The organism is Campylobacter sp. RM16704 (assembly GCF_000816245.1).
Taxonomy (GTDB): Bacteria; Campylobacterota; Campylobacteria; order Campylobacterales; family Campylobacteraceae; genus Campylobacter_D.
The window spans coordinates 1,033,225-1,148,567 of sequence record NZ_CP007769.1; the positions used below are offsets into that span (position 1 = coordinate 1,033,225).

The 115,343-nt window shown below is 28.3% G+C and carries 118 protein-coding genes and 2 pseudogenes (2 of these 120 only partly in view); 48 read left to right on the forward strand and 72 right to left on the reverse strand.

Annotation, left to right across the window (positions count from 1 at the left end; all coding sequences use genetic code 11):
* On the forward strand, positions 1 to 1,043 hold the 3' portion of the coding sequence (locus CAQ16704_RS05325; RefSeq protein WP_039667216.1) for an NAD(P)/FAD-dependent oxidoreductase. 853 nt of this gene lie to the left of the window's left edge; only the last 1,043 of its 1,896 coding nucleotides appear in the window; the start codon falls outside the window, past its left edge; its stop codon occupies positions 1,041 to 1,043.
* A gap of 31 nt (positions 1,044 to 1,074) precedes the next feature.
* Here the strand turns inward: CAQ16704_RS05325 and CAQ16704_RS05330 are convergent, their stop codons facing one another.
* The 6 genes from CAQ16704_RS05330 to CAQ16704_RS05355 are packed head-to-tail and all read right to left on the reverse strand — an operon-like array spanning position 1,075 to position 5,574.
* Entirely contained in the window at positions 1,075 to 1,602 is a 528-nt protein-coding gene (locus CAQ16704_RS05330) for a DUF2165 family protein (protein ID WP_052245011.1), read from the reverse strand.
* A 58-nt stretch (positions 1,603 to 1,660) separates the two neighbouring features.
* Positions 1,661 to 3,790: a heavy metal translocating P-type ATPase gene (locus tag CAQ16704_RS05335; protein WP_039667217.1), complete on the reverse strand. Its 2,130-nt coding sequence runs from the start codon at positions 3,788 to 3,790 to the stop codon at positions 1,661 to 1,663.
* Positions 3,780 to 3,971, reverse strand: a complete 192-nt coding sequence (locus CAQ16704_RS05340) for a heavy-metal-associated domain-containing protein (RefSeq protein WP_039667218.1) — start codon at positions 3,969 to 3,971, stop codon at positions 3,780 to 3,782. The genes CAQ16704_RS05335 and CAQ16704_RS05340 overlap by 11 nt, the downstream gene beginning before the upstream one ends.
* Positions 3,971 to 4,903, reverse strand: a complete 933-nt coding sequence (locus tag CAQ16704_RS05345; protein ID WP_039667219.1) for a cation diffusion facilitator family transporter — start codon at positions 4,901 to 4,903, stop codon at positions 3,971 to 3,973. The genes CAQ16704_RS05340 and CAQ16704_RS05345 overlap by 1 nt, the downstream gene beginning before the upstream one ends.
* An 18-nt stretch (positions 4,904 to 4,921) precedes the next feature.
* Positions 4,922 to 5,236 carry a DMT family transporter gene (locus CAQ16704_RS05350; protein ID WP_039667220.1) on the reverse strand — a complete coding sequence of 105 codons (315 nt, stop codon included), beginning with the start codon at positions 5,234 to 5,236 and terminating at the stop codon, positions 4,922 to 4,924.
* The gene (locus CAQ16704_RS05355) at positions 5,233 to 5,574 is read right to left on the reverse strand and encodes a DMT family transporter (RefSeq protein ID WP_039667221.1); all 342 of its coding nucleotides are present in this window, start codon (positions 5,572 to 5,574) and stop codon (positions 5,233 to 5,235) included. The genes CAQ16704_RS05350 and CAQ16704_RS05355 overlap by 4 nt, the downstream gene beginning before the upstream one ends.
* Before the next feature lie 144 nt (positions 5,575 to 5,718).
* Here CAQ16704_RS05355 and CAQ16704_RS05360 point away from each other — a divergent pair, with 144 nt between their 5' ends.
* From CAQ16704_RS05360 to CAQ16704_RS05390, 8 genes are read left to right on the forward strand one after another with little or no spacing between them, the layout of a single operon-like run.
* Positions 5,719 to 6,426, forward strand: a complete 708-nt coding sequence (locus CAQ16704_RS05360) for a YebC/PmpR family DNA-binding transcriptional regulator (RefSeq protein ID WP_039667222.1) — start codon at positions 5,719 to 5,721, stop codon at positions 6,424 to 6,426.
* 8 nt (positions 6,427 to 6,434) lie between these two features.
* Positions 6,435 to 6,917 carry a peptidyl-prolyl cis-trans isomerase B gene (locus tag CAQ16704_RS05365; protein WP_039667223.1) on the forward strand — a complete coding sequence of 161 codons (483 nt, stop codon included), beginning with the start codon at positions 6,435 to 6,437 and terminating at the stop codon, positions 6,915 to 6,917.
* Between the two features lie 47 nt (positions 6,918 to 6,964).
* Entirely contained in the window at positions 6,965 to 7,393 is a 429-nt protein-coding gene (locus tag CAQ16704_RS05370; protein ID WP_039667224.1) for a hypothetical protein, read from the forward strand.
* Positions 7,394 to 7,441: 48 nt separating this feature from the next.
* Positions 7,442 to 8,053: a DedA family protein gene (locus tag CAQ16704_RS05375; RefSeq protein ID WP_039667225.1), complete on the forward strand. Its 612-nt coding sequence runs from the start codon at positions 7,442 to 7,444 to the stop codon at positions 8,051 to 8,053.
* The gene (locus CAQ16704_RS08505; RefSeq protein ID WP_052245012.1) at positions 8,040 to 8,699 is read left to right on the forward strand and encodes a DUF2920 family protein; all 660 of its coding nucleotides are present in this window, start codon (positions 8,040 to 8,042) and stop codon (positions 8,697 to 8,699) included. The genes CAQ16704_RS05375 and CAQ16704_RS08505 overlap by 14 nt, the downstream gene beginning before the upstream one ends.
* Complete coding sequence (locus CAQ16704_RS08510; protein WP_335328901.1) at positions 8,635 to 9,297, forward strand: DUF2920 family protein; 663 nt, start codon at positions 8,635 to 8,637, stop codon at positions 9,295 to 9,297. The genes CAQ16704_RS08505 and CAQ16704_RS08510 overlap by 65 nt, the downstream gene beginning before the upstream one ends.
* A gap of 60 nt (positions 9,298 to 9,357) precedes the next feature.
* Positions 9,358 to 10,134: a threonine/serine ThrE exporter family protein gene (locus CAQ16704_RS05385; RefSeq protein WP_039667226.1), complete on the forward strand. Its 777-nt coding sequence runs from the start codon at positions 9,358 to 9,360 to the stop codon at positions 10,132 to 10,134.
* Positions 10,131 to 10,652, forward strand: coding sequence for a threonine/serine exporter family protein (locus tag CAQ16704_RS05390; protein WP_039667227.1), 522 nt, complete (start codon positions 10,131 to 10,133; stop codon positions 10,650 to 10,652). The genes CAQ16704_RS05385 and CAQ16704_RS05390 overlap by 4 nt, the downstream gene beginning before the upstream one ends.
* On the opposite strand, the gene argS is transcribed toward CAQ16704_RS05390, so the two are convergent.
* The 13 genes from argS to mnmG form a co-directional block, all read right to left on the reverse strand.
* Positions 10,649 to 12,244 (reverse strand): arginine--tRNA ligase, encoded by a 1,596-nt coding sequence (gene argS, locus CAQ16704_RS05395; protein ID WP_039667228.1) that lies wholly within the window; start codon positions 12,242 to 12,244, stop codon positions 10,649 to 10,651. The genes CAQ16704_RS05390 and argS overlap by 4 nt on opposite strands.
* 10 nt (positions 12,245 to 12,254) lie before the next feature.
* Positions 12,255 to 12,494, reverse strand: a complete 240-nt coding sequence (locus tag CAQ16704_RS05400; RefSeq protein ID WP_039667229.1) for a twin-arginine translocase TatA/TatE family subunit — start codon at positions 12,492 to 12,494, stop codon at positions 12,255 to 12,257.
* A gap of 1 nt (position 12,495) precedes the next feature.
* On the reverse strand, positions 12,496 to 13,110 hold the full coding sequence (locus CAQ16704_RS05405; RefSeq protein ID WP_039667230.1) for a deoxyguanylate kinase / guanylate kinase: 615 nt from the start codon (positions 13,108 to 13,110) through the stop codon (positions 12,496 to 12,498).
* Positions 13,107 to 14,645: a hypothetical protein gene (locus CAQ16704_RS08265; protein ID WP_052245014.1), complete on the reverse strand. Its 1,539-nt coding sequence runs from the start codon at positions 14,643 to 14,645 to the stop codon at positions 13,107 to 13,109. Before CAQ16704_RS08265 ends, CAQ16704_RS05405 begins: the two co-directional genes overlap by 4 nt.
* A 55-nt stretch (positions 14,646 to 14,700) precedes the next feature.
* Positions 14,701 to 15,471, reverse strand: coding sequence for a flagellar biosynthetic protein FliR (fliR, locus tag CAQ16704_RS05415; RefSeq protein WP_039667231.1), 771 nt, complete (start codon positions 15,469 to 15,471; stop codon positions 14,701 to 14,703).
* The gene (locus CAQ16704_RS05420; protein WP_039667232.1) at positions 15,458 to 16,093 is read right to left on the reverse strand and encodes an ABC transporter ATP-binding protein; all 636 of its coding nucleotides are present in this window, start codon (positions 16,091 to 16,093) and stop codon (positions 15,458 to 15,460) included. The genes fliR and CAQ16704_RS05420 overlap by 14 nt, the downstream gene beginning before the upstream one ends.
* A gap of 3 nt (positions 16,094 to 16,096) precedes the next feature.
* On the reverse strand, positions 16,097 to 17,173 hold the full coding sequence (tsf, locus tag CAQ16704_RS05425) for a translation elongation factor Ts (protein ID WP_039667233.1): 1,077 nt from the start codon (positions 17,171 to 17,173) through the stop codon (positions 16,097 to 16,099).
* Complete coding sequence (gene rpsB, locus CAQ16704_RS05430; protein WP_039667234.1) at positions 17,173 to 17,958, reverse strand: 30S ribosomal protein S2; 786 nt, start codon at positions 17,956 to 17,958, stop codon at positions 17,173 to 17,175. Before rpsB ends, tsf begins: the two co-directional genes overlap by 1 nt.
* A gap of 176 nt (positions 17,959 to 18,134) precedes the next feature.
* A complete protein-coding gene (locus CAQ16704_RS05435; RefSeq protein ID WP_039667235.1) occupies positions 18,135 to 19,262 on the reverse strand; it encodes a ubiquinol cytochrome c oxidoreductase, cytochrome c subunit in 1,128 nt (375 codons plus the stop codon).
* 2 nt (positions 19,263 to 19,264) lie between these two features.
* Complete coding sequence (locus CAQ16704_RS05440; RefSeq protein WP_039667236.1) at positions 19,265 to 20,509, reverse strand: ubiquinol cytochrome c oxidoreductase, cytochrome b subunit; 1,245 nt, start codon at positions 20,507 to 20,509, stop codon at positions 19,265 to 19,267.
* Between the two features lies 1 nt (position 20,510).
* Positions 20,511 to 21,014, reverse strand: coding sequence for a ubiquinol cytochrome c oxidoreductase, 2Fe-2S subunit (locus CAQ16704_RS05445; RefSeq protein WP_039667237.1), 504 nt, complete (start codon positions 21,012 to 21,014; stop codon positions 20,511 to 20,513).
* A gap of 99 nt (positions 21,015 to 21,113) precedes the next feature.
* The gene (locus CAQ16704_RS05450) at positions 21,114 to 22,394 is read right to left on the reverse strand and encodes an ArsB/NhaD family transporter (RefSeq protein ID WP_158336270.1); all 1,281 of its coding nucleotides are present in this window, start codon (positions 22,392 to 22,394) and stop codon (positions 21,114 to 21,116) included.
* Positions 22,395 to 22,411: 17 nt separating this feature from the next.
* Positions 22,412 to 24,262, reverse strand: coding sequence for a tRNA uridine-5-carboxymethylaminomethyl(34) synthesis enzyme MnmG (gene mnmG, locus CAQ16704_RS05455; RefSeq protein WP_039667238.1), 1,851 nt, complete (start codon positions 24,260 to 24,262; stop codon positions 22,412 to 22,414).
* 123 nt (positions 24,263 to 24,385) lie between these two features.
* Between mnmG and ribE the strand changes: the two genes are divergently transcribed.
* The 3 genes from ribE to CAQ16704_RS05470 are packed head-to-tail and all read left to right on the forward strand — an operon-like array spanning position 24,386 to position 25,834.
* On the forward strand, positions 24,386 to 24,994 hold the full coding sequence (gene ribE, locus CAQ16704_RS05460) for a riboflavin synthase (protein WP_039667239.1): 609 nt from the start codon (positions 24,386 to 24,388) through the stop codon (positions 24,992 to 24,994).
* Complete coding sequence (gene pgeF, locus CAQ16704_RS05465) at positions 24,958 to 25,626, forward strand: peptidoglycan editing factor PgeF (protein WP_039667240.1); 669 nt, start codon at positions 24,958 to 24,960, stop codon at positions 25,624 to 25,626. Before ribE ends, pgeF begins: the two co-directional genes overlap by 37 nt.
* A 1-nt stretch (position 25,627) precedes the next feature.
* Complete coding sequence (locus CAQ16704_RS05470) at positions 25,628 to 25,834, forward strand: hypothetical protein (protein ID WP_039667241.1); 207 nt, start codon at positions 25,628 to 25,630, stop codon at positions 25,832 to 25,834.
* 2 nt (positions 25,835 to 25,836) lie between these two features.
* Here CAQ16704_RS05470 and CAQ16704_RS05475 read toward each other — a convergent pair whose 3' ends face one another.
* Positions 25,837 to 27,060: a sensor histidine kinase gene (locus CAQ16704_RS05475; RefSeq protein ID WP_039667242.1), complete on the reverse strand. Its 1,224-nt coding sequence runs from the start codon at positions 27,058 to 27,060 to the stop codon at positions 25,837 to 25,839.
* Positions 27,053 to 27,718, reverse strand: coding sequence for a two-component system response regulator DccR (dccR, locus tag CAQ16704_RS05480; RefSeq protein ID WP_039667243.1), 666 nt, complete (start codon positions 27,716 to 27,718; stop codon positions 27,053 to 27,055). Before dccR ends, CAQ16704_RS05475 begins: the two co-directional genes overlap by 8 nt.
* Before the next feature lie 114 nt (positions 27,719 to 27,832).
* Between dccR and CAQ16704_RS05485 the strand changes: the two genes are divergently transcribed.
* From CAQ16704_RS05485 to lepA, 14 genes are all read left to right on the forward strand, one after another.
* A complete protein-coding gene (locus CAQ16704_RS05485; protein ID WP_039667244.1) occupies positions 27,833 to 28,423 on the forward strand; it encodes a bacteriohemerythrin in 591 nt (196 codons plus the stop codon).
* A gap of 80 nt (positions 28,424 to 28,503) precedes the next feature.
* Positions 28,504 to 29,067: a bacteriohemerythrin gene (locus CAQ16704_RS05490; protein WP_039667245.1), complete on the forward strand. Its 564-nt coding sequence runs from the start codon at positions 28,504 to 28,506 to the stop codon at positions 29,065 to 29,067.
* A gap of 10 nt (positions 29,068 to 29,077) precedes the next feature.
* Positions 29,078 to 29,299 (forward strand): ribbon-helix-helix domain protein, encoded by a 222-nt coding sequence (locus CAQ16704_RS05495; RefSeq protein ID WP_039667246.1) that lies wholly within the window; start codon positions 29,078 to 29,080, stop codon positions 29,297 to 29,299.
* Between the two features lie 280 nt (positions 29,300 to 29,579).
* A complete protein-coding gene (locus tag CAQ16704_RS05500; RefSeq protein WP_039667247.1) occupies positions 29,580 to 30,812 on the forward strand; it encodes a major outer membrane protein in 1,233 nt (410 codons plus the stop codon).
* 163 nt (positions 30,813 to 30,975) lie between these two features.
* Positions 30,976 to 31,413 carry a c-type cytochrome gene (locus tag CAQ16704_RS05505; protein WP_039667248.1) on the forward strand — a complete coding sequence of 146 codons (438 nt, stop codon included), beginning with the start codon at positions 30,976 to 30,978 and terminating at the stop codon, positions 31,411 to 31,413.
* Between the two features lie 15 nt (positions 31,414 to 31,428).
* Positions 31,429 to 32,541, forward strand: coding sequence for an ABC transporter substrate-binding protein (locus CAQ16704_RS05510; protein ID WP_039667249.1), 1,113 nt, complete (start codon positions 31,429 to 31,431; stop codon positions 32,539 to 32,541).
* Positions 32,542 to 32,551: 10 nt separating this feature from the next.
* The gene (locus tag CAQ16704_RS05515) at positions 32,552 to 33,667 is read left to right on the forward strand and encodes an ABC transporter substrate-binding protein (RefSeq protein WP_039667250.1); all 1,116 of its coding nucleotides are present in this window, start codon (positions 32,552 to 32,554) and stop codon (positions 33,665 to 33,667) included.
* Between the two features lie 12 nt (positions 33,668 to 33,679).
* A complete protein-coding gene (locus CAQ16704_RS05520) occupies positions 33,680 to 34,576 on the forward strand; it encodes a branched-chain amino acid ABC transporter permease (protein WP_039667251.1) in 897 nt (298 codons plus the stop codon).
* A 1-nt stretch (position 34,577) separates the two neighbouring features.
* The gene (locus CAQ16704_RS05525; RefSeq protein ID WP_039667746.1) at positions 34,578 to 35,609 is read left to right on the forward strand and encodes a branched-chain amino acid ABC transporter permease; all 1,032 of its coding nucleotides are present in this window, start codon (positions 34,578 to 34,580) and stop codon (positions 35,607 to 35,609) included.
* Positions 35,606 to 36,376 (forward strand): high-affinity branched-chain amino acid transporter, ATP-binding protein, encoded by a 771-nt coding sequence (locus tag CAQ16704_RS05530; protein ID WP_039667252.1) that lies wholly within the window; start codon positions 35,606 to 35,608, stop codon positions 36,374 to 36,376. Before CAQ16704_RS05525 ends, CAQ16704_RS05530 begins: the two co-directional genes overlap by 4 nt.
* Complete coding sequence (locus CAQ16704_RS05535) at positions 36,363 to 37,058, forward strand: high-affinity branched-chain amino acid transporter, ATP-binding protein (protein WP_039667253.1); 696 nt, start codon at positions 36,363 to 36,365, stop codon at positions 37,056 to 37,058. The genes CAQ16704_RS05530 and CAQ16704_RS05535 overlap by 14 nt, the downstream gene beginning before the upstream one ends.
* Positions 37,059 to 37,062: 4 nt before the next feature.
* Positions 37,063 to 40,293, forward strand: a complete 3,231-nt coding sequence (ccsB, locus tag CAQ16704_RS05540) for a c-type cytochrome biogenesis protein CcsB (RefSeq protein WP_039667254.1) — start codon at positions 37,063 to 37,065, stop codon at positions 40,291 to 40,293.
* A 12-nt stretch (positions 40,294 to 40,305) separates the two neighbouring features.
* Positions 40,306 to 40,734: a hypothetical protein gene (locus CAQ16704_RS08570; RefSeq protein WP_052245016.1), complete on the forward strand. Its 429-nt coding sequence runs from the start codon at positions 40,306 to 40,308 to the stop codon at positions 40,732 to 40,734.
* 12 nt (positions 40,735 to 40,746) lie between these two features.
* Positions 40,747 to 42,537: a translation elongation factor 4 gene (gene lepA / locus CAQ16704_RS05550; RefSeq protein ID WP_039667255.1), complete on the forward strand. Its 1,791-nt coding sequence runs from the start codon at positions 40,747 to 40,749 to the stop codon at positions 42,535 to 42,537.
* A 23-nt stretch (positions 42,538 to 42,560) separates the two neighbouring features.
* Here the strand turns inward: lepA and CAQ16704_RS05555 are convergent, their stop codons facing one another.
* On the reverse strand, positions 42,561 to 43,181 hold the full coding sequence (locus CAQ16704_RS05555; RefSeq protein WP_039667256.1) for a hypothetical protein: 621 nt from the start codon (positions 43,179 to 43,181) through the stop codon (positions 42,561 to 42,563).
* Between the two features lie 264 nt (positions 43,182 to 43,445).
* Between CAQ16704_RS05555 and CAQ16704_RS05560 the strand changes: the two genes are divergently transcribed.
* Entirely contained in the window at positions 43,446 to 44,780 is a 1,335-nt protein-coding gene (locus CAQ16704_RS05560; RefSeq protein WP_039667257.1) for an MATE family efflux transporter, read from the forward strand.
* Here the strand turns inward: CAQ16704_RS05560 and CAQ16704_RS05565 are convergent.
* The 5 genes from CAQ16704_RS05565 to thiD are packed head-to-tail and all read right to left on the reverse strand — an operon-like array spanning position 44,761 to position 47,890.
* Entirely contained in the window at positions 44,761 to 45,399 is a 639-nt protein-coding gene (locus CAQ16704_RS05565; protein WP_052245017.1) for a uroporphyrinogen-III synthase, read from the reverse strand. The two genes, CAQ16704_RS05560 and CAQ16704_RS05565, sit on opposite strands and share 20 nt — an antisense overlap.
* Complete coding sequence (locus CAQ16704_RS05570) at positions 45,399 to 45,689, reverse strand: DUF77 domain-containing protein (RefSeq protein WP_039667259.1); 291 nt, start codon at positions 45,687 to 45,689, stop codon at positions 45,399 to 45,401. Before CAQ16704_RS05570 ends, CAQ16704_RS05565 begins: the two co-directional genes overlap by 1 nt.
* Positions 45,686 to 46,306 (reverse strand): thiamine phosphate synthase, encoded by a 621-nt coding sequence (gene thiE, locus CAQ16704_RS05575; RefSeq protein ID WP_039667260.1) that lies wholly within the window; start codon positions 46,304 to 46,306, stop codon positions 45,686 to 45,688. The genes CAQ16704_RS05570 and thiE overlap by 4 nt, the downstream gene beginning before the upstream one ends.
* A complete protein-coding gene (gene thiM / locus CAQ16704_RS05580) occupies positions 46,293 to 47,075 on the reverse strand; it encodes a hydroxyethylthiazole kinase (RefSeq protein WP_039667261.1) in 783 nt (260 codons plus the stop codon). The genes thiE and thiM overlap by 14 nt, the downstream gene beginning before the upstream one ends.
* 2 nt (positions 47,076 to 47,077) lie before the next feature.
* Entirely contained in the window at positions 47,078 to 47,890 is an 813-nt protein-coding gene (thiD, locus tag CAQ16704_RS05585; RefSeq protein ID WP_039667262.1) for a bifunctional hydroxymethylpyrimidine kinase/phosphomethylpyrimidine kinase, read from the reverse strand.
* 194 nt (positions 47,891 to 48,084) lie between these two features.
* Here thiD and CAQ16704_RS05590 point away from each other — a divergent pair, with 194 nt between their 5' ends.
* The 3 genes and pseudogenes from CAQ16704_RS05590 to CAQ16704_RS08625 all read left to right on the forward strand — a co-directional run bounded on the left by CAQ16704_RS05590 (position 48,085) and on the right by CAQ16704_RS08625 (position 50,591).
* A complete protein-coding gene (locus CAQ16704_RS05590) occupies positions 48,085 to 48,543 on the forward strand; it encodes a low molecular weight protein-tyrosine-phosphatase (RefSeq protein WP_039667263.1) in 459 nt (152 codons plus the stop codon).
* 347 nt (positions 48,544 to 48,890) lie between these two features.
* A pseudogene (locus tag CAQ16704_RS08620) lies at positions 48,891 to 49,391 on the forward strand (cache domain-containing protein); the annotation flags it as partial.
* 759 nt (positions 49,392 to 50,150) lie between these two features.
* Positions 50,151 to 50,591 (forward strand): methyl-accepting chemotaxis protein, encoded by a 441-nt coding sequence (locus tag CAQ16704_RS08625; protein ID WP_442856711.1) that lies wholly within the window; start codon positions 50,151 to 50,153, stop codon positions 50,589 to 50,591.
* 27 nt (positions 50,592 to 50,618) lie between these two features.
* Here CAQ16704_RS08625 and CAQ16704_RS05600 read toward each other — a convergent pair whose 3' ends face one another.
* The 3 genes from CAQ16704_RS05600 to ribA are packed head-to-tail and all read right to left on the reverse strand — an operon-like array spanning position 50,619 to position 52,122.
* Positions 50,619 to 50,981, reverse strand: a complete 363-nt coding sequence (locus CAQ16704_RS05600; protein ID WP_039667265.1) for a hypothetical protein — start codon at positions 50,979 to 50,981, stop codon at positions 50,619 to 50,621.
* Positions 50,975 to 51,565, reverse strand: coding sequence for a 16S rRNA (guanine(527)-N(7))-methyltransferase RsmG (gene rsmG, locus CAQ16704_RS05605; protein WP_039667266.1), 591 nt, complete (start codon positions 51,563 to 51,565; stop codon positions 50,975 to 50,977). Before rsmG ends, CAQ16704_RS05600 begins: the two co-directional genes overlap by 7 nt.
* A complete protein-coding gene (ribA, locus tag CAQ16704_RS05610; RefSeq protein WP_039667267.1) occupies positions 51,562 to 52,122 on the reverse strand; it encodes a GTP cyclohydrolase II in 561 nt (186 codons plus the stop codon). The genes rsmG and ribA overlap by 4 nt, the downstream gene beginning before the upstream one ends.
* Positions 52,123 to 52,193: 71 nt before the next feature.
* On the opposite strand from ribA, the gene hemB reads away from it, so the two are divergent.
* The 4 genes from hemB to CAQ16704_RS05630 are packed head-to-tail and all read left to right on the forward strand — an operon-like array spanning position 52,194 to position 56,278.
* Entirely contained in the window at positions 52,194 to 53,177 is a 984-nt protein-coding gene (hemB, locus tag CAQ16704_RS05615) for a porphobilinogen synthase (protein WP_039667268.1), read from the forward strand.
* A 3-nt stretch (positions 53,178 to 53,180) separates the two neighbouring features.
* Positions 53,181 to 53,666, forward strand: coding sequence for a DUF2603 domain-containing protein (locus tag CAQ16704_RS05620; RefSeq protein ID WP_052245018.1), 486 nt, complete (start codon positions 53,181 to 53,183; stop codon positions 53,664 to 53,666).
* Positions 53,653 to 55,008 carry an oxygen-independent coproporphyrinogen III oxidase gene (gene hemN, locus CAQ16704_RS05625; RefSeq protein ID WP_039667269.1) on the forward strand — a complete coding sequence of 452 codons (1,356 nt, stop codon included), beginning with the start codon at positions 53,653 to 53,655 and terminating at the stop codon, positions 55,006 to 55,008. Before CAQ16704_RS05620 ends, hemN begins: the two co-directional genes overlap by 14 nt.
* 1 nt (position 55,009) lies before the next feature.
* A complete protein-coding gene (locus tag CAQ16704_RS05630; protein ID WP_039667270.1) occupies positions 55,010 to 56,278 on the forward strand; it encodes an anaerobic glycerol-3-phosphate dehydrogenase in 1,269 nt (422 codons plus the stop codon).
* A gap of 3 nt (positions 56,279 to 56,281) precedes the next feature.
* Here the strand turns inward: CAQ16704_RS05630 and CAQ16704_RS05635 are convergent, their stop codons facing one another.
* Genes CAQ16704_RS05635 through CAQ16704_RS05645 form a run of 3 tightly spaced genes read right to left on the reverse strand, consistent with a single transcriptional unit; the run spans position 56,282 to position 58,494 of the window.
* Positions 56,282 to 56,491, reverse strand: coding sequence for a hypothetical protein (locus CAQ16704_RS05635; RefSeq protein ID WP_039667271.1), 210 nt, complete (start codon positions 56,489 to 56,491; stop codon positions 56,282 to 56,284).
* Between the two features lie 24 nt (positions 56,492 to 56,515).
* On the reverse strand, positions 56,516 to 57,523 hold the full coding sequence (locus CAQ16704_RS05640; protein ID WP_039667272.1) for an alanine racemase: 1,008 nt from the start codon (positions 57,521 to 57,523) through the stop codon (positions 56,516 to 56,518).
* On the reverse strand, positions 57,523 to 58,494 hold the full coding sequence (locus tag CAQ16704_RS05645; RefSeq protein WP_039667273.1) for a L,D-transpeptidase family protein: 972 nt from the start codon (positions 58,492 to 58,494) through the stop codon (positions 57,523 to 57,525). The genes CAQ16704_RS05640 and CAQ16704_RS05645 overlap by 1 nt, the downstream gene beginning before the upstream one ends.
* Positions 58,495 to 58,612: 118 nt before the next feature.
* Here CAQ16704_RS05645 and CAQ16704_RS05650 point away from each other — a divergent pair, with 118 nt between their 5' ends.
* The 3 genes from CAQ16704_RS05650 to CAQ16704_RS05660 are packed head-to-tail and all read left to right on the forward strand — an operon-like array spanning position 58,613 to position 60,043.
* On the forward strand, positions 58,613 to 59,032 hold the full coding sequence (locus CAQ16704_RS05650; protein WP_039667274.1) for a copper chaperone PCu(A)C: 420 nt from the start codon (positions 58,613 to 58,615) through the stop codon (positions 59,030 to 59,032).
* Positions 59,032 to 59,481, forward strand: coding sequence for a hypothetical protein (locus tag CAQ16704_RS05655; RefSeq protein ID WP_039667275.1), 450 nt, complete (start codon positions 59,032 to 59,034; stop codon positions 59,479 to 59,481). Before CAQ16704_RS05650 ends, CAQ16704_RS05655 begins: the two co-directional genes overlap by 1 nt.
* Before the next feature lie 4 nt (positions 59,482 to 59,485).
* On the forward strand, positions 59,486 to 60,043 hold the full coding sequence (locus CAQ16704_RS05660) for a cytochrome oxidase biogenesis protein, Sco1/SenC/PrrC family (protein WP_039667276.1): 558 nt from the start codon (positions 59,486 to 59,488) through the stop codon (positions 60,041 to 60,043).
* A 10-nt stretch (positions 60,044 to 60,053) separates the two neighbouring features.
* On the opposite strand, the gene CAQ16704_RS05665 is transcribed toward CAQ16704_RS05660, so the two are convergent.
* From CAQ16704_RS05665 to mapA, 6 genes are all read right to left on the reverse strand, one after another.
* Positions 60,054 to 61,256, reverse strand: a complete 1,203-nt coding sequence (locus tag CAQ16704_RS05665; RefSeq protein ID WP_039667277.1) for an ABC transporter permease — start codon at positions 61,254 to 61,256, stop codon at positions 60,054 to 60,056.
* A gap of 61 nt (positions 61,257 to 61,317) precedes the next feature.
* Entirely contained in the window at positions 61,318 to 61,764 is a 447-nt protein-coding gene (locus CAQ16704_RS05670) for a hypothetical protein (protein WP_039667278.1), read from the reverse strand.
* The gene (locus CAQ16704_RS05675) at positions 61,740 to 62,258 is read right to left on the reverse strand and encodes an LPP20 family lipoprotein (RefSeq protein WP_039667279.1); all 519 of its coding nucleotides are present in this window, start codon (positions 62,256 to 62,258) and stop codon (positions 61,740 to 61,742) included. The genes CAQ16704_RS05670 and CAQ16704_RS05675 overlap by 25 nt, the downstream gene beginning before the upstream one ends.
* Before the next feature lie 59 nt (positions 62,259 to 62,317).
* A complete protein-coding gene (gyrA, locus tag CAQ16704_RS05680) occupies positions 62,318 to 64,906 on the reverse strand; it encodes a DNA gyrase subunit A (protein ID WP_039667280.1) in 2,589 nt (862 codons plus the stop codon).
* Positions 64,907 to 64,927: 21 nt separating this feature from the next.
* Complete coding sequence (locus CAQ16704_RS05685) at positions 64,928 to 65,509, reverse strand: ComF family protein (RefSeq protein WP_039667281.1); 582 nt, start codon at positions 65,507 to 65,509, stop codon at positions 64,928 to 64,930.
* The gene (gene mapA, locus CAQ16704_RS05690) at positions 65,506 to 66,156 is read right to left on the reverse strand and encodes an outer membrane lipoprotein MapA (RefSeq protein WP_039667282.1); all 651 of its coding nucleotides are present in this window, start codon (positions 66,154 to 66,156) and stop codon (positions 65,506 to 65,508) included. Before mapA ends, CAQ16704_RS05685 begins: the two co-directional genes overlap by 4 nt.
* A gap of 185 nt (positions 66,157 to 66,341) precedes the next feature.
* On the opposite strand from mapA, the gene CAQ16704_RS05695 reads away from it, so the two are divergent.
* A complete protein-coding gene (locus CAQ16704_RS05695; RefSeq protein ID WP_039667283.1) occupies positions 66,342 to 67,703 on the forward strand; it encodes a DASS family sodium-coupled anion symporter in 1,362 nt (453 codons plus the stop codon).
* 8 nt (positions 67,704 to 67,711) lie between these two features.
* Here the strand turns inward: CAQ16704_RS05695 and thiF are convergent, their stop codons facing one another.
* The 6 genes and pseudogenes from thiF to CAQ16704_RS05725 form a co-directional block, all read right to left on the reverse strand.
* Positions 67,712 to 68,518, reverse strand: coding sequence for a thiamine biosynthesis protein ThiF (gene thiF / locus CAQ16704_RS05700; RefSeq protein ID WP_148308481.1), 807 nt, complete (start codon positions 68,516 to 68,518; stop codon positions 67,712 to 67,714).
* Positions 68,515 to 68,702: pseudogene (gene thiS / locus CAQ16704_RS05705) on the reverse strand (sulfur carrier protein ThiS). The gene thiF and the pseudogene thiS overlap by 4 nt, the downstream one beginning before the upstream one ends.
* Complete coding sequence (locus CAQ16704_RS05710; RefSeq protein WP_039667285.1) at positions 68,703 to 70,547, reverse strand: DUF262 domain-containing protein; 1,845 nt, start codon at positions 70,545 to 70,547, stop codon at positions 68,703 to 68,705. It lies immediately after the preceding pseudogene.
* Between the two features lie 9 nt (positions 70,548 to 70,556).
* Positions 70,557 to 71,657: a succinyl-diaminopimelate desuccinylase gene (gene dapE, locus CAQ16704_RS05715; RefSeq protein ID WP_039667286.1), complete on the reverse strand. Its 1,101-nt coding sequence runs from the start codon at positions 71,655 to 71,657 to the stop codon at positions 70,557 to 70,559.
* A gap of 3 nt (positions 71,658 to 71,660) precedes the next feature.
* Entirely contained in the window at positions 71,661 to 72,254 is a 594-nt protein-coding gene (locus CAQ16704_RS05720) for a LysE family transporter (protein ID WP_039628698.1), read from the reverse strand.
* Positions 72,248 to 72,946, reverse strand: coding sequence for an SIR2 family NAD-dependent protein deacylase (locus CAQ16704_RS05725; protein WP_039667287.1), 699 nt, complete (start codon positions 72,944 to 72,946; stop codon positions 72,248 to 72,250). The genes CAQ16704_RS05720 and CAQ16704_RS05725 overlap by 7 nt, the downstream gene beginning before the upstream one ends.
* A 448-nt stretch (positions 72,947 to 73,394) precedes the next feature.
* Here CAQ16704_RS05725 and CAQ16704_RS08015 point away from each other — a divergent pair, with 448 nt between their 5' ends.
* Both CAQ16704_RS08015 and CAQ16704_RS08270 read left to right on the forward strand, forming a co-directional pair.
* Entirely contained in the window at positions 73,395 to 73,748 is a 354-nt protein-coding gene (locus tag CAQ16704_RS08015) for a hypothetical protein (RefSeq protein ID WP_052245019.1), read from the forward strand.
* A 67-nt stretch (positions 73,749 to 73,815) separates the two neighbouring features.
* Positions 73,816 to 74,082 (forward strand): hypothetical protein, encoded by a 267-nt coding sequence (locus CAQ16704_RS08270; protein ID WP_052245020.1) that lies wholly within the window; start codon positions 73,816 to 73,818, stop codon positions 74,080 to 74,082.
* A 125-nt stretch (positions 74,083 to 74,207) separates the two neighbouring features.
* Here CAQ16704_RS08270 and CAQ16704_RS05735 read toward each other — a convergent pair whose 3' ends face one another.
* The 10 genes from CAQ16704_RS05735 to ileS all read right to left on the reverse strand — a co-directional run bounded on the left by CAQ16704_RS05735 (position 74,208) and on the right by ileS (position 86,773).
* Complete coding sequence (locus CAQ16704_RS05735; protein WP_039667288.1) at positions 74,208 to 76,406, reverse strand: endonuclease MutS2; 2,199 nt, start codon at positions 76,404 to 76,406, stop codon at positions 74,208 to 74,210.
* Positions 76,406 to 76,753 (reverse strand): hypothetical protein, encoded by a 348-nt coding sequence (locus tag CAQ16704_RS05740; RefSeq protein ID WP_039667289.1) that lies wholly within the window; start codon positions 76,751 to 76,753, stop codon positions 76,406 to 76,408. Before CAQ16704_RS05740 ends, CAQ16704_RS05735 begins: the two co-directional genes overlap by 1 nt.
* Positions 76,746 to 78,038 carry a UDP-N-acetylmuramate--L-alanine ligase gene (gene murC, locus CAQ16704_RS05745; RefSeq protein WP_039667290.1) on the reverse strand — a complete coding sequence of 431 codons (1,293 nt, stop codon included), beginning with the start codon at positions 78,036 to 78,038 and terminating at the stop codon, positions 76,746 to 76,748. The genes CAQ16704_RS05740 and murC overlap by 8 nt, the downstream gene beginning before the upstream one ends.
* A gap of 84 nt (positions 78,039 to 78,122) precedes the next feature.
* The gene (locus CAQ16704_RS05750) at positions 78,123 to 79,535 is read right to left on the reverse strand and encodes an LTA synthase family protein (protein ID WP_235361589.1); all 1,413 of its coding nucleotides are present in this window, start codon (positions 79,533 to 79,535) and stop codon (positions 78,123 to 78,125) included.
* 292 nt (positions 79,536 to 79,827) lie between these two features.
* Positions 79,828 to 80,085: a hypothetical protein gene (locus CAQ16704_RS05755; RefSeq protein WP_039667291.1), complete on the reverse strand. Its 258-nt coding sequence runs from the start codon at positions 80,083 to 80,085 to the stop codon at positions 79,828 to 79,830.
* A gap of 42 nt (positions 80,086 to 80,127) precedes the next feature.
* On the reverse strand, positions 80,128 to 80,916 hold the full coding sequence (locus CAQ16704_RS05760; RefSeq protein ID WP_039667292.1) for a carbon-nitrogen hydrolase family protein: 789 nt from the start codon (positions 80,914 to 80,916) through the stop codon (positions 80,128 to 80,130).
* Positions 80,909 to 81,082 carry an exodeoxyribonuclease VII small subunit gene (gene xseB / locus CAQ16704_RS05765; RefSeq protein ID WP_039667293.1) on the reverse strand — a complete coding sequence of 58 codons (174 nt, stop codon included), beginning with the start codon at positions 81,080 to 81,082 and terminating at the stop codon, positions 80,909 to 80,911. Before xseB ends, CAQ16704_RS05760 begins: the two co-directional genes overlap by 8 nt.
* Positions 81,082 to 82,533 (reverse strand): IMP dehydrogenase, encoded by a 1,452-nt coding sequence (gene guaB, locus CAQ16704_RS05770; RefSeq protein ID WP_039667294.1) that lies wholly within the window; start codon positions 82,531 to 82,533, stop codon positions 81,082 to 81,084. Before guaB ends, xseB begins: the two co-directional genes overlap by 1 nt.
* 10 nt (positions 82,534 to 82,543) lie before the next feature.
* Positions 82,544 to 83,908 (reverse strand): Asp-tRNA(Asn)/Glu-tRNA(Gln) amidotransferase subunit GatA, encoded by a 1,365-nt coding sequence (gene gatA, locus CAQ16704_RS05775; RefSeq protein WP_039667295.1) that lies wholly within the window; start codon positions 83,906 to 83,908, stop codon positions 82,544 to 82,546.
* Between the two features lie 99 nt (positions 83,909 to 84,007).
* Positions 84,008 to 86,773 carry an isoleucine--tRNA ligase gene (gene ileS, locus CAQ16704_RS05780; protein ID WP_039667296.1) on the reverse strand — a complete coding sequence of 922 codons (2,766 nt, stop codon included), beginning with the start codon at positions 86,771 to 86,773 and terminating at the stop codon, positions 84,008 to 84,010.
* Positions 86,774 to 86,873: 100 nt separating this feature from the next.
* Between ileS and CAQ16704_RS05785 the strand changes: the two genes are divergently transcribed.
* The gene (locus tag CAQ16704_RS05785) at positions 86,874 to 87,965 is read left to right on the forward strand and encodes a CinA family protein (RefSeq protein ID WP_039667297.1); all 1,092 of its coding nucleotides are present in this window, start codon (positions 86,874 to 86,876) and stop codon (positions 87,963 to 87,965) included.
* A gap of 46 nt (positions 87,966 to 88,011) precedes the next feature.
* Here CAQ16704_RS05785 and CAQ16704_RS05790 read toward each other — a convergent pair whose 3' ends face one another.
* The 14 genes from CAQ16704_RS05790 to CAQ16704_RS05855 all read right to left on the reverse strand — a co-directional run bounded on the left by CAQ16704_RS05790 (position 88,012) and on the right by CAQ16704_RS05855 (position 106,820).
* A complete protein-coding gene (locus CAQ16704_RS05790; protein WP_082020057.1) occupies positions 88,012 to 89,973 on the reverse strand; it encodes a ShlB/FhaC/HecB family hemolysin secretion/activation protein in 1,962 nt (653 codons plus the stop codon).
* A gap of 121 nt (positions 89,974 to 90,094) precedes the next feature.
* Positions 90,095 to 93,490: a two-partner secretion domain-containing protein gene (locus CAQ16704_RS08025; protein ID WP_052245021.1), complete on the reverse strand. Its 3,396-nt coding sequence runs from the start codon at positions 93,488 to 93,490 to the stop codon at positions 90,095 to 90,097.
* Between the two features lie 18 nt (positions 93,491 to 93,508).
* The gene (locus tag CAQ16704_RS05800) at positions 93,509 to 96,112 is read right to left on the reverse strand and encodes a hypothetical protein (RefSeq protein WP_052244977.1); all 2,604 of its coding nucleotides are present in this window, start codon (positions 96,110 to 96,112) and stop codon (positions 93,509 to 93,511) included.
* 234 nt (positions 96,113 to 96,346) lie between these two features.
* Entirely contained in the window at positions 96,347 to 96,934 is a 588-nt protein-coding gene (locus CAQ16704_RS05805) for a bacteriohemerythrin (protein WP_039667298.1), read from the reverse strand.
* A complete protein-coding gene (locus CAQ16704_RS05810; RefSeq protein WP_039667299.1) occupies positions 96,935 to 97,528 on the reverse strand; it encodes a bacteriohemerythrin in 594 nt (197 codons plus the stop codon).
* A gap of 412 nt (positions 97,529 to 97,940) precedes the next feature.
* Entirely contained in the window at positions 97,941 to 99,155 is a 1,215-nt protein-coding gene (locus CAQ16704_RS05815) for an MFS transporter (RefSeq protein WP_039667300.1), read from the reverse strand.
* Between the two features lie 2 nt (positions 99,156 to 99,157).
* A complete protein-coding gene (locus tag CAQ16704_RS05820; RefSeq protein ID WP_442856712.1) occupies positions 99,158 to 99,955 on the reverse strand; it encodes a cysteine ABC transporter substrate-binding protein in 798 nt (265 codons plus the stop codon).
* Positions 99,956 to 100,062: 107 nt separating this feature from the next.
* Positions 100,063 to 100,800 (reverse strand): pathogenesis-associated glutamine ABC transporter, ATP-binding protein, encoded by a 738-nt coding sequence (locus tag CAQ16704_RS05825; protein ID WP_039667302.1) that lies wholly within the window; start codon positions 100,798 to 100,800, stop codon positions 100,063 to 100,065.
* 1 nt (position 100,801) lies between these two features.
* Positions 100,802 to 101,461, reverse strand: coding sequence for an amino acid ABC transporter permease (locus tag CAQ16704_RS05830; RefSeq protein WP_039667303.1), 660 nt, complete (start codon positions 101,459 to 101,461; stop codon positions 100,802 to 100,804).
* Entirely contained in the window at positions 101,454 to 102,101 is a 648-nt protein-coding gene (locus CAQ16704_RS05835; RefSeq protein WP_039667751.1) for an amino acid ABC transporter permease, read from the reverse strand. Before CAQ16704_RS05835 ends, CAQ16704_RS05830 begins: the two co-directional genes overlap by 8 nt.
* Before the next feature lie 44 nt (positions 102,102 to 102,145).
* Positions 102,146 to 102,748, reverse strand: coding sequence for a nitrosative stress-response regulator, Crp/Fnr family (locus tag CAQ16704_RS05840; protein WP_039667304.1), 603 nt, complete (start codon positions 102,746 to 102,748; stop codon positions 102,146 to 102,148).
* On the reverse strand, positions 102,741 to 104,564 hold the full coding sequence (recG, locus tag CAQ16704_RS05845) for an ATP-dependent DNA helicase RecG (protein ID WP_039667305.1): 1,824 nt from the start codon (positions 104,562 to 104,564) through the stop codon (positions 102,741 to 102,743). Before recG ends, CAQ16704_RS05840 begins: the two co-directional genes overlap by 8 nt.
* Positions 104,554 to 105,774: a M16 family metallopeptidase gene (locus CAQ16704_RS05850; protein ID WP_039667306.1), complete on the reverse strand. Its 1,221-nt coding sequence runs from the start codon at positions 105,772 to 105,774 to the stop codon at positions 104,554 to 104,556. Before CAQ16704_RS05850 ends, recG begins: the two co-directional genes overlap by 11 nt.
* On the reverse strand, positions 105,774 to 106,820 hold the full coding sequence (locus CAQ16704_RS05855; protein ID WP_039667752.1) for a dehypoxanthine futalosine cyclase: 1,047 nt from the start codon (positions 106,818 to 106,820) through the stop codon (positions 105,774 to 105,776). Before CAQ16704_RS05855 ends, CAQ16704_RS05850 begins: the two co-directional genes overlap by 1 nt.
* Positions 106,821 to 106,920: 100 nt before the next feature.
* Here CAQ16704_RS05855 and CAQ16704_RS05860 point away from each other — a divergent pair, with 100 nt between their 5' ends.
* Positions 106,921 to 108,114: an MFS transporter gene (locus CAQ16704_RS05860; RefSeq protein WP_039667307.1), complete on the forward strand. Its 1,194-nt coding sequence runs from the start codon at positions 106,921 to 106,923 to the stop codon at positions 108,112 to 108,114.
* Here the strand turns inward: CAQ16704_RS05860 and CAQ16704_RS05865 are convergent.
* Complete coding sequence (locus CAQ16704_RS05865; RefSeq protein ID WP_235361663.1) at positions 108,111 to 108,896, reverse strand: CheR family methyltransferase; 786 nt, start codon at positions 108,894 to 108,896, stop codon at positions 108,111 to 108,113. The genes CAQ16704_RS05860 and CAQ16704_RS05865 overlap by 4 nt on opposite strands.
* A complete protein-coding gene (locus CAQ16704_RS05870; RefSeq protein WP_039667309.1) occupies positions 108,893 to 109,453 on the reverse strand; it encodes an MCP protein-glutamate methylesterase in 561 nt (186 codons plus the stop codon). Before CAQ16704_RS05870 ends, CAQ16704_RS05865 begins: the two co-directional genes overlap by 4 nt.
* A 131-nt stretch (positions 109,454 to 109,584) precedes the next feature.
* On the opposite strand from CAQ16704_RS05870, the gene rpiB reads away from it, so the two are divergent.
* The 6 genes from rpiB to ychF are packed head-to-tail and all read left to right on the forward strand — an operon-like array spanning position 109,585 to position 114,030.
* Positions 109,585 to 110,022, forward strand: coding sequence for a ribose 5-phosphate isomerase B (gene rpiB / locus CAQ16704_RS05875; RefSeq protein ID WP_039667310.1), 438 nt, complete (start codon positions 109,585 to 109,587; stop codon positions 110,020 to 110,022).
* A complete protein-coding gene (locus CAQ16704_RS05880) occupies positions 110,019 to 110,351 on the forward strand; it encodes a hypothetical protein (protein ID WP_039667311.1) in 333 nt (110 codons plus the stop codon). The genes rpiB and CAQ16704_RS05880 overlap by 4 nt, the downstream gene beginning before the upstream one ends.
* Positions 110,351 to 110,890 (forward strand): adenine phosphoribosyltransferase, encoded by a 540-nt coding sequence (gene apt / locus CAQ16704_RS05885; protein WP_039667312.1) that lies wholly within the window; start codon positions 110,351 to 110,353, stop codon positions 110,888 to 110,890. The genes CAQ16704_RS05880 and apt overlap by 1 nt, the downstream gene beginning before the upstream one ends.
* 1 nt (position 110,891) lies before the next feature.
* The gene (locus CAQ16704_RS05890) at positions 110,892 to 111,485 is read left to right on the forward strand and encodes a DedA family protein (RefSeq protein WP_039667313.1); all 594 of its coding nucleotides are present in this window, start codon (positions 110,892 to 110,894) and stop codon (positions 111,483 to 111,485) included.
* On the forward strand, positions 111,482 to 112,933 hold the full coding sequence (locus tag CAQ16704_RS05895) for a leucyl aminopeptidase (RefSeq protein ID WP_039667314.1): 1,452 nt from the start codon (positions 111,482 to 111,484) through the stop codon (positions 112,931 to 112,933). Before CAQ16704_RS05890 ends, CAQ16704_RS05895 begins: the two co-directional genes overlap by 4 nt.
* On the forward strand, positions 112,930 to 114,030 hold the full coding sequence (ychF, locus tag CAQ16704_RS05900) for a redox-regulated ATPase YchF (protein ID WP_039667315.1): 1,101 nt from the start codon (positions 112,930 to 112,932) through the stop codon (positions 114,028 to 114,030). Before CAQ16704_RS05895 ends, ychF begins: the two co-directional genes overlap by 4 nt.
* Before the next feature lie 31 nt (positions 114,031 to 114,061).
* On the opposite strand, the gene CAQ16704_RS05905 is transcribed toward ychF, so the two are convergent.
* A protein-coding gene (locus CAQ16704_RS05905; protein WP_082020057.1) for a ShlB/FhaC/HecB family hemolysin secretion/activation protein crosses the window boundary here: on the reverse strand, positions 114,062 to 115,343 show its 3' portion. 680 nt of this gene lie beyond the right edge of the window; 1,282 of the gene's 1,962 nt are visible here — the last part of the coding sequence; its start codon lies beyond the right edge, outside the window — the gene reads right to left on this strand; it ends in the stop codon at positions 114,062 to 114,064.

Consider the following 115,343-nt stretch of genomic DNA (forward strand, 5'->3'; position numbering starts at 1 on the left):
ATGACTTTTTAGCGTTGGGAATTGATGCTGTTTCTTGTGAAGATGCTAGAATTTCTTTTTTACCTGGATTTGATAAACTAGGTCTTGATCCTATTGAAGGTGACGCACTAGCTGAAATGGAAGAACCATATATCCACCACTGCGCTGATGGAAATGCAACTGTTGCTAGATTGATGGTTAAAAGATTGATTCCTGAAGTATCTAAAAAAGGTAAAGACATGGATGATATTACTTTAGCCCATTTTGATTATTCTAAACTCGATCTTGCTAAAAACAAAGTTCGCTTAAGATTAAATAGCACAGTAATAAATGTAGAAAATACAAACGATGGTACTTTAGTTACTTATATAAATAAAGGCAAAAATTATAGAATAAAAGCAAAAAAAGTAGTAATGGCAAATTATAATAGTATGATTCCATATATTATACCAAGCTTACCACAAGAACAAAAGGACGCTTTGAGTAAGAATGTAAAAACATCACTTTTACACACAAAAGTTATTATAAGCAATTGGGAACCATTTATAAAACTTGGAGTTCATGAAATTTACTCACCTAAAATGCCTTATGCTAGAACAAAACTTGATTATCCTATTGACATGGGAGGTTATTATCACCCAAGGGATCCTAAAAAACCTATTTGTGTTCATATGGTTTGTTCACCTTTGGTTTTTGCTTCTATACAAGGAATTGATCTTGAAGGAATGGATGCAAGAGATAGAGCTAGAATAGGTAGAAATTTATTATTTACTATGAGTTTTGAAGAGCATGAAAAAATCATTCGCGATCAGCTTCAAGGTATGTTAGGATCTGCTGGATTCAATCACGAAAAAGATATTAAAGCTATAGTTGTAAATCGCTGGGGACATTGTTATTCATATACTGAGAATAGTTTATACGATGATAATAAAGAGACACAGAAAACTATAGAACTTGCAAGAAAACCTTTTGGAAACATTGTGATAGCTAATTCAGATTCTGATTGGTCTGCTTATATGCATTCAGCAATTGACCAAGCATATCGTGCTGTTAATGAATTATAAAATCAAACTCCTAAAAGGAGTTTGAAAAAAATCAATCATCATTTTTAATGCTTATATAAATTAAAGCCAAAAGCATATAAGTTACTAATCTAGTAGCATCAGGCAAACCATTCCAAGTTTTACTCATCCACATACCAAACCATTCTGCAGCTACAACTTGAAAACCAAAAAACCAAAGTAGGCAGCAACAAGTCAATGCAATAATTCCAAATTTTTTAGCTTCATGGAAACTTTTTGCATCTGAATTTCTAGCTTTAAACATATCCAAAGCACCTTTTATAGCCGTTAACATTATGAAAGTTTCAAACATAATGATAAAAATATAAGCTATATGATGTATAACAGGTGAAGTAATAGCCCTATATACAATAGCATTGCCTAAATAATCAGGTTTGGTATCCATGCTCATGACATGCATCACAAACTGAAAATTTGAATTATAGTCTGTAACGTTTCCAAAAACAACAATAGCCGCCAAAGAGGCAACAGTTAATAAAACTATGATTTTTGAAAATCTGACTATATTAGTCATAGAAAAACAATTACAATCAACTTGCATTGATTCCCCCCCCCCTCCATAAATAATTTTGATATTTGTTATTATATTATACTAATATTTAATAAAACCTTAATAGTCTTAAAGAATTCAAAACAACCATTATAGAGCTAAAACACATTATTAAAGCCGCTAAATGCGGACTTAAAGAGATAAAAGATATAAAACCTGCTGCTATAGGAATACACAATATATTATAAATGAAAGCCCAAAAAAGATTGAGCTTTATGATGTATTTTGTCTTTTTAGAAAGTTCAAAACAATAAGATATTAAAGACAAATCATCTTTTATTAAAATCAAATCTCCACTTTTTTTAGCAAGTTCACTTGCTTTAGAAAAGCTTATGCTTGCATTAGCTAAATTTAAAGCAGGCGCATCATTAATGCCATCTCCTATAAAAAGCACTTTTTCAGTTTTCATTTTTTCTTCTATAAATTTAAGTTTTTGACTAGGTTTTAGATCAAAATAATATTCATCAATGTCCAATTCTTTTGCTATTTTGGTAATACTTTGTTTATTATCACCACTTAAAATAACACTTTTTATACCTTTTTGTTTTAAATTCATTATTAAACTTCTAGCTTCATTTTTTAATTCGTTCTTTAAGCAAACACCACCGACACAAATTCTATTTTTTGCAAAATACAACAAAGTTGGAGCCTGATTTTCAAATTTTTGCAAAAATTCTTTACTTTTTTGTATGTTGATATTATTTTCAAGCATAAGTTTTTCATTGCCTATTAAAAACACCTCTTCATTTTCTTTATATACCAAACCACTACCTATTAAAACACTTAATTTTCCTTTTAAATTTATATTTGTATTTAACTCTTTAACAAAAGCTTTTGCAATAGGATGTGAGCTTAAATTTTCAATTTGTGCGAGTTTTTGAAAGTCTTCTTGACTTAGATTATGCTTATAAATACTTAAACTATCTTGACTCAAAGTGCCTGTTTTATCAAAAATAGCAAGTTTTATATTTGCGAGGCTTTCTAAAACTGCAGGATTTTTAACCAAGATAAAATTTCTTGCACCATTTGCTAACGCACTTACTATAGCTATAGGTGTTGCCAAACCTAAAGCACAAGGACAAGAAATCAAAAGTGTGGCGCAAGCATGCAAAAACGCCGAATTTATTCCTTCTTTAAAATACCAAAATCCAAATACAAAAACCGATAGAACAATAACACAAGCTACAAAATATGCTGAAATTTTATTAGCTAAACTTGCCAAAGGGGTTTTAACATTCCCAGCTTTAAAAACCATGTCTTTGATTTGCTCTAACGAACTTTCAATAGCTTTTTTATCTGCTTTTATTTTTAAATTTCCGTTAATAAGCACACTTCCTGCTAAAATTTCATCGCCTTGTTTTTTAAAAAGTGGTAAAAATTCTCCTGTTAAAAAACTTACATCTACTTCAGCTTCACCATTTATAATCACTCCATCAGCAACAACACTCTCACCCTCTTTTACCAAAATTACATCATCTTTTTTTACAAAAGCACTAGAAATACTTTTTATACTACCATTGTCTAAAAGTATATTAGCTTTTTTTATATCTATATCTTTTAATTTGTTTTGATATTCTAAAGATTTAAATTTAGCCCTTTCCTCTAAATATTTACCGAGTAAAACAAAACTTATAATCATTGCCCCACCGCTAAAATATAAATATTCATCTTTGCTAAATATTTCAAAATACACAAGAAAAGAATACATAAAAGAAGTAAAAGCGCCTAAAGATATCAAGGTATTCATATCTAAATTTTTATGTTTTAAACCCTTAAAAGCATGGATAAAAAAATCTTTCCCACAATAAAAAATTGCTATCATAGATAAAAACATTTGAATCAAAGCAGAATTATTTCCTTGAATAAACATTTCAAAATACATCACAATAGAACTTAAAACTATACTCGTTATAAGTTTTATTTTCATTTTCTTAAGTTCTTGAAGTTTAAACTCATATAAATTTTGTTCATCTTGCAATACTTCAAAACCTAAAGCTTGGATTTTTTCTTTAATTTTTGTTTTTAAAGATAGATCTTTAAGTAAAAATACTCCACTAGAATTTACATAAGAAACACTAACATCTTCTACTCCATCAATCCTAGAACAAACTTTTTCTATAGCATTGGAACAATTAACGCAAGTCATATTGCCTATTTTTAATTTTAATTCATGCTTCATCTAATTCAAAGCCTAAATCTTGTAGTTGTTTTTTAAACTCATCAAGCTGCTCTGCTTTCAAATCAATTTCTATGCTTTTACTTTCAACGTCAATTTGCATAATACCAAATTCTTCTTCTAATGAAGCCTTGATTAAATTTACACAACTTTGACAATTAATATTTTTTGTTTTTATTTTCATCATATTTTCCTTTTTATTGGTTGAATGGTACAATGACCTATTTCAAAATTTTCATATAATTTTTTAGCAATTTTTTTATATAAAATATCAAAATCTTCTAAAGTCTCAACATTAATTTTGATATGCATCGATGCTACAAGCATTTTATTGGTTATTTGAGTTATGTGCAAATCAATAATCTCAAGTACTTCTTTATGTTCCATAACAGTTTCACGAACTTTTTCCACATTAACAGGAGAGGTTTCGAGTAAAATGTTACCACTTTGTTTTAATAAAATAATTGCCCATCTAATTAATAATAAAGATAAAATTAAAGCTAATATCGTATCAATATATACTACATTAGTAAAATATACAATAATTCCACCAATAATAACTACTACCGAACCCAACAAATCACTCATCATATGTAAAAAAGCTGATTTCATATTTACATTATCTAAATTAGCTCCTTTAAACATCATAAAACCATTAATTGCATTTACTATTAATCCTAAAAATGCAATTATTACCATTGTCTTTGCATCAATTTCACTAGGAGTGATTAGCTTTTCTATTGCTTCATAAATTATAAAAAGAGCTGAAAAAATGATTGTTAAAGCATTGATAAAAGCAACAAGAATTTCTAAGCGAAAATAGCCGAATGTTTTTTGACAATCTTGCCATTTTTCTACAGCCACTATAGCTAAAAAACTCAATGCTAGTGCAAAAACATCCGAAAACATATGTAAGGTATCACTTAAAAGAGCTAGCGAATTAGAAATAATTGAATACACAAATTGAACAAGCATCATAGAGAAAGTCATTATAAGAGAAAATTTTAAAATCTTTTTATCTATTGCCCTAGCATCTGTATGGGAATGCCCATGACTACAAGAATGATGATGAGAATGTTTTTTTAATATAGGTTGATGAGATAAATAATCATACATTGTTAAACCTTTATATAATCAAGTATTTAAAAGTATTACCGCAATAATTACTATAAAAACTCCAAATATACCAATTTTGTTTAATTTTTCTTTATAAAGTATCCAACCACCAAGACAAGTTCCAATAATACCAATAGCACCCCAAGTAGAATATGCAATACTCAGTGGAACATATTCTAAACTAAATGATAATAAGAAAAATGCAAATACTGCACAAAAAATTGCACTTAATCCCCAAAATTTATATTTAAAACCTTCAGATTTTTTTAAAAGCAAATTAGCAATAATATCTAAGACTGCAGACGCAATAATGACTAATAAATACAATTTCATTTTTCTTTTATCTCTCCTAAATTAATCATTATTATTCCTAATATAGATAAAACAATCCCAAGAATTTGAAAATTTGTCAAACTTTCTCTAAATAATAAAAATGAAACTAAAAGAATTAATACCACTCCTAAGAGCTCCCATACAGCATAGGCTATACCTATTTGAATTTTTCTTACAGCAAAACCCATAAGAAAATAAGAAAATGCAATAAATAAAGTCATAAAAATATATCCAAAAGCTTTATTTTCCATTTTTAAAAAACTTGTTCCCACTACTTCAAATATAATAGCGCCTATCAAAAAAAACCATGCAATCAAAATATCTTTTTTAATTTTCATGAATTATTACCTATTTGTTTAATTATAGTTGTGAAAATAACAATTTTTAAGAATTACACATTTTATCACAGCATTCTTTAAAATCAAATTTAGACTTATTAGTCTATACTATTATTTTAATATTAATAAAGAAAGAAGGAATTAATGGGAAGAGCGTTTGAATACCGCAGAGCCTCTAAAGAAGCAAGATGGGATAAAATGAGCAAACTTTTTCCAAAACTTGCAAAGGCCATACAAGTAGCAGCAAAAGAAGGTGGAGTTGATCCTGATATGAATCCAAAACTTCGTAGTGCCATAGCTACTGCAAAAGCCAACAATATGCCAAAAGACAATATAGATGCAGCTATTAAAAGAGCAAGTGGAAAAGATAGTGTCGATATTAAAAATATTCACTATGAAGGAAAAGCAGCACATGGTGCATTAATTATAGTTGAGTGTATGAGTGATAATCCTACACGTACAGTAGCTAATGTCAAAGCGATTTTTAGTAAAAATGGTGGGGAAATTTTACAAAATGGTTCTTTAACTTTTATGTTTTCACACAAAGCTGTATTTCATCTTGAAAAATACAATGGAGATTTGGAAGAACTTGAACTAGAACTCATTGATGCAGGACTTGAAGAGCTTGAACAAAATGAAGAAGAGTTACTAGTTATAGGTGATTATACTGCCTTTGGTGAGCTTAGTAATGCTATAGAAAAAAAAGGTTTAGTGCTTAAAAAAGCAGGACTTGAGTATCTTGCAAACAACCCTGTAAGTTTTAGTGAAGAACAACTTCTTGATATTGAAAAATTGCTTGATAAATTAGAAGATGATGATGATGTTCAAGCAGTTTATACTAATATAGAATAGGAACAAATATGCTTAAAAAAATTGATACAAAAGATGCAAAAAAATATAATTTTGCTATTATAAGCACCGAAAAAGGTGATATAAAATTAGAATTATTTCCAAATGAAGCACCACAAACTGTGTGTAATTTTGCAAATTTAGCCAATGATGGTTTTTATGATGATCTTATCTTTCATCGTGTAATACCAGATTTTGTTATACAAGGTGGCTGTCCTTATGGTATAGGATCAGGTGGTCCTGGATATGAGATAGAATGTGAATGTGATGGACAAAAACACAAACATTTAAGAGGAAGTTTATCTATGGCACATGCTGGTAGAGATACTGGTGGTTCACAATTTTTTATTTGCCATAGTCCACAGCCTCATTTAGATGGAGTTCATACTATCTTTGGACAAATCAACCCTGAAGATAAAGAAAGTTTGGAGGTACTAGATAGTATTAGAGCAGGAGATAAAATCAAAACTATTCAAATTTTAGAAAAACTTTAATTTTACTTCTCCTTAAAAATGTGCTATGATTTTTAAGGAGATTGATTATGCATTTTATTTTTATTTGTATTCATATAATTTGTGCTATATTTTTCATAGCTTATGTGTTTTTTGATGTATGTGTTTATTGTTTTGCCTATAAACATGAAAGTAAAGAAGATTGTGATAAAATTAAAAAAGCCTATACTAAATCAAGTATTATTATCTTTGCTAGTATCTTTATCTTGCTTTTATTTAGTGGATTTTATCTTTTAAGTTTTTATGAAATTAATTCTTTTTGGGATATTTTTAAAAGTAACTTTGGGATATTTTTATTTATTAAGCTTTTATTATTGGCAATAATGTTTGGCTTAACTTGTTATTCTTTGTTTTTTATAAAGATTTTAAAAAGAAAGGATCCTTTAAAATCACACTTAATTGCTTTAATTTTATGTATTTTGATAGTCATTTGTGCAAAAGCGATGCTGTATTTTTAAAACATTAAAACTAAATTTATATTATTAGCTTAAAAATAAAGGTTATTTATGCTTGGTGAAATTATAGATTTTTTACTTACTCTTGCAAAAGATTGGGGGTATTTAGGAATTATCTTTTTAATGTTTATCGAAAGCTCTTTTTTTCCTTTTCCAAGCGAAGTAGTAATGATACCTGCTGGATATTTAGCCCATCAAAACGAGCTTAACTTTTGGCTATGCTTACTTTGTGGGACATTTGGAGCTCTTTTAGGAGCTTTACTCAATTATTATTTATGTTATTTTTTAGGGCGTAAAGTTGTTTTAAAAATATGCAAATATTTTGGAGTCAACGAAAAAAAATTTACTAAATTTGAAGAATTTTTTAACAAACATGGAGAAATCTCTACTTTTAGCGGGAGATTAATACCAGGATTACGCCAGTATATTTCTTTACCTGCTGGACTTGCAAGAATGGATCTAAAAAAATTTATATTCTATACTAGTTTAGGAGCTGGTATTTGGTGTTTGATTTTACTTATACTAGGCTATGTTTTAGGAAAAAATGAAGATTTAATTAAAGAATATCTACATTTAGTCGTTATTGTTTGTATTGTTTTTACAGGTATTATTCTGGCCATATATATCTATATTCAAAAAAGGAAAGATCATGCTTCGAACTAATTTTTTTCAAATTCCATCTTTTGACGATATAGAACTTAATATCCAAAGACAATCTTTATTAAATTTTAGAATCGATTATGATGATGAAAAAGAAGTTAAGGCTATAGTTTTTCTTTTACCTGGTCTAGGCAGTGATATTAATGATACATATCAAAATAAACTTATTTATAGAGTTTTAGAAAATCATAATGTAATTTGCGTAAGTGTGGATTATTTTTGTATACAATGTAGACCACAAAATGGTGCTAAATTAATACTAGATGAATTTGATCAAAATGTCATTGCATCTATTTGTAATACTTGCCAAATAGATATTAATAATAAATATTTCAATAACTATAAAGAAGTTTTAACTTTCTTAGATACTGAAATAGCAAAATTAAAAATTAAAAATATACTACCAGAAAATAAACTCATAGATATATCTATAACTTGTGAACCACCAAATAATGAGTATCAAAATTTTGGTATTATGCAAGCATTAGATTGTTTACAAGTATTATCTTATATTAAAACAAATAATCTCTTTACTTTTAAAATAGCATCATGGGGGGGGGCTTACTCAACTTCCTATCATTCTTATTGGAAGCTCGCATGGTGGATATGTCTCGCATTTAATGGCAAAATTAATGCCATGGGAAATTGATGGAGTTATAGACAATTCTTCTTATGCTAAAGTCTTTTTACCTTTAGTTGGCTTTGCAAAGGAAATAAATTTCGTAAAATATTATGAAGCTTCTTATATAGACCCAAAATATACAAATTTAAAACTAAACTTTTTTACTAAAACACATTTTACAAGCAATCCTAATTCACCATATTATTTTTCAAAAGCACATTATAGAATTCGTAATATTTTAGATGAAGACCATTTACAAATACAAGCACAATTTCCAAAAACTATATATAGATCTTACCACAGTGTGCAAGATTTAAGACTTGCTCCACCTGAAGATAAAATACAACTATACAATACCTTACAAAAACTAGGCTTTGATGCGTGTTTAACAATGATAGAAAATGAAAATCAAATCGATGGAAAATTTATTAAAAATCTTGAACATGGTATGGGTATGTCTTTAAAAATGCTAATTAACAAAGAACTGCCAATAATGTTAGAAAAAATTTCAAAACAAAAGAAAAAAATAAATATTAAAAAAATCACTTACCCAAGTGAAAATTTACTCTATACTTTTTTTAAAAACGAAAATGATTTTCCACAATTTTTGTTAGAATATTTTTAGTTTTATAAGATTTTATATTTTAATTTGATAAAATATCATAAAATTTTTAAAGAACTTTATATGGAAAAGCCATCAATTCAAAATTTGACTCATTTTTTGATTGAATACACTACAACTTTTCTTAGTGCAGGAACATATACTGCTAGAGTTGCAAAGTGTGTCGATAGAATAGCTAATGCTTATGGTTATGAAATTAATATGAATTTTTTCTTTCACCATACAACATTAAATATTTTTGATAAAGAAAACAATTCTATACAAAGAACTTATATTATTCCTAATAAATATAAGCATATTAATTTTAAGGTTATTTTAGAACTTAGTGCTTTAAGTTGGCAAATTCATGATCATAGATATGATTTAGAAGAGGCTGTAAAATATTTCAATGAAATTATTCTAACTAAAAGATATCCTTTCTCTATAAATCTATTTTTAGTATCTGTTTCAAATTCTGCTTTTTGCAAATTATTTGGAGGAGATTTATATGGCTGTTTATTTATATTTTTTGCTACTTTCATAGGACTTAGTTTAAGATTTTTATTAACAATTTTAAAAATTGATTTAAGAATACAATACATTTTTTGTTCGTTTATATCATCTTTTATTGTTTTTTTTGGAGTAAAGCTCAATTTTATAGAAGAACCTAATATTGCACTTGGTTCAAGTATTTTATATCTTATACCAGGAGTTTATTTTATTAACTCTATTATTGATATTTTAAAAAATCACATACTAATGGGTCTTAGTCGTATTATAAGTGTAGTTATTTTAGTCTGTTGTATTGCTATTGGAATTTATACCACACTCAGCATCAATGATTTTGGAATTTTACAATGATTGATTATTCTTTTATATTATTCGATATGTTTTTTGCAGCTTTAACTGGCCTTGGTTTTGCCTATGCATGTAATCCACCATTAAAAACTCTTATATTGTCAGCTATTTTAGCTGCTATTGCTCATGGCATACGCTTTACACTTATGGAGCATTTTGGATTTCAAACTTTAGCAATAGCTACCTTTGTAGCTTCTTTTAGTATAGGCTGTATAGGTCTTTTCTTAGCAAAAATTTTCAAAACTCCAGCTGAAATCATAGCCTTTCCAGCACTTATACCTATGATACCTGGAATTTATGCTTATAAAGCTATTTTATATCTAATTTCTTTTATACGCTCTGAGGATATAAACGAAAAAACTGATTTTTTAATCCAATTTTTTGACCATTTTTTTACTACCCTTTCGGTAACTTTAGCATTAGCAGTTGGAGTAAGTGTAACCTTACTTTTATTTTTTGAACAAAGTTTTATGATGACAAGAAACATCAAAAAAAATAAAAATTACAATTATAAAAATTAATCGTGATTCATTTTATTTTTAGCTTCAATCCCCATAAGAGAAAAAGCGGTTTTAATACTTAAGGCACACACAGCAAAAAGTTTTAAAAGTTCATCTTCATTGCTTGAACCAACAACTTTATTTTCATTATAAAATTTATGAAACAAAGAAGCTAGATTTTTTAAATAATCTGGAATTTTTTGCAGAGATCTTGATTCAAAAGCATCATTAAGCACTGCTTTTAAATTTAAACTCTCAAACAAAAGATTCATCCCATCTTCATTTAAATTCTGAAATTTTACATAAATAATATCATTTATATTTTTACCTGCTTTAGCAAATACTTGATGAATTCTTGCATGGGCATAATTAATATAATATATAGGGTTAGAACTATCTTCTCTTTTAAATTCATCTACATCAAATTCTAAATGTGTATCACATTTTTTACTGATAAATATATATCTTAAAACATCGCTACCAAGCTCTTCTAAAACATCACCCATCAAGATAAAATTACCAGCTCTTTTACTCATCTTATAAGGTTCACCATTTTTTAAAAGTGAAACCATTTGAGCTAAAATAATTTCAAGATTTTGACCATCATAACCTAAAAATTCCATAGCAGCTTTCATTCTAGCTATATAACCATGATGATCAGCACCCCAAATATTAATACATTTGCTATAACCACGACTCATTTTATCTTTATGATATACTATATCAGCTGCCAAATAAGTCCCTTTGCCATCACTTTTAATAATCACACGATCTTTCTCATCACCTTTAACACTTGAAGCAAGCCAAATTTTGTTATCTTTTTCATAAATACCTTTATGTTCTTTTAAAGCATTTAAAGTATTTTCCAATTCATTGTAATAACTAGTTTCACTAACATAAGCATCAATAAAGATTTTAGCGTCAGCTAAATTTTGTTTAATAATGTTTAGCATTTTATCTTTTGCCCAAAGAGCTAGTTTGGAGATATTTTCTTCCTTAAAAAAATCTTTTTCAAATTCAACAAAGGCTTCTTTTGCAATATCAACAATATATTCGCCTTTATAGTATTCTTCAGGATATTTTACTTGCTCTTTCAAACAATGTTCTTTTACAGCAAGCAAAATAGAAAGCCCTAAAAGATAAATTTGATTACCCGCATCATTAATATAATATTCCGTATCAAATTTATACCCTAAGTGTCTAGCTACTCTAGCTAAAGTATCTCCAAAAATAGCCCCTCTAGCATGTCCTATATGTAAAGGTCCAGTTGGATTTGCACTAACATATTCAAGCAAGAAACTTTGCTCTTTTTTATCATCTTTTGCGAAATTTTCATTGTTTTTTAAAGCTTGTGTTGCTAAAGAATCCAAAAAAAATCTTGAAAGTTTAAAATTTACATAACCATTAATAGCTTCTACACTTTCAAAGCATTCACAATCCTTTAGCTTAATAACAATATCATTAGCAATTACCATAGGATTTTGCTTTAATTCTTTAGCTAAAGAAAAAGCTAAAGGTGTGGCAAAATGAGCTAAATTTTTATTTTTAGGATTTTCTAAGACAAAATCTCTTCCTAATTTTTCTTTAATTTCTTTATAAACTAAAGTTTTCAATTTTTTAACCTTATACTTTTTTTACTTCTTCATCATTTTCTTTTGCAATAATATCTTTTTCATTAATTTTTTCAATTTTTTGTGTGTCTTCATGGGTCATTTTTTTATCATCTTCAGTATTCATCTCATCTTTAAAGGTTTTAATACCTTTTCCCAAACCTTTAGCAAGTTCTGGAATTTTTTTTGCTCCAAAAAGCAACACTACAATAAGCAATATAATCAACCATTGAGTTCCACTTGGCATATGCATTTTATTCTCCTTTATTCCATTGAATTTGAATTTGCTTTAAATTATGTTTTGTATTCTTTAATTTTGAAACCTCAAAAACCGCTTCTAGTTGTTTATAGCTTTTTTCAAGATCATCATTTATGATTAAAAAATCATATCTATCCAAGTAAGCCATTTCACCACTAGCATTTTCTAATCTTTTACTAATATCTTCTATTTTATCAGCATTTCGCTTAAGTAATCTTTTTTCAAGCTCCTTTTTATTCTTAGTTGTAATAAATACAGAAGTTATATAATCTGACATTTTTTCTTTAGCTATACAAAAACCTTGCACATCTATATCAAAAATAACACTTTTACCTTCTTGCAATGCTTTTTTTACGGGTATTAATGAAGTACCATAATAATTTTTATGCACCAAAGCCCATTCTAAAAATTCACCCTTTTCTATACCTTGTTTAAATTCTTTTTCACTAATAAAAAAATAATCTACTCCATTTTTTTCATTTTCTCTTGGAGCTCTTGTTGTGCTTGAAATAGAAAAATAAATATTATCTTTTTCTTTAAAAAGCCTTTGAAGCAAGGTGCTCTTCCCTGCTCCACTTGGTCCTGAGATGATTAAAATTTGACCACTCAATGTTTATCCTCATCAAAGCTTATATTAATGTTTATATTCATTTTCATACCCTTTAAAGCTGCTTTTAGAGTATCATCTGTAATGCTTGAAGTGATAGTTTGTGCTATACTTTTACTAAGTTCATTTACCACTTCATCATCTTGTAAACTATCCACTTTACTATCTTCTTCTAATGTAAAATCTTTTTTTTGCATTAAATCATCTGTTAAAACCTCTTCGCCCAAAGCTAACATAATATCATTTTCATTTATATTTGCAAACTCATCTTGCTCTTCATTTAAATTTTTATTCATATTTTCCTCTATATTTTTAGGCTGAATATTTTGAGATAAATCATCAATACCTATTTGTTTTTCATCTATAAAATCTTCATTAAAAGTCTCAATAGATTTATTTTCATCTATAGAATAATCTTCTTCTAATAAATCATCTAATAACTTTTCATTATCCATTTGGATTGATTTTTCTTCACTCACTTCTTGCTTTTCATTTTCGATAATATTGTTATTTTCCTCATCAAGTTCATCAATAGCAGCAAGTTCTTCTTTGATTTTATCTTCAGCACTTATTTCCTCTTCATTAGGATGAAAATCAATGCTTCTATCTTCTTCTAGCAACTCTTCTACTAAAGGCTCATTTTCTTCTACAGTAATATCATCTAGTTTTTTATCACCAATAAATTGAGCATCGTGTGGTATATCATCAAAATTCATTTCCTTTTCATTTATTTCCTCAACTACAGGCAATTCACTAAAAGATCCAATTACGGCGGTGGCATTTTCTTCTACATTTTCTTCTACATTTTCTTCTACATTTTCTTCTACATTTTCTTCTACATTTTCTTCTACATTTTCTTCTACATTTTCTTCTACATTTTCTTCTACATTTTCTTCTACATTTTCTTCTACATTTTCTTCTACATTTTCTTCTACATTTTCTTCTACATTTTCTTCTACATTTTCTTCTACATTTTCTTCTGTAGGAAAAGTTTTATCTGGCATACTATCTTCTAATTTTTCTTCTTCGATTTCCAACTTATCATCAAAATTTAAATCGTTTTCTATTTGCTCTTCAAAATTTTCTTCTTGCGAATCTAATTTATTTTCTTGTTTATTGTCATATTTTGGCAAATTATTTTCAAGCAATTCATTATTATCTTTATCAATTAAAACATCATCAAAATTTAACAAATCTTCATCTAAATTATTCTCATTTTTTTCCTTATTTAAACTAGAAAAAGAAACTTCTTCTCCGCTTAAAAATTCTATAAAATCTGTAGGTAAAAATGGCTTATATAAACATTCCACATCTTCTTTTTTTTCTTGATTTCTAGGTAACAAATAAATCAATCTATTGCATTTATTTTTTAAATCATTTAAATTAATATCACTATCATGATCTAATATAATAATATCGTAAAAATCCACTATTCCATCAATGTTTGATACTTCTTCAAAATCATAACCTAATTTTTGCACTCCTAAACTAACTAATTTGGATACAGCAGTGTTTGAATTTACTAATAAAACCTTCATTTGCATCTCCCAATATAAAATGTATTATTTTAAAATATTTTTAATTATTTATTGCTTATATATTAAAAAATAACAACTCCATATGTTCAAAACTTCTCATTGCTAAATTTTTAAAATACTGCATCATAATAAGCAAGATAGCAATAAGCACCGCAAAAGATAAAAATATTTTGATAGGATAACCTACGACTAAAAGATTAAATTGTGGCATAGTCTTCATAAGCATTCCAAAAATTACATCCGAAAGCAATGAAATAGCTAAAATTGGAAAAGCCATAGAAAACCCCAAAACAAAAATATTTACCATAGCTTTATTCAAATAAAGCATTAAATTTTCATGTGGATAAAATCCACCTAAACTAATGTATTCTAATGAATTTGATATAAAAAGTAAAATTAAATGGTGTCCATCAAAGGCTAAAAAAACAAGTAAAGCTAATAAATTTAATATTTGAGAAATAACTGGTGAATTAATTCCAGTAGTTGGATCCATCACACTTGCCATAGAAAATCCCATAGTAAAAGATACTTGCTCACCAGCCATTTGTAAAATAGCAAAAATCATTTGTAAAATAAGTCCTGCTATCATTCCAAAAAGCACTTCACTTAAAAGATAAAAAATAAAAAAAGAATCAGGAGTATTACCTTCAAGTTTTGCTAAAGGATATAAAAACATTGTTAAAAACAAAGCTAAAGTTGTTTTTACTACCAAAGGAATATTATTATGAGAAAAAAATGGAAAAAAAACAATTAAACCACTCATTCTCGCAAATAAAAGCATAAAAATTACAACATTATCATCACTTAAATATTTAACAAATTCCATGGTTATTTAAACGATAAATCCTATCACATTTTTTTGCAAGTTCATAATCGTGAGTTACAAAAACCAAAGCCGCATTATTTTCTTTTACATAATCGATCAAAATATCTATAACATTTAAAGCATTTTTATAATCTAAATTTCCAGTAGCCTCATCAGCAAAAATTATTTTAGGTCTCTTACTTAAAACTCTAGCAATACTTACTCTTTGCTGCTGCCCACCACTTAATTTTGTAATTTTTTGATTCATTAAATTGGCAATATCAAGTCTTTTTAACAACTCATAATCTATATTTTGTTCACTTAAAATACTTGCAAGCTCTATATTTTCGAAAGTTAAAAAACCTTTAAATAAATAATGCATTTGAAAAATAACACCAAAATCTTTTCTACGAATATCTAATAATTTTTCATCCGTTAAAGCATATAGATCTTGATTATTATAAAAAACCTTTCCTGACTTAGGTCTTAATAAAGTAGCTAAAATATGCAAAAGAGTAGATTTACCACATCCACTACTCCCTTGCACTGCAATACAATCTTTTGTATTTAAAGAAAAATCTAAATTTTCAAAAAGCGGAATATCAAAACTATGACTTAAATTCTCCGCTTTTAAAAATTCCATTTTCTAACCAATTTGTGCAGCAACTTCAGCAGCAAAATCTTCAGTTTTCTTTTCCAAGCCCTCACCTACTTCAAAACGGATAAATTCTACGATCTTAATACTTCCACCAAGTTCTTTTTCTTTATCAGCAATTACTTGTTCTACGGTTTTTTTATCATCCATTACATAAAATTGACCCATTAAAGTAAGTCTACTATCAAGTTGGGAATTATCTGCTATGAAGCTATTTAGCTTACCTGGAATAATATTAGGCCAAATTTTTTCAGGCTTACCTTGTGCTTGAAGTTCAGCTTTAATAGCTTCTTCAGCAGCTTGAATCACTTCTTGAGTAAGTTGTTTTCTACTTGCATATTTAGGAATTTTGTGCTCTGGCTTGTTAGGATCTTTTAATCTTCTTCTTTCTTCGTTTTCTTTTTCTAATTCTGCAACTAAAGCCTTATATTCATTTTCTACAAAATCCATATCAAGTTCTTCATAAGATAAATAACTTGGCTTCATTGCAGCAATATGCATACAAATATGTTTCAAAAAATCTCCACACTTACTAGCTGTGGTTTCACTATCACAAGCTGCAGCTATAACAACACCTACACGACCATTGGTGTGAATATAACCATTTACAACACCATTAGCACTTGCTTTTAATGTAGCAAATCTTCTTACTACTAAATTTTCACCAATAGTTGCAATTTGACTTTTTAAGTATTCTTCAAATTTAACACCATTGATTTCGCTTGAATGCAATTCTTCAACATTCTCAAGACTTTTGGCTTGAATATGTGCTGTTGTGTCTTTTGTTAAAGCAATAAACTGCTCATTTTTAGCAACAAAATCTGTTTCAGAATTAATCTCACTTACCGTTGCGCATTTAAAGTCATCACTTACTCTTACACTTACCAAACCCTCAGCAGCTAAACGATCAGCTTTTTTATCAGCCTTACCAAGACCTTTTTCCCTTAAAAGTTGCACTGCTTTTTCAAAATCACCATTTGTATCTTTCAAAGCATTTTTACAATCCATCATACCTGCGCCAGTACTTTCACGCAGTTCTTTTACCATTTGTGCAGTGATTTCAGCCATTACTCTTTGTCTCCTTCAAAATCTTCCTCACTCATAGCTTCTTCTAAAACTTCTTTTTTTTCTTCATCAGAAACTGGTTGTTCTTCACTTACCTCTCCATCTTGTTCTCTTAAAGCTTTACCTTCATTAATTGCCTCAGCCATTTCTTGACAAAAAAGCTGAACCGAACGAATTGCATCATCATTTCCTGGAATTGGAAAATCAACTAAATCAGGATCGCAATTTGTATCAAGTGGAGCAACCACAGGAATTTTTAATCTATTAGCTTCCTGAACTGCAATTTTTTCTTTAACAGTATCAATAACAAAAATCATATCAGGCTGTGTTTTCATATGTCTAATACCGCCAAGATATGCTAATAATTTTTCTTTTTTTCTAGTAAGCATTAAAGCCTCTTTTTTAGTTAAAAGCTTAATACTTCCATCTTCTTCCATTTTTTCTATAACTTCTAATTTTCTAATTGATTGACGAATGGTTCCAAAATTTGTCATCATACCACCAAGCCATCTATGATTTACATAAGGCATACCACATTTTTCAGCATATTCTTTAATCGCTCCACCAGCTTGTTTTTTAGTACCAACAAATAAAATTGTTTTACCTTCTGCTGCAGCATCACGAACGATATTATATGTATATCTAAAATATCTAAGTGTTTTTTGCAAATCTATTACATAGATACCTTTTCTTTCTCCAAAAATAAATTTTTTCATTTTTGGATTCCATCTTCTTGTTTGATGACCAAAGTGTACACCACACTCTAACAAATCTCTCATGCTTACCATGAAATTCTCCTTAAAAATAAAATAATTAGGTTTATTCCTCCGCATTCTTTAGCCCATAAGCAACCTAACAAGGAAATTAATGCGTGTGAAATGAAGAAGATATTATAACAATTTTTTTTTATATTTAGCTTATTATTTAAAGAAAAAGAACGCCATCGGGCGTTCTTTAGAGCAAATTAGTGCAGTTTAGACCAAACTGATCTTTTCCAACCTATAGCAAAAATACTTAAGATAGCAAAGAATATCATGATATAAATTCCAATTTGTTCTCTTTCTTCTTTTTTACTATCACCGACTTTTTCAAGATAACTAATAACCTGTGTTTGTGCTTTTTCATTTAAACCAACTCTTGGCATAGCTGTGCCGTGAATTTTCTTTTGAGGTTCATTAATGAAAATTTCAAGATAATGTTCTCCTTTAGAACGAATCATCATAGACAAATCCGGAGGGGTCATACCAAGATAATTTTTCAAATCATTCATATTTGAACTTGAAACAAAACCATCATATTTTACATCATGACATCTACCACATGCATTTTCAAATGTATGTTTGTTTTTAGCAAAATCAAATTCTTTAGCAATCAAGGCAGTTTTTGCTTGCTCTGAAAGTTCTTGATTTTTAGCATATTTTTCTTCTAAATCTGCTTTTAATTTTGCATCAAATTCTTTTTCATACTCACTAGCTGTATTCTTGAAAAATGCGATCAAATCTGCTAAATCTTGATTATCTTGTGCTTCATCACCACTTAAAGGATAAGCAGGCATCAAGAATGGATTTTCATCATTAAATTTATGTGAAATTTGCAAAGCCTTAACCGGATCAATAATCAATGCAGTTAAAAATTTCTCATCATAAATAGCACCAGCATCACTTAAATCAGGAGGTGTTACACCTAAAGAAGAATCTGTGATAGTAGCAGGAATTCCAGCAGCTTTTACACCATGACATGCAATACAATTTCCTTCGAAAAGTTCTTTTCCTTTTTGTGTATTACCTTTGCTAAAATCAATTTTTGCAATTTTTTCCCATAACTGTTTAGTTGCTTCTTCTTGATTTTTAGCAAGCTCCAATGCTTTTTGTGCGTTAATGATAGCTTTTTCACTTCCTGAAGCATTTATATCTATTAAAGCTTTTTCTTTCAAAGCAACTTCATCTTTGGTAAATTCCGCATCAGCTTTTGCAAAGTCAAAATTAACCGGAGTTGAAGGAGGATTCATTACTGAATGAGCATATGGCTCAACCCCCCAATAAACTAAACCTGTGAAAAAGACAACTACAAAAAATATTTTTAATTCTCTCATTATTAGCCCCTTTTTCTTTCCATGATAGTGATAATTGGCAATACTACTAACAATAATAGTAAAAATACCATAGAAGCATAAAATCCTATCCAAGCATTAACACCCGTTGGAGGAAGTTTTCCATAAACTGTTAGTACAATTAAATCTATCAATAACACCCAAAACCATACAAAAAACATTGGTCTTTCATGTGCTGGTTTTACTACATCACTTCTATCAAGCCAAGGCAATAAAAAGAATATAATTTGTGCTATACCAAATGCTGCAAGTCCTATATCAAAAGCTTTAACACTTCCAATATCAAAGAAAAATCCTCTCAATACTTCATAACTCCATAAAAAATACCATTCAGGATAAATATGAGGTGGAGTTTTTAAAGAATTTGCAGGATCAAAATTAATTGGATCCATTGCAAAACTAAATTTAAAACATACCAAATAAAAAAAGAAAATCATAAATAAAGCAATATACATGAAGTCTTTAGCTAAAAATCCTGGCCAAAAAGGAATTACTTTAGAATTTTTTGTATCTCCTGCCAAATACTTCTCAGCTTCTAAATCAAAATCAATTTCTTCTGAAATTTCATTATTTACATGTGGAATTCTTAAAGAATAAAAATGAAAAGCTATAATTGCTAAAATTACAATTGGCAGTAAACACACATGAAGCATAAAAAATCTTGTTAATGTTGGATCAGAAACTGCAAAATCGCCTCTTATCCAAACAACTAAAGCATCACCTATAAAAGGAATTCCGCCAAAAAGTTGTGTGATAACTTGTGCAGCCCAAAAACTCATTTGACCCCAAGGTAACATATATCCACTAAAAGCTTCAGCTGAAAATACAACAAATAAAAGCATACCACTAATCCAAATCATCTCACGGCCCTTTTTATAGGAACCATAATAAATTCCTGTTAACATGTGAATATATATAATCAAAAATACAACCGAAGCAGCTACACCGTGCATATGACGCCAAAGCCAACCATATTCAACCTCTTGCATAATAGTTTTATTTACACTATCAAACGCCAAAGCCACATCTGGTTTGTAATACATAACCAAAAACAATCCAGATACAAATAAAATTACAAAAAGAGTAGTTAAAATAACACCCATTGCCCATAAAAAATTAATTTGTTTTGGTATCCAATACTTAGCCATTAAAACATCAAAAAGTTTATTTACAGCTAGTCTTTGATCAAGCCAATCTACAATACCATTAGCTTTTTTTATATGTGCCATATTAAGCCTCCGCTATCATTTTTTTATATTCTGGACCTTCTTCACCTAATACTAATTTTGTTCCATCAATTCTAAAAGGAGGAATATCCAAAGGTCTTGGAGGAGGACCAAATACATTCTTACCGCTTGTATCAAATTCGCCACCATGGCAAGCACATTTAAATAATTTTTCACTTGGTGCATAAGCTGGAATACAGCCTAAATGCGTACAAAGACCGATAACAACAGTATAAGCAACATCACCTATAACTACGTCTCTATTGCTATCTTTTGCCATATCTGCATCTTTTTTTAATATAAAAATAGGTTTTTTACGCCACTCAATCGTTCTTAGCTCGCCCTCTTTCATGCCAGAAAGATCCACAGTAGTAACACCTGCTGCTTTCACGCTAGGGAGTGGATCCCAAGTTTTTTTCATCGCAACCAATGAAAAAGCACCACCCACAGCAGCTACTGTTCCAAAGGCAAAACCCATAAAGCTTCGTCTACTTTCAGATGTAGCCATTTTACTTCCTTTATATTTGATTTGTATGTAAAATACAGCAGTTTATCTAAAAAATAATAAATTTTTTCTTTTGCAAAAAATTTTATTCCAACTTTATTTTTAAAATAAATATGTATTAATTTTTACACCTAAAATTGCAAAAAATAATGTAATAGTACCAAACATAAAAGCGTATAAAAAATAGACTTTAAGTTTTATTTTTATATTATATTTTAGCAAAATCTCAAACCACAACAATGTAGATAAAGAACCTATAGGTGTAATTTTAGAACCTATGTTGCAACCTAAAATATGAATATAAATTAATTCCTTAATAGTAAAAAAATCATTAAAATAGTCATTTAAAACCAAATTTCCAATCATAATAATTGGCAAATTATTAAAAATAGAGGAAAATATAGCTGAAGTAAATCCCAAGATTACTAATCCTACAAACTCATAGTCAACCCAAAAATCTATCCATTTTAAAATAAGTTCATTACTAATTTCTTTATAAAACCCATACACAACAATGTATAAACCAAAACTAAAAATCAAAATCCCCCATGGTGCTTTTTTTATAAATTTAATATTTATATTACTTTTATAATTTAATAGTAAAAAAATAAATGCACTAAACAGAGTAAACACGCCCATAGAAATATTTACTTTATCTATCAATAAAAGTCCAATAGTAAATACAACCAAACAACTCATATTAATCACAAAAATATTTTTACAATAACTTGTATTAGTATCCAAAAAAACCACATTTTTAGGTAGAATTTTTCTGCCTAAAATATTACATATCAAAACAAAGACAGCAAAAGTTAAAATACTAGGCATCAACATATTTTTAAAAAAATCTAAGAAATTTATATGAAAATATTTAGCTGTAATAATATTAGTCAAATTAGAAACAATTAAAGTATTTGATAAAAAATCACAACAAAAACCTATAAATAATAAAAAATATATACATTTATATTTATCATTTTTGCTATCAAATTTAAATTTAGATATTATAGCTACAACTATAGGTGTAACAACCAAAATAGCTCCATCATTACCTAATAAACTTGCCACAGCAGAAGTAAAAACCAACAAATGAAAAAGCATTCTGTTTAGATTAACACTATTTGTTCTTGTTATTGAAAATTTGATAATTTTAATAGAAATAAAATCAAAAAAACCGCTTTTTTCAAGTGCCAAAGAAATTAAAATTAATCCTATGAGAGTTAAAGAACTATCCCAAATTAAATCAAATACAAAAAGCATATCTTGTATATTGATTTTATTAGTTATAAAACAAACTATAGCACCTAAAGTAGAATATACCCATATTGGAAAAGAAAAAGGACGCCAAAATAATAAAATTAGCGTCACTAAAAAAATTAACAAAACCATTATTTTTTAAATTATTTTTTTATCTTGATGTAAATATGTAAAATATCTAAAGCAGCAGGAGTAATACCACTAATTTGCGAAGCGGCAAAAATAGTTGGTGGATTAAATTTTTGTAATTTTTCTACTACTTCATTACTTAAACCGCTCACACTTTTAAAATCAAAATTTTCAGGAATTTTTACTTCGCTTAAATTTTTCATTTTTTCAATTTGCGTCTTTTGCATTGCTATATAATGATAATATTTTGCTTCATTTAAAATTTCATTTAAAGAATATTCATCCATATTTGCAAACATTTCATCTAAGACTTTTAATTTTTCTATATTAAAACTTGCTCTTGCAACGATTTTTTGCAAACTTACTATAGAAGTAATTTTTTCTTCTTCTATATTTTGTAAAAATTCATTGTTTTGATTACTTGGTGTCCATGTGGTTTGAAGTAAAAATTTTAATCCTTTATCAACATTTTGTTTTATATTATCAATATATGCATAATCTTCTTGGTTTAAAAGTTTAAAATTATACCCATATTCTCCAAGTCTTAAAATAGCATTTTCTTCTCTTAAAAGCAGTCTATATTCTGCTCTTGAAGTAAACATTCTATAAGGCTCTTTAGTGCCTTTCATTACCAAATCATCGATCAATACCCCTATATAAGCTTCATCACGCCTTAATACAAAAGGTTCTTTTTCATCAATTGCTAAAACTGCATTCACTCCAGCCATAAAACCTTGTGCTGCAGCTTCTTCATAACCAGTCGTTCCATTAATTTGTCCGGCACAATATAAATTTTTAATCTTTTTAGTTTCCAAGGTATGTTTTAATTCAGTTGGATCAATATAATCATATTCTATAGCATAACCAAAACGCGTAATTTTAGCATTTTCAAAACCCTTTACACTTCTTAGCATTGCAATTTGCACCTCATAAGGTAAAGAAGTAGAAAATCCATTGATATAATATTCTGTAGCATCTTTAGTTTGTGGTTCTATAAATAAATGGTGGCTTTCTTTATCACTAAAACGATTAATTTTATCTTCTATAGAAGGACAATATCTTGGTCCTATACCTTCAATTTGTCCAGTAAAAAGTGGAGCACGATAAAAATTACTTTTTATAATCTCATGAGTGGTAAGATTAGTTCTTGCTATATAACAAGGAAGTTGGTTAGGCTTAAATTTTTTTGTTCTAAAACTAAAAGCTTTGGGATTTTCATCTCCAGGTTGAATTTCTAAAACACTAAAATCAATACTTTTAGCATCCACTCTTGGACAAGTCCCTGTTTTTAATCTTCCTACTTTCAAACCGCTTTGTTTTAAATACTCACCCAAATTTACAGAAGCAAGCTCACCTACCCTGCCTGCTTGAAGCTTAGTTTCACCTATATGAATAAGTCCATTTAAAAAAGTCCCAGTTGTAAGTATAATTTTTTTTGCAAAATATGTATTTTCTAAATTTGTTTTAACACCCTTAAGCTCGTCATTTTCAACAATCAAAGACAAAGCTTGCTCTTGAGAAATTTCTAAATTTTCAAGCTTTAAAAGCTTATTTCTAGCACAAATTCTATAAGCATCCATATCAATTTGTGCTCTACTTCCACGCACTGCAACACCTTTGCTTTCATTTAAAATTCTAAATTGAATTCCAGCTTCATCAGTAATTTGCCCCATAAGTCCGCCCATAGCATCAAGCTCTTTTACTAAATGTCCTTTTGCTAAACCACCTATAGCAGGATTACAACTTGCAGCACCAATTTGTTCGATTAAAGTAGTTAAAAGTAAAGTTTTTTTGCCCATTCTTGCAGCAGCAGCACTGGCTTCGACCCCAGCATGTCCACCACCTATTACGATTATATCATACATATTTTGACCCCATTTTTATAAAAAGGCAAAAATTATATAATATTTTTTAAAATAAAATACTAAAAATACTTTTTGAAATTTAAAAGTTTTAGATAAAATCCCATAAAAACTAAAAGGTATTGAATGTTTAATGGATTAATCCGCGAATTAGCCTTTGTTAAATCATATCAAAATAACACTTTAAGATTAAAAGCAAACTACAAACCAAAACTAGGCGATAGTATAGCAGTCAATGGTGCGTGTTTGAGCGTAACAAAACTTTTTGATGATGGTTTTAATCTTGAACTTTCTTATGAAACAAGAACTCACATAGCTATTGAAAATTTAAAAGATTATGTGCATATTGAGCCTGCATTAGCTTATGGTGATAAGATAGATGGACATTTAATACAAGGACATATTGATGGTATAGGTGAAATTACTAATATTTCTACAAAAGAAAATGGGGTTGATTTTTATATTAAATGTCCTGATGATATACAAATTTATATGGCAAATAAAGCAAGCGTAGCCATAGATGGAGTAAGTTTAACCATAAATGAAGTTTTAAAAGATGGTATTCGTTTAACTATCATTCCTATAACTTTTAAAGAAACCTTGTTTAAAAGCTACATTATAGGAAGGCGTGTTAATATAGAAAGTGATCTTTTAGCAAGATACATATATAGACAATTAAATTATAAAAAAGAAATCTCATGGCAACAAATAGACAAGATCACATCACTTTATTAGAAAATGATTTTGTTAAGGCTTTTATGGCTTTTGATCGAGATTATAATGTTTTTAGAGCAAAGATTCATGGCAATATTTTTCCTTGGGAAAATTCTATAACAAAATGTGTATTTTTAGACCAAATTCATTCTAACATCATTACTCATTATAATAAAGATTTTTCTTTTAATGCTGATGGGGTAATTAGTAATGAGAAAAGTATAGCTTTGTGTATTTTAAGTGCTGATTGTTTGCCTTTGCTATTATATGATGATGAAAATAAAGCTATAGCGGCATTACATTCTGGCAGAAAAGGGTGTTTTGAAAATATCTTAAAAGAAGCTGTTTTGAATATGCAAGAAAGTTTCAATACTCAAACAAAAAATTTAAAACTTATCATTTCAGCAGGAATTTGTGCTAAAAATTATGAGATTAGTGGTAAAATTTTAGACTATAGCAAAGAAAATTTTGCACCTTTTTTACATGAAAATAAACTTAATTTAAAAGCATTAGTTAAATTCCAGGCAAAAGAATTAGGAATTAAAAATATTTTTGACATTAATCTTTGCACTTTTGATGATGAAAGATTTTTTTCTTACAGAAAAAATCAAACCACAAAACGCATTACTAGTGTAATTTATTTAAAGGATTAAAATGTATGAAGTAAAAAATCTACTTGCTTTAAAAATTTTACAAAAAGCTAAAGAATTTGGCGATAATGACTTAAGCAATGAACTTTTAATTTCCCAAATACTAAATCACACTCTACAAACTTTAAACCAAAGCGATACCAAAGAACTTAATAAAGTTATCACAACACTTATAAACGCCAAAGAAAAAGCTAAAATGAGCAACAAATAACTTTAGTTTTTCCAAGTTAAAATGAATTTGGTTCCTTTATTTAATTCACTTTCTACTTTTATATTTATATGATGATTTTTACAAATTTTATTTACCAAAGAAAGTCCTATGCCAAACCCACCTTGACTTTCATTAAATCTTGAATATCTTTCAAAAATATTAGACAAATTTTCTTTTGCTATGCCACATCCGCTATCTTCTATTATAAGTTTTTGCTCTAAAAGTATAATTCTTATTTGACCATTTCTTCTATTGTATTTAATTGCATTATTAATAAGATTATCAAACATCTTAAAAAATTGCTCCTTACTGGCATAAATTTTTCCCTCGTTTTTTAAGATAAGATCTAAATTAATATTTTTTTGTTCTAAAAATATCTTAAAATATTCCATTCTATCTTGAATTAAATCTTTTAAGATAATCCAATCTTTTTTGGTTTCATAAACTTGAGAGAAATTTAAAAAAGTTAAATCAGAATATAAATGATTCAATGTTAAAGCAGCTATTTTTATACGTTTTAAAACTTTAATTTCTTCAAAACTATTTTTTCTCTCTAAACTTTCAACACTCATCAGTATAGCACTAATAGGAGTATTAATTTCATGAGTAGTATCTTTTATAAAATTATTTAAAAATCTTATTCTCATTTCTAAGGGCTTGAGAGCAAATTTAAGTATCAAATACCCCATTATACTTACAAAAATCAAAGAAAAAACCATAGCTAAAGCTACTTTAAATCTTATAAATGCAAGTTCTTTGGATATATCATTACCTTCAATTAAAACTTTTAAACGATTTACATTACCTAGTTTTTCTAAAACATCTTGTTCATTATAATTACCCAATAACAAACTATTTAAATTTACATCAGCTACATAAATTAAAGTATTGCTATTATAAATACTAGTATCATTTAATTGAAAAAATGTAGTTTGTGCGGGTAAATTAAGATTGGAAAAATATACTTTAGTTCTATCAAAAATAGCAAATTTTATTTTTGTGATTTTAGAAATTTTTTCAGCACTTTTTTCTATAGGCTCAAAACGATCTTTTTGCATTTGTAAAATTACAAAACGATGTTCTTGTTTTAATTTTAATGTATAATTATTTATTAAATCTTCTATTAATTTTGTATACCATATTCCAAAAAGTATTATAAGAATACTTCCTATGCTTATCAAATATAAAGAGAGAATTTGCCACGCGACGCGTTTGGCTTCATACATAACAATACCCTCTTCCTCTTTGATTAATAATACTATCTTTACCCAAAAGTTTTCTCAAATTTTTCACATAAGCTCTTAAACTAAGTTCGCTTGGTTCTTGATCGTACTCCCAAATTTCTTCGAAAATATAAGCTGTATCTATAAATTTTCCTTTATTTTTTAACAACAAAGATAAAAGTTTTAATTCTTTTAAAGGTAAAGACAAAGGTTTATCGCCTTTATATAAAGTCTGAGAAACAAGTGCAAATTTAAAGCCATTTCCCAAATCCTCATAATCTTCATTTTTATGAGCAAAAGAGCGTTTTAAAATAGCATTAATTCTGATTTTTAATTCCTCTAACTCAAAAGGTTTTTTAATATAATCATCACAGCCACTTTCAAAACCTTTTTGTAAATCTATTGTGGTATTTAAAGAAGTCATAAAAATTGCTGGAGTATATTTACCCGACTCTCTTAAATTTTTAAGAATACTAAAACCATCTCCTAAAGGAACTTTTACATCTAAAATCCATAAGTCAAAATTTTTCTCATATGCTTTATCTTGTGCTTCTTGAGCATTATCCACTAAAGTTACACTAAAACCTTCTTCCTCTAAAAATTCACTAACAATTTCTCCTAAATTAATATCATCTTCTAGTAAAAGAATTTGAGTTGCCATTTTTAACCTTTTTAAAAAATTATATTTATTTTATATTAAAATTAAAATGAATTTATCATATCTAAAGAATATTATTTTATAATACTAGTTATTTTAATACATTAGGGAACTTTTATGCTACCTGAATGGGATCAAAAATATAGCATTAACAATCCAAAAATAGATCTTCAACATCAAAAACTTTTTGAATTAGCAGCAAAAGTTGAAGAATTTTCTGATAGATCTATTTATCAAATAGAATTAAAAAAAATTATCGCAGATTTTTTTAATTATATAAAAATTCATTTTCAAGATGAAGAAACTTATATGCATGAAATAAATTATCCATACCTAAGCCAACATAAACTAATGCATAAACAAATCACTCATTCTATGATAAAACTAATACAAAATATAAAAAGCACTAACGATTTAAAAGAAAAACTTTATACAATAGTTAATTCATGGCTTATAGAACACATTCTTCAACATGATGCAATGATAGAATACTGGAGAAAAAATACTCATGAAAAAAATCAAAAAAATAATTCCGATAAAGAAGAAACAATAAAACCTAGAATTTTCTCATATCAATGCCAGTGTGAAGGAAGAATACACAAAATATCCTATGAAATTCATTTAAAAATACAATATTCTAAAGCGAAATTTAAATGCAAAAAATGCTTAACCGATTTAGTTTATTGTAAAGATTTAACTGAAAATTAATGAAAATTAATCTTATTTTAAAATAATGCAAATTATAATTTTTTCAGAAAATCTTTATAATAGTGCATTAAGGAATGAATATGCTACCAAAGTGGTGTGATAAATATAGTATTCACAATGATGAAATAGATAAGCAACATAAAAAACTTTTTGAGCTCGCAGCAAATGTTGAAATGATTTCAGATAGACCTATCCACAAAGGACAAATTAAATTTTTACTTGCTGATTTTTTTAATTACATGAAAGAACATTTTGCAGAAGAAGAAAAATATATGGCTAAAATAGGCTATCCAGACTTACCTAATCATCAAAAAATTCACAAAGGCATCATACAATCTATGATAGATCTTATTCAAAACATCAAAAGTACAAATGATTTGAAAGAAAAACTAAATGTTATTGCATCTAAATGGCTTTTAGAGCATATTCTTAAAGAAGATATGAAAATAGAAAAATGGCATAGAACCCAACCTGATTACGATGATAAATCAAACATTCAACAAAAAAAGCAAGAAAATTATGAATACATTTGCTCTTGCCCTGGGAAAATTCATAAAGTTCCTTATGAAATTTATCAAAAAATTCAAACATGTGGTGCTAATTACAAATGTAAAATTTGCCAAGAAATAATAAAACCAAAATAAAGGTACAAAAATGAATAAACGCTATACTTTAATTTTATCAAATGAACTTTATAATCGCTTAGATCAGGTAGCTAAGTCTTCTAAAAAGAAGAAAGCAAAAATACTTCGTAGTGCTTTAGAAAATTACCTTGATGAAATAGAAGATTTCATTCCTGCTATAGAAGCACTAGAAGAATTAAAACAAGGCAATGATAATAAGTTAGACAATATTATTAAAAAATTAAAATGTTAAAATTTAACTCATAAATATTAATATGGACAATGAAAAATAAGTAATTAGTTAATTTCTTGATTGAAGAAGAGTTAATTTTTTAAAAGAATTTAACTTAAAACTAGATTAAGTCAAATTCTTTAAATAACTTTATAATATTATTAATATATTCTTAAAATAATTCACTAAAAATACTTCAAAAAATTTCTTATTTTTGCACTTTAATTACCAACTTTAATAATTTTCTTATAAAATTATGCTATAATTTGTCCTAATTAATTTAAACAAGGAGAAATTTTTTATGAAATTAGTTAAACTTAGCTTAGTAGCAGCTTTGGCTGCAGGTGCTTTTTCAGCAGCTAATGCTGTTTCACTTGAAGAAGCTATAAAAGATGTTGATGTATCAGGAATGTTAAGATACAGATTTGAATCTGACAGACTAGATATTGGAAACAATGCTGGTCTAAGTGGTGATAAAATCTTAGATGGATTTAATAGCTCAAAAAACAATCAACACAAATTCAAATCACAACTAAATTTCAAAGCAGCTTTAGATGATAATTTCAAAGCTTTCGTTCAATTTGAATACGATTCAACAGATTCTGGTTTTGGTAGTCAAGCACAAGAAAATCTTGGTACTAGAACAAAAGATACATTTGGTGTAAAACAAGCTTACTTAGAATACACTAACGAAACTTATGCTACAAGCGTAACTTTCGGTAAATTAGAAGTTGGTTCTATTTGGACTGATGATGCAGTAGGCACAGGAGCTAAAATCGTTAATAATTCTATCGAAGGTTTAACTTTTGCAGGTTATTGGTTTGATGCTTTAAACTATGTTGATGATGGTGATTTTGGTCCAACAAAACTAAATAAATCTTCACTATATGGTGCTGCTGTATTAGGCGATTTTGATCCATTTGCTTTCCAATTATGGGCTGCTTATTCAGCTAACAATGCGTTCTTATATGCAATTGATGCTAGCTATAAATTCAGCTTCAATGATGCAAACTTCAAAATCCAAGGTCAATATTTAGGCAATAGCTTAGATGGCGATTTTGAAAACTACTACGGAAACATTGTAGATAATGGTAGCTTCTATGCAGCTAAATTAAGTGGAGATATTTCTGCATTTGATTTCCAATTAGGTGTTGTAGGCTATGGTGAAAAAGATAAAGGAAGTGTAGTTGTATTAGAAGATAAAGGTCAAGTAATTGCTCCAGGTGAACAAATTTTCTATTCTCATGGTAGTGATTTAAGAGGTGATATTGGTGAAAACTTCTTCTACTTTGCAGGTTTAGGTTATACTTTTGCTGAAACACTAAGAGTAGGATTTGACTATGTAGGTGGTAAATCTGAGCAAATTGGTCGTGATATAGATAAAAACGAATATGTTGCAAGTGTATCTTATGCTTATAGTCCAAAACTTACATTTAGTGGATTTTATTCTTACTTAACTGAAGATTTCAACACTCAAGGTGCTGATGATTATGATGATCAATTCATCAGACTTGAAGCTTTATACAAATTCTAATTATAAAAGCTAAGCCTTTTTGGCTTAGCTTAAACTTGTAAAATTATTTTCCTTTAGTTTTTTAATATTTTGATATTTTATTTATATAAATCTTTAAAATTAAGAATTATTTATTTTTTTTAGATATAATTAAATTTTATTTGTATTTAAAAAGGCATATTATATGTTACGTTTAATTATAACTAGTATCTTTTTTATAAATTCTTTAATGGCTTTTAATATAAAGTCTTTATTTACTTATACTTTTAACGATAATATTAGCTATGATTTAACAAAAGCAAAAGAACTTTATTTTAAAAATAAATGCAATACTTGTCATGGAGAAAATGGAGAAAAAAAATCCTATGGTAAAAGAGCTATTAAAGACCTAAGTCCAGAAGAAATCAAAGGAGCTTTAAAAGACTATGCTAATGGATATTTTGAAAATCAATCAAGTGATAATATTCAAATGAGTTTATATGCTAAAAAACTAAGTGATAATGATATAAATCATATCATTGCTTATTTAAAAGGACAAAACTTTTCTATAGAGCTTAATCAACAAGATTTACTAGAAGAAGAACCTAAGCAAAAAACCAAAAACAATATATTTTTAAAATAACAAAAAGGAGACAATATGAAAAAAAATCTACTACTTGCTAGTTTATTTTGTGCTAGTACAATATATGCAGCAGAAGTGAAAATAGGAATTGTTTTACCATTAACTGGAAGTTTAGCTGCATATGGCAATGATGTGTATGAAGGTATAAAGTTAGCTAATACCATAAACCCTAATTTGAAAAATGGAGATAGTGTTAAAATTATAGCCGTAGATACAAAAGGGGATAAAATAGAAACAGCTAATGCTACAACAAGACTTATCTCTCAAGATAAAGTTTTAGGACTTATAGGAGAAGCTGTTACTCCAAATACTATGCAAGTTTTATCTATAGCAGAAGAAAGAAAAATTCCAGCTATAGCACCAGTTGCATCAGGAGATAAACTTTTAGAGAAAAAAACTTATGCAAGTAGAGTTTGCTTTATGGATAGTTTCCAAGGAGATAAATTTGCTAATTATGCTTATAAAAACTTGAATTTAAAAAGCGTTGTAGTTATAGTCGATCAAAGTAATGTATATTCTTTAGGTTTAGCTAAAGCTTTTGAAAAAGAATTTAAACAAAATGGTGGGAAAGTACTTAAAAAATTAACCATATCTTCAGGAGATAAGGATTTTAAAGCTATAGTTTCTCAACTAAAAAATATTAATCCTGATTTTGTTTATATGCCAATTTATCATCCAGAAGCTGCCTTAATTGCAAGACAGGCAAAAGCTGTAGGTTTTAACAAACTCTTAAGTGCAGGTGATGGGGTAAATAATAAAACTTTCATTGAATTAGGTGGAGATGCTGTAAATGGAGTAGTATTTACAGATAGTTTTGATTATAACAACCCTCCAACAAATTTATCTAAAAATTTTATACAAGCTTATGAAAAATCCTATGGAACAAAAGAACTTCCAGCTTTTTCAGCTATGGGTGCTGATGCTTATTATGTAATGGTAAATGCAATGAATGAGTGTATTAATACTCTTACTCCACAATGTATTAATGAAAAAATTCACTCAACTTCTAATTTTGAAGGTGTTGGTGGACTTATAAGTATAGATAAAAGTGGAAATGCAAGTCGTTCTGTAGTTATCAAAGAAATACAAAATCAAAAACAAGTTTATAAAACTATTATTAATCCTTGAAAGGTTAAAGATGAAAAAAATTAGTATAGCTATATTATCAATTATAACTGCCAACTATATTCAGGCAAAAGAAATTAATATTGGTGTGGTTCTTCCTTTAACAGGATCGACAGCAGCTTATGGACAAAGTGCTTTAGATGGTATCAAAATTGCCAATTCAATGAAAAATACTTTAAGTAACGGAGATAAAGTAAATCTTGTAGTGGTAGATACAAAAGGCGATAAAATAGAAAGTGCTAATGCTAGTACAAGATTGGTTTCACAAGACAAAGCTTACGCACTTATTGGAGAAATGTTGACAGCAAACACTTTACAAGTTATTAGAATTGGTGAAGAAAAAAAGGTTCCAGTAGTTGCTCCTGCAGCAACAGCCGATAAGCTTTTAAATAAAAAATTATACGCAAGTAGAGTTTGCTTTATGGATAGTTTTCAAGGCTCTTCTTTAGCTAGTTATGTTAAAAATAAATTAAATTATAGCAAAGCTGTGATCGTTAGTGATCAAAGTGCGGATTATTCCTTAGGTTTAACAAAAGCTTTCGAGAAAGAATTTAACAAACAAGGTGGAAAAATTTTAGATAAATTTAGAATCACTGCGGGCGATAAAGACTTTAAAGCTATACTTTCACAAATTAAGAATTTAAATCCTGATTTTATTTATCTTCCTGTGTATTATACAGAAGCTTCTTTATTTGCAAGACAAGCTAAAGCTATGGGTTTAAATATCCCTATGGGTTCAGCTGATGGAGTAGCTGATGAAACTTTTATAAATCTTGCACAAGATGCAGCAGAAGGATATTTATTTACTGATAGTTTTGATTATCATAACCCTCCTACAAAATTATCTAAAAATTTTATACAGGCTTATGAAAAAGAAAAAAATAATAAAGAAGTTCCAAATTTCAGTGCTATGGGAGCAGATGCATATTTTGTAATCTTTGAAGCTATGCAAAAATGTACTGATAATTTTAATAGAGAATGTATCAATAATAATATTCACGCTACTTCTAATTTTGAAGGGGTAAGTGGAGTTATAAATATTGATAAAAGCGGAAATGCAACACGCTCAATCGTTATAAAGTCAATAGAAAACCAAAAACAAGTTTATAAAGACTTAATTCTTCCATAAAATAGAGAGTCAATGGATAATTCTTTAATATTACAACAGATTATAAACGGATTTAGCTTAGGCAGTATGTATGCGCTTATTGCTATAGGCTATACAATGGTTTATGGTGTTTTAAGACTAATTAATTTTGCACATGGCGATATTATGATGGTAGGTGCATACGCAGCTTTATTTTGTGTTACAAGTATGAATGTACCTTTTTTGGGTGCTCTTTCTTTAGCTATGCTTTTTGCTGCAGCTTTGGGTATAGCTATAGATAAAATTGCCTATAAACCTTTAAGAAAAGCACCTAGAATTTCATTACTCATAACAGCAATAGGAATAAGTTTTCTAATACAAAATGTTTTTAATGTTTTATTTGGCTCTACTCCAAAATATTTCCCTGTTCCAAATTATCTTGAAACAGTATTAAGTTTTAATAGTCTTAGTATTAGTGTTAATAGTATTTTGGTTCCAATTTTAACTTTTTTTATATTATTAATAGTTTTATTTATACTCTATAAAAGTAAATATGGTATTGCTATTAGAGCTTTAGCTTTTGATATACATACTGTAAATTTAATGGGAATTGATGCAAATCGTATCATAGCTATTGTTTTTGCATTAGGTTCAGCTTTAGCTGCCATTGGTGGTATATTTTGGGCAGTTAGCTATCCTTCAGTTGAACCTAGCATGGGAACTCTTATAGGACTTAAAGCTTTTGGAGCCGCTGTATTAGGTGGAATTGGCTCTGTTGCTGGAGCAGTCTTAGGTGGATTAATCATAGGTTTTACAGAAGTAGTGGTGGTTGCTGTTTTCCCTGATCTTTCAGGATTTAAAGATGCTTTTGCCTTTATCTTTTTGGTATTAATTTTACTTTTCAAACCAACAGGAATTTTAGGCATAAATTTTGAAAAAAGTAGGTTTTAACATGATAACAAAAAAAATTATGCAATTAAGTTTTTTTATCATAGCACTTGCTTTTCTCTTCATCTCTCCTTATTTTTTTAACGATTATAAAATAGGAATTATAAGCAATATTGCCATTTTTATCATATTAGCAGTTAGCTATAATCTTATTAATGGAGTAACAGGTCAATTTTCACTAGAACCAAATGGTTTTGTAGCCGTAGGAGCTTATGTAGCTGCTCTAGTTTTACTTACAAGCGAAAGCAAAATTGATCAGTTTTCTTTAGAAGATCCTAGTAATTTTATTTTAATGATTCACTCTCCAAGCTTTATTGTAGCCTTACTTACTGCTGGTTTTTGTGCTATGCTTTTGTCTTTAATTTTAGCTTTTGCTGTATTTAGAGTTAGAGGAGATTACCTAGCTATTGTAACTTTAGGTTTTGGTATTATCATCAAATTAATGGCTATTAATTTTGCTTCTGTGACTAACGGTTCTTTAGGCTTAAATGATATTCCAAAACATACTACTTTGTATTGGAGTGGCGGAATCGCCATTTTTTCTGTAATAATTATTTTAAATATTGTTAGTTCTAAATTTGGCAGAGCTATGAAGGCGGTTAGAGATGATGAAGATGCTGCTTTAGCAATGGGTATTAATACTTTCAATATCAAAACACTTGCTTTTAGTACCTCGGCATTTTTAGAAGGTGTTGGGGGTGGATTACTAGCCTGTGCTTTAGCCTCAGTATCACCTGAACAATTTGATTTTTTATTTACCTTTCAACTTTTAATTATTATTGTTTTAGGAGGATTAGGTTCTACTACTGGTGCAATTATAGGAGCTATTTTAGTAATTGGTGGAAGCGAATATTTACGATTTTTAGATGAAAGTATGAGTATTTTTGGTTTTGAAACTCCAGCTATGCCTGGTCTTAGAATGGTAGTATTCTCAATTATATTAATATTAGTTATGCTTTTTGCCAGAAGAGGAATAATGGGAGATAAAGAATTAACAGACTTTTTATTTAAGTTTTCTAAAAGGAATAAAAAATGATTTTAGAACTTAAAGAAATCCGTAAAAATTTTGGTGGTGTTACTGCTATAGCTAATACTTCTTTTTCTATTAAAGAAAATGAAATTTTTGGTCTTATAGGGCCAAATGGAGCGGGTAAAACCACACTTTTTAATATTATCACAGGAAATTACAAACCAAGTAGTGGTAAAGTTTTTTTTCTAGGTAAAAAAATTGATCATTTAAAACCACATAAAATAGTTCATTTGGGTATAGCAAGAACTTTTCAAAATATTAGGCTTTTTTCAAGTATGAATGTTTTAGAAAATGTTTTAATTGGTTTTGATAAAAGCATTAAATATAATATTTTTGAAGCATTTTTACATTTAGGAAGATTTTCCAAAGCAGAAAAAAATGCTAAAAAAGCTGCTTATGAAATTTTAGAACAACTCAATATTGCACATTTGGCTGATGAAAAAGCTACAAACTTAAGTTATGGACAACAAAGAAAAGTAGAAATAGCAAGAGCTTTAGCAACTAAACCTAAACTTTTATTACTAGATGAACCTGCTGCTGGTATGAATTCAACTGAAAGTGATGATTTAGCTGAATTGATTTTTAATATAAGGGATAATAAAAATATTAGTGTTTTACTTATTGAACATGATATGAAATTTGTAAATAAACTTTGCGATAGAGTTATGGTGCTTGATTATGGTAAAACTATATTTGAAGGAAAACCTATTGATGCGGTACAAAACCCAGAAGTAATTAGTGCATACTTGGGAGATTTCAATGCTAGTTGTTAAAGATTTACATGTGTATTATGGTTTAATAGAAGCTGTTAAAGGTATAGATTTTACCATAAAAACAGGAAGCATAGTAAGCCTGATAGGCTCCAATGGAGCAGGTAAAACTTCTACACTTAATGCAATGCTAAATTGTGTTAAAAAAACTGGCGAAGTAACTTTTTTAGGCTATGATACTCAAAGACATTTACCACATACTTTAGTACAAAAAGGTATAGCTTTAGTTCCAGAAGGAAGAAGAGTTTTTATTAACCTTACCATAGAAGAGAATTTAAAAATTGGTGCTTTTAATAACGCAGAAAACTACGAACATTTAAAAAATCAAATGTATAGACTTTTTCCAAGATTAAAAGATAAAAAAAATGCGCTAGCAGGAACCTTAAGCGGAGGTGAAGCTCAAATGCTAGCTATTTCAAGAGCCCTTATGAGTGAACCTAAGCTTTTAATGCTTGATGAACCATCTCTAGGACTTGCCCCTAAAATTGTTGGAGAAGTATTTGATATTATTGTTAAATTAAAAGAAGAAGGTATCACTATTTTGCTTGTTGAACAAAACGCTTTTTCGGCTTTAAAAATAAGTGATTACGCCTATGTGCTAGAAAACGGAAAAGTCGCTATGCATGCACCAGCTAAAGATCTTATCGGCGATGATGAGATTAGAAAAAAATACCTAGGAGCCTGAACAAATGTTAAAACAAATTCTAGCCTTTGGAAATATAAAAATTTCTATTTTTTTATTTTTGATTTTTGCATTATTTTGTGCCTTAGCAACTTTTATAGAAAGTGCTTATAATACACCTACAGCATGGGCAATGATCTATGGCACAACTTGGTTTGGATTTATACAATTTATATTAGGACTAAATCTATTAATAGCTCTTTTTAAATATAAAATGTTTAATAAGAAAAAAATACCACTTTTAATTTTTCATATTTCATTTTTATTTATTTTATTAGGCTCTGCAATAACTAGATATATGGGTTTTGAAGGTAATTTGCATATAAGAGAAAATGAGAAAAACAATATAATTGAAACCTCAAAAAGCTATATATATATAGCAACACTAAAAAATGACAAAATTTATAGTGCATCAAAATCCGAATATATAGCAACTTTGCCTTTTGTGAATAATTTTTCTTTTGATTTGATAATGCCAGAAGAAAAAGCTAACATTAGCTATAAAAATTTAATATTAGATGCCAAAGAAATTTATATAGATGACAATGTGTCAGATCCTTTGCTTTCTATTATGATAACTCAAAACAATATTACAGAAGAATTTATACTTCATAAAGGAGATATAGAAAATATAAATGGTATTAATATTGCATTTTTAAATAATTCTGTCGCCAGTCCTTATATTAAAATTGATGAAAATCTAAATCTAACTTCAGATTTTGACTTAAAATATATGTCAATGAGTGATGGAAAAGAAAATATTTTAAAGGCAAAACAGCAAAGTTTAGCAAGTGAGCCAAGATTATATTCTTTTAATGATGTCAATTTAGTTGTAAAATTTGTTTCTTTGCATGGCAAAAAAACCTTAGAAGGTATAAATCAAGCTCAAGATGAAAATTTTTTTATTTGGTTTAAAAATAGTTGGATGGAATTAGGACGTAATGCTTTAATTTCATTATTTGGTGAAGCAAAATATTGGAATAATTCTTTACTAAACAACTTCAAAGACTTTGCCCAAACTACAAAATATATGCCAACACAACTTTCAGAAAATGCTATTAATGTTTTAAAATTAAATGTAACATATAAAGGAGAAAGTAAAGAAGTATTTTTAGCAGAATACAACTCTCCAGTTCGTATTGATGTAGCAGGACAACCTTTCTTTTTAAGATGGGGTCCCAAAGGAATAGAAATGCCTTTTGAAATGTATTTGAAAGATTTTGAATTAGAACGCTATCCAGGTTCAATGTCGCCTATGTCTTATGCAAGTTATGTTGAAATCAATAATAGTGATGAAAAATTAGACTATAAAATTTTTATGAATAATGTTTTAGATTATCAAGGATATAGATTCTATCAAAGTTCTTACGATCAAGATGAATTAGGGACTATACTTTCAGTAAATAAAGATCCAGGTAAAATCCCTACTTATATAGGATATTTTCTCCTTACTTTAGGGATGTTTTTAAATGTTTTAAATCCTCATTCAAGATTTAGAAATTTAGCAAAATTAATTAATCAAGATGCCTTAAAGAAAATTAGCTCTGCTTTATTATTTATTTTTTTAACTTTTAATAGTCAAAATATTTTCGCAAATGAACCTATTAAAGTAGATGAAAAACATGCCGAAGAATTAGCTTCTTTGGTAGTTCAAAAACCAGATGGGAGAATGGTTCCATTTAATACTTTGGCAATGGAAGTATTAGAAAAAATTTACAAAAATACAAACTATCAAAATCAGAGTGCGGAATCTACTATCATATCAATGATTTTTGATGGTAGTGCGTGGTATGATAAGGCTGTAATTTTTATGCCAAAAAGTCGTTTAGTTAATGAAGAAATTTCAAAAATTTTAAATATTCAACCAAGTGCTTATGCTAGTTTTAAAGATTTTTTTACAACAGACACTTATAAGCTACAAAAGTATGTAGAAAATGCAAATAGAAAAAATCCAAATCGTAGAAGCGTTTTTGACAAAGAAATTATCAAGCTAGACGAAAGAGTAAATATTCTAAATCTTATTTTTTCTGGTGAAATTTTTAAATTTATTCCATTGCAAAATAGCACAAACAATCAATGGATTTCACCTTATGAAGCTTTTATTGGATTAAAAGATGAAGAAGGTAAAGAAGTTAGATCAATGCTTGAAAACTATTTTAATGCTGTATCAAATTCTATTATACATAATAACTGGGATGAAGCAACAGCTAATCTAAATATAATAAAAAATTATCAAGATAAATATGGGCATGAGATTATGCCAAATAATACCAAATTGCAAACAGAAATATTTTTCAATAAAAGTCAAATTTTCGTAAATCTTGCTCCTCTTTATTTATTTGCCGGATTTTTACTTTTAGTTATTGTTTTTATAAAAATGCTTATGCCAAAAATTCGTATTGACTTTGTTTTTAAATGTGTTTATGTATTTAATATTTTTGCGTTTTTCATACACACTTTAGGTCTAGCTTTACGTTGGTACATAGCAGGTCGTGCTCCTTGGAGTAATGCTTATGAAAGTATGGTTTATATAGCATGGGCTTTATCATTATCTGGAATTTTCTTTTCAAGAAAAAGTCCTATAGCTCTTTCTTTAACTTCTATTTTAGCAGGAGTTACTTTAGGTGTAGCTCATCTTAGTCAAATGGATCCTCAAATTACCAATCTAGTTCCTGTTTTACAATCTTATTGGCTAACTATACATGTTTCAGTAATCACGGCTAGCTATGGATTTTTAGGCTTATGTACATTATTAGGAATTTTTGTTTTAATACTACTATGTATGTTAAAATCAAATGGCAAACACAATGAAAATATTTTAAGAAATATCACAGAAGCAACAAGAATCAATGAAATGGCCATGATTTTAGGCTTATGCTTACTCACAGTTGGAAATTTCTTAGGTGCTATATGGGCAAATGAAAGCTGGGGAAGATATTGGAGTTGGGACTCTAAAGAAACATGGGCTTTAATAAGTATTTTAGTTTATGCAGCTATATTACACATAAGATTAGTTCCAAAATGGGCAAATCAATATACTTTTGCAGTTTGCTCTATGTTTGCCTACTGGGTAATTATAATGACATATTTTGGAGTAAATTATTTTCTATCCGGAATGCACTCTTATGCAGCTGGAGATTCTGTAAAAATTCCTGATTATGTATATTGGAGTTTTATCTTCATGGTAATTTTAAGTCTTGTTAGTTATTTTAAAAAGTCTTATGCAAGAAAGATATAGGAAAATACAACAATGAATAATTTTATTTTTATTTTTTTAATCATTGCTTTAGTGGTAATTATTATATCAGGAATTTTTTTAGCATTGTTTTTTTCACATAAGGAAAAACATTCTAAAAATTCTAATACCAATCAAAGCAATTCTTTGATAAATAATATTGAAGATTTTATTTCTAAAGCAAATACAGCTAAAAATTCTCAAGAAATACAAAATTTAATTTTGCAATTTTTAAATTCACAAAAAATAAGCAACAACCCAAAAGATAATACCACAAAAAGGAAATTAGATTTCGTAAGTGCAATATCGGCTAATATTAATGCTACAGCAAAAAACATATCATTTTTAAATAATGAACTCAAAAAAAGATACAAAAGCCTTAGAAAAGAAATTGACACTTATGAACAAATAGGTTTAGCAAAAAGAAAAATGAAACATTCATAAAGGTAACTTTTGATGAAAAATATTAGAAATTTTTCAATTATAGCACACATTGATCATGGTAAATCTACTCTTGCAGATAGAATTATTAGCGAATGCGGAGCAATTAGTGATAGATTAATGAGTGCCCAAGTAATGGATACTATGGACATAGAAAAAGAACGTGGTATAACCATAAAAGCACAATCTGTACGCTTAAATTATAAATTAAACAACGAAGAATATGTATTAAATTTAATAGACACCCCAGGTCATGTTGATTTTTCCTATGAGGTTAATCGTTCTTTGGCAAGTTGTGAAGGAGCTTTACTTGTAGTTGATGCTTCTCAAGGAGTAGAAGCACAAACTATAGCAAATGTTTATATAGCCTTAGAAAATAACCTTGAAATTATTCCTGTAATAAACAAAATAGATCTTCCTTCAGCAGATATTGAAAAAGTAAAACACGAAATAGAACATATCATAGGAATTGATTGTTCTGAAGCAGTTTGTGTTAGTGCTAAAACTGGCATTGGTATAAAAGAGCTTATAGAGACTATCATCACAAAAATTCCTGCACCAAAAACTGACGATGAAGCACCTACTAAAGCTTTGATTTATGATTCTTGGTTTGATAATTATTTAGGCGCTTTGGCTTTAGTCAGGGTTTATGATGGAAGTATTAGTAAAAACGATGAAGTTTTAGTAATGAGTACTGATAAAAAACACCTAGTACAAGATCTTTTCTATCCTCACCCATTAAGTCCTATAAAAACTAAAAAAATTGAATCTGGTGAAGTTGGAGTTATAGTACTTGGACTTAAAAATGTAGCCGATGTTCAAGTTGGTGATACTATAACATTAACCAAAAATAGAGCAAAAGAAGCTATTGGTGGTTTTGAAAAAGCAAAGGCTTTTGTTTTTGCAGGGTTATACCCTATAGAGACAGATAAATTTGAAGATTTAAGAGATGCTTTGGATAAATTAAAACTTAATGATAGTTCTATTACCTATGAACCCGAAACCTCACTAGCTCTAGGATTTGGTTTTAGGGTTGGATTTTTAGGACTTTTACATATGGAAGTTATCAAGGAAAGATTAGAACGCGAATTCAACCTTGACTTAATAGCTACTGCGCCAACCGTTACTTATGAGATTTATCAAACAGATGGTGAAATTTTAAAAATTCAAAATCCTAGTGAATTACCACCAGTTAATAAAATAGATCACATTAAAGAGCCTTATGTAAAAGCTACCATCATAACACCTAGTGAATATTTAGGAAATTTAATTACTCTTTTAAATCGCAAGCGCGGTATGCAAGTTAAAATGGACTATATTACTCCTGAACGTGTATTGCTTGAATATGATATACCTTTAAATGAGATAGTAATGGACTTTTATGATAAGTTAAAGTCACTAACTAAAGGTTATGCTAGCTTTGATTATGAGCCTATTGAATTTAGAATAGGAGATCTTGTAAAACTTGATATAAAAGTAGCTGGAGAAAATGTTGATGCATTAAGCATTATAGTACCGAACGAAAAAGCACTAAGTAAAGGTAGAGAACTTGTAAAAGCTATGAAAGAAATAGTTCCTAGACAACTTTTTGAAGTTGCAATTCAAGCAAGCATAGGGAATAAAATCATAGCAAGAGAAAATGTTAAATCCATGGGTAAAAATGTAACTGCAAAATGCTATGGTGGAGATATCACAAGAAAAAGGAAACTTTTAGAAAAACAAAAAGAAGGTAAAAAAAGAATGAAAGCTATAGGTAAAGTTCATTTGCCTCAAGAAGCATTTTTGAGTGTTTTAAAAATAGATTAATCCCTAGATTACTAGGGATTAATCTACGCATTGATATCTAAAGAATTTCCACCCAACTCATTTATTTTTTGGGTTACTTTTTCAATAGCTTTATCAATAGTTTCATAGCTGATATCAGGAAGTTTGCCACCCCACATTTTTTCCGCTTGCGCAAATCCTGTTTTTAGACCTTCTAAACCTTTTTGAAGTTTTTCTACATCTTCACCAGCACCTTTTATAACAAAATCAGCCAATCTCTCAGAAGTTTTTGCCACGCCAAAATACCCATCTTCACTGATAAGCTCTTTTGCTTCATCAACGCTTAAACTAAGTAAATCCTTACCATCATAGCCTATAGCTTTAAAATCCACATTGGATAAAATAGATGATAATGAATCTTTAGAATGGATACCGCCAAATATTCCTGCTTGAGATAAGCTGTTTGAAGAACTCATGCTAAAAGCTTGTTGCATAAAGCTTATTGTGTAAAGTTCTGTTATCCCCTTACCACCTATACTAGCGAGCTTACTGAGTTTATCCTCGTCAATATTTTTTGTACTATTAGCACTTTTAGTATTGGCATCTTCAAGTTTTGTATTCGAATCAGCCTTCCTATTGCTAACTTGTGACTCCATAGCCACACGTGAATACGAATTTATTTGCATCCTTGCTCCTTTTATTTGTGGGTTTATTAAAATCGGTTAAAGAGTGTTAAATTTTATATTAAGCTAAAAATAAAGGCTTTTGTAATATAATATTAATATTATATTTATAGGATTTTTAGAATTTAGGTGATTTATGTTTTTCAAAGATTATTTTATTGAAATTTCAGACCCATATTTTAAAGATACTATAGAAGGTATTGAGTCTCTTTATTAGCTTTATTTTATTTAAATCAACAATAAAATAAATATTAATAAGGAAAACTTATGTCATTACACAATTTTTATACTAATATAAATCCTACTATCTTGTTTTATAAGTGCGCTTTGCCTAATATGGCAAGTGCTGCTTTTATATATCTTTATGTCATTATAGATGGAATATTTGTAGGAAGATATCTTGGCACAGATGCATTAGCTGCTATGAATTTAGTCATGCCCTTTATTATGATTAGCTTTGCTTTGGCTGATATGATAGCCATAGGATCTTCAGTTCAAATAGCTATTAATCTCGGAAAAGGAAAAATAGAAAACGCTAGACGTATTTTTTCTTTTTGTATAATACTCATTTTTGGAATTTCTTGTTTAATGGGAATATTAGGATTTTTTCTTGCAAAACCTCTTAGTGCTTTTATGGGAGCTGATGAAAATATACAAAATTTATCAACTGAATATATGCAGATATTTGCCATTTTTGCTCCATTGAATATGCTAGCTTTTGCTATGGATAATTATCTAAGAATTTGTGGGAAAACATTCTATAGTATGTTAGTTAATATCATAACAGCTTTAAGTAATATAGTTTTAGATTGGCTTTTTATAGTAGTTTTTGAATGGGGTCTTTTTTCAGCGGCATTAGCAACCTGTATAGGTATGTCTTTAGGAACTATTTTGGGATTTTTACCTTTTATATCCAAAGATTTGGTCTTAAAATTTAGAAAACCTATGATAAGATTTAAAATATTAAAAAATATTATTTATAATGGTTCTTCTGAATTTTTTTCTAATATATCAAGTTCTATTTATACCATTTTAGCCAACGCTATATTATTAAAAATATCTGGCAATCAAGCATTAGCAGCATTTTCTATTATACTTTATCTAAGCACCTTTACTTTTGCTTTAATTTTATCAATGTGTGAAGCAATGCAGCCTGCTATTAGTTATAATTATGGTTATAAAAATACACCAAGAATTCAAATGATTTTCAAAAGAATGTTTTTTGCATCTTGCCTACTTGGAACATTTGTTTTTGTTGTTGTATATTTTTATAATGATTATATAGTTTCTTTTTTCAATAAAAATAACAATGAAGAATTTGCAAATATAGCACAAAATGCACTTGCCTTGTTTTCTTTTTCTTTCCTACTTAGCTGGTTTGGAAAGCTTTGTGCCTCATTTTTTACTTCATTAGATAAACCTATACTCTCTTTGATTGTATCTATAACTCAAAGTTTAATTTTACCTTTTATGTTCATCCAAATTTTATCACACTATTTTGGATTAAATGGAGTTTGGCTTGCTTCTTTTATGAGCGAAACTTGCATAGTGCTTATTGCTTTTATTTTTTTATATAAAACCTTTAAGAATCTAGACTCTTAGCCAATTTTACACATGAGTTTAAATCCTGATCTTTGCAAATATATAAATTTGCAAAGTCTTTAAATTTTAAAGCTGTACTTTCGCCTATAACAACTACTTTATCTTCTTTTTTTAAAGAATAAAATTTAAAAAATTGCTCAGCATTAGAAGGTGCACTAAAAATAAAAACACTTGGATGGTGTAGCCTTAACTCATCTTTTTTTGGCTTTATTGCTACATTTTCATAAGCAATAACCTGTTTTAAACAAATATTTTTATTCAATAAATACTCATCAAGACCAGAACTAATTTTTTTAGCTCTTAAATAAATACATTTTTTGTTTTTAAATTCAGATAAAAATTCATTTGCTAGATTTTGTCCATAAGCTTTGCTAGGATATTTTACATTTTTAAAGCCAAGTTCTTTTGCAAAATCAGTACTTTTTTTGCCCACGGTATAAACTTTTATATCAAAGTCAATCTTACTCTTGCTATTCATTAAAGATTTTAAAGCATTTTTAGAGCTAATAATTAAACAATCAAACTCTTTCAAATTTATTTCAAAATTACAAAAATAAATTTCATTTAATTTTATAGTTTTAATTCCATCAAAGTATTCATTACCTATAAAATATACCACTATAAACGCTCTTTAACTGTTTTTATTTTATCTTTTATGGCATTTTTTCTATTCTTATAGCAATCAAATTTAGCGTTTATGTAATACCTTTTTGTATCCATACATTTTGAGGCTAAATGTAAAATTTTTAAAGCTTGTTTTATATTTTTACATTCTACGCAAGTTCCCATACTATGGAGTTTAAAATCTATATTTTTTTTCTGTAGCTTTTTTAAAATTTTAACCACCTCTTCTTTTTTAGAAATTTCTCCACTTATACTAAATATACTAAATTCCATCAAAACACTCATTTGTCAAACTCCGCAAATATTTTCTTTAAATTTGTAGTTGATAAAAAAGGATTGCTTGAATCCATTATAGCCCTAATAACTGCTATACCTTGAATTTTGCAATCTTTCAGCAAGAAAACATTATTTTCATCTATCCCCCCAATAGCCACCACAGGCAAAGGGCTTAAATTTGCAATTTCTTTCAAACCATCTACACCTAGTATTACACAATCTTTTTTACTAGGGGTGGCAAAAATTGCCCCTACTCCTATATAATCAGCCTCTTTTATGTTTTTAAGTTCATTTTTATGATTTATACTAATTCCTATAATCTTATCACTTCCCAAAAGCTCTCTAGCTTTTTTTAATGGTATATCCTCTTGCCCTATATGCACCCCACTAGCATTTACACCCATGGCTATATCTATTCTATCATTAACTATAAAAGGCGTATTATACGCATCACATAGCTTTTTTACCTTTAAAGCAAGATTATAAAATTCCAATGAACTTAGCTTTTTTTCTCTAAGTTGTAAAATACCTAAACCTGCTTTTAAAGAAGCTTCTATAATATTTAAAAATTCAACCTCACTTCTTAAACCCTTACTAGCAACAAGATAAACATCAAATGATTTCATATCTTGCCCTTTTTTTTACATCATCATCGCTTAAATTACTCAAAGCATCTAATAAATTTACTCTAAAACTGCCACTTCCACTAGAGCTTTCTTGAGCTATCTCACTTGCTATACCAAAACTAAGTAAAGCATATAAACTAGCTTGAAATTTATCTTCCAAAACGCCAGAAAATACTCCACACATAGATGCACACATACACCCAGCACCAGTAATTTTAGCTGCCATAGCAGAGCCATTGTATATTTTTGCAATTTTTTCTTCACTAATAATATAATCAATTTTACCTGTTATAGCTAATATACGTTTAGTTTTTGTAGCATATTTTTGAGCTTGTGTTAAAAAATCATCATTAATCACAAAAGTACTATCAACCCCTCTTGCTTTACCATCTAAACCTACCACACTAGCCATTTCTGAGGCATTAGCTTTTATAATATGAATGCCATCTAAATCAAGCAAACTAAAATTAATCTCATCTCTAGCACGACTTACTCCTAATGCAACTGGATCAAGAATTATAGGTTTATTTATCAAAGCATATTCTTTAGTAGCTTTTAACATAGAGTTAGCAATACTTTGATTAATAGTTCCTGTATTTAATACCAAAGCAGAACTTATTTTAGCAAAATCAGCTTGCTCTTCGTAAAAATCAGCCATAGCAGCACTTGCCCCCATAGCAATAGTAACATTTGCACAATCATTAACTGTAACATAATTAGTAATATGATGAATTAAAGGATTTTTTTCTCTTATTGTTTTTATAATCATTTTTACTCCTTATCAAATTGAAAAAAATGATTAGTTGGACCACAACCTTTTCCAAGCGCTAAAGAATTTAAAATAGCCCCATAAACATAATCTTTAGCAAGCTTTATGGCCTCATATTTTTCCCTGCCCAAAGCAAGATTGCTTGCTATGGCTGAACTTAGCGTACAACCTGTTCCATGAGTGTTTTTTGTATTAACTTTTTCTGCGGTAAAAATACTAAATTCTTTACCATCATAAAATATATCATTGGTATTATCTTTACTATGTCCGCCTTTAACCAAAACACTTTTAGCACCTTCTTCATAAAGCTTAATAGCTGCTTTTTTCATATCATCTTCATTAAGTATTTTAAAGTTACATAAAAATTCAGCTTCTGGAATATTTGGAGTAAGCACATCAGCCAAAGATAACATCTCATCTTTAAAAAATTGACAATTTTCCAAAGGCATTAATGCATATCCATTTTTAGCAAACATCACAGGATCAATCACTATATTTTTAGCATTAAAATTCAACAAATTCTTTTTTACACAACTTATGATTTCTTTAGAACCTAACATACCTATTTTAACAGCAACTGGCTCAATATCCTCATATACTGCTAATATTTGTTCATCTATAATTTTTGTTGGTATATCAAAACAAGAAATCACCCTTGCAGTATTTTCAGCTACTACACTTAAAACCACACTCATGCCAAATAAATTATGTGCACTAAAGGTTTTTAAATCAGCTTGTATACCAGCACCCCCACTACAATCACTTCCAGCTATAGTTAAAACTGGAATTTTTGTTTTAGTATTTGCATGTATCATTTGTATCCTTTTTTTAAAAAAAGGAAAGTTTTTGCAAGAATTCAAAGCTCGCATTACCAAGCTTCTCAAGGGTCGAAGCCAAACTTCCTCTCAGCAAAAGCTCCCCATTTAAAAATTATACCTTAGTTTTAATTAATCCAAAAAATTTTTAAATATTGGTATAATTTTAATTTATAAAAAATTCAAGGAATTTTATGGTTAAAATTGTCTTTGTTTGTTTGGGTAATATTTGTCGCTCTCCTATGGCAGAATTTATCATGAAAGATCTTATATCAAAAGCAAATTTAAACGATAAATTTACTATTTGCAGCGCTGGAACAGCTGGTTATCATGATGGAGAAGATATGCATTATAAAACAAAATCTTTACTAAAAGATAAAGATATTATTTCAGAGCCATTTTATAGTAAAAAACTAACTGAAAAAATATGTAAAGAAAATGATTATATTATAGTAATGGATAATGCAAACTTTAAAGATGTTGTTAAAAATTTTCCCGATTTCAAACATAAAATTCAAAAAATTACTTCTTATGCTGTAGAATTAGGTTATGATGAAGTTCCTGATCCATGGTATAGTGGAAATTTCGAAGAAACCTACAATATACTTTCTATTGCTTGCTTAAATTTATTCCATATATTCAATAAATATTAAAAATTTATTTTTTATTTTTTTGTATAATAATACTTTTAAAATACTAACTAAATTTTAAATAAGGATTCAAAATGTTTAGTTTTAAAAGTTTATCTTCTAAACTTGTTGGAGTTGTTTTTGCATGTGTTATGCTAGTTGTAATTGCAACAAATGCAATCAGTTATTATACTTCAAAAGAAAGTACTTTTAGTTATTTAAAAGAAATTCAGCTTAAAACCATGAATGATGTTGATGAAGTATATAAATTATATGCACTTACTAAAAGAGATGCTATACTTGCTTTAAAAGATGAAATTTCTAAAAAACCAAATATGCCAGAAGAAGAAATTTTAGATATTGTTAGAATTATGGCTAATGCATTTAAATTCGAATTACTTTATGTTGGCTTTGAAAAAGATGGTAAAAATTATCAATCAAATGGAGAAATTTTAGATTTATCAGTAGGCTATGATACAAGAAATAGAGGATGGTATAAAGAAGCTAAAGAGGCAGGAGAATTGATAGTTACAGATCCGTACAAATCTGTAACAACTGGTAATATTGGTATTACTTATGCTGCCCCTGTTTATCATAATGGTAAATTTATAGCTGTTGTTGGTGGCGATTATAATCTACATACATTTTCTAAAGATGTCTTAGCTATAGGTCATTCTAATAGCTCTTATGCTGCAGTATATGATAGAGATGGTGCAATAGTATTTCACGAAGAAAAAGATAGAATGCTTGCTAAAAATGACTTAAGTATTAATGTAACTAATGCAGTAAAAGCTAATCCTGATTTAGCTGATCCAACCAAAGAAACTTTATTTTATGCAAAAGATGGTCAAGGTAAAACTCAAGCAGTAACTTGTGCTCCAACATTAAATCCTAAATACATAGTATGTTCTATCACAGAAGAATCTGTATATACTGATGCAGTAAATAAAGTATTATTTCAACAAATCATCATTGCCATCATTGCTATTATTATAGCTTTAATACTAGTAAGATTTGCTATTATTAAAAATTTAAAGCCAATAGCAATTATTACTACCGGTCTTAACTCTTTCTTTGATTTTATCAATCATAAAACCAAAGATTCGGCTATGATTAATGTAAATACCAATGATGAACTTGGTGCTATGGCTAAAGCCATCAATGAAAACATCACTAAAACTAAAAATGCATTAGAACAAGATTCTAAAGCAGTAGAACAATCAGTAGAAACTGCTAAAGAAATAGAAAGTGGTAATTTCACAGCAAGAATTACAGCTGTTCCAGCTAATCCTCAATTAATAGAATTAAAAAATGTTTTAAATGAAATGCTTAATGTATTAGAAGCAAAAGTTGGTTCTAATATGAATGAAATTAATAGAGTATTTGATAGCTATAAAGCATTAGACTTTACCACTGAAGTTAAAAATGCTAAAGGTGGTGTTGAAGTAACAACTAATACCCTAGGTAAAGAAATCATTGATATGTTAAAGCAATCATCTGAATTTGCTTCTTTATTAGCTGATGAGAGTGGTAAATTACAAAATGCTGTTAAGAACTTAACTGATTCTTCATCTAGCCAAGCTTCTTCTTTAGAAGAAACAGCTGCTACTTTAGAAGAGATTACTTCTTCTATGCAAAATGTATCTCATAAAACTAGTGAAGTTATTGCTCAAAGTGAAGAGATTAAGAATGTTACTTCTATCATAGGAGATATTGCTGATCAAATCAATCTACTTGCATTAAATGCTGCTATTGAAGCTGCACGTGCTGGTGAGCACGGACGTGGCTTTGCTGTTGTTGCTGATGAAGTAAGAAATCTAGCTGAAAGAACTCAAAAATCATTAGGTGAAATTGAAGCTAATACTAATATCTTAGTTCAATCTATTAATGAAATGGGTGAAAGTATTAAAGAACAAACTACAGGTATTACTCAAATTAATGATGCTGTAGCACAAATTGATCGTGTAACCCAAGAAAATCTTAAAATAGCAAAAGATAGTGCTGCAATATCTGAGAATGTAAATCAAATTGCTAATGATATTTTAGAAGATGCTAAGAAGAAGAAGTTTTAAAAGCTAAACCCTAAAAAGGGTTAAGCTTTAATCAATGTAAGATTTTAAACAAACCCCATCTACACTTAATTCATAAGCTTTTTTTAGATTATTTTTTAAAGTATCAAGTAAAAATAATATTTTAGAATCAAACATATAAAACTCAGCCATTTTTGAGGCTGTTTTTGCTAAATTCTCATCTTCTATTAAAATATATTTTGCCCCTAGTGCATTAGAAAGCAAAATTTCTTCTTCGTTTTTAACAAAAATACCAAAATCTATCTTTTTTTCTTTTGCACCTTTTATATTTTGCTCATTATAATCAAAACAATTTACATTCGTTTTAATAAAAATATTTTCATAATGACTAAATTTTTGCATATTTATCAAAGGGTGTCCAAAAATTAACATAATTTTTCCTTTATCTTTAAAAGACAATAATTCCTAAAGCCTTGATTGAAGATTTGATAATCTTTCAATCCTTGTAATTCATCATAAACTCCACTACCTTTATAAAGCAAAAATGAAGTTTTTTCATCGTAAAAACCATTTGAAATTTCTACTAAAGGTTTTATATCCATCAAAGCCCTTGAAATGATTAAATCTACTTTAAAAGGTGGATAGTTTTGTAATTTTTCTTTTATAATGCTTACATTTATCAAATTAAGTTCAGTTTTAATCACCCTTAAAAAGGAAGTTTTTTTGGCACTAGGCTCAAAAAGAAAAAAGTCACTATCTTGTAAAATACAAGCTAAAAAAACAGCTGGAAACCCTGCACCACTCCCAACATCAATTATTTTCTTCATATTATTTAAATCATATAAATCTAAAATTTTAACACTATCAATAATATTTTCATCAATATTTTCAAAATGTGTTAGATTGTGCACAGCATTAAATTTTTTCAACAATTCTTTATAAAGTGTAATTTTTTTAAAAAAATCATCTTTATTTAAATTTTGTAAAAAATTTAATCGTTCTTCATATTTTTTCAATTTAAATGTCCCATTTGTGTATGCTTGACTTCCAAATAATCTTTATTAAAACGATTGGCTTTTATTAAAATAGGCACTCTTAGATTAATCCTTTCTTTAAGTGTATTAAGTTTTTCAGGATTATTAGTCAAAAGATTGATTTTAGAAATTCTATAATGCTTGAGTATAAAATCTACTATTTCATAACTGCGTTCATCTGCTTTAAAACCTAATTGATGATTAGCTTCTATGGTATTCAAACCTTTATCTTGTAAAGCATATGCATTAATTTTATTAAAAAGTCCTATACCTCTTCCTTCTTGTCTTAGATAAATTATCATACCACCATGTTCTTGAATATATTTTAAAGAAAACTCAAGCTGTTCGCCACAATCGCATTTTAAACTACCCAATACATCACCAGTTAAGCATTCTGAATGAATTCTAATATTAACTTCTTTGTCTAATTTTCCTTTAAAAATACAAAGATGTTCTTTATCATTTTCTTTAAAACTTTGTATATTAAATTCTCCAAAACGTGTAGGAAGTTTTGCTATTTCAGAAATTTGAATAGTCATTATTTTACTTTACCTTTTTTATAAAAAATATGCTAGAATTTAGGCAATTTTAACAAACAAAAAGGAAATTTATGTTTAAACGCTTCAGAAGATTAAGACTTAATGAGAATATTAGAAGCTTAATAAAGGAAAATACTTTAAATTTAAATGATCTAATTTACCCTCTTTTTGTTGTTGATGGAATAAATATTAAAAATGAAATTTCATCTATGCCTGGTGTATTTCAAATGAGTTTAGATGAGATTTTAAAAGAATGCGAAGAGTTAATCCATCTTGGTATAAAAGCTATTATTTTATTTGGTGTTTTAGAAAATAGCAAGAAAGATAGTTGTGGTAGTGATGCGTTAAGTAATGATGGTTTAATTGCTAAAAGTTTAAGAGCTATTAAAGCAAGATTTCCTAATTTAGTAGTGATTACAGATCTTTGTTTTTGTGAATATACTGATCACGGTCATTGTGGCATAATAGATCCAAAAACTAAAAGCGTTGATAATGACTTGACTTTAGAAATTTCGGCAAAACAAGCCTTAATTCATGCAAAAAATGGTGCAGATATGATAGCACCAAGTGGTATGATGGATGGAATTATCCAAACATTAAGAAATGCCTTAGATGAAAATGGTTTTGAAAATTTACCTATTATGGCATATTCAACCAAATTTGCTTCAGCTTACTATGGACCTTTTAGAGATGTAGCTGATTCTGCACCAAGCTATGGAGATAGAAAAACCTATCAAATGGATTTTGCAAATGGAAAAGAAGCCCTATGTGAAAGCATAGAGGATGAAAAACAAGGTGCTGATATTTTAATGGTTAAACCAGCACTTGCATATTTAGATGTAGTAAAAGATATAGCAAATCATTCTAAACTACCACTTTGTGTATATAATGTAAGTGGAGAATATGCATTATTGAAAGCTGGTCAAAAAGCGGGTGTAATTGATTATGAAAAAGTAATGCTTGAGACAATGCTTGCTTTTAAAAGAGCTGGAGCTAAACTGATCATTACTTATCATGCAAAAGAAATTGCGAAATTATTAAAAAATAAGGAGTGATTGTTGAATAGCTTGATCAAAAAAAGGTCTCAAGAAATTATAGATGAATTGTCAGCTCATTTAGGTATAGAAAAACACAATCAAACTATATTTTATTTAACTCATATAAATGAAAAAGAAAAAAAACTTCATTTAAAAAATGGCCATGAATTAGCACCTGAACCATGGTTTATAGTAGATGAAAATGATGATGTTAAAACTATGTTTTCTGTAAAGACACTGGTTGAATTTTTACAAAATGCCAAGGATTTGCAAAAAAACAATTTTGAACTTAAACTAGAAAAGGCTATATACCAACAAATTCCTATTGATTTCAATGATGTATGGATTGTTGCTATGGATGAAATAAAACACCAAGTTGCCAAGGGTGTTAAAGAGGTTAATATTAATTTAGATCAGTTAATTAGTAACATTCATACCAAACATCCTAATTTGTTTATTGATATGAAAGAAGTAATGCAAAAGGTAAAAACAAATGAAAGATTATAAAAGCTTTGTTAAATATTCCAAGCCAGGTCCAAGATATACTTCTTATCCTACAGCAATAGAATTCAACACTCAATTTAAATATGAAGATTATATAGAAATTTTAAAACACCAAAAAGCACAATTATCTTTGTATTTTCATTTACCATTTTGTAGAAGTGCTTGTTATTTTTGTGGCTGTAATGTAATATATACAGCAAAAGAAGATAGCAAAGAAAGATATTTAGATTATCTTTTTAAAGAACTTGATCTTTTGTCAAAAATTATTAACACTCAAAGAGAAGTAGTACAAATGCATTTTGGCGGTGGAACCCCTACCTTTTTTTCCGCTAAACAACTTGAAAATTTAATTTTAAAAATCAAAAACATTTTTCCAAATTTTACCCAAGATAGTGAAATAAGCTGCGAAATTGATCCTAGATTTTTAAACGAAGAACAAGCCAATGTTTTAATCCAAAATGGTTTTAACCGTATTAGCTTTGGCGTACAAGATTTTGATGAAAAAGTGCAAAAAGAAATCCACAGAATTCAGCCATTTGAGCTTACTAAAAATGTAGTAGATATGGTAAGAAATAAGGGTGTAAAATCGATCAATATGGACTTAATTTATGGTCTACCTTTTCAAAGTCTAGAAAGTTTTAAACGAACTTTAGAAAAGGCTTTACTAATCAATCCTGATAGATTTGCTATTTTTAATTATGCTCATGTACCTTGGCTCAAAAAAAATATGAGAAAATTTGATGAAAATACTTTACCAAGTCCTGATGTAAAACTTCAGATTTTGGAATATTGTGAAAAATTTCTAACCCAAAATGGTTATAAAATGATAGGAATGGATCATTTTGCAAAACCTCAAGATGAACTTTTTAAAGCACTAGAAAATGGCAGTTTACATAGAAATTTTCAAGGCTATACCACTAAAGGGGGAACTGATTTAATCGGAATTGGCTTAACTAGCATAGGTGAAGGTAGAAGACATTATATGCAAAATTTTAAAGATATGCCAAGCTATGAAAAAGCTATTGATGAGGGTAAATTACCATGTGAAAAAGGCATTATGCTTGATGATGATGATGAATTGAGAAAAATAGTTATTATGGAACTTATGAGCAATTTCACCCTTAACATAAAAAATATAGAACAAAGATTTAAAATAGATTTTTTTGAATATTTTAAGCAAGACTTAAAAGAGTTGCAAAAACTTAACGAATTTATCACCATAGACAAGGCCCGCATCAAAGTAAATGAAACCGGAGTACTTTTAATCCGCAATATCGCCATGTGTTTTGATAAATATTTAAAACGCATTAGTGAAGATAAAAAAGTATTTTCCAAAACGGTTTAATATGTTAAATGTTAATGAAATTTCTAATGCTTGTGTAAAATGCGGAAAGTGCATACCAGTTTGCACCATACATGAAATAAATCGCGATGAGATTACTTCTCCTCGTGGATTTTTAGATCTAATCGGTGCCTATAAAAATCAAGAACTTGAACTTGATAAAAATCTTAAAAAAACTTTTGAATCATGTTTTTTATGTACTAATTGCGTTGAAGTTTGCCCAAATCATTTAAGAGTAGATAGTGTCATTGAAAAAGTGCGTTATGATATAGCTCAAAAATTTGGAATAGCTTGGTATAAAAAAATAGTTTTCTTTTTTTTAAGACATAGAAAAGTATTAAATTTTTTAGCAAGATTAGGTTATGTTTTTCAAAGTTGTGCATTTAATTTGCAAAATAACAATTTAGGAATGAAACCTAAATTCAATTTACCTTTAATAAAAAAAGATCGTTTACTACCTTCTTTAGCAAAAAAAAGCTTTTTAGAATCAACTTCTGATTTTATAAACAATCAAGGTGAAAAAACTATAGGACTTTTTATAGGCTGTTTATCAAATTACTCTTATACTGATACAGGATTTGCCTTGCTTGAAATATGTAAACACCTTAAAATCAATGTAGATTTATTAAAAGATCAATCTTGCTGTGGAGCTCCACACTATTTTACTGGTGATTTTAAAAGCGTAGAAATTTTAGCGAAAAAAAATATTATCTATTTTGAAGAAAAATTAAAAACACTTGATTATATCATTATCCCGGAAGCAACTTGCTCTGCAATGATCAATATAGACTATGAACATTTTTTTCATATGCAAGAAAATGAAGAATGGGCAATAAGAGCAAGAAATATCTCTAGTAAAATTTTACTTGCAACAAAGTATTTTTATGAATATACAAATTTAGAAGAATTATTAAAAACAAAGAAAAAAATCAATGCAAGTATTACTTATCATGATCCTTGTCATGCTAGAAAAATGCAAGGAATTTTCAAAGAACCAAGATCTTTATTAAAACAAAATTATGCTTTTAAAGAACTTATTGATTCAAATGAATGTTGTGGTTTTGGTGGTGTTAGTATGCAAACTAACTACTATAAAAAAGCTTTAGAAGTTGGGATCAAAAAAGCTAAAAATATACAAAAAAGCAATATTGAAATCATTAGTGCTGAATGCTCAGCCTGTAGAATGCAAATCTCAAATGCTCTAGAACATGAAAAGATTTCTGTAAAATTTTCACATCCATTAGAGCTGATAGCAAAAATACTTCAAGATTAAAATTTAATCTTGATTTTTCATACTTTCAATATTTAGTCTATTTTTCTCTATTAAAATTCTATTTTGTTCGATATTTTCACTATTTTTTTTACATTCATTTTTTAAAATTTCAATATTCTTATATAAAATTTTAATTTTTCTTTCATAGCGATTAATCAACAAAAATACTATAAACAAAAATAAAATTAAAATAGCCCAATTTAAAAATGCCATTTTTCACCTCTCTGTTTTTATTATTTAAATAACAACCCTTTTTAGCCATGGAGAAAGTTTTACCAAAATTTCATAATTTATAGTATTAAAGAATTTTGCCATATCATTAGCATCTTTTATCACACACACAACTTCTCCACTATCCTCACAAGAAAAACTATCCATGGACATTTTTCCTAGTATTCTTTTTCCATTTGGCAATAAAAATTTTTCCTTTCCATTATAACGAAAAAGTCCATCAGCATAACCTAAATCATAAGTAGCAATGTCTATATCTTTTTTTGCATTATATACACCACCATAACCTACGCATTGTCCTTTTTTTAATACTCTCTGGCTTAATCTTTCAGCCCATAAACTCAAAACTTTACGCAAATTATTATTAAAATATGCATAACCAAATTGAGCAAGTCCAATCCTACAATATTCATCATCTTCAAGTTTATCTGCTCGAAATAATGCTTCAGAATTATGCGAATGAAATACAAGTTTTTTTGCTTTATTTTGAAGTAAATTATAAATTTGATCTTTGATTTGTTTAAATTTTTGCCTTTGAACAAAATAACTAGCATCTATTTCATCACTACCCGCAAAATGCATCATTACTCCATGAAGTTGCAAATTGTATTTTTTTAAATCCTGTAAAACTTCCTTAATATCTTTAGGTAATATACCATTTCTATGCATATTTGTATCTATGACCAAATGGATTTTTGTATTTTTTTTAATTTTTTTTATATCATTTTTATCGTTTATGGCATAAATAAATTTTTCACTTTCATTAAAATGAGGGTGATGAGATAAAATTAATATATTTTCGAAAAAATCTTCTAGATTTTTAGCTTCTTCTTCATTTTTCACTGCTACAAAATTAACGCCTTTTTTCTTAGCTATTGGAGCTAAAATTTTAGCCCCATGTCCATATGCATTATCCTTAAAAACACATATTACTTTTCCATAACCTTCCGCTTTAGATGCTATTAAATCAAGATTATGTTCATAAGCTAAACGATCAATTTCTATGTAAGCCATTATTGCTCAGCTAATATTTGCATTTTATCATTTTGGAGTTTTACATAAAGAACTTTTTCACCTTTGAATTTATAATTTGGTGTATAATAATCTTCATAAAAACCTATTCTAAAAATTTTCTCATTGTCAATATTTGGATAAGGACTTATACTGATATTTGAAAATTTAATATTTTTTTCTTCTTTTTTCGCAAAAATTCTCTCTTTTGTTTTTGCAAACTGATCATATTTAATTTTATTTCTATGCTTAAATACTTTTTGATCATAAAAAGAAAGATACTTTTCTATATCGTTTTTTTGCCAACTATCTTTCCAAGCATATAAATTTGCCAATAAAATAGCTATCTCATCTGCATTAGTTATAGTTTTATTTTTTTCTTCTGTCATTGCATATGTTTTTCTATCTGCAACTAATTTATTAAACTCATCAAGTAAATTATTATGAACTGCAATACATCCTCTAGTTTTATAAGTATCCAAACGAGTTCCATCTAGAGGATAACCATGAATCCAAATCCCCCCACCTGTTTTACCTAAAGTTTTATCAAGTACATTTGGATAAGTTGTAGCAAAAGCAAATGGACCATAATATGGATCACCAGGGTAAAATTTCTTACCTAGTTCATAAAAACCTATAGGAGTTTTCAAATCTCCTTCTATCTCTTTATCACCTGCTAAACCAGTTAAAACATCTTTTTGTATAAATTTCTTTTCAATTTTTCCATCATTATAGTGATAAATTCTAATCACTTTGTCACTTTTGTTGGTCAAAACTATCGCTACTTCTTCTTCGTAATATCCTAAACTTACATTTTTATCTCTGATTTCATTTAACCAAAAATCTTTTTTACCTAATTCTTGCTCTAATATTTTTTCAACAGCATTAATGCCATCATTTAAATAAATCTTTACAAGATTATCTGCATTAACAAATATAGCTAAACCACATAATACAAATATAATTTTAAACAATTTTAACCTTTCTAAGAAAATTAAAATAATAAAAAGTCTAATTATAGTATTTTTCAATAAATATATTTTTAACTTTATTACGTGTATAATACAAATATTAAATTTTCAAAGGAACATTATGAAAAAAATACTAAGTTTAAGTTTATTAGGTACTTTTCTTTTAGCAAATGAAATTACAGTTAGCAATCCTTATGTAAGACAAACCCCTCCAAATTCTAAAACAACAGCTTTTTTTTTAGAACTTAAAAATAATTCTAATAAAGATATAAAACTTATAAAAGCTCAAAGCTCTTTAAGCGATACAGCTGAAATTCATGATCATATAATGGAAAATGGAAAAAAAATGATGGTGCAAATTCCACAAATTACTATAAAAGCAAATTCGAGTACTCAACTTAAACCAGGCGGAAAACATATAATGGTTCTAAATCTTAAAGAAAATATTACTCCACAAACAAAAGCTAGTCTTACGCTTTATTTTGATGATAACAGTACTATTGAACTTAAAAATATAAATTCAAGAAGTATTAGAAAATAATGAAAAATTTATTTATTTTTGCTCTTGCTATAGTTTTTGCTGTATGCGGGGCTTATTTTTATACTAATTCTACAGATAGTAGCTTTAAAAAAAGAGAATTAATTACCATTCTAAATCCACTAGAATGTGATTTAAATACACAAGAATGTACATATAGTTTTAAAAACAAACAAGTTTTAGTTACTTTAAACCCTAAACCAATTACAACTTTAGATGAATTAGATTTAAACATTAGCAATTTAGGGGATTATAAAAAATTAAACGCTAGGGTTTATGGACTTAATATGTATATGGGCGACATAGTTCCACAATTTAAAAAGAATAATAATACCTATCATGCTAAACTGGTTTTAAGCTCTTGTACTTTAGAAATTATGCGTTTTAGAATAGAACTTTTTGATGATGAAACTCCACTGAATTTTTATTTTGATTTTGATGTAAAAAGGTAGGATAATGAAAAAAATAAATTTATTTTTACTAATTTTTGTGGTTTTTGGAGTGTTTTTTATTTCTGTACAATATTTTGAAAATAATAAATATAATTTTCATTTAAATTCTGAAAAAGGTATACTTAGTTTAAAAGATTTTATAGGCAAAAAACTCATTGTGTATTTTGGATATACCTATTGTCCTGATGTTTGTCCAACAGAACTTGCTTTGATTGGAAATGTTTTAGAGAAAATGCCAAATAAAGATAAAGCTCATGTGTTATTTATTTCACTAGATCCGCAAAGAGATAGCAATTTAACACAAACTAGCCAATGGGTTAAATATTTTTATCCAAACTCTACAGCATTAGTTGCAAAAGATGAAAAAGAATTAGAAAAAGTTGCTAAAAATTATGGTGTTGTATATAAAAAAATAGATCTTAAAGATTCTGCTATGACATATTCTATAGCACATAGTGGCGAATTTTACCTTATTGATGAAAATGGAAAATTCATAAAAACCATCAAAGATATAAGTTATGAAAATTTCTATAATGAAATAAAAAAATTTTTAAACGAATAAATTTTGAAATTTATTCGTTTCTTAAAGTGTCTAAAATATCTACTTGCGTTGCTTTTTTAGCAGGATAATAAGATGATAAACCTACTATAATAATCGCACCAAAAACAGTTAAACAAAAATCAACTAATGAAAGATCTAATGGCAGTTTGCTCATACCATAAACATCACTTGGCAAAGAAACTATATCAAAATTTCCAAGTATCCATAAAACTACACCTGCAAGAATTATCCCTAACACAATTCCACTGCCACCTATTAGAAAACCTAAAGAAAAAAATGTTTTTTTAATTTCAAGCTTACTAGCTCCTAAAGAAAGTAGTAAAGCTATTTCACTTCTCCTATTCATAACTATCATTAATAATGAGCTGACTATATTTAAACTCGCTACTAAAATAATAAGCATTAGCACTATAAATAAAGCTCTTTTTTCCAAAGCGAGTGCGGCGAAAAAATTTCCATTTTGCTCCCACCAACCTATGCTAGCATATCTTGCCCCCAAAAAAGCATCTAGTTGTTTGATATCTTCAAATGGTTTGGTTGAATACACATGAATACCATCATAAACACCTTTTGGATAAGATAAAATTTTAGCTAAGACTTTTGCATCCATATACATATAAGCTTTATCATATGCAAGTAATCCAGAAGAAAATTCTGCCTTTACATCAAACCGCTTGATTTTAGGAATCAATGATAACCCACTGGCATCTAAATTTGAAAATATCAATGTTAGTTTATCATTAAAATCTAAAGTAAATTCATCTTTTAAACCTTTACCTATTAATATATCAAATCCTTGTAGTGTATTCTCTTTTAAGGCTTCTAATACTACTTCATTAATTTTTTTCTCATCTTCAAAATTAACGCCAAATAGCATTCCACCTTCTAATTTTAAATTATTTCTTGCAATTACTTGAGTGCTAATATAGGGACTAAAAACCAACTTTGGAAATTTAGTTTTTAACTCTTGTATTAATTTTTCATCTACATTTGCTCCAAAACGCGGTAGTATCGTGATAGGATAATTCATTGTAAAAAGTTTTTTTTCAAATTCCTTATCAAAACCATTCATAATAGCCATTGCAACCAAAAGCACACAAAGTCCTATGCTCACGCCTAAAAATGCCAAAGCTTTTGATAACATTATAAAGGGTTGTTCTTTATCAAAACGCATATATTTAAACAACAAATAACGAGGGATACTTTTATACATTTTCTACTCTTAATATTTTTTTAAGTATTTTATCTGAAATTAATAAAAACAAGCTTTGTATTTATTTAAGATAATATATAAAAGCACTATTGTCATGAAATTCTACTACAAACCTTAATGGTAAAATTCTAACATAAGTTTCACTTTGCACGTATGTTTGTTCGCTTTTTACAAAGTCTTTTACATCTATCTTTGAATTAAAAAAACAATCAATTAAATCATTTTTATGTATATTTAAAAAATTAAATTTGTCTAACTTAGTCATTTTTTCTTCTGCTATAACACCAAAATCATCATACATTTTTTCTTTAAAATCATTTTGAACATAAGTTATCTCACAAGCATACTCTAAAGTTTTATTTTTACTTTTAGTCATAGCCATAGAAATAGTTTCATTTTGATGATGAAGAATAAAATTTTTATTAGAAAGTTCTGCCCAAAATATGAATTCATCTTGGGCAACAACATTAAAAATTATGAAAATTAATAAGCAAACAATTCTTTCCACTTGTCAGCATCAATTTTAAGTTCTACATTTACTCTATAAAGACCATCTTTAAAATCTTGATCAACAACACTTGCATTTTTAATCAAACCATTTACTTGTGCTGTAATGGTTGAACTTTTAAGCATTGCATCTTTTACTGTGTCTTTACCGTTTACTCTTACACCATACAGCTTACTTGCTAATTGCCTATAAGCATCAGTAATAGCTGCTCTTTTAGCTAGTGCTAAAGCTTGACCTACTGAAACTGTATTTAATGGAGCAATACCCTCACCTACTGCAGTAAAAGTTAAATCATTATCTGCACTTATATCATTTGCAAGCATTTTTTCTTCTTTAATGATATTGCGCACATCATCTTTATCTACTTTTTGAATCACAACATCAGAACTTGCAGCTTGTGCAGACTGAGCTTTATTTGGATTCACACCTCTTTGATCTAGTGCACAAGCACTAAAACCCAAAACCAAACAAAACATAAAAATAACTTTTTTCATTTTTTCACCTTCAATTTATTTGATATTAATATAACAGCAAAAAGTATTCCAACAATTTACTATTTTAGTTTATCCATATTACTTTCATTTTCTAATTCCAAATCTTCCTCTTCTTTAGGACACTTAGCTATACTTACAACTTCATCATTTTCAACATTTACTACTATAACACCACTAGTGTTTCTACCTGCTTTTCTAATGCTTTGCATATCAACACGTATCATTTTACCACTACTTGTTAAAGCCATTAAATCCATACTCTCATCTACTATAACAATACCGATTAAATCTTTAGTTTTAGCAGTAAGCTTCATACAAATTACACCCTTACCACCTCTACTTTGGAGTCTATACTCTCCAGCATCAGTGCGTTTGCCTATACCTTTAGCACTTACACTTAAAATCTCTTGTGTATCGTTTTCTATGACAACAGCACCTACAACTTCATCGCCTTTTTCTTTAAATTTAATTGCAGTAACTCCTCTACTTACACGACCAATCTCTCTAACCTTAGCAAGTGGGAATTTAATACACATGCCTTTTTTGGTAACTGCAAAAAGCATTTTACCGCTAACAATATTTTCTAGTTCTTCACTATTTTCATTTACTTCAATTTCTAGAATATTTTCTGTTTCTAAACTTTCATCTATGTTTGCATTTGTAATTTCATTTTCATCTCTTGCTACGATGATCGCGGTAACAAGCTCATCATTCTCATCTAAATTAATCGCTTTTACACCTACGCTTCTAATATTTTGATATTCACTTAAATTGGTGCGTTTTACGATACCATTTTTAGTAAAGAAACATAATGATTTACTCTCATCAAAATCAGTGGTTGGAATAATTGCCATGATTTTTTCATCTGCTTGTAAATTAATAAGATTAACCACAGCTTTACCCTTGGCAGTTCTACTTCCTTCTGGAATTTTATAAACTTTAAGCCAGTAAAGTTGCCCACGATCAGTGACAAACATCAAAGTATCATGTGTATTTGCTGTAAAGAAGTTTTCTATAAAATCATCATCATAAGTTGTAACTGCAACTTTGCCTTTACCGCCACGTTTTTGTTTTTCATATTGCTTACTTGGAACACGTTTGATATAACCACGATGAGTGATGGTAACTACCATATTCTCATTTGGTATTAAATCTTCTATATCAATATCATCATAATCATCTTCAATTTGAGTAATTCTTGGAACATCAAATTTTGTTCTCATTTCTTTTAATTCATCTTTTATTAAATTTTCAAGTAAAGTTTCGCTTTTTAAAATTTGATCAAGTCTTTCAATTTCTGTTAATAACTCTCTTAATTCATTATCGATTTTCTCCCTTTCAAGTCCTGTTAAACGGCCTAGCTTCATATCTAAAATTGCATTCGATTGAAGCTCACTTAAACCAAATTTTTGCATTAATAAATTTTTAGCCGTTGGGTTATCGGGAGAATTTTTAATCAAAGCTATCACTTCGTCAATATTGTCTAAAGCAATTTTCAAACCTTCTAAAATATGTGCTCTAGCTCTAGCCTTTTGTAATTCATAAATAGTTCTTCTAATAATTACAGTTTTTCTGTGATTTAAGAATAAATTTAAAAGCTCAATTAAAGAAAAAACCTTTGGTTCTTTATTATGTATTGCAAGCATAATCACACCAAAAGTGCTTTCCATAGTAGTAGATTTAAAAAGATTGTTTAAAACAATCTCACTTATAGCATCGCGTTTTAGTTCAATTACTACACGAATCCCTTCTCTATCACTTTCATCTCTAACTTCAGCAATACCTTCAATTTGCTTTTCTTTGGCAAGTTCAGCAATTTGCTCAATTAATCTTGCTTTATTAGTCTGATAAGGAAGCTCATCTATGACTATTACATCTTTATTTGCTCTTTTTTCTATATGAGTTTTTGCTCTTACCTTAACTCTACCACGACCTGTGCGATAAGCTTCTATAATACCTTTCTTGCCAAATATAATGCCACCAGTTGGAAAATCAGGCCCTTTAATAAATTGCATAATCTCTTCTAAATTTGCATTTTTATTATCAATTAAATAAAGCAAACCATCAATAAGCTCATTTAAGCTATGTGGAGGTATATTAGTAGCCATACCTACTGCAATACCACTTGAACCATTAAGCAATAAATTTGGAACTCTAGCAGGTAAAACATCAGGTTCGCTCATAGAATCATCGTAATTTGGTACAAAATCAACTGTGTCTTTTTCTATATCACGCAAAAGCTCTTCAGCTAAAATTGTCATTCTAGCTTCAGTATAACGCATAGCTGCAGCACCATCTCCATCAATTGAGCCAAAATTACCTTGCCCATCAACGCTTGGATAGCGCATAGAAAAATCTTGTGCCATTCTAACTAAAGCATCATATACAGCGGTATCACCATGTGGATGATATTTACCAATTACATCCCCTACTATACGGGCTGATTTTTTATATGCACTACGACTTCCTACACCTAAATCATTCATAGCATATAAAATTCTTCTATGAACCGGTTTTAAACCATCTCTAGCATCAGGTAAAGCACGGCCTATGATAACACTCATAGAATAATCTAAATAACTACTTTTTATAGAACTTTCTATATCTATATTTTCAATATCTGAATCTTTAGTAAAAATATTTTCCATAAAAATCCTTAAAATTAATCTTCACATTATATCAAATTTTGCATTAGCTAAAACTAAAGCAAAAAGTACTTCAATATTATTTTTTTCTAAAATTTCTTTTGCTTCAAGCAAACTCAAACCTGTGGTTACAATATCATCTACTAAAATTACTGGGTATTTTGGGTATTTTAAAAGTTTATACAATCTCTTGTTGCTTTTGCGAAATTGTAAATTCTTACCACTATACTTTATCTCTGAACTAGCTTGCAAAGTATGATACATGGGTTTTATAAATTTAGTTTTTAAATGATGAGTTAAAATAGCTGTATGAGAATAATCTTTATAGGTTTTATCATCTAATGCTATAGCATTAATCTCGTAGGAAGGATTAAAAAAATCTTTAAATTTAGCAAAACTTAGTTTTGCTAATGCATTTAAAACAAAATACCCTTGAAATTTATGCTTAAAGTGGATCAAATGTTTAATTTGCTCGTATTGGTAAAAATAATAAACCTTAAAATTACCTTCTAGTTTTCTAATACCTAAAGAATATTCCAACAATTCTTCTCTACAAGCTGAACAAAAACTTGTAAGAGAAAAACCATGACAATTAAAACATCTCACAAAGAACTTATAATATCTGCGGATTTATTTGCCACTTGCTTAATAAGAAGCTGGGTAAAAAAAGGCAAATCATTAATCTTATAAAATCCTTTTACCTCTTGTCTTGTTTTAATATTAATAGTTTTATTTGTGTTAATATCTTTTAATGTTAACTGACTAGCTATTATAGAAAAAAGAGAATTTGAATCAAATTTAGAGTAAAAATCATTAAAGCTCAAATCAACTTTTAATACATAAGGAGAATCACTTATATTTTCTACTACAATAATACCTCTATTTTGCAATTCTTCCTTTAAAAAAACATAAAAATAATAATTAAAATTTTCATTAATATAATATTTTTTTGTCCCTGAAAGTGAATATTTTAAATTTTCATTTAAATCATAAATCCTATGAATATATACTTTTTTCAAAGAAATACTTTTGTCTATAGTTCTTTTATTAGAACAATATTTAAGTCCTACATCACTAATATACACAAGACCTTTAATTTTTGCTTCATAAGCTTTAGAATCTGAAAGGTTATAACATTGTTCTTGAATTTTTATAGCTTCATTAACTTTAGCAATCTTTTGATTATTATTAGAATTTACTGCACACGCACTAAAAAATAAAGCCAAAATAAATATAAGTACTCTTTTAATCATCATCTCTCCTTAAAGTTTAATGATTTTGATAGCAAGAATTATACCAAAAACATATAATTTTAAACAAGATTTACTTTTTTTCACATAAATTATTTATTTATCTAAAAAAAATTATAAAAAATTGACTTTTAAAACAAAAATTACCTAGAATATGTTACTAAATTACAATATTAAGGAGTTCTTTGATGAGTTCAAATGCAAAAACACTAATAGTCGTTGCTGATTTAGTGTTGTTTATGGCTTTGCTATATTTTTCGCCTTTTGGAGAAACTAAAGTAAATCAGGGCTTATCTTTACTAGTCTTTATAGCTATTTTATGGCTCAGTGAAGCCTTACATGTTACTATTACAGCTATTTTAGTTCCTGTTTTAGCCGCTGTTTTAGGATTATTACCTACTTCTAAAGCTCTAACTGGTTTTGCTGACTCTAATATATTTTTATTTTTTGGTGGATTTGCTCTAGCAGCTGCAATGCATCATCAAAAACTAGACAAACTCATTGCACATAAAATTTTAACTCTTGCTAAAGGACATTTAGGTTTGTCTAGTTTGTATATTTTTATCACAACTGCTTTTTTATCAATGTGGATGAGTAATACCGCAACAGCCGCAATGATGCTTCCACTTGCTATAGGAATGTTAGCTTCGCTTGACCCAGAAAAAAATAGAAATACTTATGTATTTATTCTCTTAGGTATAGCTTTTAGTGCTAGTATAGGTGGTATAGGTACTATAGTAGGAACTCCTCCTAATGCTATTGTTGCTACGCAATTACACATTAATTTTGCTCAATGGCTAAAATATGGTATTCCAATTGTTCTAGTTTTTCTACCAGCAATGATTTTAATTCTATATTTCGTATTTAAGCCAAAATTTAATATGCAAGTAAACTTACATACGGAAAAAATAGAACTTACTAAACCGAGACTTGTTACTTTAATTATATTTTTAATTGTGGCTTTATCTTGGATTTTTAGTGGAAAAATAAATCCTATTATAGAAAATCTTTTTGGATACAAAATAGCAAATTTAGATGCTATTATAGCTTTACTTGCAGCAGTTTTAGTTTGTACTTTCAGAGTTATTGACTGGAAAAATATACAAAAAAATACAGACTGGGGTGTTTTAATGCTATTTGGAGGTGGAATAACTCTAAGTGTTGTATTAAGGGATTCAGGTGCTAGTAAAGTAATGGCTGATACTATTATATCTTTTATAGAAGATGGGCACTTGTTTATTATAGGATTGATTGTTGCGTTCTTTATAGTATTTTTAACAGAATTTACATCAAATACTGCTTCAGCAGCATTACTTGTTCCTTTGTTTATATCTATTGCAGATACTTTAGGTGTTCCTGCTTTAGGACTTGCATTAGTCATAGCTATAGGTGCATCTTGTGCATTTATGCTACCAGTTGCAACACCTCCAAATGCTATAGTTTTTGGTACAGGATATATCAAACAACAAGAAATGGTAAAAGTAGGAATTATACTAAATATATTTTGCTCAACTAGTCTTGCTATTATTGCTTATTTCTTTTGGCTTTAGTCTTTAATTTAAAGACTAAAGTTTGCTAAAAGTTCTAAGACTAAATTAGCTTGATGACCTGCACAAATATTTACTCGTGGAGCCATAAGTCCATTACCCATTTTGGCTTCATTTTTTAAATCTCCACATATATAAAAATTATTGGCAATTTTTCTTGTTTGTATACTATTACTATCTCCATAACCTGCTAAACCTGAAGCACAAATTAAAGTTTTATGCGGATAAATTTGATGAAAATTTTGCATTAAAAGTGCTTTATATATGGCGCTATCAAAAGCTTCACAAACTATATCATCATCTATAAAAAGTTCAGCTATATTTTCTTTTTCTATTTTTAAAATTTGAGCAAAAACTTCTATAAAAGGGTTTATTTTACTAATTTGATCTTTTAAAGCTTCAGCCTTAAATTTACCTAAATCTTCTATCATATAGGCTTGGCGGTTAAGATTACTTGGCTCAACTATATCAAAATCAATCAAGTGAAGCCTACCAACTCCACTTCTTGCCAAGTTTATGGCTATATGAGACCCTAACCCACCTAAGCCACAAACTGCTACACTTGCTTTTTTAAGTTTATCATGAAGTTTTGGGGTATGTCTTGCTCTCATCATCGCATCAAGAGCTTCATAAGGAGGTAAAGTGTTTTTTTCTATACAAAAAAGTTCATCATTTTCGCTTAATTTTATTTTCTCTTTTGTCGCAAAGCCATTGACTATCCATACATCATTTTCATTTTTACTCACGCTTTGAAAAAATTCCAAAGTATTTTTAAAATGTATATCTATCACTCTACCATTAAATTTAATTCTCATCAACCACCTACAAAAATAACAATTTCTGCCTTATCGTTTTCTTTTAAAATTAGATTTTCAAATTTATCCTTTGGGATAATTTCTCCGTTTAATCCCAAAGCGATAAATTCTATTTTAATTGCTTTTCTTTAACATAATCCATAAATCTAAGCTCTTTTAACTCAAGCTTTTGTCCGCTGATAATCATTTATCTATCAACTTCCCAAATAATTTTTACAATTTGATATAAAAGTTTTGTTCTTTTTTCTAATGCATCTTGATCAAACTTATCATAAGGTTCAAATTTTATATCTCCAGCAAAAAATTTTTCATTAAAGTTTAAAAATAATACATTTTTATGATAAAAATTTTTACAAAGAGATTGCGCCCAAACAAGATGACCGCTGTATGTATTTAATTTTTTATCATACTCTTCGTTACTAGAAGATATATTTACCTTACCATTAAGTAACAATAATCCGCCTAAAAAATTTCTTTTTACTTTAAAATCTTCTTCATTATCAAAATATTTTATATTAGTCTGATTGTGAGCTAATATATGTTCTATATGGTAGATATTTTTTGTTGAAATATAAACAACATCATTTTGCAATGTTTGACCTATACTATCACAAATAAATTTTTCCACTCTAGCTAATAAATAACGTAAAAATTTTATAGCTGTATTTGAATAGTTATTACTAGCAAAACTTTGATAATCAAGCAAAGAAATGACCTCTAGTAAATTCTTTTTATTTTTAATAATATCTCTCAATGTATCATCAAAAATCTTCTGATAGTCTTGTAAATTAGCATTTTTTAATTTTTCACTTAGACTGTATGTAATTTCTTGAAAACTATTGCTATCATATATGCCATTTAATTTTAATAGCACCCATAGCCTATCATATTCTTTTGCAATAGTTTCTATTTTTTCTTTTTCTTCTATATCATTTATTTTACAAGCAGCCAAAATGTTTTGATATTGACCAGATAAAGAATTAATATCTTTACAATAACGCAAAAATTCATTATCACTTTTAATAATCTTTGCGTATAAAACAACATAATACGAAATATCTTTTTCAATAAAACTTTTTATATTCAAAATATGTTCTTTATCTTGTTTTCTAAGTTTTAAATTATCCGCTATTGAGTTATTTTCAAATATAAATCGATGATAGTAATTATTAATATTTTTTTCTAGCTCAGAATTTCTTTTAAAAATAAATTTTGATTTTATAAAATCAATAAAAAATTCATCTTCATGATCTAATATTTTTTTAAATGCAATATCCCATATTTCGCAAAATCTATCTGTATCAGTTTTATTTAAAACACCTATTAATTTTCCTTTTAAGATCTCAAAAGGTTTTAACGCTTGACCTCTATCATTAATAACCTCAAAAATCATAGGAGTATCATTTTGACTAATAGATAATTCAACCAAAGTTAAACGTTTTAGAAAATATAGAGCAAATGATTGCAATTTTTTCAAATCATTATCTTGGAATTTAATATCAAAATATGTCGATATATAATTATATATTTTCGCAAGATTTTCCTCTGTTTTGCTATTATATCTTATGTCAACATTCTCGGCTTTAAAAATACGACTCATAATATTTTGCCTTTTGTTATTATCTATATTAAAGGTACATCCATAACCATTATTATGATAAACACATTGACCTAATAATTCCCCTAATCCTTTTAATTTGTTGTTATTTTGCATCATATTATGAAGCTTAGAAGCAATAAGGGTTAATGTGCTTAAACGCTGCTGTCCATCAACTATATATTTTTTTCCATCTATATTATTTATTACGTATACATTCAAATAATACCAATTATACTTACTGATAACTTCTTCTTTGATATCACTATTTTTATATTCCTCATAACACAAATCAAAATTATAAAATATATCATCCAAAAGAATTTTCGCAGTTTCTCTACTCCATACATATTCTCTTTGATAAAAATCAATATTATAGGTTTGTTTTAAACATTCTTCTACGCTCTTTGTATTAGAAAGTATTGTATTTTCCATATATAACTCCTAGTTAAAACTCTCTATCAAGTCTTTAAAAACCAAATACAATTTTTCAAGCTCTTCTATACTAACTCTTTCATCAACTGCATGAATTCTATCATTACACACGCCAAATTCTACTACCTTCACACCAAACTCAGCAAAATATCTTGCATCGCTTGTACCGCCCTTAGTGTTAAGCTCTGGTACCACTTGGCTAATTTTTTGCACACTTTCGTTTAGTTTTTGCACGATCTTAGAATCACTTTGTGTTAAAAAAGGTTTTGAACTTTGATCTAAACACAACTCATAATCAAGCCCTTCGCAAGTCTTTTCTACATAAGCTTTTATATCTTCTAGGCTAGTTTGTGGGGAATTTCTTACATTAAACATCAATTTCAAATCATTTGGGGTTACATTGCACACTTCCATACCACCGCGTATATCAGTAATGACAATTTTAGATGGCGCAAATACCTCATCACCTGGATCAAGGTCAAATCCTGCTAAGAATTTCAAAGCAGAAGCAAAATTATGCACCGGATTAATACATTTTTGCGGGTATGCTACATGACCTTGCTTGCCCTTGATGATTAATTTTCCATTGATAGAACCACGACGCCCTATTTTAATACTATCTCCAAATTTTTTATCACAAGTTGGCTCAGCAACCACAGCAAAATCAGGCAGCATATCTTTTTCTTGCATAAATTTAAGCACTTCAAGCGTGCCGTATTTAGCCTCACCTTCCTCATCACTTGTTAAAATAAGTGAAATTCTTCCTTTAAAATTTCTTACTTCCTTAACCGCACACATAAAAGCAGCTACACCACTTTTCATATCTTGTGCACCTCTTACATAAATAAATCCATCTTTTTCTAAAGGTTCAAAAGGATCACTGCTCCAACCCTCTCCCGCAGGCACTACATCCACATGCCCACCAAAAGCCAAATGCTCCCCATCATCACTAAATTTTTTAGTCAGTAAAAGATTTTTCACACCTTCTTTTTCTATAAAAAAAGCTTCAAAATCACTTAACTCCACTGCGATATAATTTAACGCCCCATCATCATCTGGGGTGATGGATTTAAATTTACTTAATTCTTTAAAAATTTCAACTACTTGCATGTTTTATCCTATAAAAGCTTTATACAGCATAGAAAGAGCAAAATACTCTAAAATAAACGCTGAGAAAAGATTAATGTAAAATATATGTTTGTTTTTCACAAGGGCTTTAAATTTAGACACAAAAAACGATAGAGTAAAAATCCAAAACACAATAAAACCCACCAAACCAAAAAGCAAGGCAAAAGAGTTTTTACTCTGCATACTAAGTCCTGCTACACTCACCCAAAAGCCTATAACGTAAGGATTTGTAACATTTAAGAAAAATCCTTTGCTAAAACCCTTTAAAGGATGGGTTTTATTTACCTTGTTAAGATCAACTTTTCTTGTTTTTCTTAGCATTAGAAATACCATAAAACTCAAAAAGAAAAAGCCAAAAACAGCTAGTATTTTATAAAAAAATTCATTATTTGCAAAGCTTAAAAGCCCAAGGTTAATCAAAATCAAAAAAAGTATGTCAGCACTTAAAGCACCAAGCCCAACACAAAAAGCATTTTTAAAAGAAGACAAAGCAGTATTTAAGATTAAAATATTTACAGGTCCAAAAGGCACAGACACACCCATACCTAAAACTATACCTTGTAAGATTACTTCTAACATTTTGCTTCCAAGAAATTTTCTATATCGATTTTGATTTTATCAATGGCTGTGCAAACATCTTCTATATAAACTTTAGTAAAATTACTTTCTAAATATTTATCCTCATCAAGATTGTTTAATATACTTTGCTTACATACTCTTGCATACTCTCCCACGGGTAAAACCTGCCCACTTGTGCCTATACATACAAACAAATCACAATTTTGTAATTTTTCATACAAAATTTTATAATTTGGTGCCATTTCTTCAAACATCACGATATTGTGCCTTACACTTTTGCTTTGGCATTTAGGACAAATTTTATCATCACTACTTTCATAACCTATGTTAAAAATACTTTCACATTCTAAGCACCTAAGCTCAGGTAAAAAGCCATGCAAATGCACCACTTCTTCACAGCCTGCTCGCTCTAATAAATCATCTACATTTTGCGTTAAAATGCTAATTTGCTTTGGAAATTTTTGTTTTAATAAAGCAATGATTTTATGTGCATGATTTGGCTTAACACTAGCTAGTTCTTTTCTTCTTTTATTATAAAATTCCAAAACTTTTTTAGGATTTTTTCTAAAACCACTTGCAGAGCAAACTTCCATCACATCATACTCTTCCCATAACCCACCGCTAGCTCTAAAAGTTTTTATACCACTTGGAGCGGATAAACCTGCCCCACTTAAAATCATAATGTTTTTCATCGCTAAACCTTATAAAATTTACAAAGTTTAGCGAAAAATGCTTTAAGAAATATTGGTTTTTTATAATTTTCTTGATAGTGAGCTATTATTTTTTATTTTTTATATTCTACATTTTTCATATAGTTTTTCATAAATTCATAATCTGGATTAGCTTTAGAGCCCATAGGAAGTAATAATTTTTCTCTTTTAATTCTTTTATTATTTGATTTCTCGATTAAAACTATATTTGACACTTAATCAAATAATAATTGGGAGTAAAACGCACTACCAACACTTCCACTATTTGCCAAAGAAACACAATTGTTAAATTTTCTTATTTTCATGATTATCTGTAAAATTTCTATACTATTATTAAAATAATGAGTCTTTCCTTAAATTTGTTTATCTTTAATCAACAAATAAGCAAGGATATCCTGAATATTGTGGTGTTGTTAAAGATTTTGTAATTGTGATTGAAAATAAGGTAGATGTGAATAAGCATGTAAAATATAATGATAAAAATCTCATTTTGCAAGAACAAAAAGATGTAGAAAATTACGCACTCAATGGCGCTTTGTGGTATGCAAAGTATATTATTAAAAATCAAAATACTTATAAAAAAGTTTTTGCTATTGCTATAAGTGGAGATAGCAAAAAACATAAAATTACACCTTTATTTGTAGATAACGGAGCATTGATAAAAGAACCTTTGGAAGATATAGAAACTTTTATGCTTTTAAATGAGAAAAATATAGAAGAATATTACAAAAGAGAGGTTTTAAAGGAAGAATCTAATAAACAAAAAAACAAAAGAAGAGATTGAAAAAATTGCTGCCACATTACATGAGGATTTAAGAAATTATGGGGCTTTAGACGATAGGAATAAGCCTTTGGTTGTAGCAGGGATTTTACTTGCATTAGCTGAAATGGAAGTTCAAAAATTGAATTTAAGTTATCTTAATAATGATGATATTAATACAGATGGAAATAAGATTTATGAGCTTATTGAAAAAAATCTTAAGCGTTCTCATCTTGCACCACAAATAAAACTTGATAAAGTTTTAACACAATTTTCCGTGATAAAAGACACTAAAAAGATTAATGAGCTTTGTGAAATTACTGATAAAAAAGGTTCCTTTTTTAGATGCATTACTTAAAGCTTCATTCAACTCTTTAATATCTGAACCTTGATAAGTCAAATTAATGTTTGCTTCTTTCAAAAGATCATATACCCATAAGTCCGTTTGCGCTTCTTTTTTTGCTATCACAAAACTCCATTTCTTTACAACCTCACCACCTTAGCACCAAAACCACCCTGATTAATCGGTGCATCGTTAAAACTTTTTACACTTTTGTGAGCTTTTAAAAACTCTTTTACCGCAAAAGCTAATTTTCCTGTGCCTATACCATGATAAACTATAACCTCATCAAAACCTACTATCAAAGCATCAGATATAAATTTATCTAATCTTTCAAGTGCTTCATCGCTTCTAAGACCGTGTAAATCTAAAGTCATATTTAAAGCACTTGGGCGGGTTATACTAACACTTGATTTTACCTTTTGCGTAGGAGTTTGATTGCTCTTTTTAAGAAGTTTTAGTGGCACACGCAAATTTAAACCATCACTTTGAATCATTGCTTCATTTTTGGAAATAGCTGTGATTTTACCTTTGATTTTTTCATATTTGACAAAATCCCCCACTCTAAGCTCTTCATTTTGTTCCATACTTGGCAAAATAATGCTTTTTTTAAGTTCATTTGCTTTATTTAAACTTCTTTGTTTTTCTTTGATATCTTTTAGATTTATCGTTTTTTTAGCTTCTTCTATGGCTTTGTGATATTTAAATTCTAAATTAGAAACAAGCTTTTTAAATTCTTGATCGTTTTTTTCTTTTTGATCTTTGAGTGAAAGTAAAATTTCATCTACCTTAGCTTCTTTTTTCTCAAGCTCTTCATTTTTTTTGCGTAAAGAAAGTTCAAGATTGATGTTTTTACTTACCATTTCTTCTAAATTTTCTTTATCTTCCCCATAAAGCTTTTTAGCATTTTGCACTAAATTTGCACTTATACCATATCTCAAAGCTGTTTCAAATGCATAAGATTTACCTATGGTGCCTTTTAAAAACTCATATTTTGGTCTTGAAAGCTCTTCATCATATAAAGCAGCTATAAGTTCAACTTGTGAATTTTTAGCCAAAAGCATAGCAAGGCGTTTATGGTGGGTTGTGATGATGATTTTATTATCTTGTTCTAAAAGCTTAGAAATAAGCTCTGTATACAAACAAGCAGCTTCTTCAAAATCAGTCCCAAGTTCTATCTCATCAACTCCTAATAAAACATTTTTCTTACCTAAAAGTTTAGAAAAATGTAGCATTCTTCCTGCAAAAGTAGAAATATCATTTTTCACATTTTGTGGATCTTCCAAAATCGCATCAAATTCTTTAAAATTTCCTATTTGGCTTTTTTGCGCGTTAATTCTCATAGGAAGTAAATGTTTTGCAAGTAAAGCCGCACTTAAAATTCCTTTTAAAAGCATAGACTTACCACCCGCATTTACACCCGTGATGATTAAAACTTTTTTATTAAATTCCACATTCACACTTTTTGCATTTTTTAAAGCTGGATGTGCGAAGTTATATAAACTTAGATTATTAGAATTATCTGCTAAAACAAACTCATAATCATGCTTTTTTGCCATTAAAATCCTAGCACTATAATGATCAAACAAATCAAAAGCATTATTGATAAATTTTAAAAACATTAGATTTTTGTAAAAAATTTGACTAATTTTTTTAGCATATTCATAAAAAATTTCTTCTTTAGCGTCTTTGATTTCATCAATTTGACTTTGAATTTTTTCTACACTCAAAGGCACTACATAAAATCCACCGCCACTACTTCTACCTATAATTTTTGCTTTTAAGATATGATTAAACCCACCACGCAAAAGCAAAGCTTCCATACCATTTATAAGATGAATTTGAGTATCGATTAAATACACACTAAGACTTTTAGTATATGTGAGTTTTTTAAACTCAGCTACCAAACTTTCTTTTTTCATTTTTAGAGCTAAATTTAAATTGACAAGTCTTTCATCAATACTTTCCTTAATCTCACCCTTTTCATCAAAATATCCAAAAAGTTCTAAAATAGCTTGTGGAATTTCTATCTTTAAAAGCCATTCTTTTAAACTTTCTTCAAATTTTAATTTTTTTAAATATTCAAAATACATACAAATTTTTATAAACTCAAAACTTTGATTTAAATGCAAAATTCCTTGTTTGCTAAGATGAGTTAAAGCACCACTTAGCTCATCTACCATAGGCGGAGGATTAAAATCAATCAGCGAAAGCTCGTTAAGTCTTTTAAAATGAAGCTTACTATCACCTTGCAAAAATATTTCTTTATCTCTTGCAAAAAGTCCTTTAAATTCTGTTACATATCCATCTAAATCTAACTTTTTAAAAAACTGCTCTTGCATTATTTTTCTACCTTGCAATCTTTTATATCAAAAATTAAAGCTTTGAATTGTTTGTTTTTTCCATTAGAAACAAAACTTTGCGTTCCGTGCTCGAAGTTAAAATACTCTTTACTTACATTAGTGTCTTTGCATTTTAGGCTTTGCCCTTGTAAAAAAGCATTAAGCGTTTCTTTTTTTAGCACGCCACTTCTTGTAGCACTAAGTTCAAATTTAATTGCAAAAGCTACAGCTAAAATCAGTACTAAAACCAAAAGATAATTGCTAATTTTTCCCATTTTCTTGCGTAAAAAAATAAAAAAAAGCAAGATTGCAAAAAAAGCTAAGATATATAAAAAAATCTTAAACATATTTTCCCCTAAGCTTTGTACTTATATCCCCCGCACCAAAACCAATCACTAAATCATTTTCAATTAGCTCATCATCAAGATAAATGGCTTTTTCTTCTCTTTTAATTTCTTTTATAAATTTAGCTTTTGGGAAATATTTTTGAATATTAATTTCTATCTTATCTTCCCCTGCTGCATAAACAGGTAAAATATAAAGCCCATCAACGCTAGATAAAACTTCACTAAAATACTCTATATTTGCACTTAGACGCGTATAGCGGTGAGGTTCGAAAATAGCTATGATTTTTTTATATCTAGCTAGTCTTGCATACTCGTTTGCTGCTTTAAGTGTAGTTTTGATTTCTGTTGGATGATGTCCATAATCATCAATCAAAGCCATATTTTCATTTGCAAATAAAATATCAAATCTTTTTTTAATACCTTGATACTTTAAAAGTTTAGTTTTAATTTCATCTATACTCGCAAATTCACTCGCAGCCAAAATAGCCAAAGCAGCGTCCATCGCTACATGCTCACCCATGCCAAAAACACTAAATTCCCCTAAATCTTTTAGTGTAAAATATGTTTTTGGTTTGAAATTTTCTACTTTCATATAGATATTTGTAATATCTTTACTTGGATAAAGTTTTTTTACATTACTTAAATTTAAACTTGCCAAAAATTCATCTTCGCCGTTAATAACTTGAATCTTAGATAGGTTTAAAAAATCCGCATAAGCTTTGTGTAATTTTTCTAAGTCATTACTATAATGATCTAAATGCTCTGCTTCAACATTTGTTACTATAGCTAAATATGGATTTGAATTTAAAAAAGAACTATCGCTTTCATCAGCTTCAAATATAAGATTTTCACTTTCTTTATAAAGCATATTAGTGCCACTTTCTTTTAAAACAGCACCAATAATCACAGAAGCTTCTATCAAGCTTGCTAAAATACTTGAAGTTGTGCTTTTACCATGAGCCCCTGCAACCGCAAAAACTCTTTTGTCTTTTAAAATCATAGGCAAAACTTCTTTTCTTGAAAGAGTTGTGATATTTTGTTCTTTTGCACTGATTAATTCTTCATTATCTTCTTTTATAGCAGCTGAATATACTACTAAATCTACATTTTTAACATTATCTTTATGATGAGGAATTTTTATACTCATTCCCTCTTTTTCTAATTCTTTTGTAATTTTACTTTCTTTAATATCAGAACCACTTATCTTAAAACCTTGTTCTTTTAAAAATCTCGCCAAAGCTGAAATTCCAATACCACCTATACCTATAAAATGAATTTTTTGCATTCTTGCCTCAAATTTTTGAAAATTTAAGGCAAAATTCTATCATTTATTTACTAAAATAAAAATATAAAACTCTTAAATGCAAAACTACCCACAGCTTTTTAAATTAACTAACCTATAAATAAATTGTTTTTGAAAAAGCTCTTTATATGTATTTGAAAATTCTTTATGATAAGGGTCTAATATAAAAATTTTATTTGTATTTTTTAAACTTGTGTTATTTTCAAAATAATATCCATTATTACCTTCATATACTCCATTTTTATCAACCCATATAAGCTCATTAAAACCAAATTCTAATTTTTCATTTTTTATAGGTGCTAACATATTTCTTCCACCTAAACTTAAATATCTTGTATTACTAAGAGTTAGATTATAAAGTGTTGGAAAAATATCTTTATGCGAACCCACACGATTTTTATCATAATAAATATCATTTCTTAAATGCTTTGGAAGATACAAATAAAAAGGCACACTATAAGCAAAAGCCTTTTGAGAAATTGTATCCATCTTAATATCTCTAAATCTATGATCACCTGTTGCTGCAACGATGATATTATCCTTAAATTCGCTTTCTTTTACATAATCTAAAAACATTCCAAATTCATCATTTGCATACGCATAAGCATTTAAAGCACCTATAAAATCACTGATAATAAATTGATTTGATATTTTTTTATCTAAAGCACCCTCATCTATAAGTTGTTTTTTACTCTTATGTATATAAGGTCTATGTGTAGAAATACTAAGAAAAATAACAAGCGTAGGACTTTTAGCATTTTCAAAAATAGAATATATTTTTTTATACATAAACTCATCGGCTATGCCATACTTGTGTTTAGTTTCTTTAGCTTGTGGAAAATCTTGCAAAAGCGTGTTTTCATCTATAATTTCATCTACACCTTGATTTTTAAAATAATTTCCAAGGTTATACCAAGAAGCATTACCACTATAAACAAAAACTATCTTATACCCTGCATTTTTATAAATTTGCAAAGGTGTAAAGGCTAATTTTTCTTTTTGGTACAATCCATTTGATATGATATTTGGGCTTAAAAAAACTAAACGATTAAAACTTTCTATGGTGTTATTTGCACTAGATAAAAATCGAGTAAAAACAATATCTTGCTCAAAATGCTTTTTCAAACTACCTAAAAGATTTAATTTCTCATCTCCAAATTTGGCTAAATTCAAACCAAAACTTTCCATGATATTAAGATATATATGATTTTTTACATGAATTTCTTTTATCGAGGTAGTATCAAATATAGGAAAAAGTTTTTCTTCTAGTTTAGAAATTTCTTCCAAACTAACATTTTTAAATTCTTGCTGGTTTTTGTATTCTTTATAAGCCCAAGAAAAAGCCATCAAAGGATTTGTAGAAATTTCATTAAAAGCTTTTATAGTGCTAAATTCATAATTTGAAGCTCTTAGAGCATTATAAGTAAAATGCCCTCTTAATGCTACAACATAAGCATAAATTAGCAAAACATTTAACAAGAAAAAAATATCAACTTCATCTTTATGGTTTTTAACTTTAAACTAAAAATTTTTACATTAAGATAAAAGCAAAATACACCAAAAATCGTAGCTAAAAATAATGCTTTTATAATAGGATAATCAGAAAAAACTATCGACAATATAGCCTTGGTATTATCATCTTTTAAACCAAAAATAAAAATATCAATTTTGCTTGCATAAAGTTGAAAGTAATAATAATGTATAAATGCAGAAATTAAAACAACAAAAGCTATAAAAGCTACATAAAAGCTAGAAAGATAAGAATAAAAATTTAGCGATTACCCCCCCCCATAGCATGATATTTGCTATCTTTAAAAACTAAACTTATATAAGAAAACAAACCACACAAAAATATGGGTAGAAAAATGGTGCTAAATGTTCTCATATCATGACCTAATCCATACGCATATACCATTAAGACATTTTCGCTTTCATTAATTAAATTTTTTATCATCAAAAATCTAACTGAAGCAAAAATTCCCATAAAAATAAAACTAAAAGAAAGAATTTGTAATAAAATTTTTCTCATCATTCTCCTTTAAAATGATATTTTATAGCTAAAAAATACAATTTACTCTTCGTAATTTTTAAGAATTTTATCAAAACCCCATAAATTTCTAGCTTCATTTGCTTTACTAACTTCTATTACAAGCATTTCTTCTTGATCGCCAAGTTGTTCTTGTACTTCTCCAAAAGCATTGATAAAAAAGCTATCTCCATAAAATTTCCACTCATTTTCTTGTTTTAAATTTCCTATGCGATTAACCCTTAAAATACTCGTTGAGTTTAAAAAAGCTCTAGTTTTTAAAAGCTCTAGCCATCTTTGATTACTCTCAAAAGTACTAGCTGTAGGAATGATGACTAAATCTATCTTTTTTTTCATAATCATTTGCCAAAATATATCAAAATGAGCTTCAAAACCAAAAAGCAAAGCACATTTTAGCCCTTCATGAGTAAAAGCAAAAAGTTTAAGTTTATCAGTTTTTTTATTGTTAAAAAATTTTTCTTCGTTCCAATGTGCATAAGGCATTAAAATTTGCTGTTCATATACTTTTACATTTTGCGGACCTACTTTTAAGCATATTTTTTTCAAACCATCGTTTTCCACGCTAATAAATGGAGCTATGATATTTAACTCATATTTTTTTGCAAGTTTTATCAAACTTGCTTTTTTACTTTGGCTTTGTTCTTTAATCATACTTTTTGGCATAGTTTTAAGCTCACTAAAAAAGCTATTTATGACATACTCGCCTAAAACTACTAAATTTGCACCACTTTCTTTAGCTGCCTTTAAATAATAATCAAGTCTTGATTCACTCAAAGCCAAAGTTGGAAATTGTAAAGCGACAATACTACTCATCTACTTGCTCGATTTCTAATTTTGCTTTTTCAAGCATAGTTCTTGCTTGTTTTATGCTTTTTAAACCTTCTTTGTAAATTTCTACACAAGTTTTAAGGTCTAAATCTTTATCATTAAGTTTTTCCAAAGAAAGCTCAGCTTGTTTGATATGATCTTCAAATTCCATTAATTACTTACCTTATAATTTGGTGCTTCAGCTGTGATGGTCACATCATGCACATGGCTTTCTTTTAAACCTGCTGCGGTAATTTCTACAAATTCAGCTCTTTCTTGGAAAGCTTTGATATCCACTGCACCCACATAACCCATAGAAGATCTAAGCCCACCTAAAAGTTGATGCACTACACTTTTTATACTTCCCACATAAGGCACCCTACCTTCAATGCCTTCTGGCACAAGTTTATCTTGAGCTGTGCCTTCTTGGAAATATCTATCCGAACTTCCTTTTTGCATAGCTCCTAAACTTCCCATACCGCGGTAACTCTTATACTGCCTTCCTTGATAAGTAAACAATTCCCCTGGACTCTCATCAGTCCCTGCTAAAAGTGAGCCTATCATCACACTACTTGCACCTGCTGCAATAGCTTTTGCAATATCGCCTGAGTATTTTATACCCCCATCAGCAATTACCGGTACATCATATTTGCTAGCTTCTATTGCACATTCATCTATAGCTGAAATTTGAGGTACACCTACACCTGAAACTATACGCGTAGTACAAATACTACCAGGTCCTATACCTATCTTAATCGCATCAGCACCTGCTTCACAAAGATCTTTAACCGCTTTTGCACTTGCAACATTTCCTACTATCACATCTACATCAAATTCAGCTTTAATCGCTTTTAATGTGTCAATAATCCCTTTAGAATGCCCGTGTGCACTATCCATTACGATAACATCAACTTCAGCTTCTACCAAAGCTCTTACACGATCAAGCTGACCCACACCAACTGCTGCAGCTACTCTTAATCTTCCATAGGCATCTTTGTTAGAATTTGGATATTCTTTGCGTTTTTTTAAATCTTTTATAGTAATCAAACCTTCTAAATGATTATTTTCATCCACTATTGGAAGTTTTTCTACTTTATTGGTAGAAAAAATTCTTTCAGCATCATCTAAGGTAGAGCCTTTTTTAGCTGTGATTAAAGGCATTTTAGTCATAACATTTTCTACTAAATTATCAAAATTTGTTTCAAATCTTAAATCACGATTAGTTAAAATTCCTATTAAAATTTTATTCTCATCTACTACAGGAACACCTGAAATTCTATATTCAGCCATTAATTCCAGTGCTTCTTTAACACTTGCTTTAGCTCCTATATAAATAGGATCCATAATCACGCCACTTTCACTTTTTTTAACTCTTTTTATCTCTCTAACTTGCGAAGCTATATCCATATTTTTATGGATTACTCCTATGCCACCAAGTCTTGCCATCATAATAGCCGCTCTATGCTCTGTTACTGTGTCCATAGCAGCTGAAATTAAAGGCATATTTAAAATGATATTTTTTGTAAGTCTTGTTTTAATATCCACTTCTTTAGGTAAAACTTCAGAATATTGAGGAACCAATAAAACATCTTCAAAAGTTAAAGCACGTTTGATGATTTTCATAATTTTTCCTTTATTTGTTTTTGATAATTTCTTCCAAGCTTAAAGCACCATCTAGCAAAGTTTGCTCATCATAGGCTTTACAAATTAATTGAGCTGAAATATTAAGTCCATTTTCATTTTTTCCTACTGGCACACTAATGCCACCAAGCCCTGCTAAATTAACTGAAATAGTAAATACATCTTCTAAATACATTTGCACCGGAGTTTTAACATCATTAAAACCAAAAGCCACACTTGGAGCAACCGGCATAAAAATCAAATCACAATCACTTAAAATTTCTTCATACTTTTGTTTGATAAATCTTCTAGCTTTTTGAGCTTTAATATAATAAGCATCATAGTATCCGCTACTTAAAACAAAGGTTCCAAGCAAAATTCTTCTTTTTACTTCTTCGCCAAAACCTTCACTTCTACTATTTACATACATTTGGTTTAGATTATCGCATTTTTCACTTCTTCTACCATATCTTACACCATCATAACGACTTAAATTTGCACTTGCTTCAGCTGCAGCAATGATGTAATAAGCAGCAACGTCAAATTTAGAATCCATCAAATCTTTATAAACAATCTCATGACCATTTACTTTTAGCATATCTATGGTTTTTAACAAGGCTTGTTTTACATCTTCATTAGTTTGTTCTACATAATTTTTAATTACAGCTATTTTTAGCTTTTTACCTGCATTAAGTTTTGGCGTAGTTGGTTCAAAAGCTATATTTGCACTTGTGCTATCTTTTTCATCATACCCTGCGATAGCATCATACAAAATCGCAGCATCTGTAACATTTTGAGTAATCACTCCAATTTGGTCAAGACTTGAAGAATATGCGGCTAATCCATACCTACTAACTCTTCCATAACTTGGCTTAAACCCTACACATCCACAAAAAGCAGCAGGCTGTCTTACCGAGCCACCCGTATCTGAACCCAAACTCGCCAAAGCTATCCCAGAAGCAACTGCAGCAGCACTCCCTCCACTACTTCCACCTGGGACTTTAGTATTATCAAGCGGGTTTAAAGTTTTACCATAAAAAGAAGTCGCACTTGTGCTTCCCATAGCAAATTCATCCATATTACATCTTCCAAATGGAGCAAAGTTATTTTTACGCAAATTTATAATAACACTTGCATCATAAGGTGCTACATAACCTTGTAAAATTTTAGAACCACAAGTTAATTCCCAATCTTTTACACTAATATTATCTTTTATAGCTACTGGCACACCTACACCTGAAGTATTTAAGTCTTTCTCTAAAAATTGCTCTACATAAGCACCTAAATGTTTTTGTTTATGTGCTTTTTCATTTAATTCTTTTTTTAGATTTTCTAATTCTTCATTTGAAAATTTCAAAGCTTCTTTTAAAGTTACCATTATTTATCCTTAAATTTTTTAACCAAATAAAACAAAAAAAGCGTGATAAATAAAAAACAAATTAGAGTAATCACAACCACGCTAAAAGGTAAAGCTTGCTCAAACATTTTTTGCTTTTTCCACACTATTACATCTTGGACATAAGCATTCTTCTTCTTTTGCTAAAAACTTCCAACATCTTGGACACTTATGCAATGAAGAACGGACAATTTTAAAACTATGATCATCTATTTTAAATTCACTCAAAGCTTCTTTATCATCTAAGCTTTCAACCAAACTTACCATAAACCAATCAGCTACTTCTTCAATATCTTCACTCAAAAGCTCATTTGCACTTGTTTGTAGGCTTAACTCTAAAGTTGATTTGATGATTTTATCTTTTTTTAATACATCAACAAGCTCAAAGAATTTTTCCCTTGATTTTACAAATAATTCATCTTCGATTTTATACTCATAATCAAAGCCATTTTTCCACATCAAATCAAATACATCTTTAGCATTTTCTTTAATAACTGCATTTGCATGTTCTAATGCCTCGTCTATGGTATAAGTTAAACTTGGAGCTAAAAGTGTGAAAAGTTTTCTAGCTATTAGCACCATAGCACTCTGCGCACTTATTCTTTTTGCATCATCTTTAGCATTACAATACAATCTATCTTTACAAATATCTAAATAAATTCCACTCAAATCAGCACTTAAAAAATTTAAAAGCACACTAAAGCCTTTTGCAAATTCATATTTTTCAAAAGCAGCTTCACATGTTTCAAAAGCAATTTTTGCACGCATTAAAATCCACTTATCTAAAAGCGTGAAATTTTTTGTTTCTAAAAATTCTATATCATTAGTATTTGCAAGTAAAAATCTTATAGTATTTCTTATCTTTCTATACTGCTCACTTACTTGCTTTAAGATATTATCTGAAATTTTTAAATCACTTGAATAGTCACTAAGCATAATCCAAAGTCTTAAAATCTCTACCCCATAATTTTTAGCTACATTTTGAGGTAAGATTACATTGCCTTTAGATTTACTCATTTTTTGACCCTTTTCATCAACGGTAAAACCATGAGTTAAGATATTTTTATATGGAGCTTTATGATTAATAGCAGTTGAGATTAAAAGCGAGCTTTGAAACCATCCGCGGTGTTGATCACTTCCCTCAAGATACATCGAAGCTTGGTATTCTCCTGCGTCATATCTAGCTGAGTTTAGTACTGCTTCCCAAGTACTACCACTATCAAACCAAACATCTAAAATATCATATACTTTTTCTAAGTTATTTGGATCATATTTAGTATTTGGCGGTAATAAATCTTTAATTTCTAAATCCCACCAAATATCAGCACCATTTTCTTCAAAAAGGCTTACTAAATGATCTAAAACTTCATCATCAAAAATCACTTCTTTGGTAGTTTTGTCTCTAAAAAATGCTATAGGCACACCCCAATCTCTTTGTCTTGATATACACCAATCAGGGCGATTTTCTATCATAGAGCTAAGACGCTTAATTCCACTTTCTGGATAAAATTTCACGCTATTTAATTGCTCTAGTGCTAGTTCTCTTAAAGATTTTCCATCTAATTTTTTTTCATCCATTAAGATAAACCATTGCTTTGTAGCTCTATAAATAACTGGTTTATGTGTTCTCCAACAAAATGGATAAGAGTGGATAAATTTAGAACTTTCAAGCAAAGCATCGCCAAGCAACTCCAAAATACGCTCATTTGCTTTAAAAATATGAAGCCCTATAAACTCACTTAACAAATGCTCTGGTAAAAGCCCTTTAACTCTTAGCGTTTCATCATAACATCCACCATCATCTACTGGCATAATCACTTCAATGCCATATTTTAAACACACATAATAATCATCCTCGCCATGCCCTGGTGCAGTATGAACAAGTCCTGTTCCACCTTCCATTAAAACGTGATCACCTAAGATTAAAGTAGATTTTCTTTGATTAAGTGGATTAATAGCATTTAAATTTTCAAATTCAACACCTAGAAGTTCTTTTTGAATTTCACCTTTGGTAAAGCCTTTATTTATCATAGCTTCAAGCAATGCTTTAGCAAAAATAAAACCTTCTTCAGTGATAACATATTTTTCATTTGGATTTAAAGATATAGCTTGATTTGCTGGTAAAGTCCAAGGTGTGGTAGTCCAAATAACTGCTTTTGCTTTTTCAACGCCTAATTTTTCGCAAGATTCTTTATCAAGTTTAAATGCTACATAAATAGAATAATCTTCTTTGTCCTCATACTCTACTTCAGCTTCTGCTAAAGCACTCTTAGCAGCCCAACTCCAAAAAACAGGTTTACTTCTTTCAAGCAAAAGTCCTTTTTTAGCTATCTTGCACAAAGCCTTATAAATATCTGCCTCAAAAGCATTTTTCATAGTTAAATACGGCTCGCCCCAATCAGCAATCACACCTAAAGATTTAAATTCATCTCTTTGGATATTTACAAATTCTCTTGCATGCTCTCTACAAAACTCACGAATTTCTTTTTTGCTAAAACTTTGCTTTTTATCTTTAAGCTTAACTTCAACTTGCTGTTCTATAGGTAAACCATGACAATCCCATCCTGGAGTAAAACGCACTTTCTTGTCTTGAAAATAATGCATTTTTATAATGATATCTTTTAAAATTTTATTTAAAGCATGACCAATGTGCAAATGCCCATTAGCATAAGGAGGACCATCATGTAGAGTAAAGCTTTCGCTTACTCCTTGTCTTTTTTGTTTCATTTTCTCATAAGCATAATTGTTTTCAAACCACTTACTAAAACGCTTAGGCTCAAGCTCTGCTAAATTTGCACGCATTGCAAAAGTAGTATTTGGAAGCAATAGCGTATCTTTATAATCCATACTATCCACCTTCAAAAATTTAAAAATAGCTAATTCTACTTAAAATACTTTTAATTTGCACTTATTTTTTTGCTATAATCACAACAAAAAAAGGAAAATTGTGAAACATTTAATCATCGTTATGGGAAATGAACTTATTATCAATGATAATTATATGCGTTATATTCAAGAAGAATATAAAAAGCAATTTTTAGAACTTCATGAGTTAAAATTTATTTCTAAACCTGACAAAGACCTTCCTTTTTTACTTGAAAAACTTTCTCAAGAGTACGATTACATAACAATTTTTAGCACAAATGAATACTACACAACTATAGCTAAAATTATAGCAACCTTAAACGATGATGCTCTAATCTTAGAAAATGATACTTTAGTACCATCAAAAGCAATTCGCGTAAAGAATAGTTTTATAAGCAACCTCAAGCAGTGTTGTATTAATTTATTAAATACTAATGTGGAAACAAAATTACCACAAATTTTACAAGAACCAAAATTAAATTATGCATATTTTTGTATTTTAGATATAGATGAAACAAGTGCCAATATTTTACTTAACACTTTAACAAAATCATTCGAGATTCAAGTAAAATCAAGCACTTTACTTGAAAATTTAATTTGCATAAGAGCAAGTGCTAGCCAATATGGCAAATTAGAAGGTTTTTTAAAAGGAGTTTTTAAGTTATTTTCTGGGAAAGTATTTTTAGGAAACAATCCTGTTAAATTTGTAGTCAAGAAACTTTTAGAAAAAAAATTAAAAATATCCTTTGCAGAAAGCTGCACTGCTGGACTTTGTGCTTCAAAATTAGCCGAAATTTCTGGAATTTCAGATATTTTCGAGGGTTCTTTGATAACTTATTCTAATCGTTTGAAAAATTCTTGGCTTGGAGTGAGTAATGATACCCTAGAAAGTGTAAGCGAATATTCTGATCGTTGTATTTATTTTATGCTAAAAGGCACATTTAAAACTACAAATTGTGATTTTGCTTTAGCAATTAGTGGTGTAGCAGGAGAAGAGAGTGACAAAAACACAAAAGCAGGCACCATCTATATAGGAGCTATGTATAAAGATGGAACCTTTTTACAAGAATGTATTCATATACAAGGTAATAGAAACTACACAAGAGAGCAAGCTAGTCTAGCTGCTTATAGCTTAATGCTTAAATTAAAACCTGAAATTTTCTTTGGTGTTTAAATTTATCCACAAAAGTGTATTTTGAGTGATGATTAAACCTAGGGTGTTAAAAATACACCCCACCACTTAAATATAATTTCATTCTATGATCATCATCTAATTTGTATTTATGTAATGCTCTTGCTCCATCAAGTTTTATATAATACTCATTAGCTTTATTATAAAGTATTTGTAAGCCTAGTGCATCTAAGAAATGATCATCTACTAATCTATTACCTGAATCTTTTTCATACCAAGCATAACCTATATCATAAAAGGGAGTAAAATAAAAATTAGTATTTGGTATATTTATTCTTATACCAAAGTTAGCTACTATAGTATTATCTCCATCACCTTCTCCATTATCATAAGCTCTTACTCCATAAGCTCCACCCAAAGATGAACTTTCAGAAGAATCAAGCTCAAAATTCCCTAATACCTTTTGATAGTTTATATTAACAGTATGAGTAATATATTCATTAAAACTATAATAATTATTCAAACTAGCATTGAGTTTTCTAAACCAACCAAAGCCATTACCACCACTTTTAGATGTATCTCCAAATACAGTAGTTCCATCATCTTTTACCTTACCTATGCTTATTTTAGCACTATAACTTAAGGTATTGTTTTCAAAGCCTCTAAATAAACCTTCTAAACCCATACTTCCTACATTAGAACTTTTATCAAAGGTTAAAAGATCTAAGGTTACATCACTAAGTATTTTATGATATATACTAGAAGTTATATAAAAAGATGAATTAGTATTAATCCATATAGGATAAGAAAAATCTATACCAAAATTCCTAGAAGTACCACTAAAACCTAAACCCTCATATTCTCTTCCTAAATAATAAGTTCCTTGAGATATACTAGGAGTAATTTTTAAATTACCTACAAAGAAAGTATAACTTGCTCCATAATTGATTTGTTTTTCATCACTAGATTGTAAGTAAAAATTATAATAATCTCCCATATTAAGTATAGAATTAAATCCCATACTAATACCAGCTCTATATTCTCCTGCACTCTTAATACCATAATTATCACTATATATTAATACATTAGCCTTAGTATCAGGTTCTACTTCTATAAGAATATCAGTTTCACCTACATTCTCTCCTGCTTGTAAACCTGCTAAGGTTTGAAGTCCATACATTTCATTGACTTTATATACACTATCTTCTATTAATTTAGTAGAAATGATTTTACCTTTGATTCTTTGATTGAGCTTACTTTCTAAAAAATGATCTTTTATAGTAGTTTTATTTTTTATTATATACTTACCTAATACTCCTAAAGAAATATTAACTTGAATGTTTTTTCCATCAAATTCTTGTTGAGGAATATAAGCTGTTGCTGCAGGATAACCATTTACTTGAAAATAATAAGCAATGATATTAGATATATCTTGTAAATCTTGTAAGCTAAATCTTCTTGTTTTAAACTCACTCACTAAGCTTTGTAAATCTTCTTCTTTAATACCTAGTTTTTCAAAGCTAGTGTTTTCATTAGTAAGAACAAATTTATATTGAGTGAGTATTTTTTTATTAGTAGTAGTATTGGTTAAATTAGTATTATTAGTAGTAGTATTAACTTTATTGTTTGAAGTATTATTATTTATATTAGTATTATTTTCTTTATTGGTAGTATTATTAGAATTATTATTGTTAGTTTTATCTTTTGTATTAGAATTAGTATTAGTTTTATTATTGTTTGTATTAGTGGTTGGGTTGGTATTAGTTTGATTGTTTAAGTTATTAGTAGATGATTTAGCTTTTTCATCTTCTTGTTTAAATTTTTCTTCTAATTCTTGTTTTTTTTCTTCAAAGTCTTTTTTAGCTTCTTGGCTTTTTTTATAATCATCTTGGGTTTTTAGATTTTCTTTGATAGCTTTGTTTTGAGGGATGTTTTTATCAGGGGATAATTCTATAATTTTTCCTATATCATTTTTAGTTATAGTGATACTTCCATTATTAGCATAAACTAAAGAACTAATTGCTATGGTGCTAAGTAAAAGTTTTTTCATATTGGTTTTTTCCTTTATTTTAATTAATCTTTTATTTTAAAGTTAAGAGTTTTTGTTTTTTTTATTTATTTGTTTTTAATTATATAAACTACTAAAAATTAGTAGTTTATATAGATTGTTTTTAAAAACTTCTAACTATGCAAGGATTCATAGTTTTAAAATTATCACTTACTATACAAATCTTTCCTTTTTGCATTAGGGCTGTTTCTTCTACTTCTTGCTTTTCACTTTCTTCTTCTAAAGTATTATCACCTATTAGATTGAGTGAGGCAGTTTGTTCAAAATCTAAATCAGTTTTTGGAAGATCAGGTTTGTTTGGATCTTCTCCATCGCCACCACCACTAATTGGTTTATTTACATCAGGCACAACAAGCAACATATCTTTAAAATTACCTACAACACTTACCTTAGTAGTATTATTTGCAGTTTTAAAATCTTTAAGATCTTTTTTATAAACTGATAAATTAGCATAAAGCTCTTTAGCTTCTTTGTTTAGTTTTGTGATATTATCTTTTATAATGATAAAAGCTGGATCATTTTCATTTTTAAGTCCTTTTTTTATTAGCATTACAAAATTATCATAAGCTTTTATTGCTTGATCTAATTTATTTTGATTAGCTAATAATTGTTCTTCAATCAAAAGACCATCTTTAACTGTATCATTATAAAGAGTAATTAATTTATTATGCCATAAGTTTTTATTAGTATTAAAAACATTAACTTTATTTCCAGCATTATTAAACGAAGTTTCAAATTTTGTTTTTACGCTATTATCTTTAAAATTAACACCAGTTGTTGTGTTGTCTTTATATGCATTTAAAAAGCTTAAACTTTGTAGTAATGCTCTAGCATCTGTTTCATTAACACCTAAATAAGAAGTCATAAATTTAACTTGCTCATTTTCTGTTTTACTAGCAATTCCTGGATATTCTTTTAATAGTTTAGCCAATAATCTCATATTTATTTTATAATTAACTTTATCAATATCTTTGATAATATATTCATCCCATATATCATTGCTAATTAAATCATCATTGTCTAATTGTGCTTGTTCGTTTTTAATGCTGTTAATATCAGGTAAATATACTGGTATTTGAGTGATAGTAAAATCTGTAGTAAAGGTAAAACTATCTCCATTTTGGTGTAAACCATAATCTTGAAATTTTTCTTGAATTTTATTCTTAAATTGTGTATAAAAATTTTGCTCTTGACTAGCTGCATATGATTGCAAATTAAAATCAACATCTGATGGCATTTGCACAACCTTAGTGGCTTCTGATGTTGCTAGTATATTATTAGGTGCCCACATAAAGACATTTTTATACTGATTTTTATGTTGTGGTTTATTGCTGCTGATTGTAAAATTTCCAATTAGCTTATAATAATCAGCCACTGAAGATTTAATTGTAGCATCTTTATTAAAAAACATATAAATATTATTAAAACTATTTCTATTTGTATTCACAACAAAACCAGCAGCCCCTGTTAATTGATCTGGATGATATGTCGTAGAACCCTCTGCTATTATACTTCCCATATTATTCATAATTATATTAAAATACCTTGAATCTCTAGAGACAGATACAAATCCAGCAGCATAACTAAATTCAGATTTATTTGTTGCTATGGCATTTATTTTTCCTATATTGTTTAAAACTATATTAGAAAGATCACTAGTTGTCATTCTTCCAGCAAAACCAGCAGCATAAGATAAGTCATTTTCTCCGAACCAACTTTCCTCATTGTTGAATTCTCCATTATTATATGCTTTTATTAATTTTATATTATTTAAAACTATATTGCTATAACTATCTCTTCTTATATTATCTCCTGTTTCACCCTCTTGTTTAAGCTGAAGATCATTATATGCATGACCTACAAAACCTCCAGAATACGCAAACCTTTTGTGTGCAAAAGCCTCAATATTTATTATATTATTAAGAACAATATTATCAAAACTATTTCCAATTTTATTATAATTATAATTTCCTGTCCATATTTCACCAGTAAAACCACCTGAATGTGCTACACTAGATGCTTGACTATATATTTTATTGATATTTTTTAAATAAATATTATCTAAAGTACTTGCAGATATATAACAATAAGGATTACTAGCATCATTGCCACAATTACGCGACCATTCTAAAGTATCAATAATACCACCAGCAAAACCACCTGCTCGAGCATATCCTCCATCTACTGTTGAAATTGCTTTTATTTCATTTACATTAGAAAGTGTTATATGTGATGCAGAACTTCCACCAAGCATAATCCCTACAATACCTCCAGCAAACACTGAACCTTTATCACTATTTCCTATAACACTCCCATTTTCATAATCTACATTGAAATTTTTTAGTGTTCCATTAGATATAACTCCAAAAATACCCAAATACATATCATCATTAGAACCTTTTATATTAATATTTTTTAAAGTATAACCTTGTCCATCAAAGATTTTATTAAAAGCACCTATATCAACAGGGTTGCCATATTGTAAATCGTATTGATTTCCTACTATCATATTGGTGTATTCATTATCTTGTTTTTGCCCATCACCATTTAAGTCTATCCAATAATTAGCATAGTTTTTATTGTTATTACCACCAAAATCTATATCTTTAGTAAGTCTATATTCACTAGCACTAGTTCTAAATCCTGTTTTGTTTTCATTCCACCCTTTAGCAAAATGCCACCAATCTACATCAGAACCTATACCTACATATGCATCTTTTTTAAAGTTATTATTTCCACTAATCTTTGAAAACACACTAAAAGAATATGGATTATAATAATATCCATTAGCATTTAAATATGCATTACCTTTTGTTTTTGCATCAACATTTAGACCTTGTAAAGTATTGCCATCTATACTAGCTACATCTACATAAACTTCATTACCTTCTAGTTTTATATTTTTAGCCATAACTTTATTTATGTTGTTATAGTTTTCAGAGCCTAATACTACCTTGTTACCTTGTAGGGTAATATTATTTGCATTAATATTACCCATATTAACCACATTACCTAATTTATTAGGTTTAAATACAGGTGAAAAGCTTAAACCATCATTGAAATTATTCATATTAGCAAAGTTTTGCATAGCTGCACTATCCATAGATGAAGTAGAAGCCACAAAGCGATTAGCATTGATAGTTCCTGTTTTAGTAATGATTACTCCATTAGGATTGATTAAAAATACATTATTACCATTAGCATTTAATAAACCAGCTATAGTAGATTTACTTGTTCCATGAGCAATGTTTAGATAGTTTTTATTGCTTCCTCCAAAATTTACACTCTCACCTTGATTAATACTAAATCCACCACCCCATTGAATGACAGAACTAACTTTATGACCATTAATATTCATAGTATTACCATTAATGTTTATAGTTCCTGTTGTTCCATGAGTAAATTTACCTCCACTAGGTAAAGCCATTAGTGGAGAAAAAAGTAAAGATACTGTTATACCTGAAAGTATGATATGATGAGTTAGTTTTGTTGTTTTCATATTTGCTCCTTTGTAGTTTTAATTTAAATTTACTATGATGCTTTTAGCATCATCACTAATACTTAAAGTATAAGTAGCTCTTTGAACCTTTTCTTTAATGTTTTTATCTAAGGCTTTTTGATTTTTATGTATTTGATTTAATAGTTTTTGTAAATCTTTTTTATCTAAGTGTTTATTGTTTTCATCTACAAAGCCTTTTTCACTTTGCATTAAAATAAAACTTTTATTTTTTAAAGTATTATTGGTATAAACATTAATAGAAGTTTTTTCACTTAGATAAATAGCTTCTTTAGTATTTAAATAATTTTTAGTATTATCTTTTAGTATAAAGCTATAATGATCAAAGTAATTTACTAATTTAGCATTAATATTAGTATTTAAATAAAGATGATTATTAGTTCCACTTTTATGAGTAAGTGCTTTTGAGATATAAGTATTATCATTGGTTTTTTCTCTTAAAAAGCTACCTGCTAATACATCTATATTAGTATTTTTATAAATATTAGTAGTTCCACTTAAATATAAGCTATTATTATAACTTTTATCATCTTGATTATATATACCAGAAGCAGTTATAAAAATAGTAGAATTGTTTTTATACTCATCTATATTTAAATTAGTTATATGAGTATAATTATCATGAGTATTTTTAGCAATACCAGCACTAATTAATATATCTCCTTCTCTTGTATCAGAAGCTGTTCCTAGTGCAATATTTGTAAAAATGATTTTATTATTAGCACTTTCGTTATAAGCTCTAATAATATATACATTATCATGAGCTGCACTAGAATAATCTTTTATATTAAAAATATTTTCATTAGCATTTTCATTAGCTCTTAAAATGATTTTAGAGCCTTTATCTATACTTGAAGCATTAGATAAAGATTGGACTAAATTATAATGTATAGTATTTTTTTCTAAATTATCAGCTTCTATAATAGTAGTTAGATTTCTACCTGATTTTACATTATCTAAAGTTATACTATTAGCATTAGCACTATTTGCATAATAGTCTTTATTGTCTAAAGTAGTTTTAGCTACTCCATATAAATATAAAGGCATAGAGATATTAGAAGAGCTTAGAGTAATTTTATTATTATTTGCTTTACCACTAGCTGTAGTAGCTGCTGTGATTTGAATTTTATCTTGGTAGTTTTCTACTACACTTTCTTGAGTTAAATCTCCTTTTATATTAATACTATTTCTATTAGCACCTTTAGTAGCTACTCCACCATAAAAATTAAATTCATTCTTACCTGTAAAATTAGCATTAATTTCAAAAGGTTTTTTAAGATGAACATTAATGCTATTATCATTAGCATAACCATTTTTAGTAATACCTGCATAAAAGTCTAAGAGTGCTTTTACTTCTACATTGGTATTAAGGGCAAGTAAGGTTTGTAAGTCTTTAATCTCTATAGTATTTTTATTAGAGCTACCTTGAACTATCTTACCTCCATAAACTTCTCCATTTAATACAGCATTATAAGCTAATGGAGTATTTTTAGTATCTACTCTTAAATCTAGTTTTAAATCATTAATGAATACATTATTATTACTTACTTCATAGTTTTGGTTATTATTTACATCTACAAAGGCTCCTGCTAAATGAGTAGCAGCTGATGTTGAATAAGATCCACTTGGTCCATGGATAATTAAAGTAGCTCCATCTAATACAACTTTATTATTTTTAGCATTTCCATTATAAGTCATAGCACCTACTATATGAGTCATTCTCTCATCAAATACATTATCACCTAAGATGTTTTGCTTATAGGGGGTAGCATGAAAGTCTAGTTTTGCTCCTTTATTGAGTATAACACTATTATAATTTACATTAGCATCAATACCAAAAGCACCTACTACATAAGGAGCACCATTTAAAGGAAGAGTATAGGTGTTTTCAACACCCATATTAACATAGGTATCTTTGGAGTAAATTAAAGTATTATTATTAGCTTCACCCTTTCTAGCTATAGCTGGAGTGATTAAGAAATTATATTTATTATCATATCCACTAGCTTTAGGATTCATTATGTCTTTATTGCTAGGTTTTAAATAATATACTGAAGAAAGCTCTCCTGTTTTTAACATTAAAGTATTATTATTAGCTTTAGCATTAAATACATAAGCAGAAACTAAAAAAGGTATATAGCTTACTTGACTAATAATATCATTAATAGAATATGCTCCATGAAAGCCATTAACTACAAATATATCTTCTTTAATACTTGGAGTAAGGATTTCTTGTTTTAATATCATATCACTTATATTATTGTTTTTTGCAGATTTAGGATTATCATAAATTAAAGTAATATTAGAAAGGTTTTTATTAGTAGCCATTTGACCATAATAATTTATACCATTTAAAAATTTATAAGTATTATTAGTATAATCATATACACTTTCATTATTAAAACTATGTTTTTTAATTACATAAGCATTTAAAGTTTTATCATAATTTGCTTGGGTAGCTGCATATAAAGAATTGATTGAAAGAATGGTTAATAAAGAAAGTTTTAAAAGATTGGATTTTTTATAATGTAAAGAAGTTAGGCTAAAACGAAAACTATCGTTCCCCCCCCCCATAGAGTATTTTTTAGATAAATTTGTATTCATTGAAAAAGTCCTTTCAAAAAATATTTATTGTTGTGTGTTTATGTTTGTGATTATATAAAATTATTAATAGTATTAATAATAATAACTAATTAATAGTTTATATTAGGAAATGTTAATATTATGTTTATAAATTTAAGCTTAAATATAAATAATAATAAAATATTATAAAAGAGAACAATATATTATAATATAGACTTTCAAGATAGTTATTTGAATGTTTTATATGAAAATATTTTATTCTGTTTTTTCTTTCAAATCATTAAAAACTAATTCTTTAGAACATTTTTTACATTTATATGCTATGTTTAAGTATTTAATTTTTATATGCAAACCATAATCTAATTTATGAATCATATCTTTACAATCACAAACATAATCATATTGTTCATCTTTTTCTATAGTCTCTTCTTTATTTTCTTTTTGCTCTAAAGAATTTTTAAATATTCCTATTTTCATATCGTGTTCTAGAACATGTTCTAAAAGCCATACTGATACAATTTCATATAATTTTTCTTTTAAATCATTAGTAGTAGAGCAATCCACAATTAAACAACACATATCTTTGATGATTTTTTTATGCATAGCCTTGTGTTCTACTAAATATGGATAATTTATACTTTCCATATATTCTTCTTCATCTTTAAAATGTACTTGCATATAATCAAATAAATCACACAATAATTCTTTTACTTCTGTTTTATAAATGTGTCTATTTAAAAGTTTTGCACTTTTTTCTGCCAAAGCAAAAAGAGTTTGATGTTGCAAGTCTATATCTACATTGCCTACACTAAATTTCTCATCCCAAGCAGGAAATACTTCCATTTAAAACTCTCGTTCTGGGTGAATGATTTTTTTACAAAATTTGCAATTGTATTTTACACCATTGAGTATTTGTTGATGCAAACGATAAGGGATTTTACGCTTATTAATACAACCGCAAACATAAACAACATACTTTGGAGCAAATTCTTCAAAGATAGGTTCTGTGGATATATCGTCTTCTTCAAATGTATATTCTTTTTCCCTAAGTTTTTGTTTTACATATTCGCGATATTTTTGATCTTCATATAAAATATGTCCTAAAAGCCACTTTTCTATAAATATATTAAATCTTTCTTTAAATTCATTAACAGTTCTACTATGTTTAAATAATATGATTAAAAATGATACAATTTCTTTATGGACTTTTTTATGATGTGCTAAATCTGGATAGCCTATTTTTTCCATATAATCTTCTTCATCTCTAAAATGTATTTTTACGCATTTAAAAAGTTCGGCTGAAATAGATTTAATTTTTTGAAGTTTAACATGATTTTCTGTCATAAAATAAATTTTTTTTGCTATTTCAAATAAAGCTTTATGCTGTTCGTCAATAGTTTTATTGTGTACGCTATATTCTTCTTTCCAACTTAACACTAAACTAAATTCCTTAATTCTAAAATAAATTTCACAATCAATTAAAAATATGAGATTTATTACTTACAACAAACGATAAATAAAAAAGTGTTAAGAATTTATAAGTTTTGACTTTTTTAAAAATATTAACATATAGGGTGTTATAAAAAAAATTATCGATCCCCCCCCCCCGTTAAGGTGTTTAATAAATAAATCCTTATTCATTGGAAGTTCCTTAAAAAAATATTTTGCTATATTTTCTACATTTTTATTGCTAATAATGATTATTAATAATTTAAAAACACACAAAAGAATATTAATATTATATTTGTAAATTTAAGCTTAAAATTGGGGTATTTATAATAATAAAATATTAATGTAATAAATATATATTATTAAAAAATAATAAATATTAAAAGTATTATTTAAAATACTAGTAAAAAAATTTCTTAATCAAAACAATACTTAATAAACTAGATAATACAATAAATACAACATAAATATGCATAAAATCTTTATATAAAAAATTTATCGCAAAAGGAGTTAAAAAACCTAAGATAGCATAAGAGATATTATAAGCAAAAGAAAGACCACTTGACCTTAGTGAAGTTTTAAAAATTTGAGTCATAAAAATAGGTGCAAAAGCTATAATACCTTGAGTAAAACAAGCAAACAAATAAAACATTAAAAATTGTTCATTGTAAAAACTAAACAAAATTCCAAAAAAACCAAATAAAAATGTAAAAAATACACAAATTTTGAGATGTCCTAATAAATCCGCTAAGTAACCTTGTAATAAACTACCCAAAATAATCATAACTATAGCCAAATTTTGATAATACAAGGCAGTAGTTTTACTAACTTCTAACAAGCTTTCAAAATATTGAGGTAGTATCATTAAAGTGGCAACACCACTAGTTAAAACTATAGTTTGCAAGGCACATACAAACATACTCAATTTATGAGTTTTTAAAGCATCTTTTAAAGGAAAATTTAAAATAGAGTTTTTGGCTTTAAGAGTTTTAAATTGTGGAGTTTCATTAAGCTTGGTTCTTAAAAACAAACTAAAAATTCCAAAAAATCCACCAATTATAAAAGGAATTCTCCAAGCAAATTTTTCGACCTCTTCTTTTGTGAAATACTCATAAACAGCTAAAGTAGCTAAATTTCCAAGTAACAATCCTAAAGTTAGAGTTGCTGAAATAAAACCGAGTGCCAAACCTACTCTTTTTTTGCTTACAAATTCGCTAACAAAAATCCATGCACCACTTACCTCAGCCCCAATTGCCAGTCCCTGAGTAATTCTTATAATAAAAAGTGTAAAAGTCGCAAATAAACCTATACTTTCATAGGTTGGTAAGATTGCTAAAATAAAACTTGGAACAACCATTAAAAGCATACTTATATAAAAAACTTTTTTACGACCTTTAGTATCTGCAAAATGAGCCATTATAATAGCTCCAAAAGGCCTTGCTAAATACCCAGCACCAAAAGCTATATAAGTATTTATTAAAGGCCAAAAATCATCATTTTGAGGAAAAAAAATCTTTGCAAAAACACTCGCAAAGAAGACAAAAAGCACAAAATCATAAAATTCTAAAATACCACCCAAAGAAGCATAGATGGTATTTTTAAAAGCTTTTTGCATTATTAAATTTTACCACCTTCGATTACTACATCATCAGCTTTAATATCATCACTAAAAAATGGTTTTAAGGTTTCATCGTAAGCTTTGTGGAAAAATTGCTCATTTTGTAATTTTACAATCAAATCATTGATAAATTTCAACATAACTTCATCGCCTTTTTTTACAGCAGGAGCTATGACATCATGATTTCCAAGCTCTTTAATCACCACTTCAAAATTTGGATTTTCCTTAGTCCAAGCAAAAAGCAATGCATTATCATGACTTAGCGCATCGCCTCTTTTACCGATTAAAGCTGCAAAGGTTTCTGTATTTTGATCAAATTTAATTGTTTTTACCTCTGGCATATTTTTTGTAAAATATGCATCAGCTGTAGTTCCTTTATTTAAAATTAAAGTTTTATCTTTTAAATCATCTATAGTTTTAATATCTGATCCTTTAGGAGCCACTATCCCAAGAGCAACTTTCATATAAGGTAAAGCAAAATCAACAACAGCTTCTCTTTCTGGAGTTTTAGTAAAATTAGCTAAAATCAAATCTACTTTATTTGATTTCAAAAATTCCACCCTATTTGCAGCTTCTACTAAAACAAACTGCACTTTATTTTCATCGCCTAAAAGCTCTTTTGCTATGCGTTTAGCAAAATACACATCATAACCTTGATTTTTCCCTTGTGCGTCTAAATAACCAAATGGAGGTTTATCACCAAATACACCTATGCGGATAACACCATGTTGTTTGATTTTTTCTATGGAGTTTTCATTAGAATTTGAATTTGAGCATGCACTAAAAAAAAGTGCCATTAAAAACGATAAAAGAAAAATCTTTTTCATACTTTTTCCTTATGATTAAAATTTTGAATTTTTAAACCTTATATTATTTTCTTAAACAAATTCTTTAAAAGTCAATTTTAACGATGAAAATCAAATAAATTGAGAAATTTTTTCGCACGATCACTTTTTGGTTTTTCAAAGAAGTCTTTAGGATTTGAAATCTCTATTACTTTACCATCATCCATAAAGACTATTTTATCAGCAACTGCTTTAGCAAACCCCATCTCATGAGTAACTATAAGCATAGTCATACCATCTTTTGCTAAATTTAAAATCACATCTAAAACTTCTCGCACAATTTCAGGATCAAGTGCAGCTGTAACTTCATCAAAAAGCATGATTTCAGGATTCATACATAAACTTCTAACTATAGCTATACGCTGTTTTTGTCCTCCGCTTAACTCTTTAGGATAGGCTTTTAATTTATGTAAAAGTCCTACTCTTTCAAGCCAGTATTTTGCTTCTTCTAAGATCTCTTCTTTTTTTCTTTTTTGCACTTTTAATGGACCTAAGAGTATATTTTGCTCCACATTTAAATGATCAAAAAGCTCATAAGATTGAAAAACCATACCAATTTTTTGGCGAATCTGGGTCCATTTTTTAAAATTTTTATCAATTTTTTCATCATCTATAAAAATAGCCCCATCGGCCATTTCTTCTAAGCCGTTAATGCATCTTAAAAGTGTAGATTTTCCACAGCCACTTGGACCTAGTATAACCACTACTTCTTTTTGATTTACTTCTAAATTAATATCTTTTAAAACATGATGATTATCATAATATTTTTGTAAATTTTGTATTTTTAATATACTCATATTAGCTCCATTTTCTTTCTAAATACTTTGAATATACCGACAAAGGATAACAAAGTATAAAATAAATCAATAATATCAATCCATAAATAACAAAAGCAGCATAAGAATTTCGAAATAAATTTAATTCTATAATTTGCTGCCCAACCTTAATAAGCTCTATACCTCCAATCAAATAAATCACAGAAGTACTTTTAATAATTCTTGTAAAAAGATTAATACTCATTGGCAAAAGTCTTCTTAAGGATAAAGGTATAATGATAAAAAGATAAACTTCAAATTTATTAAAACCTAGAGAAAGTCCGGATTCATATTGGTGTTTTGGAATACTAGCCAAAGATGATCTAACCAAATCCATCATCTCAAACACACCCCAAATACTAAAAACAATAACACTTGAACCCAAAGCACTCAAATGCCATCCAAACCATTTAGCTAAACCAAAATGCACTATAAAAAGCCAAACAATCAAAGGCATAATACGCACAAACTCGAGCATAAAACGACAAAAAGCATAAAGGAATTTGTTTTTAGAATGCATTAAAATTCCAAAAATCACTCCTCCTATTAGTGAAATCAAAACACTAATTAACGAAAGCTCTAAAGTGATCTTTAAACCTTGTGCTAGTCTAAAAAAGGTATCTTGGTTTAAAATTTCAAACATAATTCAACCTTTTTTCTATACGGTTTAACACTAAAGATAAAGGTAAAATTAAAATTAAATAACAAAGTACCAAAGCAAATAAAGCTTCATTGCTTTTATAATAAAGTCCTATAAGATCTTTAGCCACATATACTAAATCCGCTAAAGCAATAATGCTTACTACTGAAGTTTCTTTGAGTAAAAAAATAATATTTGCACTAATACTTGGCATAGCAACACCTAAGGCTTGAGGAATAATCACATAATATAAATTTTGCCATTTACTTAAACCCAAAGAAAGCCCAGATTCATACTGCTGTTTTTTTACAGCTTCCATACCTGCTCTTAAGCTCTCAGCCATATATGAACCACCTAAAAAGCTAAGTCCTACTACAGCACAAGTAAAAGAACTAAGATGTATATTAAATTCAGGTAAAGCATAATACAAAAAGAAAAGTTGAATTAATAATGGTGTATTTCTTGAAAATTCTATATAAATTTTACAGATTGTATTTAAAAAAGAAAATTTGAAATAACTTATTATGACGCAAAACAATCCTATTATAAGTGAAAAAAATACACCATATATAGCGAGTTTTAAAGTAAGCCAAGAAGCTTGTAAAAACATAGGGCTAAACTTGATTAAAAAATCAAAATCCATAAAACCTTCCGTTGCTAAAAATACAATATTGTAACAAATAAGACTTAAAAACACTTAATTAAATTTTGTATTTTTTCTTTATCTAAAATGATTATTTTACCTTTATTTGTGCAAATAAGCTCTTTTTGTTTTAATTCTTTAAGAAAACGCGATAAGGATTCAGGAGGTAGATTTAAAATTACCGCTATTTCTTTTTGCTTTAAACTTTGTAATTTTTCTTCATTTTCTAGTAAAAAACTAAGCAATCTTGATTTTAAATCCAAAGATTTTTGTCTAATAAAATTTTCTAAAATTCGGATTTTACCAATCAAAGAAGTTAAAAGTAAAAAACCTACTTCTCCATTTTCTATACATAATTTTTTAAATTTTTCAAAATCCAATACACAAATTTCACAATCTTGCTCACAAATAGCATTGGCTGGATATTCAATACCTTCAAAAACAGGCATTTCAGCTATAAAATTTGTATGAGTTAAAGTATGTAAAGTTAGCTCAAACCCCCTAGCATTAACCTTATATATACGCACTTTACCGCTTAATAAAATAAGAATTTTTTTTGCTTTTTCTCCTTGAAAAAACAAAATATTTCCTTTTTTAAAATGTATTTTTTTACCAAAAGAAGCTATTATCTCAAAATGTTTATCCATTTTCTTTTTCCATATTTTTAATATTTTCTTTTGCTTTGATAACTAATTCTTCATCATCTGCAAAATCAAAATATTTAAAATGATTGCCATGTTGAATTTTACCATCAAGTAAATCCCCACTTAGCCTGTTTTTTAAATCAAGCTCGGCTATTTTAAATCCATCTAAAGTTTTAGCAAATTCTAGCAAACGACTTGGAATTTCTTTTTGTTTAGTATATAAATAACAAAAACTCTCAAGACCTACTCTACCAACTCTACCTCTAAGCTGGTGTAAAGTAGCAAGTCCAAGTCTTTCAGCACCAACTATAACAATCACACTAAGCTTAGGTAAAGAAATGCCAACTTCTACCACGGTAGTTGAAAGCAAAATTGCTCCTTTTTCTCTAAATTCTTGTAAAATTTGATCTTTATTTTTATCTTTTCCATGAGTGACATAAACATTTTTGTATTTGTTTATCCAGTATCCTTGTGCTTGCTCTAGTGATAAATAATCTATATTTTCACTTTCATTCACCAAAGGATAAATGATAATTACTTGATGATTTTTAGCTATTTCATCATCTATTTTTTTAAGCAAATATTTAAAATCTTTATCTTGTATACAAAAAGTTTTAATGTCTTTTTTAAAAGGCATTTGTTTGATAAAACTAAAATTTACAAGTTCGCTTTGTATCATAGAAAGTGTTCTTGGTATAGGTGTAGCAGAAAATTGTATGATATGTGGAGTATATTGAGAGTTTTTGCTAAGCTCACTTATTTTTTGTCTTTGATTAGAACCAAAACGGTGTTGCTCGTCTATCATCACTAAAACTGCTTCAAATTCTTCTTGATGAATGAGTGCATGTGTACCTATAATAAAATGAGCTTGTTCTTTTAATTTTGCTAAATCTTTATCCTTTTTTCCACCTTTTAAAAGCAACACATTAACAAAATCAGGTAAAAGTCTTTTTGCTTCATAATAAATTTGCTCTGCTAATATGCTAGTTGGAGCCATCAAGATAGCCTTTTTGGGATATACTAGCAAACTTGCAGCAAGTATAATCAAAGTCTTGCCACAACCCACATCACCCATTACCACACGCCTTTTTGCACTATTGCTTTGCAAATCTTTTTTTATATCTTCAATAGCTAAAAGTTGATCATTTGTAGGAGCAAAATCTAAATTTTTTATCCAAGAAGAAATATCAAAAAGCTCTATTTTATAAGATTTTTGTTCTACCTTTTTACCTTTTAATCGTCTTAAATAATTAAATATTTCTATATATTTTAAATCTTTTATAAAAACATTAAAATTTTCATAAATTTTCAAGTCTTTATAATTATGCAAATTTAAAAGAAGATTTATGTACTTTTGCTCTAATTTTAATGTTTGTAAATTAACTTCATTTACATATTTTGATATGAGTTGTTGTATATTTTCATCTTTAATACCACTTATTTGATATTTTGGTAGTATTTGACCTATATTTTTTACAATCTTTGGATTAACAAACTGCCAAATTCCATTAAAAAAATTCATCTTTGCGTATATACAAACCAAAGCATTTGTCTTAAAAATTTTAAAATGCCATTTATTAGGATGAAAAATCACTATATTTGCTTTTATACCCCATTCTAAACATTCACAAAGCATAAAAAGCTGAGAGTGGTAATTTTGCGTGCTAATAATTTTTACATTTTGGGTGCAAAATGTATCTTTTGGAAACTTTGAAATTCTAAAATCATCAAATTTTTTAGGCAGTATCAAAGCCAAATCAATACAATTTTTAACCCCTAAAGTATGAAGTAGTTTTAAATCCTTTTCTTCAACTTTCATTTTCTATACTTGCAAAACTCACTTTGGTAATTTCACTATGTGCTTTGATAAATTCATTCAATTCATCTAAAGTAGCATTTTTGATCTTTTGCACTTCTTCTTTTAAATTTCCAAGTTTTAAACCATGTAAATACTCATTTAGCATTATATCTAGTCTTTTAGTTAAACTTTCATATCTTAAAGGCATAGAACCTACTAAAAATTGCTTTGCAAGTTGAAATTCTTTTTCATTTACTCCATTTTGAATAAAATTTTCAAAAACTTCTTTAACTAAAATTTTAGCATCATTTGCACTTTCATTTTTAGTTTGCAAATACCCAAAAATTCTACTATAGTTTAAATTTACATCAAGCATAGCATAAGCAGAATACGCTAAACCTCTTTTAACACGCACTTCCTCCATCAAACGAGAACCAAAACCACCTTGACCTAAGATAAACAAAGCAAGTTTAGCTAAATACATTTTCTCATCATCAATTTGTACGTTAAATGGTGAACAAAAGTATATATAAGCTTGCTCTGTAGTCTTTTTCTCGCTTACTTCAATGCTTTCATCAATTAGTTTGTAGCTTTTGTTTTGATTTGGAATATTTCTTTTTAGGATTTGACAAATTTTTTGTGTTGCTGTTTTGATTTCATCTTCCACAATATCTCCACCAAAAACAAATAAAGCATTATCAAGTACCAAATTTTCACTCATAAAATCTTGCAATTCTTTTAAACTAATCTTTTCTATACTTTCTTTAGTTCCATCAAGACCACTAATAAAAATTTCATCTTTAAAAACATTTTTATTTAAAAGTCTTTTTGCTTGATAATCATAATCTGTATTTAAACTTGCAAGCTCTCCTAGAGCTGTTATTTTTAATCTTTGTAGTATTTTTTCATCAAAACGGATATTTAAAAGCAATTCGTGAAGTTTTAACATAGCAAATTCAAAATGCTCTTTTAAACATTTTAAGTTTATTTGAAAATGTTCAAAGCTAGATTTAGCATAAAGTTCTATGGCACGATATTCTAAGCTTTTAAAAAACTCATCATTGCTTCCTTCATTTAAAATTCTTGCAAGCATACTCGCACAACCAGCATTATATTTTTCCGCTATTTTGCCACTATTTTTAAAAATTACTTTAAAATAAACTATAGGAAGTTCATTTTCATACTCATATATTATGTCTATTTTGGTATTATCAAAATCTAAATGCAACATTAAAACCTTTCTAAGATATTATAAGCTGTGTCGCGTTTTGCTGGAATTTCTCCAATATCTTTTATAAGCTCTATCATCTGCTCTTGATTCATTCTATATTTTGCACCAGCAGCAGCTACAACATTTTCTTCCATCATAGTTGAACCTAAATCATTTGCTCCAAATTTTAAAGCAAGTTGACCTATTAATGAGCCTTGTGTAACCCAAGAACTTTGTAAATTTTTAAAATTATCCAAGTAAAGTCTTGCTAAAGCTAATAATCTTAAATACCTATTAGAACTTTGCTTGATAATTTCAGGGTGTTTTTTAATCAAAGGGGTATTTTCGCTTTGAAATGACCATAAAATAAACGCTCTAAAGCCATTTGTTTTATCTTGTAAATTTCTTAAATGATCAAAATGCTCAATAATCTCTTCATCACTCTCAACCGTACCAAACATCATAGTAGCAGTGCTTTTCATACCTATATTATGTGCACTCTCATGCACTTTAAGCCAAGTAGCCGTGTCGCATTTATGTGGTGCTATGATATCTCTTACTCTATCGCTTAATACTTCAGCACCTGCTCCAGGTATAGAAAAAAGTCCTTTAGCTTGCAATCTTTTTAAAACTTCTTCTATAGAAATTTTAGAAACTCTTGCTATATAAGCTATCTCAACAGCAGAAAAACCATGCACGGTTATGGCAGGATAATGTGTTTTTATATATGAAAGTAGATCTTCATACCATTCTATTTTAAGTTTTGGATGAACTCCGCCTTGAAATAAAATTTGCGTTCCGCCTATAGCTTGTAATTCTTCTATTTTTTGCCCTATCTCTTCGTATTTCAAAATATAAGAATCATCATCTTTTTCTTTTCTACAAAAGGCACAAAAATCACAATCAATACAACAAATATTAGTATAATTTATATTTCTATCTACTACAAAAGTAGTTATTTTTTCAGGATGAAGTTGTAATTTTTTATTATAAGCTTTTTCTCCTAATTCATATAAAGGCATTTTTTGAAGTATTTCTAAAGCTTCTTCTTTACTTAATCTATTCATTTTTAATCCTCTTAAAAAGATTATTATAACATTTAAATGTAAAATAATCTTAAAAAGGATATAATCAAAACCTTTAATTTTCATATTTTCTAGGATCATTATGACTTATAGATCTTTACTTAAAACCAACAAAACTTTTCGACTTTTAGCTATAGTTCAATTTATAAGCTATTTTGGAGCTTGGTTTTCTCAAGTTGGAGTTTTTACACTTTTAACAAAAGAACTTCAAGCACCAGCAAATATTATAGGTTTTTCAGCTATTTTCGTTTTCTTGCCTTCTATTATACTTGCACCAATAAATGGAATAATAGTAGATAGATTTAAACCTAAAAATTTATTATTAACTATGATTAGTATTGAAATGATTTCTATTTTTATGCTAATTTTTGTAAATTCTTTAGCAATGCTTTGGTTTTTGTATCTTTTAACATTTATCCGTATGGCTGTTGCTAGTATGTATTTTCAAACAGAAATGTCAGTTTTACCTAAAATCTTAACCCAACAAGAATTAAAACTAGGCAATGAGCTTCATAGTATTATATGGGCTGTATCATATGCTTTAGGTATGGGTGCTGCAGGATTATTTATAGATTTATTTGGAGTTAAACCAGCTTTCATAGCTGATACTTTAATGTTATTTTGTGCTATGCTTATACTAAAAACACTACTTTTGCCAAATGAAAAAAATACAACACAAAACAATCCTTTAATACTCATCAAAGAAGGTTTAGTTTATGTTTTCAGCAATAAAAAAATCATTCATTTAATTTTGCTTCATGGAGTAGTAGGTATAACAGCTTATGATGTATTAATCACGCTTTTAGCTGAATATGAATATGCCAAAATCATTTCCATACCTTTAGCTATAGGATTATCTAATGCTATAAGAGCAATTTCTTTACTTATAGGACCTTATGTACTTAGTCCATATATCAATAAAAATACCTTAGTATATTTATATCTAGCACAAGGTATAGGTATAATGATTTGGGCTTGCTTGCAGTTTAATTTTTACATTGCTTTTATAGGACTTATAATGGCAGGATTTTGCACTTCATCTTTATGGAGCTATACTTATACGCTTTTGCAAAATGATTGTGATAAAAAATACTATGGTAGGGTAATAGCATATAATGATATGGTATATTTAACTTTTAGTGCAATTATTGCTTTTTCTACTGGATATTTATTTGAATTTTATGGATTAAAATTAAATTATTTTACCTTTGGATTAGGAGTATGTTTTATATTTGCGGCAATTTATTGGTGGTGGTTTAATAAAAAATATAATTAATCCACCTTAGAATAATAAACTCCACCTGCTGAAAAGTTTTTATCAAAATAAGCTGTCTCTGGAACAAGATCTGATTTTCCAGGATAAACCCTACCCTCTTTATTTAAAATCTTATAAAAACGCTCCATAAGTCTAATCTTAAAATCTTGATCAAAATATATCATCATATTTCTTGAAAAAATCACATCAAATTTTCCAAGCTTAAACAAAGAATCATCAAAAACATTACAAAGCTCAAAACGACATCTACAAGCTAAAGTTTCTTTTTTAAGAAAATACATTTTATTTTTTACATCAAAATAACGCGTTTTTTGCATAGTATTTAATCTAGCTACTGAACGCTCTGAATATATCATATCATTACATTTATCTATCATTTTTTTATTAATATCTATACCAATAATATTGACCCCTTTAACAAAATTCTCACTTGCTAAAATAGCTAAAGAATACACCTCTTCTCCACTTGAGCAAGGAGCACAAAGCACATTTACAGGACGATCAAGAGATTTTATATAAAAAATTACATCTTTTAATTGTTCTAATTCTCTAAAAAAATAAGTTTCACAAACTGTGATAAAATCCATTGTTTCTTGTTTTAAATTCCTTTGAAATTGAACTTTTTCGTTTAATTCACTAAGACTTTTTAAACCAAGTTCTTGCAAAAATTTAGGAAGCTTTATAAGTAAAATATCTTTTTTTGCGTTTAAATTATTACCACTTATTTGTTCTACTATTTTTATAAAATCATGCATTTCATTTTCTGTAATTTTTGTCATTATTTTTCCTGTGATTCCACAAAATTAACTATTTCTTTTTTAAGTTCAATTAAACTCATTGGTTTTAAATTTGGATTTGTATCTCTAGCCTTTTTAGGCATCCCATAAACTATAGAATCAGCTTCATTTTCGCATAAACACCTAACACCAGCTTTATAAAGCTCAAATAGAGATTTGGCTCCATCATCTCCCATTCCAGTCATAATCAAGGCTAAAATTTTATTATATTTGCAAAGATTTACAGCAGAATTAAACAAAACATCAATTCCTGGATTAAAACTACTTACTTGTTCAGTAGCATTTAAAGTCAAAGTATTTCCATTACCAAAAACCATATTTTTTTTGCAAATATAAATTTTACTTTTCAAAATTTCTTTGTCATTTGGTATGATAACTTCGCTTAAAGCTTCTTTGTTGAATTGATTTACAAAAGAAGGGATAAAAGCTGGATTCATATGTTGAGCTATTACTATTGCACAATCTTTTAATTCTATATCATTGAGTAAAAATTTAAGTTGACTTGGACCGCCAGTTGAAGAACCAATTAATATAAGTTTCATTATTTTACCTTAAAAAACAATAAATTTATTATATCAAATAAATATTTGAAAACATTATATACAAGAAAGAAAAATTTTAATTAAATATGATAAAATAAATACTTTAAAAAAAGTAGCAAAAGTGAATATTTATGTTAAGGGAAAAAATTTATATAGCAAGTGATCATGCAGGATTTACTCTAAAACAAGAAATTTCTAACTTTTTAAGTGAAAAGAATATCATTTTAGAAGATTTAGGGCCTTTTTGTAATGAACGTTGTGATTATCCTGATTATGCTCATTTACTTAGTTCAAGAATAGATGAAAAAAGTTTTGGGATTTTAGTTTGTGGTTCTGGAATAGGAATGAGTATAGCAGCAAATCGTCACAAAAATATACGCTGTGCTTTATGTAATGAGCCATTAAGTGCTAAACTTTCAAGAGAACATAATGATGCTAATGTCTTAGCTTTAGGGGCAAGGCTATGTGGGATAGATATGGCTTTTGAAATTATTACCAATTTCATTAATACTTCTTTTAGCGGTGGAAGACATTGTGTAAGAATTAGTAAAATAGAGGAAATTTCATGATATTAAGCTGGCTTGTACTAACTATACTAATATGCATTAGTATTTATATGACTATTATGTTGTTGTATTATAAAACATTATTACATAAAGAAAAAATAGCAAAAGAATTTATTAAAAATAATCTTGATGATACTGAAATTGTTATTAGGAAACTACAGGTGCAACTTCAAAGAAGTTTAGGAAATATTGATATACTTACAGAAGAGCTTAATAAAAGCAAAGCAGACTTAACTTCCCTTAGAACAAGAAATTCACAATATCGTATAGAAAATGAAAAACTTCGACAAAGAATTAAAGAATTAGAAGCAAAAATAGAGGCATTATTATAATGAAAGAGCAAGATAAAAAATATTTACTAGATAATATTAGAGCTATAAAAGACTTTCCAAAAAAAGGAATTATTTTTAGAGATATTACAACTTTATTAAACAACCAAAATGCTTTCACTTTTTTAATGGATCATTTGGTTAAAAAATATCAAAATACAAAACTTGATTATATTGTTGGTATAGAAAGTAGAGGTTTTATTTTTGGTGCTGCTTTAAGTGCTAGATTAAAACTTCCGTTTGTTCCTATTAGAAAACCAGGTAAATTACCTTTTAAATGCTTGCAAGAATCTTATAGTTTAGAATATGGTAGCGATATTATAGAAATTCACACAGATGCTTTTAACAATAGCGAAAACGCAAAAGTACTACTCATAGATGATCTTATAGCTACAGGTGGCACAGCTATCGCAGCTATTAAGCTTATAGAAAAGCTTAATGCAAAATGCATTGAAGCTTGTTTTTTACTAGAACTAAAAGATCTTGATGGAGCTAAAGAATTAGCTAAATTTGTTCCTGTGTATAGCATTTTAGAGGTATAAAATGGAAGAATTTTTAAAACAACTTTTATATGATTATAAAAATTGGGCTTACATCATCGTGTTTTTATGGTGTATATTAGAAGGCGAACTTGCACTTGTTTTAGCAGGTATTTTCGCTCACGAAGGTCATGTGAATTTAGGACTTATCATCTTTGTAGCAGGTTTAGGTGGTTTTGTGGGTGATCAAATATATTTTTATATAGGAAGATATAATAAAAAATATATTCAGAAAAAACTTCGCACTCAAAGGCGTAAATTTGCTATAGCACATTTACTTTTGCAACGTTTTGGTTGGCCTATTATTTTTGTACAAAGATATATGTATGGTTTTAGAACTATAATACCTATGAGTATAGGTTTAACTCGTTATAGTGCGAAAAAATTTGCTTTTATTAACCTTATAAGTGCATGGGTTTGGGCTGCTATTACTATACTACTTGCTTGGTTTTTTGGAAAAGAAATTTGGTTAGCGGTTGAATGGGCTGGAGCACATTGGTATTTTGCTATACCTATTATAGCTTGTTTTTTACTTGCTTTATTTTTAGGTATGAAACAAATAGAAAAATCTATACTTAGAAAAAGGATTCATAAATGATTTTTAGTTTTAAAAAAGAACATTTAAATTCTATTAGTGCTGATTTTGAAGTCGTTCTAGTTCAAAATAAAAACCTAGAAGAATACACTAAAAGCCAAGAGCTTTTTAAAATTTCACAATATAAAGGAGAGGGAATTTGTATAGATATACAAAATAAAATTCTTTATAGTGAATTAAAAAGCTTAGAATATGAAGACATAAGACTTGCTTTTGCAAATGCCTATAAAGCTTTAAAAAAACTTGAAATTCAAAGTGTTAAAACAAAATGTGTTGTAGGGCAATGTGTAGTGAATAGCTTTAATGCTTTAGTTCAAGGATTTACTTTTGGTGCTTATGAATTTAATAAATACAAAAAAGAAAAAACACCAAGTAAATTAGAAAATATTTTTATATCCAAAGAAGAAATTAATAATAAAACTTATAATATAGATGATGCTTACACAGGAATAAACTATGGGCAAATTTTTTCAAATGCCTGTGATTTTGCAAAAAATATTGTCAATGAAATTCCACAAATCTATACTCCAGCTAAAATGGCCGAAGACGCGCTTAGTTTAAGTCAAAATGATTGCAAGATTTCATGTAAAATTTATGAAAGTGATTTTTTAGAAAAAGAAAAAATGAATGCTTTTTTGGCAGTAAATCGTGCTTCTATTCATCCTCCAAAACTTATACACCTTTCTTATAAACCACAAAATGCAAAAATGAAAGTAGTGTTTGTAGGCAAAGGACTAACCTATGATAGTGGCGGACTTAGTCTAAAACCAGCCGATTATATGCTTACTATGAAATCAGACAAAAGTGGCGGAGCAGCTGCAATGGCTATCATTAAAGGTGCGAGTGAGTTAAACCTTGATATAGAAGTGCATTCTATCATAGGTGCAACTGAAAATATGATAGGCGGAAATGCTTACAAGCCTGATGATGTGCTTATTTCAAGAGAAGGTGTGAGTATAGAGGTTAGAAATACCGATGCTGAAGGAAGATTAGTTTTAGCTGATTGTCTTTCACTTGCTCAAGATCTAAAACCTGATTTATTAATAGATCTTGCTACACTAACTGGAGCTTGCGTAGTTGGACTTGGAGAATACACAAGTGCCATCATGGGAAATAACGAAGATCTACAAAATGAATTTTTTAAAGTTAGCAAAAAAAGTGGAGATTTAACTACTATATTACATTTTAATCCTCATCTTAAAGAACTTATAAAATCAAATATAGCAGATGTTAGCAATACCTCTTCAAGTCGCTATGGTGGGGCTATTACAGCGGGGTTATTTTTAAATTCTTTCATTAAAGATGAATACAAAGACAAGTGGTTGCATTTAGACATCGCAGGGCCAGCTTACCTAGAAAAAGCTTGGGGATATCATAGCTTTGGTGCAACTGGGGCTGGAGTTAGAATGTGCCTTTCATATTTACTTTATCTTTCAAGGAATAAAAAATGAGTTTATCTGTAGGTATAGTAGGGCTTCCAAATGTTGGAAAATCTACAACTTTCAATGCACTAACAAGAGCACAAAATGCTGAAAGTGCAAATTATCCATTTTGTACCATAGAGCCAAATAAAGCTGTGGTTCCTGTGCCTGATTATCGTTTAAAAGAATTAGCAAAAATAGTCAATCCTCAAAAAATAATACGCTCAAATATAGAATTTGTTGATATAGCAGGCTTAGTAGCAGGAGCTAGCAAAGGCGAAGGTTTAGGCAATAAATTTTTATCTAACATACGCGAAACAGAGATGATTTTACATATAGTGCGTTGTTTTGATGATGAAAATATCACCCATGTAGCAGGAAGTGTTAATCCTGTGCGTGATGTTCAAATCATTGAAACAGAGCTTATTTTAGCTGATATTGAGCAGCTTAGCAAAAAAATAGAAAAACTATCTAAAGGTGTAAAGGCAAATGAAAAAGGTGCAAAAGAAAGTTTAGCTTTAGCAAATGAACTTTTAGAACACTTAAACCAAAATAATAGTGCAAGTTCATTTCCAAATAAAAATGAAATTTATCAAGCTCTTATAAAAGAACTAAGACTACTTTCTGCTAAAGAAGTTATATATGGAGCAAATGTTGATGAAAATTCACTTTTAGAAGATAATGAATTTGTAAAAGATCTTAAAGAATTTGCCGCAAAATCAGGCCATGAAGTAATTAAGCTTTGCTCTAAAATAGAAGAAGAAATGATTGCACTAAGTGATGAAGAAAATTACGAATTTTTAAAATCTTTAGGCATAGAAAGAAGTGGTCTTGAAGTAGTTATACGCACAGCTTTTTCAAAACTGAATTTGATTAGCTATTTTACCGCAGGACAGGTTGAAGTTAGATCATGGACTATCCAAAAAGGGTGGAAAGCTCCAAAAGCAGCAAGTGTTATCCATAATGACTTTGAAAAAGGTTTTATCAAAGCTGAAGTGATTTCTTATGAAGATTATATTGCTTACCAAGGAGAAAATGGAGCAAAAGAAGCTGGAAAATTACGCCTTGAAGGAAAAGATTATGTTGTCTGTGATGGCGATGTAATGCATTTTAGATTCAATGTTTAATTCAAATTGCAAGCTGTTTTAGCTTGCAATTTCAAAAATACACCCCACCACTTAAATATAATTTCATTCTATGATCATCATCTAATTTGTATTTATGTAATGCTCTTGCTCCATCAAGTTTTATATAATACTCATTAGCTTTATTATAAAGTATTTGTAAGCCTAGTGCATCTAAGAAATGATCATCTACTAATCTATTACCTGAATCTTTTTCATACCAAGCATAACCTATATCATAAAAGGGAGTAAAATAAAAATTAGTATTTGGTATATTTATTCTTATACCAAAGTTAGCTACTATAGTATTATCTCCATCACCTTCTCCATTATCATAAGCTCTTACTCCATAAGCTCCACCCAAAGATGAACTTTCAGAAGAATCAAGCTCAAAATTCCCTAATACCTTTTGATAGTTTATATTAACAGTATGAGTAATATATTCATTAAAACTATAATAATTATTCAAACTAGCATTGAGTTTTCTAAACCAACCAAAGCCATTACCACCACTTTTAGATGTATCTCCAAATACAGTAGTTCCATCATCTTTTACCTTACCTATGCTTATTTTAGCACTATAACTTAAGGTATTGTTTTCAAAGCCTCTAAATAAACCTTCTAAACCCATACTTCCTACATTAGAACTTTTATCAAAGGTTAAAAGATCTAAGGTTACATCACTAAGTATTTTATGATATATACTAGAAGTTATATAAAAAGATGAATTAGTATTAATCCATATAGGATAAGAAAAATCTATACCAAAATTCCTAGAAGTACCACTAAAACCTAAACCCTCATATTCTCTTCCTAAATAATAAGTTCCTTGAGATATACTAGGAGTAATTTTTAAATTACCTACAAAGAAAGTATAACTTGCTCCATAATTGATTTGTTTTTCATCACTAGATTGTAAGTAAAAATTATAATAATCTCCCATATTAAGTATAGAATTAAATCCCATACTAATACCAGCTCTATATTCTCCTGCACTCTTAATACCATAATTATCACTATATATTAATACATTAGCCTTAGTATCAGGTTCTACTTCTATAAGAATATCAGTTTCACCTACATTCTCTCCTGCTTGTAAACCTGCTAAGGTTTGAAGTCCATACATTTCATTGACTTTATATACACTATCTTCTATTAATTTAGTAGAAATGATTTTACCTTTGATTCTTTGATTGAGCTTACTTTCTAAAAAATGATCTTTTATAGTAGTTTTATTTTTTATTATATACTTACCTAATACTCCTAAAGAAATATTAACTTGAATGTTTTTTCCATCAAATTCTTGTTGAGGAATA

Excerpts from the sequence above, each read along its gene's own strand:
- CAQ16704_RS05390 (WP_039667227.1), top strand. The coding sequence starts at position 10,131 with ATGATTGATTATTCTTTTATATTATTCGATATGTTTTTTGCAGCTTTA.
- rpsB (WP_039667234.1), bottom strand. The coding sequence starts at position 17,958 with ATGGTAAGCATGAGAGATTTGTTAGAGTGTGGTGTACACTTTGGTCAT.
- gyrA (WP_039667280.1), bottom strand. The coding sequence starts at position 64,906 with ATGGAAAATATTTTTACTAAAGATTCAGATATTGAAAATATAGATATA.
- CAQ16704_RS05720 (WP_039628698.1), bottom strand. The coding sequence starts at position 72,254 with ATGTTAGAAGTAATCTTACAAGGTATAGTTTTAGGTATGGGTGTGTCT.
- CAQ16704_RS05695 (WP_039667283.1), top strand. The coding sequence starts at position 66,342 with ATGAGTTCAAATGCAAAAACACTAATAGTCGTTGCTGATTTAGTGTTG.
- CAQ16704_RS05520 (WP_039667251.1), top strand. The coding sequence starts at position 33,680 with ATGGATAATTCTTTAATATTACAACAGATTATAAACGGATTTAGCTTA.
- thiD (WP_039667262.1), bottom strand. The coding sequence starts at position 47,890 with ATGATACATGCAAATACTAAAACAAAAATTCCAGTTTTAACTATAGCT.
- CAQ16704_RS05505 (WP_039667248.1), top strand. The coding sequence starts at position 30,976 with ATGTTACGTTTAATTATAACTAGTATCTTTTTTATAAATTCTTTAATG.
- CAQ16704_RS05820 (WP_442856712.1), bottom strand. The coding sequence starts at position 99,955 with ATGGCACTTTTTTTTAGTGCATGCTCAAATTCAAATTCTAATGAAAAC.
- ychF (WP_039667315.1), top strand. The coding sequence starts at position 112,930 with ATGAGTTTATCTGTAGGTATAGTAGGGCTTCCAAATGTTGGAAAATCT.
- mapA (WP_039667282.1), bottom strand. The coding sequence starts at position 66,156 with ATGATTAAAAGAGTACTTATATTTATTTTGGCTTTATTTTTTAGTGCG.
- CAQ16704_RS05570 (WP_039667259.1), bottom strand. The coding sequence starts at position 45,689 with ATGAGTGTTTTGATGGAATTTAGTATATTTAGTATAAGTGGAGAAATT.
- CAQ16704_RS05340 (WP_039667218.1), bottom strand. The coding sequence starts at position 3,971 with ATGAAAATAAAAACAAAAAATATTAATTGTCAAAGTTGTGTAAATTTA.
- CAQ16704_RS05435 (WP_039667235.1), bottom strand. The coding sequence starts at position 19,262 with ATGAGAGAATTAAAAATATTTTTTGTAGTTGTCTTTTTCACAGGTTTA.
- CAQ16704_RS05675 (WP_039667279.1), bottom strand. The coding sequence starts at position 62,258 with ATGAAAAAAGTTATTTTTATGTTTTGTTTGGTTTTGGGTTTTAGTGCT.
- CAQ16704_RS05790 (WP_082020057.1), bottom strand. The coding sequence starts at position 89,973 with ATGAAAAAACTTTTACTTAGCACCATAGCAATTAGTTCTTTAGTTTAT.
- CAQ16704_RS05640 (WP_039667272.1), bottom strand. The coding sequence starts at position 57,523 with ATGGCTTACATAGAAATTGATCGTTTAGCTTATGAACATAATCTTGAT.
- CAQ16704_RS05485 (WP_039667244.1), top strand. The coding sequence starts at position 27,833 with ATGCTACCTGAATGGGATCAAAAATATAGCATTAACAATCCAAAAATA.
- CAQ16704_RS05860 (WP_039667307.1), top strand. The coding sequence starts at position 106,921 with ATGACTTATAGATCTTTACTTAAAACCAACAAAACTTTTCGACTTTTA.
- CAQ16704_RS05655 (WP_039667275.1), top strand. The coding sequence starts at position 59,032 with ATGAAAAATTTATTTATTTTTGCTCTTGCTATAGTTTTTGCTGTATGC.
- CAQ16704_RS05590 (WP_039667263.1), top strand. The coding sequence starts at position 48,085 with ATGGTTAAAATTGTCTTTGTTTGTTTGGGTAATATTTGTCGCTCTCCT.
- CAQ16704_RS05330 (WP_052245011.1), bottom strand. The coding sequence starts at position 1,602 with ATGCAAGTTGATTGTAATTGTTTTTCTATGACTAATATAGTCAGATTT.
- CAQ16704_RS05530 (WP_039667252.1), top strand. The coding sequence starts at position 35,606 with ATGATTTTAGAACTTAAAGAAATCCGTAAAAATTTTGGTGGTGTTACT.
- gatA (WP_039667295.1), bottom strand. The coding sequence starts at position 83,908 with ATGGTAACTTTAAAAGAAGCTTTGAAATTTTCAAATGAAGAATTAGAA.
- pgeF (WP_039667240.1), top strand. The coding sequence starts at position 24,958 with ATGGCAACAAATAGACAAGATCACATCACTTTATTAGAAAATGATTTT.
- guaB (WP_039667294.1), bottom strand. The coding sequence starts at position 82,533 with ATGAAAATCATCAAACGTGCTTTAACTTTTGAAGATGTTTTATTGGTT.
- CAQ16704_RS08570 (WP_052245016.1), top strand. The coding sequence starts at position 40,306 with ATGAATAATTTTATTTTTATTTTTTTAATCATTGCTTTAGTGGTAATT.
- ribA (WP_039667267.1), bottom strand. The coding sequence starts at position 52,122 with ATGACTATTCAAATTTCTGAAATAGCAAAACTTCCTACACGTTTTGGA.
- ccsB (WP_039667254.1), top strand. The coding sequence starts at position 37,063 with ATGTTAAAACAAATTCTAGCCTTTGGAAATATAAAAATTTCTATTTTT.
- recG (WP_039667305.1), bottom strand. The coding sequence starts at position 104,564 with ATGAAAGTTGAAGAAAAGGATTTAAAACTACTTCATACTTTAGGGGTT.
- CAQ16704_RS05635 (WP_039667271.1), bottom strand. The coding sequence starts at position 56,491 with ATGGCATTTTTAAATTGGGCTATTTTAATTTTATTTTTGTTTATAGTA.
- CAQ16704_RS05365 (WP_039667223.1), top strand. The coding sequence starts at position 6,435 with ATGCTTAAAAAAATTGATACAAAAGATGCAAAAAAATATAATTTTGCT.
- CAQ16704_RS05825 (WP_039667302.1), bottom strand. The coding sequence starts at position 100,800 with ATGAGTATATTAAAAATACAAAATTTACAAAAATATTATGATAATCAT.
- CAQ16704_RS05880 (WP_039667311.1), top strand. The coding sequence starts at position 110,019 with ATGATATTAAGCTGGCTTGTACTAACTATACTAATATGCATTAGTATT.
- thiM (WP_039667261.1), bottom strand. The coding sequence starts at position 47,075 with ATGATTATAAAAACAATAAGAGAAAAAAATCCTTTAATTCATCATATT.
- CAQ16704_RS05360 (WP_039667222.1), top strand. The coding sequence starts at position 5,719 with ATGGGAAGAGCGTTTGAATACCGCAGAGCCTCTAAAGAAGCAAGATGG.
- CAQ16704_RS05665 (WP_039667277.1), bottom strand. The coding sequence starts at position 61,256 with ATGTATAAAAGTATCCCTCGTTATTTGTTGTTTAAATATATGCGTTTT.
- CAQ16704_RS05840 (WP_039667304.1), bottom strand. The coding sequence starts at position 102,748 with ATGGATAAACATTTTGAGATAATAGCTTCTTTTGGTAAAAAAATACAT.
- CAQ16704_RS05470 (WP_039667241.1), top strand. The coding sequence starts at position 25,628 with ATGTATGAAGTAAAAAATCTACTTGCTTTAAAAATTTTACAAAAAGCT.
- CAQ16704_RS05510 (WP_039667249.1), top strand. The coding sequence starts at position 31,429 with ATGAAAAAAAATCTACTACTTGCTAGTTTATTTTGTGCTAGTACAATA.
- xseB (WP_039667293.1), bottom strand. The coding sequence starts at position 81,082 with ATGGAATTTGAAGATCATATCAAACAAGCTGAGCTTTCTTTGGAAAAA.
- CAQ16704_RS05890 (WP_039667313.1), top strand. The coding sequence starts at position 110,892 with ATGGAAGAATTTTTAAAACAACTTTTATATGATTATAAAAATTGGGCT.
- thiE (WP_039667260.1), bottom strand. The coding sequence starts at position 46,306 with ATGAAATCATTTGATGTTTATCTTGTTGCTAGTAAGGGTTTAAGAAGT.
- CAQ16704_RS05710 (WP_039667285.1), bottom strand. The coding sequence starts at position 70,547 with ATGGAAAATACAATACTTTCTAATACAAAGAGCGTAGAAGAATGTTTA.
- CAQ16704_RS05850 (WP_039667306.1), bottom strand. The coding sequence starts at position 105,774 with ATGTTGCATTTAGATTTTGATAATACCAAAATAGACATAATATATGAG.
- CAQ16704_RS05650 (WP_039667274.1), top strand. The coding sequence starts at position 58,613 with ATGAAAAAAATACTAAGTTTAAGTTTATTAGGTACTTTTCTTTTAGCA.
- CAQ16704_RS05630 (WP_039667270.1), top strand. The coding sequence starts at position 55,010 with ATGTTAAATGTTAATGAAATTTCTAATGCTTGTGTAAAATGCGGAAAG.
- CAQ16704_RS05895 (WP_039667314.1), top strand. The coding sequence starts at position 111,482 with ATGATTTTTAGTTTTAAAAAAGAACATTTAAATTCTATTAGTGCTGAT.
- tsf (WP_039667233.1), bottom strand. The coding sequence starts at position 17,173 with ATGGCTGAAATCACTGCACAAATGGTAAAAGAACTGCGTGAAAGTACT.
- CAQ16704_RS08625 (WP_442856711.1), top strand. The coding sequence starts at position 50,151 with ATGCAAAATGTATCTCATAAAACTAGTGAAGTTATTGCTCAAAGTGAA.
- CAQ16704_RS05660 (WP_039667276.1), top strand. The coding sequence starts at position 59,486 with ATGAAAAAAATAAATTTATTTTTACTAATTTTTGTGGTTTTTGGAGTG.
- CAQ16704_RS05400 (WP_039667229.1), bottom strand. The coding sequence starts at position 12,494 with ATGCATATGCCAAGTGGAACTCAATGGTTGATTATATTGCTTATTGTA.
- lepA (WP_039667255.1), top strand. The coding sequence starts at position 40,747 with ATGAAAAATATTAGAAATTTTTCAATTATAGCACACATTGATCATGGT.
- CAQ16704_RS05385 (WP_039667226.1), top strand. The coding sequence starts at position 9,358 with ATGGAAAAGCCATCAATTCAAAATTTGACTCATTTTTTGATTGAATAC.
- ribE (WP_039667239.1), top strand. The coding sequence starts at position 24,386 with ATGTTTAATGGATTAATCCGCGAATTAGCCTTTGTTAAATCATATCAA.
- CAQ16704_RS05350 (WP_039667220.1), bottom strand. The coding sequence starts at position 5,236 with ATGAAATTGTATTTATTAGTCATTATTGCGTCTGCAGTCTTAGATATT.
- CAQ16704_RS05735 (WP_039667288.1), bottom strand. The coding sequence starts at position 76,406 with ATGCAAGAGCAGTTTTTTAAAAAGTTAGATTTAGATGGATATGTAACA.
- hemB (WP_039667268.1), top strand. The coding sequence starts at position 52,194 with ATGTTTAAACGCTTCAGAAGATTAAGACTTAATGAGAATATTAGAAGC.
- apt (WP_039667312.1), top strand. The coding sequence starts at position 110,351 with ATGAAAGAGCAAGATAAAAAATATTTACTAGATAATATTAGAGCTATA.
- dapE (WP_039667286.1), bottom strand. The coding sequence starts at position 71,657 with ATGCAAGTAGTTGAAATTTTTAAAGAATTAAGTAAATTTAAATCCATC.
- CAQ16704_RS05755 (WP_039667291.1), bottom strand. The coding sequence starts at position 80,085 with ATGAGAAAAATTTTATTACAAATTCTTTCTTTTAGTTTTATTTTTATG.
- CAQ16704_RS05740 (WP_039667289.1), bottom strand. The coding sequence starts at position 76,753 with ATGTTTAAGATTTTTTTATATATCTTAGCTTTTTTTGCAATCTTGCTT.
- CAQ16704_RS05490 (WP_039667245.1), top strand. The coding sequence starts at position 28,504 with ATGCTACCAAAGTGGTGTGATAAATATAGTATTCACAATGATGAAATA.
- CAQ16704_RS05370 (WP_039667224.1), top strand. The coding sequence starts at position 6,965 with ATGCATTTTATTTTTATTTGTATTCATATAATTTGTGCTATATTTTTC.
- CAQ16704_RS05835 (WP_039667751.1), bottom strand. The coding sequence starts at position 102,101 with ATGGATTTTGATTTTTTAATCAAGTTTAGCCCTATGTTTTTACAAGCT.
- CAQ16704_RS05560 (WP_039667257.1), top strand. The coding sequence starts at position 43,446 with ATGTCATTACACAATTTTTATACTAATATAAATCCTACTATCTTGTTT.
- CAQ16704_RS05805 (WP_039667298.1), bottom strand. The coding sequence starts at position 96,934 with ATGGAAGTATTTCCTGCTTGGGATGAGAAATTTAGTGTAGGCAATGTA.
- murC (WP_039667290.1), bottom strand. The coding sequence starts at position 78,038 with ATGCAAAAAATTCATTTTATAGGTATAGGTGGTATTGGAATTTCAGCT.
- ileS (WP_039667296.1), bottom strand. The coding sequence starts at position 86,773 with ATGGATTATAAAGATACGCTATTGCTTCCAAATACTACTTTTGCAATG.
- CAQ16704_RS05760 (WP_039667292.1), bottom strand. The coding sequence starts at position 80,916 with ATGAGTAGTATTGTCGCTTTACAATTTCCAACTTTGGCTTTGAGTGAA.
- CAQ16704_RS05495 (WP_039667246.1), top strand. The coding sequence starts at position 29,078 with ATGAATAAACGCTATACTTTAATTTTATCAAATGAACTTTATAATCGC.
- dccR (WP_039667243.1), bottom strand. The coding sequence starts at position 27,718 with ATGGCAACTCAAATTCTTTTACTAGAAGATGATATTAATTTAGGAGAA.
- CAQ16704_RS05725 (WP_039667287.1), bottom strand. The coding sequence starts at position 72,946 with ATGAAAAACATTATGATTTTAAGTGGGGCAGGTTTATCCGCTCCAAGT.
- CAQ16704_RS05445 (WP_039667237.1), bottom strand. The coding sequence starts at position 21,014 with ATGGCTACATCTGAAAGTAGACGAAGCTTTATGGGTTTTGCCTTTGGA.
- CAQ16704_RS05375 (WP_039667225.1), top strand. The coding sequence starts at position 7,442 with ATGCTTGGTGAAATTATAGATTTTTTACTTACTCTTGCAAAAGATTGG.
- CAQ16704_RS05600 (WP_039667265.1), bottom strand. The coding sequence starts at position 50,981 with ATGTTAATTTTTGGACACCCTTTGATAAATATGCAAAAATTTAGTCAT.
- CAQ16704_RS05535 (WP_039667253.1), top strand. The coding sequence starts at position 36,363 with ATGCTAGTTGTTAAAGATTTACATGTGTATTATGGTTTAATAGAAGCT.
- CAQ16704_RS05525 (WP_039667746.1), top strand. The coding sequence starts at position 34,578 with ATGATAACAAAAAAAATTATGCAATTAAGTTTTTTTATCATAGCACTT.
- CAQ16704_RS05555 (WP_039667256.1), bottom strand. The coding sequence starts at position 43,181 with ATGCAAATAAATTCGTATTCACGTGTGGCTATGGAGTCACAAGTTAGC.
- CAQ16704_RS05345 (WP_039667219.1), bottom strand. The coding sequence starts at position 4,903 with ATGTATGATTATTTATCTCATCAACCTATATTAAAAAAACATTCTCAT.
- CAQ16704_RS08265 (WP_052245014.1), bottom strand. The coding sequence starts at position 14,645 with ATGAAGGTTTTATTAGTAAATTCAAACACTGCTGTATCCAAATTAGTT.
- CAQ16704_RS05420 (WP_039667232.1), bottom strand. The coding sequence starts at position 16,093 with ATGGAATTTTTAAAAGCGGAGAATTTAAGTCATAGTTTTGATATTCCG.
- CAQ16704_RS08505 (WP_052245012.1), top strand. The coding sequence starts at position 8,040 with ATGCTTCGAACTAATTTTTTTCAAATTCCATCTTTTGACGATATAGAA.
- mnmG (WP_039667238.1), bottom strand. The coding sequence starts at position 24,262 with ATGTATGATATAATCGTAATAGGTGGTGGACATGCTGGGGTCGAAGCC.
- CAQ16704_RS05815 (WP_039667300.1), bottom strand. The coding sequence starts at position 99,155 with ATGCAAAAAGCTTTTAAAAATACCATCTATGCTTCTTTGGGTGGTATT.
- CAQ16704_RS05355 (WP_039667221.1), bottom strand. The coding sequence starts at position 5,574 with ATGAAAATTAAAAAAGATATTTTGATTGCATGGTTTTTTTTGATAGGC.
- CAQ16704_RS05335 (WP_039667217.1), bottom strand. The coding sequence starts at position 3,790 with ATGAAGCATGAATTAAAATTAAAAATAGGCAATATGACTTGCGTTAAT.
- CAQ16704_RS05515 (WP_039667250.1), top strand. The coding sequence starts at position 32,552 with ATGAAAAAAATTAGTATAGCTATATTATCAATTATAACTGCCAACTAT.
- CAQ16704_RS05800 (WP_052244977.1), bottom strand. The coding sequence starts at position 96,112 with ATGAATACAAATTTATCTAAAAAATACTCTATGGGGGGGGGGAACGAT.
- CAQ16704_RS08025 (WP_052245021.1), bottom strand. The coding sequence starts at position 93,490 with ATGAAAACAACAAAACTAACTCATCATATCATACTTTCAGGTATAACA.
- rpiB (WP_039667310.1), top strand. The coding sequence starts at position 109,585 with ATGTTAAGGGAAAAAATTTATATAGCAAGTGATCATGCAGGATTTACT.
- CAQ16704_RS05855 (WP_039667752.1), bottom strand. The coding sequence starts at position 106,820 with ATGAATAGATTAAGTAAAGAAGAAGCTTTAGAAATACTTCAAAAAATG.
- CAQ16704_RS05500 (WP_039667247.1), top strand. The coding sequence starts at position 29,580 with ATGAAATTAGTTAAACTTAGCTTAGTAGCAGCTTTGGCTGCAGGTGCT.
- CAQ16704_RS05870 (WP_039667309.1), bottom strand. The coding sequence starts at position 109,453 with ATGAAACTTATATTAATTGGTTCTTCAACTGGCGGTCCAAGTCAACTT.
- CAQ16704_RS05830 (WP_039667303.1), bottom strand. The coding sequence starts at position 101,461 with ATGTTTGAAATTTTAAACCAAGATACCTTTTTTAGACTAGCACAAGGT.
- fliR (WP_039667231.1), bottom strand. The coding sequence starts at position 15,471 with ATGGAATTTGTTAAATATTTAAGTGATGATAATGTTGTAATTTTTATG.
- CAQ16704_RS05475 (WP_039667242.1), bottom strand. The coding sequence starts at position 27,060 with ATGTATGAAGCCAAACGCGTCGCGTGGCAAATTCTCTCTTTATATTTG.
- hemN (WP_039667269.1), top strand. The coding sequence starts at position 53,653 with ATGAAAGATTATAAAAGCTTTGTTAAATATTCCAAGCCAGGTCCAAGA.
- CAQ16704_RS05440 (WP_039667236.1), bottom strand. The coding sequence starts at position 20,509 with ATGGCACATATAAAAAAAGCTAATGGTATTGTAGATTGGCTTGATCAA.